The sequence below is a fragment of the Thermaerobacter litoralis genome (assembly GCF_054654595.1).
The window spans coordinates 114,321-197,766 of record NZ_BAAIES010000005.1; the positions used below are offsets into that span (position 1 = coordinate 114,321).

The window sequence follows — 83,446 nt, forward strand, 5'->3', positions numbered from 1 at the left end:
GTAGCGGTGGTCCAGGTCGGGCTTGCAGAGGAACACCCGCCGGCGGGCGATGCGGGCCCGCTGCACGCGGCGGAGGAGCTCTTCGGTCTTGCCCGAGAACATCCCGCCGGTGATGACCTCGAGGTAACCTGCCATGTCCGGTCCGTTCGCTCCCCTTCCCTCTCCCCGGGCCGTCGCTTCCGCGTGGGCAGCGGCGGTCTCTCGCGCCCGGGCGCCCGCCTACTCTTCGCGTGCCGGCGGCGCCGTTCCTGCGGGCGGCGGCGCGGTCCCTGGGGGCGGTGACGGCGCCGGCCCTCCGGGCGCGTCCCCGCCGGTGGCGGGATCCCCTCTGCCGGCTCCCTCCCCGCGACCGCCGGCGGGCACCGCGCCCTGGCCTCCGGCCCGGCCGGCCTCCGCCGGGCCGGCCGGGCCCCGGCGGGCCTCGATGACCGGCGCCAGGCGCCCCTCGTAGCCCTGGTCGCTGGGCTCGTAAAACCGGGCCCCCAGGAGCTCGTCGGGCAGGTACTGCTGGCGCACGAAATGGCCGGGATAGTCGTGGGGATACCGGTAGCCCCGGCCGTGGCCCAGGGCCCGGGCGCCCCGGTAGTGGGCGTCCCGCAGGTGGCGGGGCACGCCGGCGATGGCCCGTTCCTCCACCGCCTTCCAGGCTGCGTCGATGGCCTTGATCACCGCGTTGCTCTTGGGCGCCGTGGCCAGGTAGAGGACCGCTTCCGCCAGGGGGATGCGGGCCTCCGGCATCCCCACCTGCTCGGCGGCCGTGGCGGCGGCCGCCGCCACCTGCAGGGCCCGGGGATCGGCCAGGCCCACATCCTCCGCCGCGTGGACCAGGAGGCGGCGGGCGATGGTGCGCGGGTCCTCCCCAGCGTAGAGCATCCGGGCCAGCCAGTACACGGCGGCGTCGGGATCGGAGCCGCGGATGCTCTTGATCAAGGCGGACATGTGGTCGTAGTGCTCGTCGCCCGTGGGGTCATAGGCCAGGGCCCGCCGCTGGATGGACTCCTCGGCCACGGCCAGGGTGATCCGCCGCACCCCATCCTCCCCGGGCGGGGTCGTCAACACCGCCAGCTCCAGGGCGTTGAGGGCCGAGCGGGCGTCGCCGCCCGCCACCCGCACCAGGTGCTCCAGGGCCGCCGGTTCCACCTCCACCCGGTACATCCCCAGGCCCCGTTCGGGGTCCTCCAAGGCCCGCAGCAGCAGCCGGCGGACGTCCTCATCGGCCAGGGGCTCCAGCCGGAAGATCCGCGCCCGGGACACCAGCGGCGGGACGCAGGCGAAGTAGGGGTTCTCCGTGGTGGCGCCGATCAGGGCGACCAGGCCGCTCTCCAGGTGGGGCAGGAGGGCGTCCTGCTGGGCCCGGTTCCAGCGGTGGACCTCATCGACGAACAGGACCGTCGAGCGTCCCTCCAGGGCCCGCCGCTCCCGGGCCTGCTCCACCACCCGGCGCAGGTCGCCGACACCGGCGGTCACGGCGTTGAGGGGTTCGAAGTGGGCCCGGGTCGTCTGGGCGATGATCCGGGCCAGGGTCGTCTTGCCCGAGCCCGGCGGCCCCCAGAGGATGATGGACCCCAGCCGGTCCGCTTCGATGGCCCGCCGCAGGAGCCGGCCCGGCCCCACCAGGTGCTGCTGGCCGACGAACTCGTCCAGGCTGCGGGGCCGCATGCGCTCGGCCAGGGGCGCCTCCCGGCGCGCCCGTTCCTCCGCCGCCCGGCTGAAGAGATCGTCGGCCGGCTGGCTTGGCGTCGGCCGGCCCCCCTGCCCCCCTTGGGCCCCGGCGGGCCCCGCTTTGCGCACCACCTGCGTCGCTCCCTCCGGTCCCTTCCGGCGCCGTCGCCGGGAAACCCGCCCGGCCGGGCGTCAGGCCCCGGCCAGGATCCGGTGGAAGATGGCCAGGGCCCGGTCCGCGTCGGCCGGCCCCACGTCCTTGTGGGTCACCCAGCGCAAGCGCCGCGGGTCTACGGCGTTGACCTTGACCCCCGCGGCGGCCAGGGCTTCGGCCAGCTGGTAGGCGCTCCGCCCCGTGGCGGCGACGTCGGCCATCACCATGTTCGTCTGGACCGCGGTCATGTCCACCTGGACCCCGGGGAGGCTGGCCAGCCCCTCGGCCAGCCGGCGGGCCAGGGCGTGGTCTTCCGCCAGCCGGTCGATCATCGTCTCCAGCGCCACCAGCCCCGCCGCCGCCAGGACCCCCGCCTGGCGCATCCCGCCGCCCAGCGCCTTGCGGTAACGGCGGGCCTCGGCGATGAAGTCGGCGTCCCCCACCAGCACGGACCCCACGGGACAGCCGAGCCCCTTGGACAGGCTGAACATCACCGAGTCGGCCGGCGCCGCCAGCAGGCGGGCGGGCACCCCCAGGGCCACCGCCGCGTTGAAGATCCGCGCGCCGTCCAGGTGCACCTTGAGCCCGTGCCGGTGGGCGACCTCCGCCACCGCGGCGGTCTCCTCCGGGGTCATCACCGTCCCGCCCCAGCGGTTGTGGGTGTTCTCCAGGCACAGCAACCGGGGCGGCGGGAAGTGGATGTTGGCCGGCCGGATGGCCGCCTCCACCACCGCCGGGTCCAGGACGCCGCGGCGGGACGGCAGGGGCCGGACCTGGCAGCCGGCCAGCAGCGCCACCCCGCCGACTTCGTAGTAATAGATGTGGGATTCCTCTTCCAGCAAAACCTCGTCGCCGCGGCGCGTGTGGGTCAGCACGGCCGCCTGGTTGGCCATGGTGCCGCTGGGGAAGAACAGGCCCGCGGCCTTGCCGAGCCGCTCGGCCGCCGCCTCCTCCAGGCGCCGTACCGTGGGATCCTCGCCGTAGACGTCGTCACCCACCTCGGCCTCGGCCATGGCCTTGCGCATGGCCGGCGTCGGCTGGGTGACGGTGTCGCTGCGGAAGTCGATGAAGTCCGCCACCGCCGCTCTCCCTCCGGGACCGCCTCCCGGGCGGTCAGCAGTCCTGTCCTCAGGTGGGGTGGAACCCGCAACGCGGGCAGATCCAGCCCCACGGGCGCCGGGCCAGGGCGCCGCCGCAGGCCGGGCAGGCGAAGCTGCCCGGGGCCCGCTGGGGCAGGCCGGCCGGGGGCCCACCCTGGTCCTCCGGCCCGGAACCGGCGCCCGGCGCTGGGGCGGGGTCGGCCCAGCCCTGCGGCCGCTCCCCCATCCCCGCGGTCCCCGGCCCCGGGGTCCCGGAAATCATGCCGGCCAGCTCGCTGCCCTCCATGGGCCCCACGGGTTTCACCCTTCCGTGCCATGCCGCCTTCGCCGCCCCGATAGACGGGCGGGGCTGCGGCCCTGCCGGCCGCAGCCCCGCCCGCGCGCCCGTTCCACCTCAGCCGATGGCCTTCTGGATCTCCTGCTCCAGCTCCTCCTTGGGCCGGAAGCCGACGATCCGGGCGACGGGCTCACCGCCCTTGAACACGATCAGGGTCGGGATCGACATCACGCCGTAGCGGCTGGCGATGGTGCCGTGGTCGTCCACGTTGAGCTTCGTCACCTTCAGCCGGTCGGCGTACTCCTGGGCGATCTCCTCCACGATGGGGGCGATCATCCGGCACGGACCGCACCACGGCGCCCAGAAATCCACCAGGACGGGCCGGTCCGACTGGAGGACCTCCGCCTCGAACTGCTCGGCGGTGAGATCGAGGATGCCCGCTGCCATGTCAACGCCTCCTTCTCCGCAGGCCGGCCCGGTGCGGGGCACCGGTGACCTGCGGCATCCACCCATCCCCTCCCCGATGGCCCGATGCCCGGATCGGGATCCCCGGTCGGGATCCACGATCCATGGCGCCTCGCCGGGGGCTTTGCGACCCGCACCCGCAGGCGGCCACGGCCCCGGGAGGCTCCCCGGCCGGGGCGGCCGGGATGGGTACGCCTCCATCTTAAACCACATCGGCCGGCAGGGGACAACGGCCCAGGCGGGCCCGCCAGCCGCGCCCTCCCCGGCCGTCCCGTGCACACCGGCCGGCCCCGGGTCTTGTCCGTACCTGCGTCTTTTCCGTACCGGCCGTCTTGTCCGCACCGGCTGTACCGGCCGGCCTTCGCGCCGCCGTTCCACCGGCCCCGAGCTCCCTCCCGGCCCTTAGGGTGGCCCTTAGGGTGCCCCCAAGGCAAAACCGGCCGGGATGAACCGGCCGGCCTCTCCGCTGCAAAAGGCGAACCCCGCGTGTGCCGTGGCGCGCGAGTCTTTGAACCCGTTCCCCCACAGGTGGGTGCCCTCCCACGACCGTCTTGCCCGTCCCCTGCCGTGGGGGCATGGACGCAGGCCGCGGAGAGCCGGGCTCCCTTTGTCTTGGTGTTGGATCAAGACACTGCGCAGACCACGCGCACCGCAGGGTGCCGTGAACCGCTCCGCTTGTGCGCCTCCATCGTAGCACGGCCGGCCGGCGGCCTTCAATGACAAGTCGCTGGAGACGTCCGGCGGGACGGCCCGTTCCTACCGCGGCTGGATCCGGATGTGCAGCTCCTCCAGCTGGCCGGGATCCACGTCGGCCGGCGCGCCCGTCAGCGGGTCGACGGCCCGCGCCGTCTTGGGAAAGGCGATCACGTCCCGGATGCTGGAGGCGCCCGCCGCCAGCATGACGATGCGGTCGAAGCCGAAGGCGATGCCGCCGTGGGGCGGCGGGCCGTACTCGAAGGCCTCCAGGAGGAAGCCGAACCGCTCCCGGGCCTTCTCCGGCGGCAGGCCGATGGCGCGGAACACCCGCTCCTGCACGTCCCGGCGGTGGATCCGGATGCTGCCGCCGCCGATCTCGTAGCCGTTGAGGACCAGGTCGTAGGCCTTGGCCCGCACCCCGGCGGGATCGGTCTCGAGCCGCTCCAGGTCCTCGTCCCGGGGTGAGGTGAAGGGGTGGTGGCGCGCCACGTAACGGCCCTCGTCCTCGTCCCACTCCAGGAGCGGGAAGTCGACCACCCAGGCCATGGCCCACTCCTGCACCCGGGGCCAGCCCAGGCGCTCGGCCAGCTGGAGCCGCAGCTTGCCCAGCACGGTGGAGGCGCGCTCGGGCTCGTCGCCGGCCAGCAGCACCAGGTCGCCCGCCGTGACCCCAAGGCGCGCCGCCAGGGCGGCCCGTTCCTCCGGCGTGAAGAACTTCACCGTCGGGCCGCGCCAGGTTCCGGGGTCAGGCTCGGGGGCGGCGATCCAGGCGATGCCCCGCGCCCCCGCAGCCCGGGCGGCCTCGTCCAGGCCGTCCAGCTCCTTGCGGGAGAGGGCCGCACCCCCCGGCGCCCGCAGGGCGCGCACGGCGCCGCCGGCATCCAACACCGACCGGAAGCCGCGGAACTCCGTGGCGGCGAAGACGTCGCTCACGTCGGTCACGGCCGGCTCGTACCGCAGGTCCGGCTTGTCGCTGCCGTAGCGGGCCATGGCCTCCGCGTAGGTGAGCCGCGGCAACGGCAAGGGGATCGCCACGCCCAGCAGCTCCCGCCAGAGCTCGGCCATCATCCCCTCGGCCATGGCCAGCACGTCCTCCACGTCGACGAAGCTCATCTCCACGTCGATCTGGGTGAACTCGGGCTGCCGGTCCGCCCGCAGGTCCTCGTCCCGGAAGCAGCGGACGATCTGGAAGTAGCGCTCGATGCCGGCCACCATCAACAGTTGCTTGAAGAGCTGGGGGGACTGGGGCAAGGCGTAAAAGCGCCCCGGGTAGAGGCGGCTGGGCACCAGGTAGTCCCGGGCCCCCTCCGGCGTGCTCCGGGTCAGCATCGGCGTCTCGACTTCCAGGAAGCCGTGGCGGTCGAAGTAGCGGCGCACCACCTGGTAGGCCCGGTGCCGCAGCCACAGGTTGCGGAACATGGCGGGGCGCCGCAGGTCCAGGTAGCGGTACCGCAGGCGCAGGGCTTCATCCACCTCGGCGGCGGCGTCCAGCTCAAAGGGCGGCGTCTTGCTGGTGGAGAGGATCCACAGCCGCTCGGGGACCAGCTCCACCTCCCCGGTCTCCAGCCTGGGGTTGACCGCCTCCGGCGCCCGGCGGCGCACCAGCCCCCGGGCCACCACCACGTACTCGGCCCGCAGCGCCTCGGCCGCCCGCACCACCTCGGCGGGCGCTTCCGCGCCGTTGATCACCAGCTGCAGCCGCCCCGTGCGGTCCCGCACCTCGATGAACCGGAGACCGCCCAGATCCCGCACCCGGTGGACCCAGCCGGCCACCGTCAAGGTGCGCCCCACGTGCTCGGGCCGCACCTCGCCGCAGCCCAGGTCCCGGGCCATCGCGTCCCGCTGCCAGCCGCTGAGGGCCGGGACCAGGGTGGTCCCTTCCCGGCCGGGTTCGTCCATCGCCGTCACTTCGACTCCACCTCCGACCCAGGGTCGCCATGGCTCGCCCCGGCGCGGGCCGGGCCTCCCCGTGCACCCGGCGGGCTCGCCGCGCCGCTCCCCGCCCTGCCCGCGCCGGTCCCCGCCCCCGGCGATACCGGGTCCTCCGGCTTCCCGCCGACCGGTGTGGCGCCGGCCCCAACCGGCGGGGCATCCGCTCCGGCCGCATCCACCTCGCCTGGTGCGGCATCACCCCCCGCCGCAGCCGGGGCGGGCACCGGGGCGGGCGCCGGACTCGCCGGGTCGACCGCCGGCCGCCGCAGCGCCGCGGCCAGCTCGGCCAGGGGCACGGCGCGCTGCTCGCCGGTGGCCAGCTCGCGGACCGTCGCCTCCTTGCGGGCCCACTCCTCATCGCCCAGGATCACGGCGTACCGCACCGGCAGCCGCCCCGCCGCCCGCAGCTGGGCCTTGAGGCTGCGCCCCACGTGGTCCATGTCCACGGCCAGGCCGGCCTGCCGCAGGCGCTGGACCAGGGCCAGCACCGGGGGCCGCGGGACCTGGCCCGTGACGGCGACGAAGGCGTCCAGGGGCCGCGCGGCACCTGGCGCCCGGCCGGCCGCCTCCAGGGTCAGCAGCAGCCGCTCCAGGCCCATGCCGAAGCCGACCCCCGGGGTGGGCGGCCCCCCTAGGAGTTCGATCAGGCCGTCGTAGCGCCCGCCGCCGCAGACGGTGTCCTGGGCGCCCAGGCCCCCATACTTGATCTCGAAGACCGTGCGGGTGTAGTAGTCCAGGCCGCGCACCAGGCTGGGGTCGAGGCGATAGGCAATCCCCAGCGCGTCCAGGGCCGCCTGCAGCTGCGCGAAATGGGCCCGGCAGTCGTCGCACAGGTAGTCCACCGTGCGCGGCGCCGCCGCCTTGTGGACCTGGTCCGCCGGCACCTTGCAGTCCAGCAGCCGCAGAGGGTTCGTCTCCAGCCGGGCACGGCAGTCGGCGCACAGCTCGGCCGCCCGGGGCCGGTAGTAGTCCAGCAGGGCCTGGCGGTAGCGGGGCCGGCAGGCGGGGCAGCCGATGCTGTTGAGGTGCACCTGGAGCCCCTCCAGGCCCAGCTCGCCGAACAACGTCACCGCCAGGGCGATGATCTCCGCGTCGGCCGTCGCTTCCCCGGCCCCGAAGATCTCCACGCCGAACTGGACGTGCTGGCGATAGCGGCCGGCCTGGGGCCGCTCGTGGCGGAACATGGGCTGGATGTAGTACAGCTTGACGGGCTGGGGCCCGTTGTGCAGCCCGTTCTCCAGGTAGGCGCGCACCGCCGCCGCCGTTCCCTCCGGCCGCAGCACCAGCTGCCGGTCGCTGCCCGGCGGCGTCAGCACGTACATCTCCTTCTGGACGATGTCCGTGGTCTCCCCCACGGTGCGCTGGAAGAGCTCCCGCGCCTCGATCACCGGCGTCCGCAGCTCGCCGAAGCCGAAGCGGGCGGCCACGTCCCGGATCCTGGCCTCCAGGGCCTGCCAGCGCGGCGCCTCCTGGGGGACCACGTCATAGGTTCCGCGGGGTCGCTGGATCCGCTCCAAACCCTTCCCTCCCGTCGCCGGCCGAACGCGCCGGGGCGCAGGACCTGCCCGTGATTGCCCCGGCGCCGTGATGCCCCGAACCCGGGCGGTTCGTGTCATCCGCCGGGCCGGCCGCCCGCCCGCTCCACCGGTGGCCGGGGCGAGCTCCCCGAGCCTCCCGGATCCCGGGCCGCCCGGCTGTCCAGCGCCAGGGTCACCGGCCCGTCGTTGACCAGTTCGACCTGCATGTCGGCCCCGAACCATCCCGTCTGGACGAACAGGCCCCGGGACTCGAGGGCAGCCGCCACCGCCTCGTAGAGGGGTTCCGCCTCCCCGGGCGGCGCGGCCTCGGTGAAGGAGGGCCGGCGGCCCCGCCGGCAGTCGCCCAGCAGGGTGAACTGGGACACCAGCAGCACTTGCCCGCCCACCTCCAGCAGCGACCGCTCGAAATGGCGGCCGGCGGCCTCGCCCTCACCGGGGAAGATGCGCAGCTGGGCGATCTTGTCCGCCATCCACTCCACATCGGCCGGGCCGTCGCCCCGCTGGACCCCCAGCAAAACAACGACCCCTCGACCGATGGTGCGAGGGGCTTGTCCGGCGGTGTGCACCGCGGCCCGGGCCACCCGCTGGATCACGGCCCGCATACCCGACCTCCGTTCCCACCGATCGTCCTTCCCTGCGCCGGCCGCCGCGATGGCCTGCGGGGCGGCGCGGGGCGGTCCCGCCGCCGCGGGGTTCGCCCCGCCGGGGGCCCCATCCCCGGCCCGCGGCGACCCATCCCGATCGGCCGTCCCCGGCCCCACCGCGGGGCCGGCGGCCGGCCCCGCGGGGCCGTCCCGCGGCCCGGCCCACCGCCGGATCCCGCGGTCCGCCGGGCGAGCCGGGGCGCCCGCAGGAGAACGCCTAGCGGCTGGCCACCCGCTGCACCCGGATCACGTCCCGCACCCGCTCCAGCTGGCGCCGCAGCTGGTCGAACTGCTCCAGGTTCTGGACCTCCACCACCAGGTCGATGGTGGCGGTGCCGTCCCGGTGGGTGCGGGTGCGGGCGGCCAGGATGTTGCGCCGGGTGTCGGCCACCACGGCGGTGATGTCCGAGAGCAATCCCACCCGGTCGTAGCAGTCGATCTCCACCGCCACCGGGAAGGCCTGCCCCGCCACCTGGTCCCAGCTGACGTCGATCAGCCGCTGGCCCACGTCGGGACTCGCCTTGAGCATATTGCAATCGGCCCGGTGGATCGAGACCCCGCGGCCCCGGGTCACGTAGCCCACGATGGGGTCGCCGGGCACGGGATTGCAGCAGCGGGAGAAGCGCACCAGGATCTGGTCCAGGCCGTCGACCCGCACCCCCGCGCCCCGGGCCGGGGCAACCCGGGCGCGCCGGCCTTCCTCCGGCAGGGCCGGCGCTGCCTCGGACCCTTCCCGGGCCACCTGGCGCCGGTAGAGATCCCGCAGCCGGCCGGCCACCTGGCCCGCCGCCACGCCGCCGTAGCCGATGGAGACCAGCAGCTCCTCGGCGTCGCTCAGGTTGTAGCGGGCCGCCACCTCGTCCAGCCAGTCCTTGCGCCAGACCTCCCGCACCGGCAGGCCGTGGGCCTTGAGCTCGTGCTCCAGCATGGCCCGGCCCCGCTCCAGGTTCTCGTCCCGCCGCTGCTTCTTGAGCCACTGGCGGATGCGGCTGCGGGCGGTGGAGGTGCGGACGAACTGCAGCCAGTCGGCGCTGGGGCCGCTGGACTGCTTGTTCGTCAGGATCTCGACGATGTCGCCGTTCTTGAGCCGGTAGTCCAGGGGCACGATGCGCCCGTTGACCTTGGCGCCGACGCAGCGGTGGCCGATCTCCGTGTGGATGCGGAAGGCGAAGTCCACCGGCGTCGACCCGGCCGGCAGGTCGATGACGTCCCCCTTGGGGGTGAAGACGAACACCTCGTCGGAGAAGACGTCGATCTTCAGCGACTCCATGAACTCCCGGGCGTCGCCCAGGTCGTTCTGCCACTCCAGGACCTGGCGCAGCCAGGCCAGCTTGGCGTCGAAATCCTTGTCGGTCCGCCCCCGCTCCTTGTACCGCCAGTGGGCGGCGATGCCGTACTCGGCCGTCCGGTGCATGTCCCAAGTGCGGATCTGGATCTCGAAGGGCTCGCCCTGGGGCCCGATCACCGTGGTGTGCAAGGACTGGTACATGTTGGACTTGGGCGTGGCGATGTAGTCCTTGAAGCGGCCGGGCAGCGGCCGCCAGATGGTGTGGACCACCCCCAGGGCCCCGTAACAGTCCTTCACCGTGTCCACGATGACCCGCACGGCGATCAGGTCGTAGATCTGGGACAGGTCCTTGCCCTGCTCGTACATCTTGCGGTAGATGCTGTAGAAGTGCTTGGCCCGCCCCTGGATGTCGGCCCGGATGCCCGCCTCCGCCAGCCGGGTCTTCAGGGTGGCGATGATCACCTGGGCCAGCTGTTCCCGCTCGGCGCGCTTGCGGGGGATGCGCTCGGACAGCTCCCGGTAGCGCTCGGGCTCCAGGTAGCGCAGGGCCAGGTCCTCCAGCTCCCACTGGATCTGGGACATGCCCAGCCGGTGGGCCAGGGGCGCGAAAATCTCCAGGGTCTCCCGGGACTTGGCGATCTGCTTCTCCCGCGGGACCACCCCGAGGGTCCGCATGTTGTGCAGCCGGTCGGCCAGCTTGATCAGCACGACCCGGATGTCCCGGGCCATGGCGAGAAACATCTTGCGCAGGTTCTCCGCCTGTTCCTCCAGGCGGGTGCGCCACTCGATCTGGTTGAGCTTGGTCACCCCGTCGACCAGCAGGGCCACCTCCGGCCCGAACTCCCGCTCCACCTGCTCCAGGGTCACGGGCGTGTCCTCCACCGTGTCGTGGAGCAGGGCGGCGACCAGGGTGGCGGCGTCCAGCTCCAGGTCGGCCAGGATCAGCGCCACCGCCAGGGGGTGCTCGATGAAGTCCTGGCCCGAGGCCCGCTTCTGCCCCTGGTGGGCCGCCTTGCCGAACTCGAAGGCGCGGCGCAGCCACTCCAGCTCGGCGGGCCCCAGGTAGCGGCCCGCCCGCTGGAGCAGCTCGTCGGGCGTGATGGAAGGCTGCAGCTCGACGGCCACGGGCTGGACACCCCCTTTCGCCGGTGGGCCGGCGCACCCGCATCCCCTTCAGGCCCGGGCGGCCCCTCAGGCCGGACCGGCCTCCGCCTCCGGCGGCGGGGCGGGCGTGCTGGCGTTTCTTATCAGTTCATTGTATCCCACCGGCAACGGCAGGGCCAGGGGATGGGCCAGCCCTCGTTCCGCTTCGGCCCAGCGGCCGGCGGCCAGCGCCGCCGCCACCCGCTCCAGGACCTCTCGGCGGGCCATCCCGGTCCGATACCGGGCGCTGCGGTTGAGGTCGAAGGCCCGCCGGCCCCGGGGCGCCAGGACCCACCACCCCGCTGCATCGCTGGAGGCCCCCGAGCCGGACGAACCGGCCGCGCCGGCCGCCGCGCCCTCCTCCCCGGCCGGGCCCAGGACCCCCGCCTCCCGCAGGATCTCCAGGGCGGCCTGCAGCGTGTGCCGGGGCCAGCCGGGGAGCCGGACGGCCAGGGCATCGACCAGGGCGGCGGGCCGGGCCGGCAGGCGCCGGGCCGGCAGGCGCCGCGCCTGGGGTGCCGGTGCGGGGCCACCTGCCGACGGCCCCCCCACCCCAGCCCCACCGTCCCCGGTCCCCGTCCCGCGCCCCGGCCGGCTCCCGGCCGTCCCGGGCCGGCCCGCCGCCTCCACCGCGCCACCGCCCGGGTCCGGGCTGCCCGCCAGCGCTTCCAGGGCCAGGTACACCTTGACGAGGGCCTCCCGGTCGGGGTACAGCGCCTCCGTCCAGCGCCGCCGGCGCTCCAGCTCCGCAGCCAGCCAGGCCGCCCGGGCCGCGTCCGCCGGCCGCAGGTCCTGGACCCGCAGCTCGACCCGCTCGGCACCGCGGAAGGTGTCCACCCGCGGCCGGACGGCCAGCTCCAGGTGGCGCGCCTGGGCCACCTGGGCCGCCAGCTCGCCCAGCCCGAAGGCGACCGCCGACCAGCCACCCTCCCATTCCAGGCGCAGGTGCTCGCCGCCGCCCACCGGGCGGGCCGTGACGGCCGGGAGGCCGGCCAGGGCGACCACCGGCTCCGGGTTCCCCTCCCCGAAGGGGGCGAGCCGCTCCAGCTCCCGCACGGCGGCCACCGTCAGCTCCTCCGGCCGCGCCACGGCGTCCACCTCCACCACCGGCACTCGCTGGTCCGGGGTCAGGGTGCGGCGGGCCTCCTCCGCCAGGCGCCTGCCCAGCTCGCCCCAGCGCTCGGCGGGCAGGGTGAAGCCCGCCGCCTGGGCGTGGCCGCCGAAGCGGGCGAAGAGCTCCGAGCACGCCGCCAGGGCCCGGAACAGGTGGAAGCCGGCGATGCTGCGCGCCGATCCGGTGATCCAGCCGGCCTGCTCCCGGCCCACCAGGGCCGGCCGGTGGAACAGGTCGACCAGCCGGGAGGCCACGATCCCCAGGACGCCCTGGTGCCAGCCGGGATGGGCCAGGGCGATGACCTCCTCGCCGTAGAGCCCCTCGCCCCGTTCCAGCCGGCGCAAGGCCTGGCCGAGGGCCAGGTCCTCCTGTTGGCGGCGCAGCCGGTTCAGCTGGTCGACGGCCAGGGCCAGGGCCCGGGCACGGCCGGGTTCGTCCGTGGCCAGCAGCTCCCAGGCCTGAAAGGCCGAGCCCATGCGCCCGGCGGCGTTGAGCCGCGGGGCCAGGATGAAGGCCACGCCGTGGGCGTCCAGGCGCGTGTCGCCGAGGCCTGCGGCCTCCGCCAGGGCGGCCAGGCCGGGCAGGGGCGCGGCGGCCAGCTCCGCGAGCCCGCGCCGCACCAGGGTGCGGTTCTCGTCCTGCAGCGGCACCACATCGGCCACGGTGGCCAGGGCCGCCAGCTGCCACCAGGCCGGCGAGGCCGGTTCGTCCCCCAGGAGGGCCTGGAGCAGCTTGAAGACCACGCCGGTGCCGCAGAGGCCCCGCCAGGGGTAGCGGCTGTCCGGCCGGTGGGGGTTGATCACCGCCAGCGCAGGCGGCAGGGCCCCCTGGACCTGGTGGTGGTCGGTGACGATGACGTCCAGGCCCCGCCGGTGCGCCTCGGCTAAGGGCTCGTGGGCCGCGATCCCGTTGTCCACGGTGACCAGCAGCCTCGCCCCCATGGCCGTGGCCGCCTCCAGGGCTCCCGGCGGCACGCCGTACCCCTCGCCGTGGCGGTCCGGGATGTACACCTGGACCCGGGCCTCGGGCTCCAGGTCCTTCAGGCCGCGGTAGAGCAGGGCCGCGGCCGCCACGCCGTCCACGTCGTAGTCGCCGACGATCAGGATCCCCTCGTCCCGGGCCAGGGCGGCCCGCAGCCGGGCCACCGCGGCCTCCATGCCGGGCAGCAGGAAGGGGTCGTGGAGCAGGGGATGGCCGTCGAGGAGCCGCCGGGCGGCGGCGGCATCGGTCCACCCGCGGCCGGCCAGGATGCGGGCGGTCAGGGGCGCCACGCCCAGGGCCTCGGCCAACCGCGCCACCACCGCCGGATCGGCCGGACGAACCCGCCAGCGCCGCCCGGGCACCGGCGCCCTCACGCCCGGCCGCCCCCGGTGGGAGCCCCCGGGACCCGGGACCGGGGCCGGGGCCGGAACCGGGACCATTCCTGGCCCCGCCGGGCGCGGGAGGACGCCGGCCCGCGAACGCCCCCACCCCCGGGGGCCCCTTGCGGGCGACGGGTACGGCCGGCAGCGGCAACGGCGGGCAGCCTACGGGCGCGGCAGGACGGTGATCGGCAGGGCGCGCAGGTCGTCGACGGCAAGGACATCGCCTCCACAAGGAGGCGGTCTTCGACAGGCGGGGGAGGGTTCCTGCGCCCTGGAAGAACCCGCCGGGGGTGCCCGGCGGATCGCCGGCGCCGTCAGGGACGGGCCCGCTCCTTGCGCTGGGCCCGCTCCCGGTGGACGATGGAGACCAGGGTGTCCCGCTCCAGCTCGTCGACCACGTACAAGCGGCCGCCCGCCACCCGCACCAGCTCCCGCAGGTAACGCTCGTTGGGTTGCAGGCCGATGCAGGTGAACCCCACCCGGCCGAACCGGCCCTGGCCCAGCTGGCGGGCCACCTGGACGGCATCCTCCAGGGGGTTGGCCGTCCGGTAGGGGACGGTCGGGATGCCGTCGGTGATGAGCACCAGGAGGGGGTTCCGGGCCCGGCTCTGGGCCAGGTAGAGCAGGGCGACCTCCAGCCCCTGGGCCAGGGGGGTGAGGCCGTAGGGCTGGATCTGGCTGAGGCCGCGTTCGACCCGGCTGGTGTTGCGGGTCAGCGGCACCTGGACCTGGACGATCCGCTCCTGGAAGGTGATGACGGCCACCCGGTCGCGGGTGGAGACGAGGAGCTGCTGGGCCAGATCCTTGGCCGCCCGGATGCGGCTGCCCGCCATGCTGGCGCTGGCGTCCAGCACCAGGCAGACGTCCACCGGGTGGCGGCGGAGGCGCCGGTAGAGGCGCAGGTCCTCGGCGCCGACCCGCAGGGGAAGACCGCGCCGCGCCAGGGCCGCCGTCACCGACTCGGCCACCGCCAGGCCGTCGCCGCCCGCCCCCGGCTCCCAGGGTCGCACCACCCGCCGGTTGGCCTGCCGACCGCGCTCGTCGTCGTAGACCGCGATCTGCCCGTGACCGGGACGGGGGTCCGGCCGGGCCGGGCGCACCCGCAGCAGGCGGCGCAGGGCCGTGCGCACGGTGGCCGGTTCGTCCTGGAGCAAGGCCAGGAGCTCCCAGCCCTGCGGGCTCAGGCGGTACCGCTCGCCGTCCCGTTCCAGCAGGCCGGCCTCCCGCAGGGTCGTCAGCCACCGGCGCAGGTCTTCGTAACCGGCGCCGGGCAGCTGGAGGTCCCGCAGGGTCGCGCCGGCACCCAGGCGCTCCAGCAGGGCGGTACCCAGGTCGACCCCGGTCTCCCGCAGCCAGTCCAGGGAGCGGGCCAGAAGCCCCTGCCGGTGGAACCGGTGGGCGGCCGCGTCGCCGCCCGGGGGCCCGCCGGCCGCCGGCTCCCCCCCGCCCGCCAGCCCAAGCCCGTTGCCATCGCCGTGGACCGTCTCGTTGCCCATGCCCGGCCCAGGCTCCTTCCGCCCCTGGCCGGCGGCGCCGCCGGCCGTGGGCGAAACGGGCCAGGGCCCCTCCGGGAGGCGGACCGTCCCGTCGCCGGCCCCCAGGTTCCCGTCGCCGGGCGGGCCGTCGTAGGAACGGCCGCGGCCAGGCCGGTCGTCGCCGGGGATCCCGCCGGTGCCAGGCCCACCGGCGCCCTGCGGGGACCGGGTCCCGTCCCGGCCGGCACCGGCCGCCCCGCCGGCACCCTCCCAGCCGGAGAGGCCATACCCCCGGCCCCACCACGGACGCCAGAGGGACCGGAGCCCGGGACGGCCCCCGCGGCCGGGGGCGGCGCCTTCAGCGCTCCGGCGGCGCCCGGATGGGCGCTCGCCGTCGCCGTCGTCCAGGAGGACCTCCCGCCAGGCCGCCGGGCCGGTGAAGCGGTGGGGCCGCCCGAGACCTGCGGTCCCTGGGTCGCCCGGCCCCCGCCCATCGGGCCCCCAGGCCGCCGGGCCGGTGACGGCCACGTCGCCAGGGGCGGCCCAGCCGTCGGGACCGCCGCCGCCCACCGCGGCCGGGCCGCCGGCGCCCCCCGCTACCCCGAGGTCGGCCGGCCCGTTCCCGCCCGCACCCGGCGGGGACGGAAACCCGCCGGTCGGGTTTCCAGGCCGTCCGGCCGCCGGGCCGCCCCGGGCGGACCCCCGCCCACCCCAGCCCCAACCGGCGCCGGCCTCGCCCGCCGGGCGGGGACGGCCCTCCTCCCGCAGGAGGGAGTCGGAGGCGGTCTCGTAATCGCTGAGGTCCAGGGGAGCGCCGCCCTGCCCGTCGACCAGTTCCACCGCGTCGATCCGCCGCAGTTCCAGGCCCGACTGCAGCACCGCCTCCTCCACCGCCGCCACGGCGTAGACGGCATAGCCCCAAAGGGCCCGGGGCAGGCCGATGGCCAGGTGGACGTGGTTGCGGTGGGCCAGGCGCAAGGAGAGGCGGCGGCCGTAGATCAGCGATCCCGAGGCGCGGCCGCCGCCGGTCCCGGTCTGCAGGTCGATGTAATCGGGGATCTGCTCGACGGGTAGCCCGGCCACCCGGTACGCCCCGGCGTCGCGGGCGTAGATCCGGGCCGCCCGGGTGAGCTGGCGCGCCACCAGGCGGTGGTCGACCTCCCCGTCGGCGTGGAAGACGTCGATGTGGAGGATCTGGCCGGGCCGGGAGCGGCCATAGAAGACCCGGCCCGCATCGGCGTGGCGCAGGACCTGGACGACACCCGGCCGGCCCACCACCAGCAAGTGAACGCAGGTGCTGGCCACGGCTGCCTCACCGATGCCCGCGGCCCCCTGGGGCAGGGCATGCATCAGGCGGGCCGTCAGGTCGGCCTGCCGGCCCAGGCGCTCCGTCAGCCGCTCCAGGCCGGCAACCCAGGTCCTCACGGCCGGCCCCAGGACCGGATGGCCCGGTCCCGGGTCAGCTCCAGCAGGGGTCGGGCCCGGTGGGGCGGTGTGGTGCCCTCCCGGGCGCCGGGCCGGAGGGGGCTGCCAGCGGCCCCCGAACCGGCCTGGGCCGGGCTGCGGGAGCCGCCCGCGGCCAGTCCCAGGCTGCCGAAGGGGCTGCCGGTGCCGAAGGAGCCGTAGGGTCCGTCGACGCCCGCGGAACCGGCGGCCCCCCGCCCCGGTCCAGTCTGGGATCCCCCGTCGGCTGCCGAGGAGAACCCGCCGCCGGGAGCCCCGGCCGTACCCCCCGCGGAGGCCCGGCTCGCCGCAGCCGGCGGCGTCGCCGCTGGGTTCAGGCCCCCGGCCCCGTGGCCGGCGGCCCGGGCCAGCATTCCCCTGAGCCGGCTCCACACGCCGCCCGGCCCCGTGTCGCCGCCGGACCAGCCGGCCCCCACCGGCCGGGCCGGCCCCTCCCCGTCCTGTTCGTCCCCTGCCGGCGGGACGCCCGGAACGTCGCCGGCCTCGGCCCGGGCCACGCCACCGCCAGGAACGGCCTGCCAGGCGCGCCCCCCGTAGGGATCGCCCGCCAGCGCCGCCCGGTTCCCAGGATCCCGGCCGGTCCAGGCGCCGGGGGCTCCGTCACCCCCATCGCTGGCCTCGCCCTCCCGGGCCAGGAACTCCAGGATCTCGCTCAGCACGCCGGCCTCCACCCGGTGACGGAGGACCGCCGGCGCGATCTCCAGGATGTCGGCCCGCAGGACCTGGCGCCGGCCCGACCGGGCGGCGTACAGCGCGGCCCCGTGTCGCCAGGCCTCCAGGGCCCGCAGGCTCTCCAGCCGAAACTGGACGTAGATCTCCGCCAGGAGGTCCAGAAGGGCCTCGGGGAATTCCGGCCGGCGGGCCGCCGCGTCCCGCCAGCGGCGGCTCCACTCGTCATCGGCCGGTGGGGTCGGGCCGGATGGGGCCGGGCCGCCGGCGGTGGCGGGCGGGGTTCCTGCCGCCGTCCTGGACCCGCCGGAGACGCCGGTCCCCGCAGATCCCACAGAGGCGGGGACCCCCGTCGATCCGGCGGTGACGGCGGCCCCCGCCGCCGCCCTGGAGGCATCGTGCCCGTCACCCGCCAGCGCGTCCGGGCCCTCGCCCCGGGTGCCGGCCGGCGACCAGCCGTTCGTGCGGCCACCCGCCGCCGTGGCGCCGGACACCCCATCCACCGCGGTGGCGTGCGGATCGCCCGCGGCGGGGGCAGCCTGCCCGGCCGGCAGGGCGGCCCCCGGCCGGGCGTCTGCGCCCGTACCGGCCGGCCCGGGGGCCGGTTCGTCCCGGCCCGTGGCAGCCTTTTGGGCCGCACCGCCCGGAGCGCCAGCGGCGGCCTTGGCCGCCCCGTCCCCTAACTGGGACGCCAGGGAGGGCGCCCCTCCACCGGCCCCCGCCCGGGTCGCCGCCGCGGCCGCCCGGGACCCTTGGGCGGCGGCCCGCGCCCGGGCTTCGCCCAGCATCAGGATCCGCTTGACCAGCCACGGCTCCCCCGGCCGGCGCACGTCCAGGACGAGATCGAAGCGATCGGACAGCTGCCGGCGGATCTCCTCCAGCGGTCCCGGTTCCTCGTCGGGGTTGGAGGCGGCCCACACGGCCACCCGCACCGGGATCTCCACCGGCGGCAGACCGGTCTCCTCGATCTGCAGACGGCCCGGCTTGGTCCCCATCACGTCCAGCAGGCAGTCGGCCAGCTCGGGCGCCACGTCGGCCAGGCGGTTGATCTCGTCGACCAGGACGATCCCCCGGTGGGCCTGGGCCAGGGTCCCGGGTAACAGGGCCGCCTCGGGGCGCGTGGCGTCGGTCAGCCGGGCCAGGTCCAGGCTGCCCGTGACCGTGCCCACCTTGGCCGACGGCGAGATCTCCCGGAAGGGCATCGGAATCCACTCGGTGCCGTGGGCGGCGATCTGATCGGGGGTCCAGTGGGCATGGAGCGGGCAATGGGGGGCCTGGGGATCGCAGTTGTACGGGCAGCCGCGGATCCGCTCGATGCGGGGGAGGATGCGCCGCGCCGCCCGCAGGATGGTCGTCTTGCCCGTCCCCCGCACGCCTTCGGCGTGGAGGTGCAGGGGTTCGCCCCAGAGCTGGGCGATAATGGACATCTCCACGGCTTCGAACAGATGGCGATTGCCCTCATGCCGGATGAGGGTCGCGTAATCCTGCATCGCACCACACCCCCGCCCACCGTGATGAACCGGCGATCCGCCCCGCCCGCTGGTCGAACCGGCCCGCCCGCGACGGCCGCCCGGCCCGACACGAACCCCCGGCGATCCAGCCCGGCGATCGCCGGGTGCTCGCAGCGCGGCCCGCGGAACCGGCGGCGCAGGTTAGTCTGGCCGCGCCCCAAGCAAAAAAACCACCGGACCCAGGGTCCGGTGGTTGCCGGCTTCTCTCGGCGACGGTGGTTTCCGGGATTCCCGGAAGGCAGGGCGTCTTCTTGGGTGCGCCTGGTCCCCCCGGCGCGCGGGCCGATCCGTTCAGCCGGCCGCCCGGGCCTGGGCCTGCCGCTGGGCCGCCCGCTCCCGCAGGATGTACCACAGGGGGCTGGCCACGAAGATCGACGAGTAGGTGCCGAACAGGATCCCGAAGAACATGGCCCCCGAGAAGGCGCGGATCGTCTCGCCGCCGAAGGCGAACACGGCAGCCAGGGCGAGCAGGGTCGTGGTGCCGGTCAACAGCGACCGGCGCAGCACCTGCCGGATCGACCGGTCGACCAGTTCGTCCAGCGGCTCCTTGCGCCGCAGCCGCAGGTTCTCCCGGATGCGGTCGAAGACGACCACGGTGTCATTGATGGAGTAGCCGAACACCGTCAGGATCGCCGCGATGAAGGACGAGTCCACCTGCCACTGGAGCAGGGCGAACAGCCCGACCACCATGAACACGTCATGGAGCATGGCCAGGATGGCCGCCACCGCGAACCAGAACTCGAAGCGCACCGTCATGTAGACGATCATGCCCACGGTGGCCAGCCCCAGGGCCAGCAGGCCCTTCTCCTTGATCTCCCGGCCGATGACGGGGCTGATGCTGTCGAACTGCTCCAGGCGGACCGGGCCCACCTGCTTCTCCAGGGCCTCCAGCACCTTCTGCTGGGTCGCCTGGTCCACGTGGGGCGTCCGCAGGAAGACCACCCGGTCGCCCTCCGCCAGCTGGACGATGGGATCCTCGATCCCCTGGCTTTGGAGGACGTCCCGCACCGCGCCGGCGGTGACGGGCTGTTCGAAGCGCAGGGTCCAGGCCGCGCCGCCCGTGAACTCCACGTTGTAGTTCAGGCCGCGCACCGCCCAGGCGATCATCCCGGCCGCCAGCAGGAGCAGGCTCAGGGCGAAGGCGATGCCGCGGGTCCGCACGAAGGAGAACCCCTTCACCGCGCCTCCCCCCTCACGCCGAACAGCCGGGCCGGCTGCCGGAAGAGTTCCGCGTCCACCAGATTGCGCAGGAAGAACCGGGTCAGCGTGATGGCGGTGAACATGCTGGCCACCACGCCGACGGCCAGGGTCACGGCGAAGCCGCGCACGGGTCCGGTGCCCAGGCCGTAGAGGACGGCCGCCGCGATCAGCGTGGTCAGGTTGGAGTCCAGGATCGCGGAGAAGGCGTTGCGGAAGCCGGCGTCCAGGGCCGCCCGGATCGTCTTGCCCGCCTTGAGCTCGTCCTTGATCCGCTCGTAGATCAGCACGTTGGCGTCCACGGCCATGCCCACCGACATGACGAACCCGGCGATGCCCGGCAGGGTCAGGGTGGCGTTGAGCCCGTAGAGGGCGCCGGCCGTGATCAGCATGTAGACGGCCAGGGCGACGACGGCCCAGAAGCCGGGGATCCGGTAGATCACCAGCATGAAGGCCGCCACCGCGGTGCCGCCCACGATCAGCGCCTGGACGCTGCGCTGCAGCGAGTCGGCGCCCAGGGTCGCCGACACCGTCCGGTTCTCCACCACCTGCAGGTCGACGGGCAGGGCGCCGTACCGCAAGGCCACGGCCAGCCGCTGGGCCTCGTCAAAGGTGGGGATGCCGGTGATCTCGGCCCGGCCGTTGGTGATGACCGCCTCGACCGTCGGCGAGGAGATCACCTGGTCGTCCAGGACGATGAAGATCGGCTGCCGGTAGAACTTCCGGGTGGCCTCGGCGAACTTCTCGGTGCCCTCGGCGTTGAACTGCAGCTGGACCACCGGGCGGCCCGCCTGGTCGGCGGCCACCTGGATGCCGCCCGCCACCAGCTGGTCCCCCGTCACCACCACGCTGCCGTCGGGACCCCGGAACTCCAGCCGCGCCGTGCGCCCGATGGTCTCGATGGCCTCCTGGGGGTCCTTGACCCCGGCCAGTTCCACCACGATGCGGTCCTCGCCCTGGCGCTGGATGACCGGCTCGGCGACGCCCAGGGCGTCGACGCGGTTGCGGATGATCTCCACCGCGTCGTCGATCTTCTCCCGCGTGACGGGATTGCCGGGCTTGTCCACCCCTTGCAGGACGACCCGCACGCCGCCGGCCAGGTCGAGACCGCGGTTGATGCGGTTCTGGAGCTTGAAATCCGCCAGCGTCCAGGCGGCGATGCCCCCCAGGATCGCCAGGCTCAGGATCAGGGTCAGCACCGCCCGCCACCTGCGGCGCGCTCGCATGCCGCCGCCCCCTCCCTGCAACGTCATCCTTGCACAAAAAAGGCGGCCCCGGCCTGGGTGCCTCCGGTGGCCGCGTCCCCTCCACACCCTCGCCGTGACCCGCGCTGCGCCGCCCCACGGCCGGCCGGGACGGCCCCGCGGGCCGCTGCCCGGCGGGCGCCGGGGGCCAAAAGTCCGAAGCCGATTATATCACCGCGCCCCGGCCCCTTGAAGCCGCTTCCTTGCCAGCGCCCGGCGGGTCGGCGGAACCCCCCGGGTCCCTCCTGCCGGCACGGGCGGCACCGGCCCGCCTGCTGCCGGCAAGCGGGTGGGGGAACACTGGGAACGGCGGCCCGGGGGCGACGTCTCCCCCTGCCGGTGGACCGTCGCCGTATCCCGGGGTCCCGCCACCCCTGGCGGATTGCGCAGGGCTTTGCCGCCGCGGCGGAACGGGCTGGTTCCATCGCCGCTCGCGGAGCGGGGCCGCAAGCTCCCAGCCCGCGAGAAGGCACCTCGGCTCCGGCCACGGCCGCGCAGGCGGCTTGAAGCACCCTTGAAGGAGGATGAGGGATGCGCTGGAGACCCAACGAGCCCGGACCGGACGAACCCGGCCCCGGGGACCGGCCGCCGGCCGGCGGGCGGGATGACGGCCCCGCCCCGATCCCCCAGCCGGGCGCCCTGCGGGGCGAGCCCCACTTTGAGCAGCCGGCCGTTCTGGCCAGCTTCCGGGATGCCGACAGCGCCCAGCGGGCGGCCGAGGACCTGAGGGCCGCCGGCTACCATGGGGTCCAGATCGACCGCCTGGAGCCGGTGCGGGAAGAACGGGGCGACCAGTGGGACCAGCCCGTCCCCGACACCCTGACGGGCGCCATGAACCGCGACCGGCGGGCCCTGGCCGCCATGTCGCCGGCGGTCAGCGGCCTCTCCGACGACGAGCTGGTGGGGGACATGCCCTACCTGCTCACCGTCCCCCTGGACCGGGGCCAGAGCCGGGACCAGGCGGCGGCCATCATCCGCCGGCACGGCGGCCGGGTCTGACGGGCGGCGGCTCGCCCCCGTCCCGGGCCTGGCCCCATCCGGCCGCCTGCCGCGACGCCTTGACAGCCTCCGCCCGGACCCCCCGACCCGATCCGCGTCGGGCCCGATCCGTGCCGGAAGAAGGCTGGCGCCCCTGGCCCCCGGCCCCGGTCACGCCCCGCTGGCCGCCCGCGCGGGTGCGGGCGCCGGCGCCTGGCGCAGGGCCGGGTGGACGAAGGACAGCACGGCCGGGACCAGGAAGAGCACGGACATGCCCCACATGGCCCCGGAGAGGGAGTCGAGGGCCTGCTCCAGCCAGCCGGCCAGCAGGGGGCTGGCCGTCATGCCCAGGTAGATCAGGGCGTTGCGGGTCGCCTCGACCCGCCCCAGGTAGACGGGATCGGTCGCCTCCTGGACCCAGGCCACCTGGGGCGCCAGGAAGGCCGCGTTGCTGACGCCCATCAGCACGTAGGCGCCCATCGCCACGGCGAAGTCCCGGGTGCCGGCCAGGATGACCAGGGCCAGCCACGCCCCCAGGTAACCGAGGCCGATGATCACCCGGCGGGGCCAGATCTTGCCGCGGCGCGCCACGATGGCGTTGCCGGCGATCATCCCCAGGCCCATGGCGGCCAGCAGTACCCCCCAGCGCTCGGGCGGCACGCCCAGGAGGGCCGGGACCGCCTTCTGCATCAGGGCATTGGCGCCGTTGGCGCCCCAGGCGAAGCTGCCCATCAGCAGCAGCAGGGCCCACACCGTCCGGTTCTGGCGGTGGTAGCGCAAGCCCGCCAGCACGTCCTGCCACACCCCGGCCGCCCCGCGCCCGGAGGTGCGTGGGGCGGACCGGTCCCGGTCGTCCAGCGGCAACCGGGCCAGCTGGGAGGCCGAGATGAGGTAGGAGAGGCTGTCCAGCCAGAAGGCCGGCGCCATGTAGAGCACCGGGTGGACGGCCCGCCCCGCCGCGATCAGGGCCGTGGCCCCCACCGGCGCCAGGATGTCGATGAAAGACCGGGTCGCCGAATGGTAGGCGTTGGCCTCCAGCAGCGCATCCCGGCTGACCACGCTGGGCAAGGTGCTGCGCCAGGCCGGGAAGAAGAAGGTGCTGGCCGTTCCCAGGGCCAGGGCGGCCAGGTACACTTGCCAGAGCTCATCGGCCAGCGGGACCAGCAGCACCACCGCCGCGCGGATCAGGTCGCTGACCACCATGACCCGGCGCCGCGGCCAGCGGTCGGCCAGAGCCCCGGCCAGCAGGCCAAAGACGGCCTGGGGCAGGTGCTGCATCATCAGCACGATGCCGATGGCCATGGGCTCTTCTGGGAACCGGTCCAGCACCAGCGTGGCCAGCGCCACGGCGCTGAAGCGGTCGCCCGCCCAGGAGACGGCCATGGCCAGCCAGTACCGGCGGTAGGCGCGGAAGCGCTGGAGCATCTCAAAGAAGCCGTAGGATTTGACGCCGCGTGGCGAACCCCCCGTTTGACCCACCGATCCGTCCTCCCCACTGTCCCTTGGTGCTTCCCGCCTTGGGATTCGGTGTCGCCGGTGACACTTCCTACCTGTCCCCAGGTCCCAATCCTGGCCGGCGCCCGCCTCGAGCGGCTGCCACGACGGCCGCCACCTGCCGGCGCCGCCGGCCCCCTCCCCCCACCGCCGGTCTGCCGGCCGCCGGCGCCACCCGCCCCCACGCCGCCGCGCTGCCGCTCGGTGTCTTCAATCGCCCTTGCCCGGTGCGCCCTTACCCGGTGAACCGTCCCTGCCGGGGTCCGGACTTCCCACCAGCTGGCGCCGGTCGCCCTCCCGCCGGGTCCACCGCTGCCGGTCGAAGTACTCCAGCAACGGCAGGGCCCACTTCCGGGTCACGCCCAGGGCGTCCCGGGCCTGGGCCACGGTGAAGGGCCCCGCCTGCCGCTGCAGGGCCTCCAGCCGGCCCCGGGCATCGGCCAGGGCCTCCGGCGTGAACCAGAGCCCCGGCGCCACCCGGACGAGCCGTCCCTGGCGCTCCAGCAAGGCGACCAGGGCCTGGGCCTCGCCGGGCGGCAAGCCCGCCGCGGCTGCGGCCGCCTCGACGCTGTCGGGCGGCGCCAGGTGGGCCTCCCGGTAGACCGCCTCCAGCCGGTCCAGCCGCTCCTGGCCGCGGGCGTCGGCGGCGGGGCGCCAGCCCGGCCGGTGGAACCGGTCCTCGTCCACCGCCAGCCGGCCCTCGCCCAGCCAGTGGTCCAGGAGGGCCTGGGCGACGGCCGGGTCGTCGCCAATCCCCAGGGCGTGGGTCAGGGCGTCCCGGGGGATCCCGCGCTCCAGGGGATGCGCCCGGTGAAAGGCGTCAAGCACCGTCTCCAGGCGGCCCGTGAGCTGGTCCAGGACCGGCGGCGCCACCCACACGTCCGGACCCAGGGGGCGCGCCGAACCGGCCTTTTGGGCCTGCGCCAGCCACGCGGCGGTTCGCTCCCTGGGCTGGCCGACGGCCCGTCCCAGATCGGCCAGGGGCAGCGGCCGCCCCGCCCAGGCCAGGCGCGCAGCGACGGCCCGGGCCGGTTCGTCCGGCAGAAAGGCGGCCAGCCAGCGGCCCGGCGCCTGCCGGCGGTTCCAGGGCCGGCCGGTGTCGGCCACCACGCCGCCGCCGGCGGTGCGGGGCGGGGAGTAGGTGCGCAGGACGAACCGGTCGCCGGGGGCGACGACCAGGGGCGACTCCAGACGGATGGCGGCCCACCCCGACTCCCCCGGCGTCCACGGGCGGGCCGGGTCCAGCAGCCGCACCCGCCCCAGGACCTCCGCGGCGCCGGCGTGGACGCGCACCCGCTCATTGTGGCGCAGGGGCCAGGGGGCTCGCTCCAGCCACCGGACCCGCCCGGCGAGCCAGGTCGTCGCGGCCAGGGTGCCGGGCTGCAGCACCACTTGCCCGCGCTGGAGCCGGTGGTGGTCGACCCCGGCCAGGTTGGCGGCCACCCGCTGCCCGGCCACGGCCTGCTCCACCGTCCGGCCGTGGACCTGGAGCTGGCGGACGCGGGCGGAAAGGCCGCCGGGCTCGATCACCACCCGCGCGCCCGTCGTCAAGGTGCCGGCCGCCAGGGTGCCCGTCACCACCGTACCGAACCCCGCCACGGTGAACACCCGGTCGATGGGCAGCCGGACCAGGCCACCGGCGTCCCGGGCCGGGACGCGGGCGGCCGCCTCCTCCAGCGCCGCCAGCAGCCGGTCGAGGCCAAGACCCGCCGGCGGAGCCACCCGCACCAGGGGCGCGCCTTCGAGGAACGTCCCCCGCAGGTGGGCGCGCACGTCCTCCTCCACCAGATCGAGCCAGGCCGGGTCGTCCACCGTGTCGACCTTGGTGAGGGCGATCAGGCCGTGGCGGACGCCCAGGAGGTCCAGGATGTCCAGGTGCTCGACGGTCTGGGGCATGACGCCCTCGTCGGCGGCGACGACGAAGAGGACCAGGTCCATGCCGTGGACGCCGGCCACCATGTTGTGGATGAAGCGCTCGTGGCCCGGGACGTCGACGATGGCCGCGGGCCGCCCGCCCGGCAGGCGGAAGGGGGCGAAGCCGAGATCGATGGAGATGCCGCGGCGCTTCTCCTCTTGCAGGCGGTCGGTGTCGACACCCGTCAGGGCGCGGACCAGGGTCGTCTTGCCGTGATCCACGTGGCCGGCGGTACCGATGACAAAGGGCGCCGGGTTGGCCGGCCCCGGCGACGGGGTGCCGGTTGGGGTCGTCGTGGTCATGGATGGCATCCTTCCTCCTGCAAACCGCCATTCCTTCCGGGCCCGCCCCGGAGCCCCGAGCCCGCCCCGAAGCCCCGCACCCGCCCGGAGCCCTGGGCCCGAAGCGGTGCCAACCGGTGCGGTGGAACGCCGTCCTCCGGGCCACCGGGCCGCAAGCCCCCGCAAGCCCCAAAGACGCCGCCGGTCGCCCTGCGCTCCCCCGCCCGTTGCCAAGGCTTGCCCGTTCCTTCGTTGACAGGGGGCGAGGCCGCCTCTATAATGCCAGTTGCGGCCGCGCACCGCCGTAGCACCTGCCGGGTGCGGCTTTCTGTTCGTCGCCGGGCCGTAGCGCAGCTTGGTTAGCGCGCCACGTTCGGGACGTGGAGGTCGCCGGTTCAAATCCGGCCGGCCCGACCAGCTGAGGATCGCCAAGCACGCCGGCCGGGGGCATCACCGCCCCCGGCCGGCGTGCGTTTCTCTTGTGCTCAAGAGCAAGAGAGCGAAAGGGCGCGGCGGCGCCGAGCGCGGCCCACGGCGCAACGGCGCGGCCGGCGCGAAGGGCGGTCCACCGGCACCACGTGCGCGGCGCTACGCCCGGCCTTCGGAGGGCGCCGGCGCTGGGTCGGCGACGGCAGCATCCGCCCCGTCCCCGCCGGAGCCCGCCAGCTCCGGCGCCGTGGGGGCCCCGCCGGCGGCTGCCGGCTGCCCGGCGGCGGGCGACGGCGCCGTGGCCTCGACAGCGCCGCCTTCCGGTGCGGCCGCCGTGGCCGCCGCGGCCGCGTCGCCATCGCCCTGTCCCGAGTTGCCGGCCTCCGCCGGGGCACCGGAGGGCGGGGTCGCCGGCGCGGCCGGTTCCACCGCCCGGGCGGCCAGTTCCCGGCGCGCCGCCTCCAGGGTCGGCACCAGGTTTTCGTAGGTGCAGCTCCGGATGGCCTCGTCCAGCGGCAACCAGGTCGCGTCCCGCAGCTCCTCCCGCTGCACGCGGATGCCGTGGTTCAGGGCGCGCACCAGGAAGTAGTGGACGGTCTTGTCCACTTCCTCGTCGCCGTCGCGGAACTGGTACCGCACCGGCGGCAGGGGCGCCTCGATGGCGCCGACGATCCCCGTCTCCTCCCGGATCTCCCGCAGGGCGGCGGCCTGGGGCGTCTCGCCCTCTTCGATGCCGCCCTTGGGCAACGCCCAGTGGCCGTAGGCGTCCAGGATCATCAAGACCTCCACGGCCGGCGCCCGGTCCCCGGCCCGCCGGTAGACCACGCCGCCCGCCGCTTGCCGTTCGGTCATCGTCCATCCCTCCCCCGGGGCGGCCGACCCGCCAAAGGATGGATGTACCTCATGCTATAATGGTAGACGAACCCGCCGGCTGGCAACCGCCGAGGTGAGCCCCGTGGAGGTTGGCAAGCGGATCCGGGATCTGCGCCGGCAACGCGGGATCAGCCTGCGCGACCTGGCGCGCCGCTCCGGGGTGTCCAAGGCGTACCTGTCCCAGCTGGAGAACGATCCCGATCGGAAGCCATCGGTCGACGTGGTCCTGCGCATCGCCGCGGCGCTGGAGGTCAGCCTCGCGGACCTGGTGGGCCCGGAGCCAGGGGTCGCCGCACCCGCGGGTGGCGGCAGTGCCGCACCGACGGCGGCCGGCCGGCCCACGCCGGGCGGCGCGCCACCGGCCCATCCCGGGACGAACCCGGTGGAACGCCCCAGGGCGGCCGGTCCGGCCATCGAACCCGGCGCCGGCCTGCCCGCCGAGCAAATCGCCGCCGGTGCCGAGCCCGTCGCCGAGCCCCCACCCCTTGAGCCCGACGATCTGCCCTGGGCCCTTCGCGTGTTCTGGCAGGAGAATCCCCATGTGCCCGAAGAGGAGATCCGGTCCCTGGCCACCATCACCTGGCGGGGGCGCCGGCCCTTCACGCCCACCGACTACTGGGTCCTCCACCAGGTGCTGACCGGCATGACCCGCGGGGTTTGAAGGGATCCGGTGCCGGTGCCCCCTTCCGGTGGCCAGCCCGGCCGCGCGGGGACGACGGCCCGAACCCCTTCACCTGCCCCGGCCCGGTTGTCCGGCCCGTTTCCGAGCCCGTGCCAGAGCCAGTCCAGATCGGTGGCGCAGCCCGCCTGCCAGAGCCCCAGGGCCGCTGCCAGCACCGCCCGGGCGGTCCGCTCCGCCCCGCCCAGGAGCCCCGGGTCCTGGCCCCCGGCGGCCCCAACGGCCCGGTCTAGCGCTGGCGCCTCCCGCCCTTCCCCTGCACTCGCCAGGGGCGGGGGCCCGCCCGGGCCACCTCCGGCGCCGGCGAACCCGCCCAAAAGGCGCACCTCGCCCCGGCGCGCCCCCTCCGCCAGGAAGCGGGCCAGCGCCCCGTGCACCGCAGCCCAAACCGGTCCCGCCGGCGTCGTCCCCCCGCCCGGCCCCGCAGCCGCCGCGGGGCGAGGGGCCGCCGCGGCCTCGCTGCCGGCCTCGGCCTCGCAGGCCAGCCAGGGCAGGGCCTCCTCCAGCACCCGGCGGAAGGCGAGCCAGCGCTCGGCCGCCGGCAGGCCCGGCGTCAGGTGGACCCGGGCCAGCTGGCGGCTCAGGCGGGCCGCCTGCTCCTCCGTGACCGCGCGCAGGAGGCTGGGCTTGTCCGGGAAATGGGCGTAGACCGTGCCGACGGCAACGCCGGCGGCCGCCGCCACCTGGCGAAGACCCGTCCCCCGGTAGCCCCGCTCCCGGAACAGGCCGGTGGCCGCCTGCCGGATCCGCCGGCCGGCGTCGTCCCCGGGCCGGTTCATGCCGTGGTCTCCACCGCCTGGCCGGCCTCCGCCAGCAGCGCCCGGGCGATCACCATCCGCTGCACTTCCGACGTGCCCTCGTAGATCTGGGTGATCTTGGCATCGCGCATCAGGCGCTCGACCTCGAAGTCCTGCAGGTACCCGTAGCCGCCGTGGATCTGCACCGCCTCGGTGGTCACCCGCATCGCCACCTCGGAGGCGAAGAGCTTGGCCATGGCGATCTCCTTGCTGGCCCGGCGGCCGGTGCGGACGCTCTCGTCGTAGAGGACGGCCGCCCGGTAGACCAGCAGGCGCGCCGCCTCCACCTGGGTGGCCATGTCCGCCAGCTTGAACTGGATGCCCTGGAAGCTGGCGATGGGACGGCCGAACTGCCGGCGCTGGCCGGCGTAGGCGACAGCCCGGTCCAGGGCGGCCTGGGCGATGCCCACCGCCTGGGCGCCGATGCCCACGCGGCCGTTGTCCAGGGTGGCCAGGGCGATCTTGTAGCCCTGCCCCTCCCGGCCGATCAGGTTCTCCGCCGGGATCCGGACCCGGTCCAGGATCACGTCGGTGGTGGCCGACGCCCGGATACCCATCTTCTTGAAGGGCTTGCCGAAGGACAGGCCGGGCGTCCCTTTTTCGACCAGGAAGGCGCTGATGCCGCGGGGGCCGCCGGCGGGATCCGTCACGGCGAAGACCACGTAGAGCCCCGCCACGCCCCCGTTGGAGATGAAGGTCTTGCGCCCGGTCAGCACGTAGTGGTCTCCGTCCCGCACCGCGGTGGTCTTCAGGGCGGCGGCGTCGGAGCCGGCGTCGGGCTCCGTCAGGCAGAAGGCGCCCAGTTGCTCGGCCCGGGCCAGCACCGGCAGCCACCGCGCCTTCATCGCCTCCCCGGCCCAGCGGTTCAGCAGCTCGCCCACCAGGCTGTTGTGGACGTCCATCACCACGGCGGTGGCGGCGCAGGCCCGCGCGACTTCTTCCAGGCAGATGGCATGGGCCAGGGTGTCCATCCCGCCGCCACCGTAATCCTCCGGGATCATCATGCCGAGGTAGCCGTGCTCCGCCAGCCGGCGCACGTTCTCCCAGGGGAACTCGCCCGATTCGTCATAGTGTGCGGCCCGGGGGGCCAGCTCCCGCTGGGCGAACTCGTGGACGGCCCGCCGGATCTCCTCGTATTCGGGATCGAGCAGAAAGGGTCGGCTCTCCATCGCTGCCTCCTCAGGCCTCCTCCTCAGGCCCTCGGGCCGCTCCAGCGCCCCTGGCCCCCTCAGGCCACGGGGCTGCGCCGGCCCGCGGCCGGTTCCTCCGCGCCGGGGTCACCCAGGTCCGCCAGCAGCCGTTCCGCCGCCTCGCCGGGACTGAGGGCCCGGCGCGCCACGGCCTCGGCCAGCTCGTCCCACCGGCGGCTGCCCTGCAGGCGCTCCCAGAGCCGGGCCAGCACCTGCTGGCGCAGGGCCTCCTCCGCCTGCCAGCGGTGCCGCTGGGCCCCCGCCGCCGTACCCGCCAGGTGCTGGCGGTGGCGCCGGATGGCGCCGGCCAGTTCGTCGACGCCCTGGCCGCTGCCGGCCACCGTCTCCAGGACCGGCGGCTTCCACCCCGGGTCCCGCGGCGCGCCCAGGTCCAGCATCTGCCGCAGCTCCCGGACCGTCCGGTCGGCCCCGGGCTGGTCGGCCTTGTTGACCACCAGGATGTCGCCCACCTCGAGGATGCCGGCCTTGGCCGCCTGGACCTCGTCGCCCAGTCCGGGCGCCAGCACCACCACCACCGTGTGGGCGTAGCGCATGATCTCCACCTCGGACTGGCCGGCCCCAACCGTCTCCACCAGCACCGTGTCCATGCCCGCGGCATCCAGCAGGTGGATCACATCCCCCGCGGCCCGCGACAGCCCACCCACCTGGCCCCGGGAGGCCAGGCTGCGGAAGAACACGCCGTCGTCCACGGGGCCGTGGCTGAAGCGGATGCGGTCGCCCAGCAGGGCGCCGCCGGTGAAGGGGCTGGAGGGGTCGACGGCCACCAGGCCCACCCGCTCCCCCTGCTGCCGGAGATGCCGGGCCAGGGCCGCGGCCAGGGTGCTCTTGCCGACCCCCGGCGCCCCGGTCAGGCCGACCACGTGGGCCCGGCCGGTTTGCGGATAGATGCGGCGCAGCAGGTCGCCGGCGCCCGGGTGCCGGTTCTCCACCCAGGTGATGGCTCGGGCCAGGGCCCGCCGGTCTCCGGCCAGGACACCGGCGGCCAGCTGCTCGGGGTCGCTGGGCCGGGTCACGCCGTCTCCCCCCGCCGCCTGGCGACGGCCGCCCGGGTGAAGGCGACGATCTCCTCGGTGCTGGAACCGGGGCCAAACACCCGGGCCACCCCGGCCTCCAGCAGGCGGGGCACGTCCTCCGCGGGGATCACCCCGCCCACCAACACCACCACGTCGTCCAGCCCCACCTCCCGCAGGGCCTCGCAGACCCGCGGGATCAGGGTGTTGTGGGCGCCCGAGAGGATGCTCAGGGCGACCACGTCCACGTCCTCTTCCAGGGCGGCCCGGGCGATCTGGGCCGGCGACTGGTGCAGGCCGGTGTAGATGACCTCCATGCCCGCATCCCGGTAGGCGCGGGCGATCACCTTGGCCCCCCGGTCGTGCCGGTCCATGCCGGGCTTGGCCACCAGCACCCGGATGCGGCCTCCCGCCGCCGGGGCCGGGGTCGTCGTGGCACGCTGCGTCTCCATCGCCTCTCCCGCCTTCTTCCCGCCGGATGGCGCCCCACCAGCCCGGGGCCGCCCCCGGCCGCCGGCGCCACCGGCCGGCTAGAAGATGGCCCGGTCGCGGTACTCGCCGAAGACCTCCCGCAGAGTGTCGCACATCTCCCCCAGGGTCGCGTAGGACCGGGCGCACTCCAACAGGCGCGGCATCAGGTTCTCCCCGCTGCGGGCCGCCGCCTTGAGATCCCTCAGGGCCTGGAGCACCCGCCGGTTGTCCCGGGTGCGCCGGATGTCCTTGAGCCGCTGGATCTGGCGCTGCTGGACCTCGTCGGGCACCCGCAGGATCTCGGGCTGCTCCTCGTCCTCGAGGACGTACTTGTTGACCCCCACCACGGTGATGTCGCCCGCTTCCACCTGCTGCTGGTAGCGGTAGGAGGCGTCGGCGATCTCCTTCTGGAAGAACCCGGCCTCGATGGCGGGGATCACCCCGCCCAGCTCGTCGATGCGCCGGAAGTACTCCCGCGCCCGCCGCTCCATCTCGTCGGTCAGCCACTCCACGTAGTAGGAGCCGCCCAGCGGGTCGACGGTGCTCGTCACGCCGCTCTCCTCGGCGATGATCTGCTGGGTGCGCAGGGCGATGCGCACCGCCTTCTCCGTCGGCAGGGCCAGGGCCTCGTCGAAGGAGTTGGTGTGCAGGGACTGGGTGCCCCCCAGCACGGCCGCCAGGGCCTGCAAGGTCACCCGCACGATGTTGATCTCCGGCTGCTGGGCGGTCAGCGTGCAGCCCGCCGTCTGGCAGTGGAAGCGCATCTTCCAGGACCGGGGGTCCTTGGCCCCGAAACGCTCCCGCATCTCCGTGGCCCAGATGCGGCGGGCCGCCCGCAGCTTGGCGATCTCCTCGAAGAAGTCGTTGTGGACGTTGAAGAAGAAGGAGAGCCGCGGGGCGAAGCGGTCCACGTCGAGCCCCGCCTCGATCCCGGCCCGCACGTACTCGAAGCCGTTGGCCAAGGTGAAGGCCAGCTCCTGGACCGCGGTGGAACCGGCCTCCCGGATGTGGTATCCCGAGATGCTGACCGTGTTCCACTGGGGCACGTGGTCGGCGCAGAAGGCGAAGATGTCGGTGATGATCCGCATGGACGGCCGCGGTGGGAAGATGTAGGTGTTCTGGGCGATGTACTCCTTGAGGATGTCGTTCTGGATCGTGCCCCGCAGCCGGTCCAAGGCGACGCCCTGCTTCTCCGCCGCCGCCAGGTACATGGCGAAGATCATCGCCGCCGGGCCGTTGATCGTCATGGAGGTGGACACCTGATCCAGGGGGATCCCGTCGAAGAGGATCTCCATGTCCGCCAGGGTGTCGATGGCCACCCCCAGCTTGCCGACCTCCCCCTCCGACATGGGGTGGTCGGAGTCGTAGCCCAGCAGGGTGGGGAAGTCGAAGGCCACGCTGAGCCCCGTCTGGCCTTCCTTGAGAAGGTACTTGAAGCGCTGGTTGGTCTGCTCGGCCGTGCCGAAGCCGGCGAACTGGCGCATGGTCCACAGCCGGCCGCGGTACATGGTGTCGTGGATCCCGCGGGTGAAGGGCCACTGGCCCGGGGCCCCCAGCCGCCGGTCGCTGCCGGCGTCGGGGACGTCCTCGGGCCCGTAGTAGCGCTTGACCTCGATGCCCGACAGGGTCTCGAACCGCGGCCGGCGCTCGCGCCCCTCACCGGCCGCCTCGCCGCGGGCCTGCGCTGCCGGTTCCTTCGCCAAGTCGGTTCACCCCTCTCCCTCAAACCCCGACGATCCCGGTCCCGCCCCGCGTCCCGTTGCACCCGCCCCCGCGTCCCTGCCTACCGGTCCGCCCGGCCGGCACCGCCCCTTGCCGCGGTGGAACCGGCCCTGGTACCGGCCCGGCGGCCGCCGCCAGCCGGCGGCCGCCGCCAGCCGGCCGCCCGCCGCGCCGCCGCCCCGTCAGGCCAGCCAGCGGGCCACGTCGGGGGCGTGATAGGTGATGATCCCGTCGGCCCCCGCCCGGCGCATGGCCGTCAGGGCCTCCAGGACCACGGCCCGCTCGTCGATCCAGCCCTGGGCCGCCGCGGCCTTGACCAGGCTGTACTCGCCACTGACATTGTACGCCAGCACCGGCACCGGGAACTGCTCCCGCACCCGGCGGATCACGTCCAGGTACGCCAGGGCCGGCTTGACCATCACCAGGTCGGCCCCCTCCTCCAGGTCCAGGGCCACCTCCCGCAGCGCCTCCCGGGCGTTGGCCGGGTCCATCTGGTGGGTCCGCCGGTCACCGAAGGCCGGCGCCGAGTGGGCGGCCTCCCGGAAGGGGCCGTAGAAGGCGGAGGCGTACTTGACGGCGTAGGAGAGGATCGCCGTCTCCTGGAAGCCCTCCTCGTCCAGGACCCGGCGGATGGCCGCCACCCGCCCGTCCATCATGTCGGAGGGCGCCACCCAGTCCGCTCCCGCCCGGGCGTGGGAAAGGGCGACGCGGGCCAGCTGGTCCAGGGTCGCGTCGTTGTCGATGCGGCCGTCGGCCGTGAGGATGCCGCAGTGGCCGTGGCTGGTGTAGGCGCAAAGGCAGACGTCGGTGATCACCAGAAGCTCCGGGAGGGCGTCCTTCAAGGCCGCCACGGCCTGCTGCACGGCCCCGTCGGGATCGGCCGCCTCGCTGCCGCGCTCGTCCTTCCGGCGCGGCAGGCCGAAGAGCAGGACGGCGCGGATGCCCAGGCCGTAGACCTCCCGGGCCCGTTCCACCGCCCGGTCCACGGAGCGATGCTCCACGCCGGGCATGGAGGGAACCGGTTCCACCACGTCGCGCCCCGGCACCACGAACATCGGGTAGATCAAGCGGTCGACGGTCAGATCCGTCTCCCGCACCAGGCTGCGCACCGCAGGGGTCGCCCGCAGCCGGCGCGGGCGATGCACGGGAAAGGCCATCGGTGTCACCTCGGTTGGTCCGCTCCCGGCGCCGGCGGAACCGGCACGGATCGATCCCGGGGCGAACCCCGGTTCATCCACCGGCGGCGGCTGTCAGGCCCGCCGGTCCGCCATGCTCCTTTCGAGGAGCTTCATCACGAGTCCTTCTGCCGTGTGGCGCGCCGGCACGCCGTCGACGGGCAGGCCCAGGGCGGCGGCCCGCTGGGCCGTGCGGGGGCCGATGCAGATCACCAGGGGGCGGCGGCCCGACCCCGGCCCACCCTCCTGGAAGAACCGGCCCGGCCCGCCGGGGCCTGCCACCTCCGCCAGGGCCTCGGCCGCCGACGGGCTCGCCAGGGTCACCGCGTCCAGCTGCCGGGCCGCGATGCGTTCCAGCAGGGCCGCCGCCTCCTCCCGGCGCAGGATCGTCCGGTAGACCACGGGAGCGCGGAGCTCGGCGCCGGCCCGGACCACGGGAGCCGCCGCGTCCACGGCGGCCCGGTCGCCCCGGGGCCAGATCACCCGCTGGCCCGGGGTGACGTGGCGGGCCAGCTCCTCCCACAGGTGGGCGCCCGTGAAGCGGGCGGGCATCAGGTCGGGACGCAGGCCCGTGGCCTGCCCCAGGTAGCGCCGGGTCGCCTCGCCGACGACCGCCAACCGGGAACCGGCCAGGCTGCGGGCGTCGCGCCCCAGGACCTCCAGCCGCCGGGCCAGGGCTGCCACCCCGTTTCGGCTGGTGAAGACCCACCAGCGGCCGGGGGTCCCGTCCAGCTCCCCGTCCAGCTCGGCCTCCCCGTCGGCCGGCTCGACGGCGATCAGCGGCAGCTCAACCACGTGGGCCCCCATCTGGCGGAGCAGCTCCTCCAGGTCACCGGCCTGGTCGGGCGCCCGGGTGACGGCGATGCGCCACCCCTGAAGGGGCGGCCCTGTGGCGGCGGCCCGGCCGGCACCCGCCGTCTGGCCGGCCTCCCCGCCGCGGTCGGCGGCCCCGCCCTGGTCCGCGGCAACGGCGCCGGGACGGGGGGCCAGGTGCGGGCCCGGACCCGTCGCCACCCCGGGGACCGGGATCACCCCACAGCCGGCGGCAGCCAGGGCTGCCACCTCGGCGGGTGCGATGGCACCCCGCACCAGCCGCAGGGCCCTGAGCCCGGCCCGCACCCACCGGGCCAGGCGGCCGGGGACCTGCTCCGGGGCCAGCCGGCCCGCCACCGCAACCCGCGGGAACGACGGCCCTGCGGGGAGCTCACCGGAGGAACCCGCCCCGCCGCCAGCCGGCGCCACGAGCCACAGGGCGGCGGTGGGAGATCCCCAGGCCGCCACCACGGCCTCCAGGCCGGCGTCGGCCACCACCACCTCGGCCGCCTGGAGCAGCCGGGCCCCCCGTACCGTCAGAAGGCCGGGATCGCCGTCGCCCCCGCCGACCACGTAGACCCAGCCCGGCGGCGCCCAAAGATCGGACGTCCAGGCCTCGTCGCCGTCGGGACCGGACCCGGCGGCCCCGGCCCTGCCCGGTGGGGCGTCCCCCCGGCCCCGGCCCGGGTACCGGCTCGGCTCCGGTGGCGAAGGGGCCGCACCGCCGGGCCGCCCGGCGGGTTCCCCGGGTCCCTCGCGCTCAACGGGCCCGTCCGGTTGCGCCGCCGTCATGGTCGTCCCCTCCCCCGCCGGGACCCGCTCCCTCCCACCGGCCGCCCGCCGGCGCCAGACCGGCAGCCCCGGCCCTGCCGGCCGCCGGGGCGGCCCTCCCGGGTGTGCCGGCGGCCGCCGTGGGCCGGCCCGGAACGCCGGCCGCCGCCCCGGCCGCCGCCAGGACCTGCGCCGCGCCGCGCTCCAGCAGCCGCGCGGCGAGATGCCGGCCCGCCCCCTCGGGGTCCGCCGCGGGACCGGCAACCTCTTCTTCCAGCCAGGGGTGCCCCGCAGGACCCGCCACCAGGCCCCGGATCACGATCCGGTCGCCCTCGATCCGGGCCAGGGCCCCCAGGGGCACCCGGCAGGTCCCGCCCAGTTCCGCCAGGAAGGCCCGCTCCGCCCGAACGGCCAGGGCGACCTCAGGCTGGTTCAGCACGGCCACCCGGCGGCGGACGGCCTCGTCGCCGGCCCGGATCTCGACGGCCAGCGCCCCCTGGCCCGGGGCGGGGAGGAGATCGGCCGGCCCGACGGTGGCGGTGATGCGATGGGCCAGGCCCAGGCGCCGCAGGCCGGCCGCGGCCAGCAGCAGGGCATCCCAGGCCCCTTCGTCCAGGCGCCGCAGCCGGGTGTCCAGGTTGCCGCGGGCCGGTTCCACCACCAGGTCCGGGCGCCGGGCGCGAAGCCACGCCTGGCGCCGCAGGCTGCTGGTCCCGACCCGGGCCCCCGCCGGCAGGGCGGCCAAAGCGGCCTCCAGGCCCGCCGGGGCTGCCCCAGGGACCGCCGGCCCGGCACCCGACGGCGATCCGGGGTCACCCGGCTCGCTCCGGGGACGCGGCAGGACGAGGGCGTCGGCCGGGTCCTCCCGCTGGGGGAAGGCGGCCAGCTCCAGCCCCTCCGGCAGGCGAGTCGGCACGTCCTTGGCGCTATGGACCGCCAGGTCGATCCGCCCGGCCCGCAGGGCTTCCTCCAGCTCCTTGACGAAGGCGCCGGCGGTATCCAGGGCATACAGGGGCCGGGACCGGTTCCGGTCGCCCGCGGTCGTCACCGGCACCAGTTCGACCTCCACCTCGGGGTGATGGGCCTTGAGGCGCTGGGCGACCCACTGGGCCTGGATGCGGGCCAGGGCGCTGGCCCGGGTGCCGATCCGCAGGACCGGGTTCGTCACGATCGTCCCTCCCGGTGACAGGTCCTTCGCCGGCGGGCGGGCTCGCCGCCGGCCGGGCGCGTGCAAAGCCGAGGGCGGCGCCGGGGTGCGACCGGACGGCGAAGGGCAGGGGGCCGGGGTCGGGTCGCGCCTACCCCCTGATGGGCCAGCCACGCCGCTAGCCGTCACAGGATCGCCCCCGCCAGGGGCCGCCCCGTGCGGGGTTCAAAAGTCGTGGCGGGCCGACCAGTGGGGCCCCACCACCAGATAGTTGAGCAGGATGACGGCGAACCCCAGCAAGGAGAGGTAGGCCTGGCGGCGCCCCCGCCAGCCGGCCACCGCCCGCAGGGCCAGGCAGGCGGCGTAGAACAGCCAGACCCCGGCGCTGGCCAGGACCTTGCCGTCCCGGGCCCACGCGGCGCCCCAGACCCGCCCGGCCTGCAGGCTGCCGCTGGCCAGGGCCAGGGTGAGCAGGGCGAACCCGCTGCCCACCAGCCACCAGCAGGCCCGGTCCATGTCCTCCAGGGCCGGCAGGTGGCGGTACAGCCGGCTGAACACCTTGACCCGCAGCTGCCGTTCCTGCAGCAGGTACATGGCCGCCAGGGCCGAAGCCAGGCCGAAGGCGCCGTAGCTCAAAAGGGCGATGACGGCGTGGAGCCACACCCAGGGGCTCGACGAAAGCAGCCCTGCGGCTCCCGGGGAAAGCAGCCCGGTGGCCCCCGGCGGGACGAACCCGCCCGCCAGCCCCGCCCCGGCAGCCGGTCCCAGGCCCCCGCCGGGGCCCGGCCCAGCCCCTGGCCCCGGCACGCCCCCCGACTCGGGCCAGCCTGCCGCCGGCGGGCTGCCGGGAACCCCGCCTCCCGCCGGGATGGCCCCCGGGGGCGGCACCGCCCCGGCGGCCACCAGCACCAGGAGGATCACCACCGGGGGCAACATGAAGGCCCCCAGGGGGCGCAGGGCCAGCAGGGACTCCAGCACCAGCCCGTTGAGGACCCACGCCCAGCTGAGGAAGAAGACCGAGCCCTGGGAGCTCAGGAAGGGGATGGTGCCGTGGGCCACCTGCCAGGCCAGGAGGAGGGTGTGCAGGCCCCAGGTGACCCGGGCGAGCCACCGCGCCGGGGCCTCCCGGGCCAGGCCGGCCAGCGCCCAGGCGTGCCAGCCGGCGGCTGCCAGGTACCCCAGGGTGACGGCCACATAGCCCCATGCCAGCGCGCCCTGCACCCGGCCTCACCCTCCGCTCACGCCGGGGCGCCGGTGCCTCCGCCGGCCCGCCGCGGCGAGGCCGGGAGCCGGACCACAGCAGGGCCACGGGCCGCCTCGCCGGCGGGCTCGCCGCTGCCCCGGCCAGCCCGCCCGGCCGCCGGGGCCGGCGCCCCCGCGGCGACGGCCGCCCCGCCCCCACCCCGGCCGGCCGCGGGCTCCTGGCGGGCGCCCTCCGGGCGGGCCGGCGCCGAGCGCTGGCCCGCGGGGCCGGGTTCGTCCAGGGCGAAGAGCTGGCTGAAGGCCTCATCAAGGTAGACCGGACCGTGACCGCCCGCCACGGCCTCCTTGAGGCGCACCATGGGGTCGTTGAGCAGCTTGTTGACGATGAGCCGGGTGAGGCCGTCGATCACCTGGCGGTCCCGCTCGCTGAGATGGGGCAGCTTGCGCAGCGCCCGGGCCAGCTCCTCCTGGCGCATCGCCTCGGCCTTGGCGCGCAGGGAGCGGATCAGCGGGACCACGTCCAGGCTGTGCAGCCACCCTTCGAACTGGCGCACCTCGTCGTCCACCATGGCCTCGACCCGGGCCGCCTCCTCCCGCCGCAGGCGGAGGTTCGCCTCGACCACCGACTGCAGGTCGTCGATGTCATAAAGGAAGACCCCGTCCAGCCGGCCCGCCGCCGGCTCCACGTCCCGCGGGACGGCGATGTCGACCAGCAGCAAGGGCCGCCCCCGGCGGCGGCGCATGGCCGCCCGGACCATGGCGGCGGTGATCAGGGGGCGGCCGGCGCCCGTGGAGGCGATGACCACGTCGCACCGGGCCAGGGCCTCGGGCAGTTCCGCCAGGGGGACGGCTTCGCCGCCGAAGCGGGCCGCCAGCTGCCGGCCCCGCTCCAAAGTGCGGTTGGCCACTACCAGGCGGCAGCCGCCCTCCTCCGCCAGGCTGCGGGCAGCCAGCTCCGCCGTCTCCCCGGCGCCGACCAGCAAGACGGGGCGGCCGTCCAGGTGACCGAAGACCTTGCGGGCCAGTTCCACCGCCACGTAGCTGACGGACACGGCGTGCTGGCTGATGCCCGTCTCAGCCCGCGCCCGCTTTCCCACCGCCAGCGCCTGCTGGAAGAGGCCGTGCAGCACCTTGCCGCAGGTGCCCGCCGCCGCCGCCCCGTGATAGGCCTCCCGCACCTGGCCCAGGATCTGGCTCTCGCCGAGGACCATCGAATCGAGGCCGGCCGCGACCCGGAACAGGTGACGGGCGGCCGCGGCGTCGTCCCGGGTATAGAGGTAGGCCTCCAGCTCCTCGGGCGGCATGCCGGCCCAGCGGGCCAGCACCTCCCCCACCTGGCGCCGGCCCTGCCCGGGGTGGTCCGTGGCGGCGTAGACCTCCACCCGGTTGCAGGTGGAGACCAGGACCACCTCGTCCACCGCCGGGCAGGCGGCCAGCTCGGCCAGGGCCGGGCCCAGGCCCTCGTCGGCCACGGCCAGCCGCTCGCGCACGGCCACCGGGGCCGTCCGATGGTTCATCCCTACGACGATCACGCCCATTGCGGTCGCCGTCCCTCATGCAAGCAGACGATGCCCGCCGACATCCGCCAGAAGCGGACGCCCTCCAGGCCCGCGGCCGCCATGCGGGCGGCCAGTTCCTCCGCCCCGGGGAAACCCCGCACCGACAGGGGCAGCCAGGCGTACGGATCGGGGCCCGGTCCCCGCCAGCGGCGGGCAGCCCAGCGGCCCATGGCCGGCACCACCCGCTCGAAGTACCACCGGAAGGGGATCCGCACCCAAGGCCAGGGACTGTGGGACAGCTCCAGGATCAGGACCCGGCCGCCGGGGCGGGTGACCCGCACCATCTCGGCCAGGGCCCGGTCCAGGTCGGCCACGTTGCGCAGGGCGAAGCCCATGGTCACCAGGTCGAACCGGCCCTCGCCAAAGGGCAGGTTCAAGGCGTCGCCCTGCACCAGTTCGACCCGGCCCGACACGCCCAGGCGCTCCATCCGCTGCCGGGCGATGCCCAGCATGCCGGCCGAGAAGTCAAGCCCCGTAACGCGGCCGGCCGCTCCCACCCGCCGGGCCAGCATGGCGGTGATCTCCCCGGTCCCGCACGCCACGTCCAGCACCTCGGCCTGATCCAGGGGCAGTTCCTCCAGCCGGCGGCGCAAGCGCCACTGCCAGTACCGCCACTGGCCCAGGGTCATCAGCAGGTTCATCCGGTCGTAGCCGGGCGCGATGGTGTCAAAGAGCTCCCGGATGTACGAGGCCTTGTCGGCGCCCCCCGCCGGGGCCGGGCGGTTCACCCCCATGGGCGTCCCTTCCTCACCAGTGATTCGCATGGGGCTTGCCGGCCGTCACCGCAGGGCTTCCCGCACGCCTTCACCGCAGGGCTTCCCGCACCAGGTCGGCCACCTGCCACGGCAGGGCGGCCACGCGGGCGCCGGCCGCCTCCAGGGCCTCCACCTTGCTCTGGTAGGTGCCGCGGCCCCGCTCGATGATCGCGCCGGCGTGGCCCATCCGCTTCCCCGGCGGCGCGTGCTTGCCCGCCAGGTAGGCGACGACGGGCTTGTTCATCCCCTTGATGTACTCGGCCGCCTCCTCCTCGGCGGTGCCGCCGATCTCGCCGACCAGGACGACGGCCTCCGTCTCCTTGTCCTGCTCGAACATCTTCAGGACGTCGATGAAGGAGAGGCCGACCACCCGGTCGCCGCCCATGCCGACCACCGTGGACTGGCCAAAGCCGGCCTGGCTTAGGGAGGCGGCGATCTCATAGGAAAGCGTACCACTGCGGGCCACGATGCCGATCCGGCCGGGGGTGTAGATGTGATTGGGCATGATCCCGATCTTGCTCTTGCCGGGGGAGATCACCCCGAAGGTGTTGGGCCCGATGATGGTCGCCCCCTTGAGCCGGGCCCGGGCCATGATCTCCATGGCGTCGTGCAGGGGCACGTGCTCGGTGATGGCCACCACCAGCTTGATCCCCGCCTCCAGGGCCTCCAGGACCGCGTCCTTGGTGAAGGGAGCGGGCACGAAGATGACGGAGGCCGTGGCGCCGTGCTTCTCCACCGCCGCCTCCACGGTGTCGTAGACCGGGACGCCGCGGACCTCCTGGCCCTCCTTGCCCGGCGAGACCCCGGCCACCACGCGGGTGCCGTATTCGATCATCTGGCCGGTGTGGAAGCTGCCCTGATGGCCCGTGATGCCCTGGACCACCACCCGGGTCCGCTCGTCGATCAGGATGGCCATTTACCGCTCCCCTCCCTGCCGGGCCAGCTCGACCGCCTTGCGGGCGGCCTCGCCCATGTCCCGGAAGGCTTCGATGCCGTGTTCCCGCAGGATCGCCACGCCCTTGTCCTCGTTGGTGCCGACCAGCCGCACCACCAGCGGCACGGGGATCCCCTGCTGCTGCTTGACGGTCACGATGGCGTTGGCCACGTCGTCGCAGCGGGTGATGCCGCCGAAGATGTTGACGAAGATCGCCTTGGGGTTGGTCGACACCAGCACCGCCATGGCCTTGGCCATGGGCTCGACGGCCGCGCCGCCGCCGGCGTCCAGGAAGTTCATCGCCCGGCCGCCGTATTCGGCCAGCACGTCGATGGTCGCCATGGTGATGCCGGCGCCGTTGGCCATGACGGCGATGTCGCCGTCCAGCTCCACGTAGGAGAGGCCGATCTCCCGGACCCGCCGCTCCAGCTCCGTCGCTTCGCTGACCTCCGGCAGGTCCTCATGCCGGAAGCGGCTGTCGTCGTCGATGTTCAGCCGCCCGTCGGCGGCGATCAGCCGGTCGCCGGAGATGACCAGGGGGTTGATCTCCACCAGCTCGGCGTCATAGTCCCGGAAGACCCGGTAGAGCCGGGTGAGCAGGTCGGTGAACTGGCGGGCGATGGCCCCTTCCAGCCCCAGGCGCCGGGCGATGCCGCGGGCGAAGTAGGGGTAAAGGCCCAGGGTGATGTCCACCGGGCGCTTGACGATGTCCTTCTCCGGCACCTCTTCGATGTTGATGCCGCCGTGGACCGAGGCGATGACCAGCGGCGACTTCCGCCCCGTGTCGACGGCGATGCCCAGGTAGAGCTCCCGTTCGATGCGCAACTTCTCCTCGACCAGGACCCGCTCGACCCGGTAGCCCCGCACCTCCTGGCCCAGCAGGCCGGCCGCCACCTCCCGCGCCTCCTCGGGGGAGTCGGCGAAGCGGATGCCGCCCGCCTTGCCGCGGCCCCCGGCCAGGACCTGGGACTTCACCGCCACGGGACCGCCGATCTCCGCGGCGACCTGGGCCGCCTCGTCGGGCGTGGCGGCCACCCGGCCACGGGGCGTGGGGATGCCCCGCTGGCGGAAGACCTCCTTGGCCATGTACTCGAAGAACTTCAACGACGCTCACCTCGCAGGGAGGGTGTTGGACGAACCGGCGGCCAGCCGGGCCCGCACCGCCTCGACCCGGGCGGCCGTCTCCCGGGCCACCTGGGCCGGGTCCCGGGGACGGCGGGCGACCCCCGTGGCCACGGCCGCCTCGGCTACGGCGGCCGCGACCGCCGGGGCGACCCGCGGGTCCCCCGCCGCCGGGATGATGTAGTCGGGTGCCAGGCGGTCCGGTTCCACCAGCCGGGCGATGGCCCGGGCCGCGGCCTGCTTCATGGCCTCGTTGATCTCCCGGGCGCGCACGTCCAGGGCGCCCCGGAATACGCCCGGGAAGGCCAGGACGTTGTTGATCTGGTTGGGGAAGTCCGACCGGCCCGTGCAGACGACCCGGGCTCCCGCCGCCGCGGCCTCGTCGGGGAAGATCTCCGGCGTCGGGTTCGCCATGGCCATGACGATGGCCCCGGGCGCCATGCGGCGGACCATTTCCGGCGTCACCGCCCCGGCCCGGGATAGGCCGATGAAGACGTCGGCCCCCACCAGGACGTCGGCCAGCTCGCCCTTGAGCCCCGCCGGGTTGCTGCGTTCGGCCAGCCGCTGCTTGTACGGGTTCATCCCGTAGGGGCGGCCGGGGTAGATCGCCCCGCGGCTGTCACAGAGCACCAGGTCCCGGGCCCCCATGTCCAGCAGCAGCTGGCTGGTGGCGATGCCGGCGGCGCCCGCCCCGTTGACCACGATGCGGATGCCGTCCAGGGGCTTGCCCACCACCCGCAGGGCGTTGATCAGGGCGGCGGCGGTCACGATGGCGGTGCCGTGCTGGTCGTCGTGGAAGACCGGGATGTCCAGCTCGGCCCGCAGCCGCGCCTCGACCTCGAAACAGCGGGGTGCGGCGATGTCCTCCAGGTTGATGCCGCCGAAGCTGGGCGCCAGGGCGGCCACCAGTTCCACCAGCCGTCCCACCTCCCGCGCGTCGACGCAGAGGGGGACCGCGTCCACGGCCGCGTAGAGCTTGAACAGGATGGCCTTGCCCTCCATGACGGGCAAGGCCGCCGCGGGCCCGATGTCCCCGAGCCCAAGGACGGCCGATCCGTCGGACACCACCGCCACCAGGTTGCCCCGGGCCGTCAGCTCAAAGGCCTCGTCGGGATCGGCGGCGATCAGGCGGCACGGCTCGGCCACCCCGGGGGTGTAGGCCAGGCTGAGGTCGCGGCTGTCCCGCAAGGGCACCTTGCTGGCGATCTCGATCTTGCCCCGGGCCTGCCGGTGCAGGGCGACCGCCTCGGCCCGCAGGACGTCGTCGTGCTCGTGGGAAAGGGATCCGGCCACCGCCTCGCATCTCCTCTTCCGTCGGCCGGCCGGCGCGGTGCCCGTCCCGCACCGGTCCCGGGCTCCTGCGGCCGCCGGCCAGGCCCCGCCGCCGGGACCCGGCCGGCCGCGGGGCCCGCATCCGACTCACAGGCTCAGCTTCGACAGGGTCTCCCGCACGTCGGCAGCCGACCGGGCGAAGGCCTGGCGCTCCTCCTCGGTCAGTTCGATCTCCAGGATCTTCTCGATGCCGCCGCCGCCCAGAACCACCGGGACACCCATGAAGATCCCCGACTCGCCGTATTCTCCCTCCAGGTAGGCCGACACCGGCAGCACCCGCTTCCGATCCCGCAGGATCGCCTCGACCATCTCCGCCATGGCCGCGCCGGGGGCGAAGAAGGCGGAGCCCGTCTTCAGCAGCCGGACGATCTCCGCCCCGCCGTCCCGGGTCCGCTGCACCAGCTCGTCGATCTTCTCCTTGGGCAGCAGTTGGGTCACGGGGATCCCGCCCACGTGGGTATAGCGGGGCAGGGGCACCATCGAGTCGCCGTGGCCGCCCAGGACCAGGGCGTGGACGTCCTCGAAGGAGACGTTGAGCTCGCGGGCGATGAAGGTGCGGAAGCGGGCCGAATCCAGGATGCCGGACTGGCCCATCACCCGGTGCTTGGGGAAGCCGCTGACCTTGTAGGCCACGTAGCACATGACGTCCAGCGGGTTCGTCAGGATGATCAGGTAGGCGTCGGGCGAGTACCGCGCCACCTGGGCGGTGATGTCCCGGACGATGCCGGTATTGATGTTGACCAGGTCGTCGCGGCTCATGCCGGGCTTGCGGGCAGCGCCGGCGGTGATGACCACCACGTCGGACCCCGCCGTATCGGCGTAGTCGTTGGACCCGGTGAGGATCGTGTCGAAGCCCTCCACCGGAGCGGCCTGCATCAGGTCCAGGGCCTTGCCCTGGGGCATGCCTTCCACCACGTCGACCAGGACGATGTCGGCCACCTGCTTGATGGCCAGCCAGTGGGCCAGGGCGGCACCGGTGTTGCCGGCGCCGACGATGCTGACCTTCGGTCGCTTCAAGGTCGCCTCCCCCTCCACACGGGAATCCGGCTGCAACGGACCGCGCCCGGCGCGGCGTTCCGGCCCGGGCAGGCCAGGGCGTCGCGGTGGTCCGGCGACGGGAGGAACCGCCGCCGGCCGGCCGCTAGGCGCCGGCCCCCGTGCCGGGCGCCCGCTCCGACCGCGGGGCTGGGGCCTCCAGGCGGCCCAGCTGGCGCTCCAGCTCGCCGAGCCGGCGCACCAGGCGCCAGACGTAGGCGAAGAGCAGGCCGAAGGCCGCCGTATAGGCCCAAAAGAGGTACACCAGAAGCTGTTGATCCAGTTCCGGCGTGATCGGTGGCACGCTACCCCTCCTCCGCCCGAGCCCGCATCCGCTCGCGCACGGCGTCGGCCAGCCGGGCCAGGCGCAGCCGCTGGTTGAGCAGAAGGAAGAAGAACAAGGTGAAGGCCCCCACCGCGGCTTGCAGCGCCAGGCGCATGGCGGGGTCCAGGTTCATCTCGGCACCGTCGCGCAGGACCGGGTGAATCGACGTCCACCACACCGAGGACATGTAGACGATGGGGACGTTGAGGAACCCGGCGATGCCGAGGACCGCGGCATACCGCCCGCGGGCCGCGGGGTCGTCGACGGCCGCACGGATCAGCAGGTAGCCGGCGTAGAGGAACCAGAGGATCAAGGTCGTGGTCAGCTTGGGGTCCCACGTCCACCAGACGCCCCACACGGCCCGGGCCCAGAGGGACCCCATGATCAGGGTGATGGTGGTGAACAGGACGCCCAGCTCGGCGGCCGCCTCGGCCAGCCGGTCCCAGCGCCGCAACCCCCGGCGCAGGTAGGCGATGGAGGCTGCGAACACCAGGGCGAAGGCGAGGAAGGCGACCCAGGCCGTCGCCACGTGGAAATAGAAGATGCGCTGGACGTTGCCCATCACCCGTTCGGGCGGCGCGTAGAGGAAGGCCATGTACAGGGCACCGACCAGCGCGCCGTAGGTTGTCACCGTCCATGCTGCCGCCAGGCGTGACATGGCTCGCCTCCTAGCGGGCTACGACGAAGTCGAACAGCAGGGCGCCGGCGACCAGGAACATGGTATCATACACCGCCAGCACCCGAAACCAAAGGGCCGCCTGTTCGGGAACGCCCGCCAGGGCCGCCCCCGCGGCCTGCACGGCCCCCAGCAACACCGGCGCCGTCAAGGGGAAGAGGAGCACCGGCAACAGCGCCTCCCGCCCCCGTACCGCGGCCGTCAGCGCCCCCAGGAGGGTGCCCACGGCCGCCAGGCCCGCCGAACCCAGCACCAGCACAAGCCCGAAGGACTCCCAGCGCGGCGCCCCGTGGAAGCCGAGCCAGGCCAGGACCACCGGCGCCAGCAGCAGTTCCAGGGCTAGCAACTGGAATCCCTGGGCCGCGACCCGCGCCAGGTAGAGCAGGCTGCGGTCGACAGGGGCCAGCAGCAGCCCGTCCAGCGTGCCCCGGTCGGCATCCCGGGCGAAGGCTCGCCCGAAGAGCAGGACCGCCGTGAAGTAGAAGGCGACCCACACCAGGCCGCCCATCAAGGGGGTCAGGGCGTTCCGCCCGGGGTCCAGGGCAAAGGCCAGGGCGACCCCCACCAGCAGGACGAAGGTGGCCAGGTTGGCCAGCCCTTCCCGGCGCCGCCACTCCTGCCGGAGATCGTGGCCGATCAGAACGGCCAGCACCGCCGCGGCCCGGCCCGCCGGCCGGTCTCGCTGCGCCGGTGGCCGGTCCTGCACCGGGCCGGGGGCCCGGAGGGGCACCCCGGCGTCCCCGGCGTCCGGGGAACGGGAGAAAGGACGGCCTCGGCCGTCGCCTGGGGCCGGGCGGCCGCCCCCGGCCCGCACCGGATCAGCGGAGCGTCCCCGGCCCCCCTCCCCGTCGCCCCCCCTGGGGACCGGCCAGCGTCCCCCGGGCGCCAGTGGGGTCCGCCCCGGTCCCTGAAGGGCCAGCCACCCTTCCAGCGTGGACGCGTCCAGTTCCCCCGAGGGAACCGGTTGACCCTGCCCGCCGGCCAGCAAGAAGACCTGGTCGGCCAGCGCCAGGGCCCGGCGGGGCTCGTGGAGCACCACCACCGCCGTGCCGCCTTCCGCCGTGTGACCCCGCAACAGGTCCTCCAGCAGCCGGGCCGCCGGTGCGTCGAGCCCCGTGAAGGGCTCGTCCCACAGCCAGAGGCGCGGGCGGTGGACCATGGCCCGGGCCACTTCCAGGCGCTGGGCGAGGCCGCGGGAAAGCTGGCCCGCGGGCCGGTCCGCCACCCCGGCCAGGCCCAGGCGGTCGAGCAAATGGCGGGCCCGTTCCTCCGCCTCGCCCGCGGCCAGCCCGTAGAGCCGGCCGAAGAAGACCAGGTTCTCCTGCGCTGTCAGCTCGGGGTAGCAGAGGGGCCGGTGGCCCACGTACCCCACCTGGCGCCGCCACCCCGGGTCCCCGGGATGGGCCCGCCGACCGGCCACCCAGACCGTGCCCCGGCTGGGCAGGAGCAGGCCTGCCATCACCTGGAGCAGGGTCGTCTTGCCGGCACCGTTGGGGCCCATCACCACGCCGACGGTCCCGGCGTCCAGCCGCCAGGTCAGGGACCGGAAGACGACCTGCTCGCCAAAGGACCGCTCGATCCCCTGGACTTCCAGCACGGGCACGAGCGCGGCCGGCGGAGGAAGGCTCGGCGCGGGGCTCTCGGCTGGGACCGGACCGGCGCGGCCGTCCCTCACCCCGACGTCGCCTCCCCCCGGGAGGTCCCGGTCCCCGCCGCCGGGGACCCGGCCGGCACGGCTCCGCCCTCTGCCGCCCATCCCCGGCGGGTCGCCACCACCGCCGCCTCTACCAGCCGCCGGCGTTCCTCCTGGTAGACGGCCTCCGGCACGTCGCCTGCCGCAAAGGCCCGGTCCAGTTCGACGATGGCCTCGATCAAGCGGCGGCGGCGCCCCCGCCACCGGGCTGGGCTGTTCCACCAGCGGGCGGCACCAAAGCCCGCCAGGGTCAAAAGGACCCCGGCCCCCGCCAGGGCCGCCGCCCCGGCCCATCCTCCCGGCACGGCCGCCGCGCCGGTCCCCGGCCCCGCCACCGCGCCACCGCCACCGCCCGGGGCCGTCGCGGCGGGCGGTTCCCCGGCCGCCGGCCCACCCGCGGTCCCAGGAGCGCCGGCCGTCATGCCGGGCGGCATCAACTGGACGGTGTACGGGCCGGGCCCCAGCGGCCCGGCCGCCCACACCGCCAGGTCCGTCCCCGCCATGCCCAGCTGGTCCCCGGAGACACGGCCCGCCGGGTTCAGGCCTTCCCCCTGGGCCACCAGCTCGCCCTCCACCGTCATCACCACGAGTCGTCCCACCGCCGCGGGGAGCTGGATGGGCAGCCGCCCCCGGGTCGCCCGGGTATCGGCCACGAAGGCATAGGCGTAATCACGGCTCTGCCCCGGGGCGGGAGGCGCCCCATCGACCAGGCTGCTCCCGTCCCAGCGCAGGCCCTCGGGCAGGGGTCCGGCCGGCTGGGCCGACCCCAGGGACGGCAGGGGGAGCGCCGCACCGCCGGCCGTCCCCGGCCCCCCGCCGCCCCAGCGGGCGAGGAACAGCACGGCCATGCCCCGGCCCGAGGGGTCCGGCCGCACCACCACGGTGACCTGCTGCCAGGGCGCGTTCCCCGCCGCCTCGGCGCCCCCCGCCGAGCCGGTCGGTGCGGGGTTGGCCCCCCCTGAGCCCTGGCCGCCCGCGGCCGCGGCGCTCCGGACCACGCCCCCGGCCAGGAGGGCCAGCACGAAAACCGCCACCAGGATGGTGGCGGTGCAGCGCCGCCCGGGGCGACCCGACCCCATGGCCGTCCCTCTTTCCGCGCCCCTCGTTCCTTCCATCGTCAAGGACACCCGTTCCCACCCACGCCGGCCGGCCCGCCCCGGCACCCCCGCCGGGCCCATCACCGGGCCGCCTGGGTTCCCGCCGCCTCGTACTTGGACGGGCACTTGACCATCACCCGGTCGGCCACCAGGGTATCCCCCTGGAGCCGCCCCTCGACCACCACGTCCACGCCGTCCTGCAGCAGGTCGGGCTTGACGCCCTGGTACACCACGGGCAGCGCCCGGCCCGAGTCCCCCGCCATGGCGAACCGCAGGGTGACCTCTTCGACGGCCCAGTCCACGGTGCCGGGTTCCACCTTCCCGTGGACGCGGACGAACCGGCCGCCCAGACCCGGGGCCTGGTCGAGGGCCTGGTCCACCGAGAGGTAGTAGGTCTTGGCGCTCTGGAAACCCATCAGCGAGAGGTACGCGATGCCCGCGATCACCACCAGCACCGCCGCGGCCAGTTTCACCCGGATGGACAACGCCGTCACCGCCCTGTGCAGGTCTTGGCACGGTCACCCGATTATAGTCCCAGCGTTCCCGGCGGAACAACCGGGCGCGGGCCCGACCCTGGCCGCGGGGCCCAGACACCGTGACGGGTCAGCACCCCTTCATTCCTCCAGATGGAGGGCGTGGACCACCACCTGCCGCTGGACGCGGTAGACGTGGCTCAACGCCAGCGCCCGGCCGTAGATGCGGTAGTGCACCCGGACCCGCACGGCCCCGTCGACGGCGAAGGTTCCTGGCCGGCGCCAGCGCACGGAGAAGACCGGACCCGGGTCGTAGTCCACCTCGACCCGCTGGGTGAAGGGCGGGTTCTCGATGTCCGCGTGCAGGCGGAAGAGGGCCGGCCGGCCGGTGACCCAGTGGGCCGGCCCCTCCAGGCGCAGGACGACCCGAGGCGCCTGGGGCGCCGCCGCGTTGAAGAAGCGCCACCGCGCCATCTCTTGCGCGGCCGCCAGGACGGCGTCGTCCACCGGCCCGGGGATAGCGGCTCCGGCGGCCCGGGCCACCACCTCCGCCGGCGGGATCACCACCTGCCAGCGATAGCGGATCAAAGGCCGCCCGGTGCGGTCGTAGGAGGTGGCCTCCACCGCATAGCTCCCCGGGCGGGCGAACCGGTGGGGTTGCCGGACGATGGCATGGCCGGGAAGGGGGTCGACCCAGCTGGTGCCGTCGCCGAAGGACCAGCGCCAGAGGACATGGCCGCGTTCGATGGGCTGCCACTTGGTCGTGCGGAAGGTCGGCAGGGTCACCTCGAAGGCCGGGATGCCCGGGGGCAGGCCCAGAATCCCCTGGCCGGCCGGAGGCGCCACCGGCCCGCGCGACCCAGCCGGCCCGGCGTCCTGGCTCGGGCCCGGTTCCTCCCGGCGCCGCTCCTGCCCCGGCGAGGCAGCCGGCGGCGACCACCGCGGCCGCTCCACCTCGTGGGGGTCCAGCCCCGGCCCCCCGGGCCCTGGTGCCCAGCCTGCGGGTCCATCGTCTGGGGGGAGCCAGCGGGGTTGGGGCGGGCGCACGATCCCTGCCGGAACCTCCCCCTGCCGTCCCGCCCCGTCCTGCCAGGTGACGCGCCAGGCCACGGCGGCCCCACCCGGACCGGGCTCCGTCCCGGCGGCCGGTGGCGCAGGTTCGTCCCGCCCGAAGCGGACCTGGGTGAACCCCGCCCCCATCGGGATGAGGAACACCCAGGCGTCCCCTTCCCGCCGGCCATCCAGCGGAAGCCACCGTCCGGAGGCGTCCCGCCCCCATGCCCAGGCCGCATCCAGCGGACCGCCGTCGGCCGACCAGATCTCCAGCCGCCAGGCGCCTGCGCCGGCCAGCGGCCCCGAAGCCTCCTGGACGGCGACCCCCTGCCCCGGTGCCGCCGCCTGGCCTGAGCCCCCCTCGCCGCCGTCCCCCGCCCCCCGCAGCGCCCCGGAGAGACCGCCGGCCGCTACCGGCGCGAAGGACGCACCGGCCACCCGTACCGCGGCAACCATCAGCCCGGCCAGGAGGACCATCCCCAGCGCCACCCGGGCGCCCAGGCCACTGCGGCCGGATCGGCGCCCGGCGTGCCGGCGGCCGGACCGCCGGTGCGGGCCCCCCTGGACGGCGAGATCACGGAGCGCCCCCATGGCCACTCCTCCCCCAGCGACCGCGACCGCCGCCGTCCGCCGGGGAACCCGCCGGCCGGCGTGGCGGCAACACCCATATATTTACATTCTCCTGCCACGTTTTGTCAATGTTGCAGCGCGAAGGCCGCTGGGTGGCCCGGCCCCTCGCCCCGGCTCCCGCCCGGGACGGGTCCTTTCCTCCCTCCGTGCACCCCCAGGGCACCCCCAGGGCACCCGCCGGCCCCGCACGGGGCCGGCATCGAACCCAACGGGCGACCGGAAAGCCGGTGGCCCCAAGGCCGGGGAAAAAGACATCCGGGGCCCGCCTGCGCAAGGCGGGGCCCCGGCGTTCCCGATCGACAGCGGCCGCAGTGGCCCTGGCGGCGACCTCACTCCTCCAGGTGGCGGGCGATGAACCCGGCGGCCGTCTCGGCCAGCTTGAGCTCCAGGGTCCCGGTGTCCCGCCCCTGCTCGCGGGAGGCGATGATCACGGCCCCGACCGGGTCGCCGCCGACCACGATGGGCGCGATGACCTCACTGGTGAAGGGGCACGGCTTATCCTCGTCGGCACCGACCAGGGGACCGGGGTGCCGGTGCCGGTCCGCGGTGAAGTGGAGCACCTGCCGCTGCTCCATCGCCTGATAGACCACCGAACCGATGGGCTTGCCGGCAAACTCCTTGGGAGCCGCCCCCGCCACGGTGACCACCTGGTCCCGGTCCGTCACCATGGCGATGAGGCCCGACGCGTCGGCCAGGGACTGGGCGATCCCGCTGACCATGTCCTCCAGGTCGGCGATGGCCGAATACTTCTTGAGGATCACCTCGCCGCCCTTGTCCACGAAGATCTCCAGGGGGTCGCCGTCGCGAATGTTCATGCTGCGGCGGATCTCGATGGGGATGACGATCCGCCCCAGGTCGTCGATGCGCCGCACCACCCCAGTGGCCTTCATGACGTCACCTCTTCTGCCGTGGTGTGGGAAGAACCGGCCCGGCGCCCAGGCCGCGGCGGTCTCCGCGGCGCGCCGCCGGGACGGGCCGCCTGAACACCCGTCCCCGGCCACGGAGCCCGGCACCGGAACGCCGGCCCGGCGCCACCGGGGCCGGCAACGAGGCGCTGACCGGCCCGTGGTCTGCGGCCTTCGGGCCATGGGCACTGGTGGCGTTAGTATGCAGTTCCGCCGTCGCCGCTTATTCGGCAGGAAAGCCAGGGATGGGAGAAGATGTCACGTGGTGACACAGCCTTCCAGCAGAGGCCCCACACCGGACCCGCCTCCGTGGCGCGCTGGCGAGGGGCGACGGCCGCCGGCGCGCCGCCGGGACCGGCGGGCGCTAGACCCCTCGGGCCCCCGCCGCACCCGCGACCTGCAAGAACATGACGGGGGAGGCGGACGAACCGCCTCCCCCGGGCGGGGCCACAAGCGCCTCGGCACCCTTTCGGATAGGGAACTTGTGACCCGCGCCACCCATACGATGTCGCGCCGGACCCCGCGCTACGCCGGAAAATGGTGCCAGGCCGGCGCCGGCCCGAAACCCGCGCCGGAGCGCCGGCGTCCTCCGCAGCGGGGCGGCCACGGGCCGGCCGTCAGGCGCCGGGGTCCAGGTGGGCCCGGACCAGGGCTTCGACCACCCGCACCCGGTCCAGCTTCTGGGCCAGCACCCGCGCCCCGCGGTGGGCGGTGATGTAGGCCGGCTCACCGGTGACCAGGAAGTGGGCCAGCTGCCGGGCGGGGTCGTAGCCCCGTTCCTGCAGGGCCAGCAGGACCTGGGCCAGCACCTGGCGTTCGGCCGGATCCAGCGCGTCCTCCCCGGCCGGCGGCAGCACGGGGAGCCGGCGGGTTCCCTCCCGGCCCACCGGGGGGAGCGGGGGCTCTGATCCCGCCGGCACCGGACGCGACGCCGCCGGTGCCGGGGGCGAGGCCGGCTCCCGCGTGGCCGCGGCCTCGTCCCCGCCGGCCTGGTCGCCGTTGCCCTTCGGACCCGGACCGGCGCCGCCGCCGGCCCGGCCGCGGGCGCCGGCCGGGGCGCCGCCGCGGCGGCCGGCCGGCCCGCTGGCATCAGCCACGGGGGCCGGGGAAGCCGGTTCGTCCCCCGTGTCCCGATTGCGCTCCATGACGGGATGCCTCCTGCCGGTGGCCGCCCCAGGTCCGGCGGTCAGAGCAGCATCTCACCGGACTTGGGGAAGTAGCCCGAGCCGATCAACGCCTCCATGATGCGGTGGACTTCCGCGAACATGGGCTCCACGTCGGGCTCGTCGCTGCAGTCCACCTGCCAGACGTACACGGCGTACGCCTCGTGCACCGCCACCCGGCCGTCGGGAAGCACCGAGATGACGAACTTCACCTCGGGGATGTTGTCGTGCTCGATGTGCTCGAACAGGATCTGCTTGATCGAGTTGGCCAGGGGCGGAACCTGCTCGGCCGACGGCACGTCGAAGACGTACCGGATCTCCACGTCCACCGTCAGGTCGGGCTGACCTTCCTTATGGGTGCAATCGTCCTCTTCTGCATGATACAGGCCGCAACTGCCTCCGTAGACCGTCTCCGCCGTCAAGACCGAGTCCCAGGTGAAGCTGATCTCCGCCCGGACCCGGTGGGGCGGTTCGTCCCCCTCGGGGACGCAGACGAAGAGGCAGTGGCGGTCCATGGTCTGGGTCTCCACGTGATGCTCGACGCGCCGGATCTCCAGACCGGCCGCCTCCGCCGCGTCGAACAACACGTCACACAGGTCTTCGTAACGCAGCATCAGCCGGTGCCCCTTCCGGAGTTGACCACTCCAAGGCATGGAGCCCCGGGACCGCCGGCCCCGGGCTCCGTCAGAGGAAAAGTATAATACTTTTGCCGGAAGGGGGGGCCCACGTCGCGCCGCCCTTCCGCGAGGAGGGTTCCCATGGTGACCCAGCCCGCGCCGGGGACGAGCCCCGGTGTCTACCTGGACAATGCGGCCACCACCCGGGCGCGCCCCGAGGTGGTGGCGGCCGTCGTCGAGGCGCTGCAAGACCGGTTCGGCAACCCCGCCTCGATCCACACGGCCGGCCTGGAGGCGGAACGGCTGGTCAAGGAGGCCCGGGCCGTCCTGGCCCGCGCCCTGGATGTCCCCGCCGAGGACCTGTACTTCACCTCCGGGGGCACGGAGGCCAACAACTGGGCCCTGCGCGGGGTCCTGGCCGCCCATTCCCGCCGGGGACGCCACCTGGTGACCACCGCCATCGAGCATTCCTCGATCCTGACCACCGCCCGCCGCCTGGAGGAGGAGGGCTACCGGGTGACCATCGTCCCCGTCGACGCCCGGGGCCAGGTCGACCCCGACCGGGTGGCCGCGGCGGTGGAGGACGACACCGTGCTGGTCAGCGTCATGCTGGTCAACAACGAGATCGGGTCGATCCAGCCCGTGGAGGACGTGGTGCGCGCCGTCCGCCGGCGCCGGCCGGAGGTGCTGGTCCACGTGGACGCGGTCCAGGCCTTCGGCAAGCTGCCGGTGCGGCCACGGGCCTGGGGCGTGGACCTGGTGACCCTCAGCGCCCACAAGATCCACGGCCCCAAGGGCACGGGGGCGCTCTACGTGCGCCGCGGGGTGCGCATCCAGCCCCTGCTGACGGGCGGCGAACAGGAGGGGGGCCTGCGCCCGGGCACCCACAACGTGCCCGGCATCGCCGGCTTCGGCGTGGCGGCCCGCCTGATCCTGCAGGAGCAGCCGGGCCTCTCCCAGCGCATGCAGGCCCTCAAGCTGCGGCTGGTGGAGCGGGTGCGGGCCGAGGTGCCCGACGTCGACGTCAACGGGCCCGATCCGGCCGATGGGGCGCCCCACATCGTCAACCTGTCGGTGGTCGGGGCGCGGGGGGAGGTCCTGGTCCACGCCCTGGCCCAGCGTGGGGTCTACGTGTCGACGGGTTCGGCCTGCACGTCGCGCCGCACCGCGCCCAGCCATGTGCTCCAAGCCCTGGGACTGCCCCCGGAGCGGCTGGATTCGGCCCTGCGCATCAGCCTGAGCCGGGAGACCACGGAGGACGACGTGGAGCGGTTCGTCGCCGCCCTGCGGGAAGCCGCCGCCGAAGTCCGGGCCGTGGCGGCCGCCCGCGCCCGGCGCTGACCCCCCTGGCGAAGGAGGCACACCTTGAACCCGGTTCTCCTTGTCCGTTATGGCGAAATCGGCTTGAAAGGCCGCAACCGGCCCCAGTTCGAGCAAGCCCTGTTGCGGCAGATCCGGCGGGCCCTGGGAGCCTGGCCCGGCACCGCCGTGTACCGCACGCCCGGGCGCGTCTGGGTGGAACCCCCGGCCGGCACCGACCCGGAACCCCTGCTGGAGGCGCTCCAGCGGGTGTTCGGCATCGTCGCCGTCTCCCCCGCCGAGCGGGTCGACCTGGACCTGGAGGCCATCGCCGCCGGCGCCCGGCGGGTCCTGGAGGCGGCCCTGGAGGATCGGCCCGGAGGAGGCGGCCCGGCGGGCGGGCCGGTGACCTTCAAGGTCGAAGCCCGCCGCTCCAACAAGCGGTTCCCCTTGACCTCCCTGGACCTGAACCGGGAACTGGGAGCCCGGCTCCTGGCCGCCCACCCCGAGCTCAAGGTCGACGTGCAGCGGCCGCAGGTCACGGTCCACGTGGAGGTGCGCCACGACGGCGCCTACGTCTACGCCCGCTCCGTGCCCGGGCCCGGGGGACTGCCCGTGGGGGTGACGGGCCGCGCCTGCGTCCTGCTCTCGGGCGGCATCGACAGCCCGGTGGCCGTCTGGATGGCCATGAAGCGGGGCCTGCGGCCCATCTGCGTCCACTTCCACAGCCCGCCCTTCACCAGCGAGCGGGCCCGGGAGAAGGTGGTCGACCTGACCCGGGTGCTGGCGCGCTGGGGCGGGCCCCTTGCCCTCTGGGTCGTCCACTTCACCGAGGTCCAGCGGGCGATCCAACTGGACTGCCCGCCCGAGCTCACCATCACCCTGATGCGGCGCATGATGTTCCGCCTGGCGGAACGGATCGCTGCCCGGGAGCGGGCCCTGGCCCTGGTCACCGGGGAGAGCCTGGGCCAGGTGGCCAGCCAGACCCTGGAGAGCATCCGCACCATCTCGGCGGTGACGACCCTGCCCGTGCTGCGCCCCCTGATCGGCCTGGACAAGACGGAGATCGTGGAGCGGGCCCGGGCCATCGGGACCTATGACATCTCGGTCCTGCCTTATGAGGACTGCTGCACGTTGTTCGTCCCCGCCCACCCCGCCACCCGGCCGCGGCCGGAACAGGCGGAGGCGGCAGAGGCCGTGCGGGACTGGGAGCCCTTGCTGGCCGACGCCCTGGAGCGCAGCGAACGATTGGTGGTGGAACCGGCCGCGGCGCCGTGGCCCTGAGCCCGCCCGAGCCGGCCCCCGCCGCCGGCTACGCCAGGGCCGGGTACACCAGGGGCGGGCCGGATCCCCGGCCCGCCCCTGGTGTGCGTTCCTCCCTCATCCGGCCGTCGTGACGAGGCTCACCCCGCCCCGTTGGCCTGGCCGGCTGCCCCGCCGCGGCCGGCCTCCGGACGGGTCCGCGGCCGGCCCCGCCGGTGCCCCCGGCGCCGCCCGCGACGCCGCCGGCGCCCGTCCTGGCGCGCCCCGTGGGCGACCCCGTTGGTCCCCGCGGCGTCCGCCGCCGGGGCGGGCCGGCCGCTCCCGCCGCCGGCCGGGCGGGCGCCCGCCGCCACCCCGTTGGCCGGCACGGCCCGCACCGTACCGTTGGCACCATGGGGGGCAGGCGTCCCCGTGGCGGCGACCTCCGCCACCGCCGGCCGCGCCGGCCCGGGCCGGAACCCGCCGGGCCCTTCCACCGTCAGCCGGAGGCCCTCCTCCAGCGGGCCCCCCAGACCGAGCCGGTTCCCGTGCCGGTCGGTGACCACCAGCTTGCCCGCCACCGTGTCCTGGTAGACGGTCTCGGAATAACGGAGGAGTGCGTGGCGCACGCTGGCGCCAGGATAGACGTCCACCGGATGGTTGTTGACGAAGACCCGCACGGCCGATGTCACCACCTTCCCACGGGCCCGAGGGCCCGCGCCGTGCCCCTTCCGTCGATGTTAGCCTGAACCGGTTCCCCGGCCGGATATCCACCGGAGGAACCCTTTTCCGGGGTCCCCACCCCGCCGCCGGTCCACCGCCCCGCGCCGAATCCCCCGCGCGGACGCGGCGTGGACGCGGCGGCAGCCACGGCTCCGGGGGAGGAACCGCCCCGCCGTCCATCGCCCGGCTCGCCCCCTGGGGCGAGCCGGGGTCCCGGTGCCGGTTGCCGCGGAGCGGGGCGGGACCGGGCCCGCCGTCCCCGGCCCGCCGCATCATGCCCCCTGGCCCTCCGGCCTAGGCCGTCAGGCCTGTAACGTCAGGTTTTCGTCACCAGGGCCGCCACGTCCTGCGCCCGGGCGGGCAGCCCCATCCTTCGGAGCAGCCCCGCGGCCGGTGGCTGCAGGCGCCAGGGCCGGCCTCCCGGCCCGCTCCGCGGCCAGGCGTCCCAATGCCTCGGCGGCCGCCCGGCAAACATGGGGATCGGCGTCGCCGTCCCGGGCGGCCCGCAGCGCCTCCCCCGCCTCGTCCCCGCCGATGCGGCCCAGGGCCCAGGCCGCCAGCGCCCGGATGTCGGGCCGGGGGTCGTCCCGCAACAGGGCCGCCAGGGCCGGAACGGCCGCCCGGGCCCCCGGGCCCCGATTGCCCAGGGCCACGATGGCGTTCCGCTGCCAGGTCTTGCGGCCCCGCCAGGCCCCGGTCAGGGGCCGGTAGCGCGCCTGGAAGGCCGCCCGTCCCATCTGCAAAAGGGGCACCAGGGGCGGTCGCGCCAGGTCGTCCCCCACCGGCGGGGCAGAGCCGGGGGCGTCCCCTCCCCCGGGGGGCGCGGCGGGGCCGCCGGCGGGTTCGTCCCCCGCCTCGCGGGGCGGGCCGGCCAGCGGCCCGTTGGGCGCGGTGCTCCCTTCGCCCGCCGCCGTCTCCGGGGCGGGCCCTTGGCCCGCCGCCGCGCCCGGGGCGGGCTCGTCGGCCGCCGCCCCGAAACGCCCCGCCGCGGGCTCCCCGGCCGGGGGGTCGCCGCCCCCTGCCAGCCGCAGGGCGGGATGCCCCGGCCGCGCCGGGTGGTTGAACGGGCAGACCGCCTGGCAGGCGTCGCAACCGTACAGGCTCTGGCCCAGGGCGGCCCGTTCCTCCGCATCCAGCATGCCCGGTTTCTGGCTCAGGAAGCTGATGCAGCGCCGGGGATCCAATTGCCGCGGCCCGAGGAACGCCCCGGTGGGACACGCGCGCAGGCAGCGGTCGCAGCCGGCGCAGGCGTCGGCCAGGGGCTGGTCGGGCGGCAGGGCCACGTCGGTGACCAGCTCGCCCAGGAAGACCCACGATCCCCAGCCGGGCACGATCAGGCAGGCGTTCTTCCCGATCCACCCGATGCCCGCGCGCTCCGCCCAGGCCCGGTCGACCAGCGGCCCAGTGTCCACCTGCACGGCCCAACGGCAGCCGGGGACCCGGGCCTCGAGCCAGCGGCCCAGAGCCTCCAACCGCCGGCCCATCACGTGCTGGTAGGAGCGGGTGCGGCCGGCCGCGGCCACGTAACCGCGCAGCCCGCCGGCATCGCCCCCCGCCGCAGCGCCGCCCCGGGGCCCCCGGCCCGGGGGATCGTAGGCCATGGCCACGGCGACGACCGAGCGGGCGCCGGGGAGGAGGCTCTCCGGGTCCGTGCGCCGGACGGGATCGGGGTCTTCCCAAGGGGTGGCCATGCCCAAGGCCTGCCGTCGACGCAGCAGGGCGGCCAGATCCAGCTGGGGTGTGGCCGCGGCCACCCCCACGGCGACGAAGCCCAGCCGCCGCGCCTCGGCCACCAGCGCCGCCTTGAGCTGCGCCCCTCCGCCCCCGCCGAGGGGTTCCGCCCCGCCCGTCCCCGGGACCACGCCGGGGTTCCCACCCTCGCCCGAGGGGGTGCCGTCCAATCCGACCGAAGGCATGCCATCCATCGCCCGTCCTCCGATCCGTTCCAGAGGCCGTCGTTTCGATTCCGAGCCGCCGTTACGAGCCGTCGTTGCCCTGACGAACCGCCGTCCCGCCCAGCGCCGTCGTGTCACGCGCCCTCGTGCCCCACGGCGCGCCGGCCCGGCGAGGGACCGCTCCCCGCGGCGCCACGCGCAAAAAGGCGGCCACCCGGTTGCCCGGGTCGCCGCCCGACCCCGTCTTTCCTCGATTGTACCGTCTACCGACTGGGGTGCCGACTACCAGGTTGGACCGGCCGTGGGTCCGTTCCCCGCCAGTTGTTGCTCGGCCAGGGCGATCATGCGCCGGACCATCTGACCGCCCAAGCGGCCGCCCAGGCGGCCGCCGATGGCGCCGCAATCCCGGGTCGTCATCTCGCCCCAGCCCCGCTCGCGGATCTGGTGGGCCAGGCCGAGCTCCTCGGCCACCTCCCACTTCTGCCGGTCGAGGGCCGCATCATATGCCGCGGGCGAGGTCATCCCCGGCGGCACCAGGCCGATCTCCTGGGCGACCTCCATCTTCAAGCGGTCCAGCCCCGGCTGCGCGCCGGGAACCAGCAGGTCGCCGGCGCCGCGTCGTCTGGCCATCGAGGCACCACCTCAGGTTCGGTATTCGGCCGCGAAAGACGGGCCATTCGTAGTGTGGGAAGCCCGCCGGGGCCGATACCCCCCATCCCTGCCACGGCTGGACGAACCTGCAAGCCCCAGGGGCCGCGCCCGGGACCCCTTCAGTCCGCCCCCGGGTCACGGGCCCGGAAGGCGTACCAGACGGGGTTGAAGGCGGCCACCCGGCGCCGCCAGCGGCGCCGGGCCAGCACGTACCGGCGCCAGCGCACCGTGCCCCACAGGACCACCAGCACCCCCAGCGCGGCGGCGTAGCCCACCGGCTGCCGCCGCCCCAGCTCCCGGGTCGTCGCCTGCCACAAGGTCAGCGGTTCGACGCCCCGGTCGCTCAGCAGCGGGATGCGGTCCACCACCTGGTCGCCGACCCGGACGACCAGCGTGCCCACCCGCGCGCCTTTGGCCAGGGGTGCCCGCAGGCCGGCCTCCAGCTCCACGTCCTTGTGCACCGCGGGGGCCGGTTCGTCCCGAGGAACCAGCCAGCGGGCGCCGTAGGCCGCGACCGCCCCGACGGCCGCCTCCTGGCCGCCCTCGACGGGGACGCGACCCACGGCCTCCCCGGCCCGCACCAGCTCCAGGGGACGGAAGCGGGCGAAGCCCCAGTCCATCAGGGCCGCCATGTCCCGGTACATGCCGGTGGGGTGGGCGCCCAGCAGCACGCCGATGAGCTCCACGCCGTCCTGGCGGGCCGAGGCGACCAGGGCGCCGCGGGCGGCGCTGGTGTACCCGTTCTTGACGCCGGTGGCCCCCTCGTAACGCCAGAGGAAGCGGTTGTGGTTGTAGAGGACCCGCTCGGACTGCTTCTCCGGCCAGGGCATCCGGTACTCCCGCGTCCCCACGATGCGCCGGAAGGTGGGGTTGGCCATGGCCACGCGGGCCAGGGTGGCCAGGTCCCGCGCCGAGGTGTAGTGGTCACGGCTGGCCAGGCCGTGGGGATCGGCGAAGTGCGTGTGCTCGAGTCCCAGGTCCCGGGCCCGCTGGTTCATCCAGTCGACGAAGGTCTCGACCGAGCCGGCGACGCCCTCGGCGATGGCCACGGCGGCGTCGTTGCCCGACTGGAGCATCAGCCCGTAGAGCAGCTCCTCCAGGGTGCGCTGCTCGCCCAGGGCCAGGTAGAGGCTGGATCCCTCCACGCCGAAGGCGCGCTCGCTGGTGGCGATGACCTGGTGCAGGTCCCCCCGCTCGATGGCCAGCAGGGCGGTCATGATCTTGGTGGTGCTGGCCATGGGCATGCTCTCGTCGGCATTGTGCTCGAACAGGACCTGGCCCGTGGCGGCGTCGATGAGGATCGCGGCCCGGGCGTCGGCCGCGGGGGGACGCTCAGGAGCGCCCTCGGCCGCCTCGGCCCGGGGCAAGCCGCCGGGTGCGCCGCCGGGCCCGGCCATGCCGGGCAGGACGGCCGTCACGGTGCCCAGCACCAGCGTCCACACCAACCACAGGACGAACCCGGCCCGGCGCCGGCCCCGCCTCCGGGGTGCCGCACCGGGCCCCGCCTGCAGCCGCCGCCGCGCGCCGCCCCTCCCCTGCGGCCCGCCGGCCGGCGGCCGGTCATGCCCTCCCGCCAACCCCAATGGCACCTCCTCACCATGCGGAACGGCCCATCCGCGGGGATATCCTTCAGGCTGTTGGCCACCGGGCCCGCCGGTTCCTCCCGGCTCCGGCGCCCTTGCTGACGGTAGATCCTGCCAGCGGCGGCCCGGTTCCCCGCGGGGCGGCGGGACTAGGGCGGGCGGTGGGGAAGCGCTCGAGAACGGCGGGCGGGTTGGATGTCAGCCACGGCCCGCGGCGGCTGACGATGTGGGCCGCCATGGCAGCCGGCCGGCAGGAGCGACGCACGTCGCCCGCATAGACTAAGGGATAACCGGAGCCACCGGGCCGCAGGCCGGGTGGGCCGCCGGCCCCGGTGGCCGGGACCATCGGGAGGTTGGCCCCATGGGCGGGCAGGGACAGCTGGCCATCTCCGTGGAAACCCACCCGTCGGAGTTCCAGCGGGTGCTGGACGAACAGCGGCTGGTCTACACCGTGTTCCGGTCGCGCCAGCGCTGGGTCTTCCTCACCGAGTTCGTGCCCCAGCCGGCGGCGCAGGCCGCGTCCCACTTCGTCCACCAGGTCGTTCTGCCGGAGATGCTGTTGGACCACCTGGACTCCCGCTACGCCGCAGTCGACCCCGACGACCGCCTGGCGGTCTGGAAGCAGAGCCTCCCCCTGCTGACCCAGCCGCCCCTGGCCCGCGGCACCGCGGCCCTGCTCCTGCCGGAACTGATCCAGCACGGGCGGCTGAGCATCCTGGGCTGGTTGCGCTTCCGCGGCGAGCGGTTCCTCCGCAGCCTGGTGGCGGAGCTGGCGCGGACGGGCCTGCAGCAGCTCTGGCTGGAGCGGGCGCTGAAGCAGTTCCTGGGCACCCTGCGGCCACCGGCCGAAGGCCCGGCGGAACTCTGGGTCGAAGGGCAGGGGTCCACTCTGGTGATCCGCGAGCCGGGCGGTCCGCCCCTGTACCGGGAGTTCCTGGAGGGCCACCTGGATCCCCGGGTGCCGCTGGAGAAGGAGGACCTGGCGGTTGGGCTGCTCAAGGCCCTGCGCCCCCGGCGCGTCCGGCTGGAGGGCACCCGCCGCCAGCTGGCCGAGCGGTTGCGGGAGGCCGGGCTCGAGGTGGTGGTGGAACCGGCCGGGGAGGCCGGCGACGGCCCTCGCCGGCCCGACGGCGGGCCCTAGCCGGCCCGACGGCCGTTGAAGGTCACCCGCGGCCGCCCGAGGGCCGAAGAGGCCTGCGGCCATCCGAGGCCCGAGGAGGCTAGCGGCCGCCCGCGGCCGCGGGAGGCCGTCGAGGCTTGAGCCCGGGCCGGCGTCCAGCCGGGTCGGGGCGAAACCCGTCCCGTCGGGTCCACGTCCGGTCCACGTCCGGTACCAGCCTGGTACGAGTCCGGCACACCGCGTCCCAACGACGACGGCGGCGGAGACCCGCCGCCGCGTTCCTTGTGCGATCCCGCGAAGCAACCTGCACCAGAGGCCTGACCGCCGCCCGGGCGGGGCCGCGGTCAGGCCGCCTCGTCCCGCCGGTTCCAGATCCAGGCGGCGCCGACGAGGTAGACCAGCCACTCCACCGGCCACGGTCCGGCGTCGGTCAGGTCCCAGGCGACCCGGGCGGCGGCGGCCATCGCCACCACGGCCACCAGGCGCAAAGGCTGGTGCCACCGCCGCCAGGCCCAGTGGGAGCGCCAGGGCCGCGAGCCGGCACGACGGCGCAGCGCCGTGCCCCGCCACCGGGTTCCCGGAGATCCGGACCGGATCCCGCCGGGCCGCACCACCCCCCGGGCCCGGGGATCCCGGCCCCCGGGCAGCACGCGGAACCGGCGCCGCTGCTCCCGCTCACAATCCGGGCAATAGCGGGCACCCCGCCGGTCCGCCTCAAAGGTGCGCCGGCACCGGTAGCACTGGGCGAGATGCCTGGGGCCCATGCCGCTCCCCCCTGGAGGACCCGCCGGACCCGCCCCAGGGCGCGCCCGGCGGCCCGCTCAACCTTCCCTCAATCTGAGTTTAACCGCCGCCGCGGCCGGATCCTGCCATTCCCTGTCGAAGGCGCCGCCCGGCACCCGGCTTGCCGCCCGGGGCCGGCCGTCCAGGGCGGGCAGGGGCAGCCGGTCGCCGCGCCAGATGGCGATCAGGTCGGCCAGCACGGCGCTGGCCGTGGCCTCGCCGCCGGCCCCCGGCCCGGCGAAGCGCACGGCGCCCACCGGATCCGCCTCGATGAGGATCATATTCTCCACCCCGGCCGCCTGCAGCAGCGGATCGTGGGGTGGCAAGAGCTCCGGCTGCACCGTCAGCCGGGGCGCGGGCCCGGTCCACTCCGCCGTGGCCACCAGCCGCCAGCGGGCCTCCTGGCCGGGGCCGGCGGCGGGCGCCGCCTCCAGGATCCGGCGGAAGGCCGGGTCGTCCAGACCCCGCCGCTCGACGCTCGTCCAGTCCACCGGCTCGCCGGTGACCAGCATCGCCAGGATGGCCAGCTTGCGGGCGGCGTCGCGGCCGGAGAGATCGTCGCTGGGATCGGCCTCCGCGTAGCCCGCGGCCTGGGCCGCCCGCACCGCCTCGTCCAGGCTGGCGCCCTGCTCGACCAGGGTGAGCACGAAGTTGCAGGTGCCGTTCAGCACCGCCCGCAGGCGCCGCACCCGGTTGGCGGCCAGGCACCGCAGCAGCGGCCGGATGATGGGCACGCCCCCGGCCACGGCCCCCTCGAAGGCCAGTTCCACCCCCGACCGGCGGGCGACGGCCACCAGGGGGGCCAGGGACTCAGCCAGCAGGGCCTTGTTGGCCGTGATGACGTGACGCCCGGCCTCCAGGGCCTGGAGCACGTAGCGGCGGGCGGGCTCGACCCCTCCGATCAGCTCGATCACCACGTCGACCTCCGGATCGGCCAAGAGCCGCTCCGGGTCGGTGGTCAGCAGGGCGGGGTCGACGGCGGCGGCCCGCGGTTTATCCGGGTGGCGCACCAGCGCCCCCTTGAGCCGCGGCACGCCGCCCAGCCGCTCGACCAGCCAGGGGGGTGGATCCAGCAGCCGCTGCGCCACGGCGCTGCCCACGGTGCCCAAACCCAGCAGCGCCACCACGGGACCCCTCACGGGCGCCCCTCCCCCACGGCGGCCACCGCGCCGGGCGGGGCCGCCGGCGAGGCGGCCGGTTCCTCCAGCCAGGTCATGACCCGCCGGGCCACACCCGCCGCGTCGACCAGGAAGCTGTCGTGGCCCCAGGGGGCCCGCCAGACGTGCCAGGCGACGTCCTTGCCCGCCCGGCGCAGGGCCCGCACCAGGGGCCGCTGCTCGTCCACCGGGTAGAGCAGGTCCGAGGTGATGCCGAGGACGTAGACCCGGCTCTGCACCCGGCCGGCCGCGGCCTCCAGGCCCCCGCGGTCCCGGCCCACGTCGTGCAGGTCCATGGCCCGGGTCAAGGTCACGTACGTGGCCGGATCGAAGCGGCGCACCAGCTTCTCCCCCTGGTAGTGCAAGTAGCTCTCGATCTGGAACCGGAAGGCTTCAGCGCCGGAACGGGCGGCGGTGGCGTAACCGCCCAGCCGCTCGGCCACCGGATCGGTCCCCGGCGGCACCTCGGCCCGGCCGAAGCGCAGGGCCCACTCCTCGCGACCGCGGTAGGTGGTCATCGCCAGCATGCGGGCCAGCGCCAGTCCCCGGCGCGGCGGCTGCTCGCTGGGGTAATCCCCGCCCTGCCAGGCCGGATCGGCGAAGATGGCCTGGCGCTGGACCTCGTTCCAGGCGATGGCATGGGGCGAGGCGGCGGGCGGAGCGGCCAGCACCGCCACCGCGTCGACCCGGTCGGGATAGGTGAAGGCCCACTCCAGGGCTTGCATGCCGCCCAGCGAGCCGCCCACCACCAGGGCGAGCCGCTGGATGCCCAGGGCGTCCAGCAGGCGGCGCTGGGCGTGGACCATGTCGCGGACGGTGATGGTGGGGAAGCGCCCGCCCCAGGGACCGGCCCCCGGCGCCATGGGGCTGGAAGGCCCGGTCGACCCGTAGCAGCCCCCCAGGACGTTACTGCACAGGACGAACCAGCGGCGGGTGTCGATGGGCTTGCCCGGGCCCACCGCCTCCTCCCACCAGCCCGGGCGGTCGGCGGGGTCGTGGGCGGCGACGTGGGCGTCGCCGGTCAGGGCGTGGCAGATGAGGACGGCGTTCTGCCGCCGGGGATCCCAGCGCCCCCAGGTCTCGAAGGCCAGTTCGACCCGGGGCAGGTGGCCGCCCAGCTCCAGCTGCAGCGGCCCGATGTCCACACGGCCGCGACAGGGGATCACCGCGTCCCCCTCCCTCCCGCGCCCGCTCCCCGAAGGGGTTCCGGATACGAAATTACCCCTCCCGAGAGGGAAGGGCCGAAAGGAGTTCCGGCGCCCTCTCATCTCTCAGGATCCGGCCGGATCCTGCAGGAGTTGGCACCTTACCGGCCGCTGCGGCGCGGCCGGCGGTTGCCGGGCTTCATCGGGCCAGTCCCTCCGCCACTCTGGATAAGAGAGCAGACGCGCTCTGTTGTGGCTGTTGAGAGTGATGCTAGCATGCCCGGGCGGGGAGGTCAACGACCTCCTGGCTCTGGGCTGAAGAGTGTGGGTCCCAGAAGGGAAAGGCGGTTGGCGAGCCAAGGGATTGGTAGCCAGTCCACATCCCGGAGGTGACTCGCACTGGACTTGCCCCGGTTTCGTGGACACCCCGGCACTTGGGGCGTAAGCCCCGGAAAGGGTGATCCCCATGCCGGCCACCAAGCCGCCGGACCCTCCCGAGTTCCGCCGGGGCACGGATGGTGCGCCCCGCACCCATTGAGAGCTGCGGTGGACGCATGGGGTCCGCTGGGGTCGGAAGCGGGTCGCCCGGCTAATGCGGGCCATGGGGCTCTGTGGCGTGCACCGGCGCCGGACCCGGGGGATCACCCGCCGGGATCCCCGCCGCCCGGTCGACCCCCGACCGGCTGCATCGGGAGTTTGTGCCCGATGCCCCCAACCGGATATGGGTGGCAGACCTCACGTAGCATCGATGCCTTCTCCCGTGCCGTGGTGGCTGGGCCATGGGGGGACCGGCCCGTCGCGGAGTTGCTGGTGGACGCCGTTACCATGGCGGTGCGGCGTCGCCGGCCAGGGCCCGCCCTGATCCACCACGCCGACCATGGGGCATAGGACACCTCGTTAGCGTTCACCCGTCGCTTGGAGGCCCTGGGCATCGCCGGATCAATGGGTCCTGTGGGCGATGCGCTGGACAACGCGATGGCGGAGAGTTTCGACGCGCCCCTGCAACGGGAGCTCCTCGACCGCCAAGCCTGGCCCACACGGGATCAACTGCCGCATGGCGATCTTCGAGTACGTCGAAGGGTTCTACAACCGGTAGCGGCGTCCCTCGGCCCTTGGTTCCCTCTCGCCCGACGAGTACGAGGACCGTTGGCAGCAGGAGCGAAAGACTCATTCACAGGAAGGGGTTGTCGCGTAAGCCTCAACCTGTCCACGAAACCGGGTCAACTCCAAAGCGGGTCAACTCCAAAAAGGTGGTCGTCCCGATGGCCAACACCCTTTACCTCAAGCGGGTCGTGGAAGATGTCGTACGTCAGCACCTCGCCCAGCAATTTGGGGTGCCATTCAAGTCCCGGGTACTAAAGCTCGTCGCCGGTGGCACCCACGAATTCGACGCGGTCTCCGACGACGGCAGAGTAGTGGCATCGATCAAGTCCGCTTCGGGCAAGACCTCCGGAGGGAAGAAGCCAGCGGGCAAGATAAACGCAGCGGTAGCCGAGCTATACTACCTCACGCTTATCGACGCTCCCATACGCATCCTCGTTCTGACAAGTGAAGAGTTTTTTGGGATCATGGAGAAGCACCTTCGCGGCAGGCTGGCCCCGGGCATTTCCCTGATGTACGTGCCGCTACCTAATGATGTACGGCAGCGTATGACGGAAATCCAGGCGCTCGCCAGTCAGGAAGTGCAACCAGTACGCCAGCTGGACGGAATGTCCTAAGGCGTCTGACGTTTTCAAAGACGAGCGGCTTTGGGAGCCAATGGCATTACTACACGGGCTGCTAGGGGAGGGGCACCTCGCCGTCGGCCACCGAGGGCCCGATGGACCGGGCGGGCCGCAACCAGGCCGGCACGTAGCTCCACGCCGCCCGCAGGTGGCGGCGGTTCTCCGCCGCCCGAGGATCGTGGCGGGCCACCAGCCCCCAGAAGGCCGGCCCGTGGTGCAGGTGGACCGTGTGGCACAGCTCGTGGATCAGCACGTGCTCGACCAGCTCCGGCGGCAGGAACAGGAGCTTCAGGCTGAGCCGGATGTGACGGGTCGCCGAGCAGCTTCCCCACCGGGTCTTGGGACACCCGACGGACGCACCGGCCAGCCGGAAGCCCCGCTCCCGGGCCAGGGCCTCAAGCCAGGGCAGCAGGGTGGCCCGGGCCCGCCGCGCCAGCCAGGCCCGCAGGGGCGGGGCCCAGGCGGCCGGTCCCCGTTCCAGGGCACCGGCGGGCAGCGTGATCCGGCCCGCCACCGGTACCTCTTGGGGGAGGGCCGCGGCGGCCGGGCCGGCCGGCCAGAACCCGGGGGTCCCCGCCCCGGCGGGGGGCGCCGGCGCCGCGGGCGGTGAGGAGGGCGTCACCGGCCCGCCCGCGGCCGGCCCGGCCGCCGGGGGCCGGCGGGACGGCACGGCCGGCTCCGGGCCGGGCGCGCCCCCCACGAGCCACACCTCGCCCAGGGCCCGCAACCATACCCAGGCCGGCGGGCTCGGCGGGGCGGCCGGTAGACCGGGCGCCGGCTCCGGTGGGGCGTTGCCGCTGCCGCCGGCCCGGCGCGCCTCTTCCTCCAGGCGGCGCCGGGCCCGCTGGATCCACCCCGCGTGCTGGGCGACCACCTGGGGCACCCGGTGGAGCGCATAGCCCCGCGGCACCACGACCACCAGGCCGTCGGCCGGCGAGAGGACCAGCCGCACCCGGCGCGCCCGGGCGCTGACCCGGACGGTGTAGGCGGGCAGGCCGGCGGGCAACCCGGCCGGCTCCGGCCGCCGGCCGGCCTCCCGGGACCGGCCGGGGCCCCGGCCCGGGTCCGCCGCTGGCCTATCCGCCTCCTGGTGCCGGGGGTCCCGGCGTTCCGGCGCCGGCCCCCGGGCCCCAGACCGCCCGCCGCCCGCCGGCGCCCCGCCGGTTCGTCCCCCACCCGCCGCCCTGCCCATCCAACCCCCTCCTCGCCCGTTCCCGCCGGGCCTCGGGCCGGCCCGGCGGGGCGAAGCCCGAGCCGCCGCCGGCCGCGGGCTTCCCGTCAACCATGGTCATGGTTCGCCCGGCCGGTCGCCGCTCCTCCCCGGGCCCCAAAAGGACGCGCCGGCCCGCGCGCCGGCCCGCGCCGGCCCGCGAAAAGGGGCGCCCGGCCCCGAATGGAAGGGCCACCGGATGGCATACATTGGTCCCGGAAGGAACCCGGCCGGTCCCCGACCGGCCGGGCCGGCCCCCTTGAAGGAGGTGCCGTCGTGTCCGACGGGGCTGCACCCGGGCCGGCCACCCGCTCGGTGATCGCCCTGCTGGTCTCGGCCGCCTTGCTGGCGGGCGCCCTGGGACTCCACCTCCGCCGGGCCCAGGAGCCGGTGGCCGGCGTCACCGCGCCGGGGCGGCCCACGGCCGACCGGGTGATCCGCCTGACGGAGTACGCCTATGAACCGGCGGTGATCGAAGTCCGCCAGGGGACCCGGGTGCGGCTGACCCTGATCAACACCGGACGGGAGGAACACGAGCTGGAGATCGGCGGCTACGGCCTGGAGGTGGCCGGACTCCGGCCGGGAACCAGCGTGCGGCTGATCTTCAACGCCGACGTGCCGGGCCGCTTTGAGCTGGCCTGCCACATGCCCGGCCACTACGAGAAGGGGATGCGCGGGGTCCTGGTGGTCCACCCCGCCGACGCCGACCGCTAGGGTCCCGTTGCGGCGCGGGGCCTGCGAGCGCCGGCCCTCGGCCGTGGTATGGTGTTGCCGGGAGGCGACGCCATGCCCGCGAAGGAGTTGTCACCGGCACCCGATCCCGCCCCGGCCGCCCGCGCCCGCAGCCGGGTGCTGGCCGCCCTTCTGGCCGCCGGCGGCGGGCCCGTTTCGGGTGCGGACCTGGCCGGCCGGTTGGGCATCAGCCGCACGGCCCTGTGGAAGCACATCGAATCCCTGCGCCGGGACGGCTGGCCGGTGGAAGGCCGGCCGCACCACGGCTACACCCTCGATCCCGGGGCTGCCCGGGAGCTGGCGGCCCGCCGGTTCGTCCCCGAGCTGCTGGAGGCGCGGCGGCTGGGGTCGCGGCTGGGCCACACCGTCCACTGGTACCCGGAGGTGGGTTCGACCAACGACGTGGCCCGGCGGCTGGCCGAAGGCGGGGCGCCGGAGGGGACCGTCGTGGTCGCCGGCCGCCAGGTGGCCGGCCGCGGCCGCCTGCGCCGCTTTTGGTGGAGCCCGCCCGGCGGGCTGTGGATGTCCCTCATCCTCCGCCCCACCCTTCCCCCCGAGCGGCTGCCCCTGCTGACCCTGGCCGTGGCCACGGCCGTGGCCGAGGCCGTCGAGCTCCTGGCCGGCCGGCCCGTGGCCGTCAAGTGGCCCAACGACGTGCTGGTCGACGACCGCAAGATCGCCGGCATCCTGCTGGAGACCGTCACCCATCCCCACGGCGCCGAGTACGTGGTGGCGGGGATCGGCGTCAACCTGGACGTCCAGGGGGAGCCGGTGCCGGAGGAACTGGCGGACCGGATCACCTGGCTTGGCCGGGAGGCCCCGCAGCCGGTCACGGTCAACGACGTGGCCGAAACCATCCTCCAGCGGCTCGAGGCCCGCTACCTCCAGCTCCACGGTGAGGGCGGCGAACCGGTCCTGGCCGCCTGGCGCAGTCGGGCCGCCTGGCTGGGGGAGCCGGTTCGGATCGTCCTGCCCGGGGGCGAGGTGGAGGGCATCGCCCTGGACGTAGCAGCCGACGGCTCCCTGGTGGTCGAACAGGCCGGCGGCACGCGCCGCCGCATCCTGGCCGGGGACGTGCAGCGCCTCAGGCCCCTGGGCGGCACGCCGGAGGCCGGATCCCGGTGACGGCCGGCCGCCGTCCTCCGGCCCGGGCCGTCGCCGAACCCGTGCGGGCGGCCGCCGCCCCGGCGGTGATCGTCCCCTGGCCCTCCCCCCTGACCCCGGTGATCGTCGTCCGGCGCCTCAACCGCTTCGCCGTGGAAGCCGCCGTGGCGGCAGCCGGCCCCGACGGCCGGGCGGGCCTGCAGGCGTCCGGCAGGGCCTCGGGGACCCCCCCGGCGGTGGCTCCCGGCACCGTCCTGCGGCTCCACCTGCCCAACTCCGGCCGCATGGCCGAGCTGCTGCAGCCCGGCACGCCCGGCCTGGCCTGGATCCCGCCGGGGGCGACGGGAGCGCCAGCCGACCCGCCCGGCGCTTCCCCGGGTCCCGCCGGGGCGGCCGGAGAAGGCCGCGATCCAGCACCGCCCGGCGCGAGCCCGGGCGCCGCCGGGTCCCGGCGGCAGGGGAGTCCGGTTTCCCGGCCCCCGCACCCGGCCCCCCGGCGGACGGCCGGCGACCTGCTGCTGGTCCGCGACCAGGAGCGGTGGGTCTCCGTCGATGCCCGCATGCCCAACCGGCTCTTCGCGGCGGCCCTTGACCGGCGCGCCCTGCCGCCCTTCGCGGCCTACCGGCGCTGGCGGGCGGAGGTGGCCTGGGGGGCCGGCCGCCTGGATTTCTGCCTGGATCAGGCGGACCCGCCCGCCCCGCCCTGCCTGGTGGAGACCAAGTCCTGCAACCTGGTGGAAGGGGCCACGGCCCTCTTCCCCGACGCCCCGACGGCCCGCGGCGCCCGGCACCTGGAGGAGCTGGCGGCGGCGGTCCGGCAGGGCTACCGGGCCGCCGTGGTCTGGTTCGTCCAGCGGGACGACGCGGCCGGCCTGGCACCCCACCGGCGGGCCGATCCCGCCTTCGCCGCAGCCCTTTCCCGGGCCCGGGCGGCCGGGGTGGAGGCCTATGCCTACCGCTGCCGGGTGACGCCGGCGGCCATCACCGTGCTGGACTCGATCCCGGTCGTGGAGGCATGAGGGCAGCCGGCCCCGTCGCCTACAGGCCCTCGCTGGGGCCGGCCACCTCGCCCGGTCCGACGATGCGCTCCGAGCGGCGTTCTTCCTTGAGGTAGGTGCCCTGCCGGTCCCAGACGTCCTCCAGCTCCCGCAGGGCCGCTCGCACCCGCTCGGGCTGGGCCAGGGCGACGGCGGTGATCAGGGCGTTGATCACGCTGAGGGGGGCCACCAGGGAATCGGCGAAGGAGGGCGACTCCGACTTGGCGGGCAGGACGATGCTGGCCTCTTCGACCAGCGGGGAGACCACGCTGTCGGTGATCAGGATCGTCCGGGCACCCCGCTGGGCGGCCAGGCGGAAGGCCTCGGCGGTGGCGCGGGCGTAACGGGGGAAGGTGATGGCCACCACCACGTCGGCGGGCCCGGCGGCCATCAGTTCCTCCAGCACCGTGCCGGCCTGGGTCAGAGTGCGGGCATTCCGCAGCATCAGCTGCAGGTAGTAGCCCAGGTAGTGGGCCAGGGCGGCGGCGCTGCGGTGGCCGACCACGTAGATCGCCCGGGCCCGCTGCAAGGCCCCCACGGCCTCGGCGAAGCGGTCCCGCGGCAGGCTGGCCAGGGTCGTGCGGATGTTCTCCATGTCGGTGCGCAGCACCGTGTCCAGGATCGTCTCCGCCCGCTCGCCCCGCTCCTCGGCCAGCACCAGGCGGTCGGCCGCGGACAGGCGGGCCCGCAGCTGGTCCTGCAGGTCCCGCTGCAGCTCGGGATAGCCGCTGTAGCCCAGGGCGATGGCAAACCGCACCACCGTGGACTCGCTGACCCCGACGGCGGCCCCCAGGCGCGCCGCCGTCATGAAGGCCGCCCGGGGCTCGTTCTGCAGGATGAACTCGGCCAGCTGCCGCTGGGCGCGGCTGAGCCGCCCCGCCCGCTTGCGCAGCCGCTCGGCAAAGCTCGCCATGACCGCCTCCCGCCATACGGCAAGGGCCGGCCTCCGGCGGGCCGGCCCTTGCCCGATTTCCCGCGTTCTGCCACCACGTTACACCGACGCCGCCGGTTCGCGGAAGACGTCCATCGTGGCCTCCGCCGGCTCCGGCTGGGGAACGTGATGGTAATCGGTGGCCGGCACCCAGCCGCGGGCGATCAGCGCCTCCGCCAGCCGGTCGATGGCGACCATGTAGGCCGCCAGCCGCATGGGCACCGATTCCTCCACGTGGCAGCGGTAGACCGCCTTAAAGGCGCTGACCATCAGCCGCTCCAGCTGGCGGACCACCTGTTCCTCCGACCAGTAGTACTGCATCAGGTTCTGGACCCACTCGAAGTAGGAGACCGTCACGCCGCCGGCATTGGCCAGGATGTCGGGCAGGACGAAGATCCCGCGCCGGTAGAGGATCTCGTCGGCCTCGGGGGTGGTGGGCCCGTTGGCCCCCTCGGCGATGATCCGCGCCTGGATGTGGGGCGCGTTCTCCTCGGTGATCACGTTCTCCAGGGCCGCCGGCACCAGGACGTCGACGGGCAGGCGGAAGAGGGCCTCGTTATCGATGGGCTGGCCCCCCGGGAAGTCGCGGACCGTGCCGTTCTGGCGCCCGTAGGCGAAGAGGGCCTCCACGTCCAGGCCCTGGGGGTTGTACACGCCGCCGTAGGCGTCGACCACCGCCACCACCCGCGTCCCCGAGCGGTGGAGGTAGCGGGCCACCCAGCTGCCCACCTTGCCGAAGCCCTGGATCGCCGCGGTCATGTGGTGCATGTCCATGCCCAGCACCTTGGCGGCCTCGCGGATGGTGACGACGACGCCGCGCCCGGTGGCCTCGCCGCGGCCCCGCGACCCGCCCAGCACCAGGGGCTTGCCGGTGATCACCGCCGGGTTGGGGTGGCCGGTGATCCGGGAGAACTCGTCCAGCATCCAGCCCATGACCTGGTCCGAGGTGTTGACGTCGGGCGCCGGGATGTCCCGGTCCGGGCCGATGAACCCGGCCAGCGCCCGGATGTAGCCGCGGCTGAGTTCTTCCAGCTCGCGGCGGGACAGCTCCCGCGGGTCGCAGATCACGCCGCCCTTGGCGCCGCCGTAGGGCAACCCCAGCAGGGCGCACTTGAAGGTCATCCAGATGGCCAGGGCCTTGACCTCGTCCAGGTCGACCCGGGGGTGGAACCGGATGCCCCCCTTGGTCGGACCCAGGACGTCGCAGTGCTGGGCGCGATAACCTTTGAAAAGTTTGAGCCGGCCGTTGTCCATCCGTACGGGGATGGACACCTCGATCACCCGGGCCGGCTCCTTGAGCAGCTCGTATACATCGGGCCCCAGCCCCAGCCGCTCGACGACGGCGGCCAGCTGTCTCTGGGCAGCCCTCAGAGGCGAGTGCTGTGCCTCCGGCATGGCGCGTCGTTCCCCCTCGCGGGCGTATGCTGCGGCCGGCCGCCTGGCAGCCCGACCGGCCGGCGCGGGCGCCCGTCCCCCCCAGGGATCACGGGGATCACGCGGGGGATCGCGCGCCCGGCTCTGCCAACCCGCTCCCTCACCGGCCCCCGCCGGGACGGGCGTCCCGGTCCTCCGGCGGCCGGCTTCATCCCGTTGCAACCCGTTGCCAGCGGTGCTCACCCCGTTGCTTTGGCGAACCGGTCCTTTCGAAAACCGATCCGGACCGGCCCCTGGCTCCGGGAGAACCCCGCTGCCGGAAGAAAGGCTCCGCCGCGGCCCCGCTGCGGTCTCGGACACCGCTCGCTGGGGATTCCGATGGTGGAGCAAGTCTTCCGTCAGCATTATACGCCGCTGCAGGATCGCCGTCATCGCCGGGCGCGCGGCCCGCCGCCGGTCCGTGGGGCCCCTGGCCCCTTCGCATCGCAACAGAGGTCAGGCCGGCGCCCCTGCGCCCCCGCCCTCGCGCCCAGGACCCGAAACGGTCGTCCCTTCCAGGGCCTGGCTGAGGGCCTCCCATTCGTCCACGCGGACCTCCAGCTCCCGGGCCACTTCTTCAGCCCGGCGGGCCGCCGCGGCCACCTCCGCGCCGCCCCGTGCCAGGAAGGCGGGATCGGACAGCCGGGCGACCAGCTCGGCCTGCTCTTGCTCGAGGCGAAGGATGACCTCCTCCAGGGCTGCCACTTGCTGGGCCAGGCGGCGCCGGTCCCCCGGCCGCAGGGCCGGCCTCACCCGGGCCCCAGCCGCCCCACCGGCGCGGCCCTCCGTTCCTGCCGCCCGGCGCCCCGGACCCGCCTCCGGCGGCGGCATCGGCCCGCGCGGGCCGGCGGACGAACCGGCTCCCCGCGCCGAGGGGACGCGCCCGTCCCCGGCCCCCGGGCCCGCCGCCGGCGCGGCCGGTTCCTCCGCCCGGGTCTGCAGCCGGGCGGCGAGCCAGCGGCTCAAGGGGCCCGGCGCCCGCTCGATGCGGCCGTCCTCGACCCACCAGATCGTCTCGACCAGGGTCTCCAGGAAGGTCCGGTCGTGGCTGCTGACGATCAACGTGCCGGGGTAGGCGGCCAGCGCCTCCTCCAGCACCTCGCGGGTCTCCAGGTCCAGGTGGTTGGTGGGCTCGTCCAGGATGAGGACGTTGGCCCGCAGGGCGGCCAGGCGCGCCAGGATCAGCCGGCTGCGCTCCCCGCCGCTGAGGGAGCCCACCGGCTGGTGCACCGCCTCGCCGCGGAAGAGGAACCGGGCCAGGGCATGGCGCGCCTCGGCCACCGTCGTCCCCGTGGCGGCCATGTAGTCTTCCAGCACGGTGCGCCGCGGGTCGTCCAGGCCCAGCAACTGGTCCAGGTAACCGCAGCGCACCCCCTCCCCCCGGACGACCCGGCCGGCGGCCGGCTCCAGGACGCCCGCCAGGAGCCGCAGCAAGGTGGACTTGCCGGCCCCGTTGGGACCGAGCACGCCGATGCGCTGGCCCCGCCGCACCTCCCCGTCCAGGCCGCGGAAGAGCCACGGCCCGTCGCCGTAGCGGTGGCCGGCGCCCTCCAGCCGGAAGACCACCTGGTGGGACGGGGGGCCCGCCTCCAGCCGGATCCGCGGCAGCGGCGGCGGGGGCGGCGGGGGTGGCGGCGCCTCCCGATCCAGCCGCTCCAGCTTCCGCTCCCGGTCCTTGGCCTGGGTGGCGCGGTTGCCCGCCCGGTAGCGGGCCACGAAGGCCTCCAGCCGCCGCCGTTCCTCCAGGTAGGTGCGGTAAGCGGCGGCCGCCTGTTCCCGCCGGCGCCGGCGCTCGGCGCGGTAGGCCTCGTAGTTGCCGTCGTAGAGCTCGAGGCGGCCGCCGGCCAGCTCGGCGATGCGCGTGCACACCCGGCTCAGCAGCCCCCGGTCGTGGGAGACCAGGACGACGGCGCCGGGGTAGGCGGCCAGGTGCCCTTCGAGCCAGGCGGCGGCCTCCACGTCCAGGTGGTTGGTCGGCTCGTCCAGGAGGAGCAGTTCCGGCCGCGCCACCAGCACCCGGGCCAGCCCCAGGCGCACCCGCTGGCCCCCGCTCAGGGCCGCCGGGGGCCGGTCCAGATCCGAAGACCGGAAGCCCAGCCCCGCCAGGATCTGGCGGGCCCGCGCCTCCATGGCGTAGCCGTCCTGCTGCTGGAACCGCTCCTGCAGGCGACCGTACCGGTCCAAGAGCCGTCCCAGCGCATCGTCCTCGGCTGAAGCGGCTGCATCCCGCGGCGCGGGCCCCACCGCCCCCGCCGCCCCCGCCGCCCCGGCCGCCCGGGCGATGGCGTGCTCCAGCTCAGCCAGCTCCCGGCGCAGCGCCAGGAGCTGGTCGAACCCGGCCAGCACCGCGTCGAGGACCGTGGCCCCGTCCACGGCGGCGGGATCCTGGGGCAGGTAGCCGGCCCGCAGGCCCTGGGCCCGCTGGACCTCGCCCCCGTCGGGCTCCAGGACCCCGGCCAGGATCCGCAGCAGGGTCGACTTGCCGGCCCCGTTGGGCCCGACCAGGCCCAGCCGGTCCCCTTCCCGGACCTGGAGGTCGACCCCCTCAAGGACCGGCCGGCCGCCCAGATGCCGGGTCACGGCGCGGGCCTCCAGGATCACCGCGCGGTTTGCCCCTGCGGGCGCCACGGCCCTCACCTCCTTCCTCCTTGTACCGGCTGGCGACCGGCCTGTCGAGGGGCCGCGTTCTTCCATCGCCAGGAATCGGCGGGCGGCCGGCGAAGCATCGTCCAGGAGTCCACGTCCAAGGGGGATGCGACGATGGGGACCTTCCGGATCGAGGTGCCGGAGCGGTACAACTTCGCCCGCGACGCCATCGACCGCTGGGCCGAGGACCCGGAGCGCCCGGCCATGCTGTGGGTCGACGACGACGGCGCCGGCCACCCCTTCACCTTCCGCCACTTCGCCGAGCGCTCCCGCCGGGTGGCGGGCCTGCTGCGCTCCCTGGGCATCGGCCGCGGCGACCGGGTCCTGCTGGTGCTGGGGCGGGAGGTGGCCTGGTGGGAGGCCATGCTGGGGCTGATCCGGCTGGGCGCCATCCCCGCGCCAGGGACGACCCTGCTCACCGCCCGCGACCTGCTCTACCGGATCGAGCGGACGGAAGCGGCGGCGGTGATCGCCGACCCCGAGGTGGCCGAGCGGGTCGACGCCGTCGCCGACCGGTGCCCGTCGCTGCGAGCGCGGATCGTGGTGGGTGGAACCCGCCCCGGCTGGGTCGAATACGAGGCCGCCGTGGCCGCCGCGCCGCCCGATGAGGGCGAGATCACCGCGGCCACCGATCCCATGCTGATCTACTTCACCTCCGGCACCACCGGGTATCCCAAGATGGTCCTCCACGAGCACAGCTACCCGCTGGGCCACCGGGTGACCGGGGAGCTCTGGTGCGACCTCAAACCCGGCGACCTGCACTGGAACGTGTCGGACACCGGCTGGGCCAAGGCCGCCTGGTCCAGTTTCTGCGGCCCCTGGGTGGCCGGCGCCCAGGTGATGGTCGATCACAAGCCCGGCAAGTTCGACCCCCGGCGCACCCTGGAGCTGATCGGGCGGCACCGGCCCGCCAGCCTCTGCGCGCCGCCCACCGTCTACCGCCTGCTGGTCCTGGAGCCCCTCGACCGCTACGACCTCTCCAGCCTGCGCTCCTGCGTGTCGGCGGGGGAGCCCCTGAACCCCGAGGTGATCCACATCTGGGAGCGGGCGACGGGCGTGACCATCCGGGACGCCTACGGCCAGACGGAGACCGTCTGCATGATCGCCAACTGGCCGGGCCTGCCCGTCAAGCCGGGCTCCATGGGCAAGCCGTCGCCCCATGCCGAGGTGGCCATCATCGACGAGCAGGGGCGGGTACTGCCGCCCGGGCAGGAGGGGGACATCGCCATCCGGGTCGAGCCGGAGCGGCCCGTGGGGATCTTCCGGGAGTACTGGAAGGACCCCGAGGGGACGGCCGGCCGCCGGGTGGGCCCCTGGTACATCACCGGCGACCGCGGGATCATGGACGAGGACGGCTACTTCTGGTTCGTCGGCCGGGCCGACGACGTGATCATCAGCGCGGGCTACCGTATCGGCCCCTTCGAGGTGGAGAGCGCCCTGGTGGAACACCCCGCCGTGGCCGAGGCGGCGGTGGTGGCCAGCCCGGATCCCGTCCGCGGCAGCATCGTCAAGGCCTTCGTGGTGCTGGCGCCCGGCTACGCCCCCAGCGAGGCCCTGGCCGCGGAGCTCCAGGAGCACGTCAAGAACACCACGGCCCCTTACAAGTACCCGCGGGAGATCGAGTTCGTGCCCGACCTGCCGAAGACCATCTCCGGCAAGATCCGGCGGGTGGAGCTGCGGGAGCGGGAGATGCAGCGCAAGGCCGGTGCCCGCGCCGGCGGCAGCGGGTCCGGCGGAGGTGACGCGGGCCCGGCGGCGTGACCGGCGGGGGCCGGCTGAGCCGCCATCTCCGGACGGCGGGCCCGAGGTCCCGGCTCACACGGCCACCGGCCCCGCCTGGCCGCGGAAGGCCTGCTTGTAGCGGGCGAAGTCCCACTGCCGGAAGAACCGGCTCGCCGCCTCCCGGCCCGCCTGGTAGAGCCGGCGGCGGGTCGCGCCGTCCAGTTCGAAGTCGGTGGTGCGCACCCCCAGGCTCGGCACGGCCACCGTCCGGGCGGCGCTGTGGGCGTTGGCCAGTTCCTCCCGCGCCTCCAGGGCGGTGCTGACCAGGGCGATCAGGTATCCCAGCGGACCGTCGAAGGGGACCGCCTGGTCCACCGGATCCGCCAGCCGGAAGCCGAAGGTGGGCCACGGCGGGACCCCTTCGACGTCGAACAGCCAGACGGGGAAGTTGGCCACCAGCCCGCCGTCCACCACCAGGCTGGTGGCCGGCCCGTCGGGGCCCGGGTAGACCAGGGGCACGGGCTCGTAGAAGTACGGCAGCGCCGCGCTCATGCGGACAGCCCGGGCGACGGGGAAGCGGGCCGGGTCGAGGCCGTAGTCGGGCAGGTCCCGGGGAAGGACCAGCATCCGCCGCCGGGTGACGTCGGCCGCCACCACCTGGAGCCGGTAGCGGAAGCGGGGGTCGTCCCCCGCCAGGCTCGGCGGCAGCTCCAGGTCGGCGAAGGTCCGCACGCCCTTCTGGGCCAGAAGGTCGGCCAGCCAGTCCTCCAGCGCCTGGCCCTCGTAGAGGCCGTTCTCCAGTAGCAGGCTGAGAAGGCCGCCCGCCAGCGGCACCCGGTCCAGGGCATCCCGGTCCCGGAAGCGGGCGAAGTCCGTGGTCTCCATCAGCCGGCGCATCTCGGCGGGCGTGTACCCGGCGGCCCGCAAGGCGGCGACGATGGCCCCGCCGGAGGTGCCGCCCAGGTTGACCCAGCGGTACCCCCGTTCCTCCGCCACCTCCAGGGCCCCGATCAGGGCGATGACCCGCACCCCACCGCCGGACAGGACGGCGTCGGCGTTCAATCGGGTTCGCCTCCTCCCCGCGGGCAAGCCGCCCGCGCTGGACCATGGTGTCGATGGACCGTCGTCTCGAGGCATGGACCGTCGTGACAAGATATGCGGGCCGCCGGGCCCTGGCCCTCCAGGTCAACGGGCCCCGATCTCCGGGTGAACGGGCCCCGATCCGGAAAGGCTATCCCACGGTCAGGAGGTGCGGACCGTGGGCGGCTGGCTCTCCTGGTTCACCCCGCGACGATCCGGGGACGCTCCGGGCGGCGACGCGCCGGGCGGCGATGGCGCAAGCCCCGCTCCCGGGCGCGCTGGCGTCCGGGGGCCGGGCGCCGGCGATGCCCCAGGTGCCGGCTCCCGCCAGGGTCCCGCCCCGGCGGCGGGTGGAGGGCGGCGGGCGTCGACCGGCCAGGCCGCCGGGGCTCCGGAGCGGGCCGGCCTGCGCGGCCACGGGGCCGAAGCGGGGCCCCGGGCCCGGGGGATCACCGAGATCCGCTACGACGGCCCGGCGGGATGGTGGGCCGTGGCCAACATGCTGCCGCCGACGCCGCCGGTTGGCGGCAAGCGGCGCGACGTGCCGGCCACCCACATCGACCCCACGTCCCGGAGGGCCCTCAAGCTCTTGCGCCGCCACACCCGGCGCACCCTGGCCGCCATCGACACCCTGCTGGACCACGCCCAGGAGGTTCCGGGCGGCTACCGCCGCTTGACCGGGCCCGCCCGGCACGACCTGCAGCGGGCGCGGCGCCAGCTCGCCTATTACATCGGTCCCAGCGACGACATCGTTTACAGGCCCTTCCACTTCGGCCTCCTCTCCGGGCTGGTGGTCTACGCGGAAGGGGTGGTCGACCCCAAGTTCGTCAGCGAGGCGGTGCTGGAGCCCCTGCAGCGGCTGGCGGCGGCCCGCTGGGCGGCCGGCCGCAAGCCGGCCGCCGAAGCCGGCACCCCGGCGGGGCAACCGCCGGCAGCCCGGACCGGGGAGGAACCGGCCGCCCAGGACGGGGCCGGGGCGGAAGGGGCGCTGCGGCGGCAGCAGCAACGGGGGCCTTCCCAAATCGCGGACGGGACCACCGGGGCCGGTGGGGGCGCCCGCCCGCCGGAGCACGGGACCCGGCAGCCGGTGCTTCCGCCGGAGGTGGCCGGCCGGCTGACCCGGGAACTGCGCCAGGCCATCACCATCGCCACCGAGGTCCGGCGGACCCGCTCCTACCGGCAGGCGGCCCAGGCCGTCCTGGAGGGGAAGGCCGCCCTGGTGGTGGCCGGCGTCCCCGACATCCTGACCTTCGGGGCCGAGGGTTGGCCCAAGCGCCAGCCCGACGAGCCCGAGTCCGAGCGCACCATCCGCGGGCCCCGGGAAGGCCTGGTGGAGACCCTCTCGGACAACCTGGCCCTGATCCGGCGCTGGATCCGGGACCCGTCCCTGCGGGTTCGCAAGATCAAACTGGGCAAGCGCACCCGCACGCCGGTCGCCATGGTGTACATCGAGAACCTGGCGCCCCAACCCATCGTGGACGAGGTCTGGGAGCGGCTGCAGAGCATCGACGCCGAGGCGATCATCGAGAGCGGCACGGTGGAGGAGTACCTGACGGGGCGCAAGGCGTCGATCTTCCCCCTGGTCCAAGCCACCGAGCGGACCGACAAGGTGGCCGCCGCCCTGCTGGAGGGCCGGGTGGTCGTCCTGGTCGACCGCAGCCCCTTCGCCCTGTTCGTGCCCACGTCCCTGGCCGAGCTGTACCAGAGCCCCGACGACTACTACGTCAATTTCTGGCAGGGGACGGCGGTCCGCCTGCTGCGCATCGTCGGCCTGTTCATCTCCCTGGCCCTGCCGGGCCTGTACATCACCCTGGTGGGGTTCCACCCCGAGCTGATCCCGACCAAGCTGGCCCTGGCCAGCGCCGGCATCCGTCAGGGAACGCCGATGCCCGCGGCGGTGGAGCTGGTCGCCATGGAGCTGCTGTTCGAGCTCTTCCGCGAGGGCGGCCTGCGGCTGCCCGCCGCGGTGGGCCAGACGGTGGGCATCGCCGGCGGCGTCGTGCTGGGGACCGCGGCCGCCCAGGCCGGGTTCGTCTCGGGCATCGTGATCGTGGTGACGGCGGGCACGGCCATCGCCTCCTTCGCCATCCCCAACTACTTCCTCGGCCTGACCTGGCGCATCCTCAAGTTCGCCCTGATCGGCCTCAGCGCCACCTTCGGGCTGACGGGGCTAGTGGCGGGGATGCTGCTGGTGGCGGCCCACCTGGCCGCCGCCGAGTCGGCGGGCGCGCCCTACACCACACCCTTCGGCCCCATCCGGCCGAAGCGGATGATGCGCATGGCCGTCCGCCCGCCCCACTGGGAGAAGGGCGCGGCCGACCGCCCCTGAGCCGCCGGGAAGCGGGCGCGGGCCGGGCGGCCTGGGGCTGGGCGGCGGGCCCCACCCTGGGCGTGAACCGGGCGGGACCGCCGGCACGGGGCCGCGGGACGGTGGGCGCGGCGGCGGGACCGTCCGCCCACCGGTTCTGGGAAGCCCTGGCCGAAAGCCCCGTGGCGGGCCATGGAACGCCGGGGTACCCGCGGCGCCCCGGCGGGCGGATCCCCGGGCGGGCGAAGAGGGCCCGCGCCGCGACCGCCACCCGGCCGGCCGCCCAGGTCAGGACCGGGTCAGAGCAGGACGGAGGCGACGGGATGAGCGGGACGGGAGGAACGGGCCCCGGGCCATCCGCCCCGGCTCCGGCCCGGGGCATGACGCGGGCGGGGGTGTGGATCTCGGGGCGGGGCCTGGTGGCCCTGTTCTTCTTCACCCTGTTCCAGTTCCAGCTGCTCGACGGGCCCATGTGGCTGGCCCGGGCGGCCGGGCGTTTCGGGTGGCTGGTGGAGCTCTTGGGCGCCCTGATGGGCCTGCCCCTGCTGCTGGCGATGCTGGATTTGGCGGGGCGCTTCCCCGGCCAGACGGTGTACCAGTACGCCCGCCTGCTGCTGGGCCGGCCCGTCGCCTTCGTCGCCAACGGCCTGACGCTGCTCTACGGCCTGCTCTTCCTCGGCTACTTCCTGCGCCAGTTCATCATCGTGGTCCAGACCTACCTGCTGCCCCGCACGCCGGTCTGGGCCATCATGGCCCTGGTGGTGGCCGGGATCGTGGTGGTGGTGAGCCTGGGCCCCATGGCCCTCAACCGCCTGGCCCAGATGCTGCTGGTCCCCGTGCTGCTGGCGTCCCTGACCATGCTGGTCATCGCCATGCGCAACGTCGACCCGATGCTGCTCCTGCCCCTCTGGCCCGTCCCCCTGGGCGCCCTGGCCGCCGTGCCCACGGTGGGGTTCCTCCCCTTCGTGCCGATCAAGCACCTGCTGGTCCAGCTGGCCGTGGTGCGGCGCCCCCAGGACCACCGGCGGTCCCTCCTGATGACCTATCTGGCCGTGGCCCTGTTCAAGGTGGTGGCGACGGCGGCGACCCTGGCCATCTTCGGCCATCGGGCCGTAGCGCTGCTGGCCTGGCCGGCCCTGGAAGCCCTGCGGGTCGTCCAGGTGCCCCTGGCCCTGCTGGAGGAACTCGGCCTGCCCGGCCTGGTGGTCTACCAGACAGTGCTGTTCGTCTCCAGCGCCGTCTTCCTCGTCAGCGACTACGTGGGCTTGCCGGTGTGGCTTGGCCTTGGGCCGAGGGCGATGCCATGGCTGCTCCCCCTCCTGGCCCTGGCCGCGGCCGCCGTCGGCCTGGCGCCCCAGGACGAGGCCCAGGTGGACCTGCTACGGCGGGTGGTGATGTACGGCGGACTCTACGCCGCCGTGGCCTACCCCCTGGTGCTCTGGCTGGTAGCCCGCTGGCGCAGGATGGGGGTGACCACCGCGCCATGAAGGGCGCCAGGATCCGGGCGGCCCTGGTCCTGCTGCTGGCGGCGGTCCTCCTCGCCGGGTGCTGGGATCTGGAGGAGATCGACCGCCGCACCGTCGTCCTGGGCCTCGCCTTCGACACGACCCGGGACGGCGGCGTCCGCATGGTGGCCTCGGTCCCCGATCCCCGGGCCCTGGTCCCCTCGGGCGGCACCGTCATCGGCCCCCCACCCAAGGAGCCGGCCTTCGTCGTCCTCCAGACCCGGGGGCGCACGGTGTCGGAGAACCTGGCGGCGCTGCGGGAGATCACCAGCCGCGACCTCTTCCTGGGCCAGATCCTGGTCGTGGGGGTCTCGGAGCGCCTGGCGCGCCAGGGGATCCTCTCCATCCTGGAGGTCCTGATGAACAACACCGACATCCCCCGGGCCGCCTGGTTCGTGGTGGCCGCCGGCGACCCTGCGCACGTCCTGGCCATCAAGCCGCCCCAGCAGACCTTTCCCGAGTTCTACCTGGACGACGTCTTCCGCGCCCGGGGCAAGGCGGCGGGCGCCCTGGCCGTACCCTACTGGCGGGTCTGGGTCGACACCCTCCTGCCGGGACGGGACGCCCTGGTTCCCGTGGTGGGCCCGGGCCCCCAGCGGCAGATGCGGGTCGCCCAGGTGGCCGCCTTCCGCGACGGGCGCCTGGTGGGCATCCTGTCCGAGCCGGAAACCCGGTTGCTGGCGCTGATCCGGGACGCCCGCAACACCCTATGGGAGGTGGAGCTGGGCGATGGCCGGCGCATCGGCCTGCGCCCCCTGGGGGCGGATACCCGGATCGTGCCGCTGGCCCCGGGACCCGGCGGCGCCCCCCGCTTCCGCTTCGACGTGCAGCTCAACATGGCCTTGATGGAGGTCTATGGGGCGACGGGGGGCGCACCCCGGGCCTTCGAGCAGGCGGCGGAGCGGGATCTGACCCGCGCCCTCCAGCGGCTCCTGCACCGGCTGCAGGCCATGGGCAGCGATCCCCTGGGCTTTGGCGAGTACTGGCGCATCGCGCAGCCCGCCGCCTTCCGGTCCCGCGACTGGCACACCCAGTGGCCCCAGGCCCGGATCGACGTCCGGGTGCGCGTCAACATCGGCCGGGGCGGCGCCTTCCACTAACGCGACGCCTTCCACTAATCAACACCGGGCCGGGTGGGGTCGGGCTCCACCTGGCGGCAGC

General features: G+C 74.9%; 67 protein-coding genes, 1 tRNA gene, 1 other RNA gene and 1 riboswitch (1 of these 70 running past the window's edge). Of the genes, 15 read left to right on the top strand and 54 right to left on the bottom strand.

Annotation, left to right across the window (positions count from 1 at the left end; genetic code table 11):
- The 15 genes from ACYQ02_RS03985 to secD form a co-directional block, all read right to left on the bottom strand.
- Positions 1-135, bottom strand: the start of a protein-coding gene (locus tag ACYQ02_RS03985) for a thymidine kinase (RefSeq protein ID WP_460039142.1). It extends 546 nt beyond the left edge of the window; only the first 135 of its 681 coding nucleotides appear in the window; it begins with the start codon at positions 133-135; its stop codon lies off the left edge, out of view.
- 84 nt (positions 136-219) lie between these two features.
- Positions 220-1,791, bottom strand: coding sequence for an AAA family ATPase (locus tag ACYQ02_RS03990; protein ID WP_460039214.1), 1,572 nt, complete (start codon positions 1,789-1,791; stop codon positions 220-222).
- A 63-nt stretch (positions 1,792-1,854) separates the two neighbouring features.
- On the bottom strand, positions 1,855-2,895 hold the full coding sequence (locus ACYQ02_RS03995) for a threonine aldolase family protein (RefSeq protein ID WP_460039143.1): 1,041 nt from the start codon (positions 2,893-2,895) through the stop codon (positions 1,855-1,857).
- Between the two features lie 49 nt (positions 2,896-2,944).
- Entirely contained in the window at positions 2,945-3,211 is a 267-nt protein-coding gene (locus ACYQ02_RS04000; RefSeq protein WP_460039144.1) for a hypothetical protein, read from the bottom strand.
- A 99-nt stretch (positions 3,212-3,310) separates the two neighbouring features.
- Entirely contained in the window at positions 3,311-3,640 is a 330-nt protein-coding gene (gene trxA / locus ACYQ02_RS04005; protein WP_460039145.1) for a thioredoxin, read from the bottom strand.
- Between the two features lie 493 nt (positions 3,641-4,133).
- Positions 4,134-4,319: non-coding RNA, 6S RNA (gene ssrS, locus ACYQ02_RS04010), on the bottom strand.
- Positions 4,320-4,414: 95 nt separating this feature from the next.
- On the bottom strand, positions 4,415-6,253 hold the full coding sequence (gene aspS, locus ACYQ02_RS04015; protein WP_460039215.1) for an aspartate--tRNA ligase: 1,839 nt from the start codon (positions 6,251-6,253) through the stop codon (positions 4,415-4,417).
- Positions 6,254-6,258: 5 nt separating this feature from the next.
- Positions 6,259-7,803, bottom strand: a complete 1,545-nt coding sequence (gene hisS / locus ACYQ02_RS04020) for a histidine--tRNA ligase (protein WP_460039146.1) — start codon at positions 7,801-7,803, stop codon at positions 6,259-6,261.
- 95 nt (positions 7,804-7,898) lie between these two features.
- The gene (gene dtd, locus ACYQ02_RS04025) at positions 7,899-8,426 is read right to left on the bottom strand and encodes a D-aminoacyl-tRNA deacylase (RefSeq protein WP_460039147.1); all 528 of its coding nucleotides are present in this window, start codon (positions 8,424-8,426) and stop codon (positions 7,899-7,901) included.
- Positions 8,427-8,685: 259 nt separating this feature from the next.
- Complete coding sequence (locus ACYQ02_RS04030) at positions 8,686-10,881, bottom strand: RelA/SpoT family protein (RefSeq protein ID WP_460039148.1); 2,196 nt, start codon at positions 10,879-10,881, stop codon at positions 8,686-8,688.
- 66 nt (positions 10,882-10,947) lie between these two features.
- Positions 10,948-13,368, bottom strand: a complete 2,421-nt coding sequence (recJ, locus tag ACYQ02_RS04035; RefSeq protein WP_460039149.1) for a single-stranded-DNA-specific exonuclease RecJ — start codon at positions 13,366-13,368, stop codon at positions 10,948-10,950.
- Positions 13,369-13,691: 323 nt separating this feature from the next.
- On the bottom strand, positions 13,692-16,277 hold the full coding sequence (locus ACYQ02_RS04040) for a vWA domain-containing protein (protein WP_460039150.1): 2,586 nt from the start codon (positions 16,275-16,277) through the stop codon (positions 13,692-13,694).
- Positions 16,274-18,475, bottom strand: coding sequence for an AAA family ATPase (locus ACYQ02_RS04045; protein ID WP_460039151.1), 2,202 nt, complete (start codon positions 18,473-18,475; stop codon positions 16,274-16,276). The genes ACYQ02_RS04040 and ACYQ02_RS04045 overlap by 4 nt, the downstream gene beginning before the upstream one ends.
- A gap of 312 nt (positions 18,476-18,787) precedes the next feature.
- Positions 18,788-19,675 (bottom strand): protein translocase subunit SecF, encoded by an 888-nt coding sequence (gene secF, locus ACYQ02_RS04050; RefSeq protein WP_460039152.1) that lies wholly within the window; start codon positions 19,673-19,675, stop codon positions 18,788-18,790.
- Complete coding sequence (secD, locus tag ACYQ02_RS04055; protein ID WP_460039153.1) at positions 19,672-20,919, bottom strand: protein translocase subunit SecD; 1,248 nt, start codon at positions 20,917-20,919, stop codon at positions 19,672-19,674. Before secD ends, secF begins: the two co-directional genes overlap by 4 nt.
- Positions 20,920-21,468: 549 nt before the next feature.
- Here secD and ACYQ02_RS04060 point away from each other — a divergent pair.
- A complete protein-coding gene (locus ACYQ02_RS04060) occupies positions 21,469-21,936 on the top strand; it encodes a hypothetical protein (protein ID WP_460039154.1) in 468 nt (155 codons plus the stop codon).
- A 150-nt stretch (positions 21,937-22,086) separates the two neighbouring features.
- Here ACYQ02_RS04060 and ACYQ02_RS04065 read toward each other — a convergent pair whose 3' ends face one another.
- Complete coding sequence (locus ACYQ02_RS04065) at positions 22,087-23,394, bottom strand: MFS transporter (RefSeq protein ID WP_460039155.1); 1,308 nt, start codon at positions 23,392-23,394, stop codon at positions 22,087-22,089.
- 225 nt (positions 23,395-23,619) lie between these two features.
- The gene (gene selB / locus ACYQ02_RS04070; protein ID WP_460039156.1) at positions 23,620-25,626 is read right to left on the bottom strand and encodes a selenocysteine-specific translation elongation factor; all 2,007 of its coding nucleotides are present in this window, start codon (positions 25,624-25,626) and stop codon (positions 23,620-23,622) included.
- A gap of 318 nt (positions 25,627-25,944) precedes the next feature.
- On the opposite strand from selB, the gene ACYQ02_RS04075 reads away from it, so the two are divergent.
- Positions 25,945-26,022, top strand: a tRNA-Pro gene (locus ACYQ02_RS04075).
- Between the two features lie 171 nt (positions 26,023-26,193).
- Here ACYQ02_RS04075 and ACYQ02_RS04080 read toward each other — a convergent pair.
- A complete protein-coding gene (locus tag ACYQ02_RS04080; protein ID WP_460039157.1) occupies positions 26,194-26,886 on the bottom strand; it encodes an NUDIX hydrolase in 693 nt (230 codons plus the stop codon).
- A 103-nt stretch (positions 26,887-26,989) separates the two neighbouring features.
- On the opposite strand from ACYQ02_RS04080, the gene ACYQ02_RS04085 reads away from it, so the two are divergent.
- On the top strand, positions 26,990-27,568 hold the full coding sequence (locus ACYQ02_RS04085) for a helix-turn-helix domain-containing protein (RefSeq protein WP_460039158.1): 579 nt from the start codon (positions 26,990-26,992) through the stop codon (positions 27,566-27,568).
- On the opposite strand, the gene ACYQ02_RS04090 is transcribed toward ACYQ02_RS04085, so the two are convergent.
- The 24 genes from ACYQ02_RS04090 to ACYQ02_RS04205 form a co-directional block, all read right to left on the bottom strand.
- Positions 27,520-28,365 carry a TetR/AcrR family transcriptional regulator gene (locus tag ACYQ02_RS04090; RefSeq protein ID WP_460039159.1) on the bottom strand — a complete coding sequence of 282 codons (846 nt, stop codon included), beginning with the start codon at positions 28,363-28,365 and terminating at the stop codon, positions 27,520-27,522. The genes ACYQ02_RS04085 and ACYQ02_RS04090 overlap by 49 nt on opposite strands.
- Complete coding sequence (locus ACYQ02_RS04095; RefSeq protein ID WP_460039160.1) at positions 28,362-29,552, bottom strand: acyl-CoA dehydrogenase; 1,191 nt, start codon at positions 29,550-29,552, stop codon at positions 28,362-28,364. The genes ACYQ02_RS04090 and ACYQ02_RS04095 overlap by 4 nt, the downstream gene beginning before the upstream one ends.
- Before the next feature lie 59 nt (positions 29,553-29,611).
- Positions 29,612-30,607, bottom strand: coding sequence for a methylmalonyl Co-A mutase-associated GTPase MeaB (gene meaB / locus ACYQ02_RS04100; protein WP_460039161.1), 996 nt, complete (start codon positions 30,605-30,607; stop codon positions 29,612-29,614).
- Complete coding sequence (locus ACYQ02_RS04105) at positions 30,604-31,056, bottom strand: cobalamin B12-binding domain-containing protein (protein WP_460039162.1); 453 nt, start codon at positions 31,054-31,056, stop codon at positions 30,604-30,606. The genes meaB and ACYQ02_RS04105 overlap by 4 nt, the downstream gene beginning before the upstream one ends.
- A 78-nt stretch (positions 31,057-31,134) precedes the next feature.
- On the bottom strand, positions 31,135-32,778 hold the full coding sequence (locus ACYQ02_RS04110; RefSeq protein WP_460039163.1) for an acyl-CoA mutase large subunit family protein: 1,644 nt from the start codon (positions 32,776-32,778) through the stop codon (positions 31,135-31,137).
- A 201-nt stretch (positions 32,779-32,979) separates the two neighbouring features.
- Entirely contained in the window at positions 32,980-33,954 is a 975-nt protein-coding gene (gene hemB / locus ACYQ02_RS04115; protein ID WP_460039164.1) for a porphobilinogen synthase, read from the bottom strand.
- 93 nt (positions 33,955-34,047) lie between these two features.
- Positions 34,048-35,577 (bottom strand): uroporphyrinogen-III synthase, encoded by a 1,530-nt coding sequence (locus ACYQ02_RS04120; RefSeq protein WP_460039165.1) that lies wholly within the window; start codon positions 35,575-35,577, stop codon positions 34,048-34,050.
- Positions 35,546-36,724, bottom strand: a complete 1,179-nt coding sequence (gene hemC, locus ACYQ02_RS04125) for a hydroxymethylbilane synthase (protein WP_460039166.1) — start codon at positions 36,722-36,724, stop codon at positions 35,546-35,548. The genes ACYQ02_RS04120 and hemC overlap by 32 nt, the downstream gene beginning before the upstream one ends.
- A gap of 204 nt (positions 36,725-36,928) precedes the next feature.
- Positions 36,929-37,924 carry a cytochrome C assembly family protein gene (locus ACYQ02_RS04130; RefSeq protein WP_460039167.1) on the bottom strand — a complete coding sequence of 332 codons (996 nt, stop codon included), beginning with the start codon at positions 37,922-37,924 and terminating at the stop codon, positions 36,929-36,931.
- Positions 37,925-37,941: 17 nt separating this feature from the next.
- Positions 37,942-39,444 (bottom strand): glutamyl-tRNA reductase, encoded by a 1,503-nt coding sequence (gene hemA / locus ACYQ02_RS04135; protein ID WP_460039168.1) that lies wholly within the window; start codon positions 39,442-39,444, stop codon positions 37,942-37,944.
- Positions 39,435-40,199, bottom strand: a complete 765-nt coding sequence (locus ACYQ02_RS04140; protein WP_460039169.1) for a class I SAM-dependent methyltransferase — start codon at positions 40,197-40,199, stop codon at positions 39,435-39,437. The genes hemA and ACYQ02_RS04140 overlap by 10 nt, the downstream gene beginning before the upstream one ends.
- Positions 40,200-40,269: 70 nt before the next feature.
- On the bottom strand, positions 40,270-41,136 hold the full coding sequence (gene sucD, locus ACYQ02_RS04145) for a succinate--CoA ligase subunit alpha (protein ID WP_460039170.1): 867 nt from the start codon (positions 41,134-41,136) through the stop codon (positions 40,270-40,272).
- A complete protein-coding gene (gene sucC, locus ACYQ02_RS04150; protein WP_460039171.1) occupies positions 41,137-42,258 on the bottom strand; it encodes an ADP-forming succinate--CoA ligase subunit beta in 1,122 nt (373 codons plus the stop codon).
- Between the two features lie 6 nt (positions 42,259-42,264).
- Positions 42,265-43,569: an NAD(P)-dependent malic enzyme gene (locus tag ACYQ02_RS04155; RefSeq protein WP_460039172.1), complete on the bottom strand. Its 1,305-nt coding sequence runs from the start codon at positions 43,567-43,569 to the stop codon at positions 42,265-42,267.
- A gap of 126 nt (positions 43,570-43,695) precedes the next feature.
- Complete coding sequence (gene mdh / locus ACYQ02_RS04160) at positions 43,696-44,625, bottom strand: malate dehydrogenase (RefSeq protein ID WP_460039173.1); 930 nt, start codon at positions 44,623-44,625, stop codon at positions 43,696-43,698.
- Between the two features lie 124 nt (positions 44,626-44,749).
- Positions 44,750-44,947, bottom strand: coding sequence for a CcmD family protein (locus tag ACYQ02_RS04165; protein WP_460039174.1), 198 nt, complete (start codon positions 44,945-44,947; stop codon positions 44,750-44,752).
- A gap of 1 nt (position 44,948) precedes the next feature.
- Positions 44,949-45,626 carry a cytochrome c biogenesis protein gene (locus ACYQ02_RS04170; RefSeq protein WP_460039175.1) on the bottom strand — a complete coding sequence of 226 codons (678 nt, stop codon included), beginning with the start codon at positions 45,624-45,626 and terminating at the stop codon, positions 44,949-44,951.
- Positions 45,627-45,636: 10 nt separating this feature from the next.
- Positions 45,637-47,319 carry a heme ABC exporter ATP-binding protein CcmA gene (ccmA, locus tag ACYQ02_RS04175; RefSeq protein WP_460039176.1) on the bottom strand — a complete coding sequence of 561 codons (1,683 nt, stop codon included), beginning with the start codon at positions 47,317-47,319 and terminating at the stop codon, positions 45,637-45,639.
- Positions 47,316-48,416 (bottom strand): hypothetical protein, encoded by a 1,101-nt coding sequence (locus ACYQ02_RS04180; RefSeq protein ID WP_460039177.1) that lies wholly within the window; start codon positions 48,414-48,416, stop codon positions 47,316-47,318. Before ACYQ02_RS04180 ends, ccmA begins: the two co-directional genes overlap by 4 nt.
- 98 nt (positions 48,417-48,514) lie before the next feature.
- Entirely contained in the window at positions 48,515-48,919 is a 405-nt protein-coding gene (locus tag ACYQ02_RS04185; RefSeq protein ID WP_460039178.1) for a cytochrome c maturation protein CcmE, read from the bottom strand.
- Positions 48,920-49,048: 129 nt separating this feature from the next.
- Positions 49,049-50,551, bottom strand: coding sequence for a hypothetical protein (locus tag ACYQ02_RS04190; protein WP_460039179.1), 1,503 nt, complete (start codon positions 50,549-50,551; stop codon positions 49,049-49,051).
- Positions 50,552-50,919: 368 nt separating this feature from the next.
- Positions 50,920-51,480 (bottom strand): stage V sporulation T C-terminal domain-containing protein, encoded by a 561-nt coding sequence (locus tag ACYQ02_RS04195; protein ID WP_460039180.1) that lies wholly within the window; start codon positions 51,478-51,480, stop codon positions 50,920-50,922.
- A gap of 632 nt (positions 51,481-52,112) precedes the next feature.
- Positions 52,113-52,640, bottom strand: a complete 528-nt coding sequence (locus ACYQ02_RS04200) for an IreB family regulatory phosphoprotein (protein WP_460039181.1) — start codon at positions 52,638-52,640, stop codon at positions 52,113-52,115.
- Positions 52,641-52,681: 41 nt separating this feature from the next.
- Positions 52,682-53,272: a hypothetical protein gene (locus ACYQ02_RS04205; RefSeq protein WP_460039182.1), complete on the bottom strand. Its 591-nt coding sequence runs from the start codon at positions 53,270-53,272 to the stop codon at positions 52,682-52,684.
- A gap of 144 nt (positions 53,273-53,416) precedes the next feature.
- Here ACYQ02_RS04205 and ACYQ02_RS04210 point away from each other — a divergent pair, with 144 nt between their 5' ends.
- Both ACYQ02_RS04210 and thiI read left to right on the top strand, forming a co-directional pair.
- Positions 53,417-54,616 (top strand): cysteine desulfurase family protein, encoded by a 1,200-nt coding sequence (locus ACYQ02_RS04210; RefSeq protein WP_460039183.1) that lies wholly within the window; start codon positions 53,417-53,419, stop codon positions 54,614-54,616.
- A 24-nt stretch (positions 54,617-54,640) separates the two neighbouring features.
- Entirely contained in the window at positions 54,641-55,858 is a 1,218-nt protein-coding gene (gene thiI / locus ACYQ02_RS04215; RefSeq protein ID WP_460039184.1) for a tRNA uracil 4-sulfurtransferase ThiI, read from the top strand.
- Between the two features lie 119 nt (positions 55,859-55,977).
- On the opposite strand, the gene ACYQ02_RS04220 is transcribed toward thiI, so the two are convergent.
- The 4 genes from ACYQ02_RS04220 to ACYQ02_RS04235 all read right to left on the bottom strand — a co-directional run bounded on the left by ACYQ02_RS04220 (position 55,978) and on the right by ACYQ02_RS04235 (position 60,662).
- On the bottom strand, positions 55,978-56,496 hold the full coding sequence (locus ACYQ02_RS04220) for a hypothetical protein (RefSeq protein WP_460039185.1): 519 nt from the start codon (positions 56,494-56,496) through the stop codon (positions 55,978-55,980).
- Positions 56,497-56,841: 345 nt separating this feature from the next.
- Positions 56,842-58,464, bottom strand: coding sequence for a tRNA epoxyqueuosine(34) reductase QueG (gene queG / locus ACYQ02_RS04225; RefSeq protein WP_460039186.1), 1,623 nt, complete (start codon positions 58,462-58,464; stop codon positions 56,842-56,844).
- 252 nt (positions 58,465-58,716) lie between these two features.
- A complete protein-coding gene (locus tag ACYQ02_RS04230) occupies positions 58,717-59,064 on the bottom strand; it encodes an alpha/beta-type small acid-soluble spore protein (RefSeq protein ID WP_460039187.1) in 348 nt (115 codons plus the stop codon).
- A gap of 140 nt (positions 59,065-59,204) precedes the next feature.
- Positions 59,205-60,662 carry a D-alanyl-D-alanine carboxypeptidase family protein gene (locus ACYQ02_RS04235; RefSeq protein WP_460039188.1) on the bottom strand — a complete coding sequence of 486 codons (1,458 nt, stop codon included), beginning with the start codon at positions 60,660-60,662 and terminating at the stop codon, positions 59,205-59,207.
- Positions 60,663-61,029: 367 nt separating this feature from the next.
- Here ACYQ02_RS04235 and ACYQ02_RS04240 point away from each other — a divergent pair, with 367 nt between their 5' ends.
- Positions 61,030-61,809 carry a hypothetical protein gene (locus tag ACYQ02_RS04240; RefSeq protein WP_460039189.1) on the top strand — a complete coding sequence of 260 codons (780 nt, stop codon included), beginning with the start codon at positions 61,030-61,032 and terminating at the stop codon, positions 61,807-61,809.
- 323 nt (positions 61,810-62,132) lie between these two features.
- On the opposite strand, the gene ACYQ02_RS04245 is transcribed toward ACYQ02_RS04240, so the two are convergent.
- The 3 genes from ACYQ02_RS04245 to metX are packed head-to-tail and all read right to left on the bottom strand — an operon-like array spanning position 62,133 to position 64,894.
- On the bottom strand, positions 62,133-62,552 hold the full coding sequence (locus tag ACYQ02_RS04245; RefSeq protein WP_460039190.1) for a hypothetical protein: 420 nt from the start codon (positions 62,550-62,552) through the stop codon (positions 62,133-62,135).
- A gap of 57 nt (positions 62,553-62,609) precedes the next feature.
- Positions 62,610-63,710: a homoserine dehydrogenase gene (locus ACYQ02_RS04250; RefSeq protein ID WP_460039191.1), complete on the bottom strand. Its 1,101-nt coding sequence runs from the start codon at positions 63,708-63,710 to the stop codon at positions 62,610-62,612.
- A complete protein-coding gene (metX, locus tag ACYQ02_RS04255) occupies positions 63,707-64,894 on the bottom strand; it encodes a homoserine O-acetyltransferase MetX (RefSeq protein WP_460039192.1) in 1,188 nt (395 codons plus the stop codon). The genes ACYQ02_RS04250 and metX overlap by 4 nt, the downstream gene beginning before the upstream one ends.
- Before the next feature lie 95 nt (positions 64,895-64,989).
- A riboswitch (SAM riboswitch) is annotated at positions 64,990-65,108 on the bottom strand.
- Positions 65,109-65,414: 306 nt separating this feature from the next.
- Between metX and ACYQ02_RS04260 the strand changes: the two genes are divergently transcribed.
- On the top strand, positions 65,415-65,735 hold the full coding sequence (locus ACYQ02_RS04260) for a helix-turn-helix domain-containing protein (RefSeq protein ID WP_460039216.1): 321 nt from the start codon (positions 65,415-65,417) through the stop codon (positions 65,733-65,735).
- Positions 65,736-66,135: 400 nt separating this feature from the next.
- Positions 66,136-66,591 carry a hypothetical protein gene (locus ACYQ02_RS04265; protein ID WP_460039193.1) on the top strand — a complete coding sequence of 152 codons (456 nt, stop codon included), beginning with the start codon at positions 66,136-66,138 and terminating at the stop codon, positions 66,589-66,591.
- A gap of 61 nt (positions 66,592-66,652) precedes the next feature.
- Here the strand turns inward: ACYQ02_RS04265 and ACYQ02_RS04270 are convergent, their stop codons facing one another.
- Complete coding sequence (locus ACYQ02_RS04270; protein ID WP_460039194.1) at positions 66,653-67,789, bottom strand: M48 metallopeptidase family protein; 1,137 nt, start codon at positions 67,787-67,789, stop codon at positions 66,653-66,655.
- A 294-nt stretch (positions 67,790-68,083) separates the two neighbouring features.
- On the opposite strand from ACYQ02_RS04270, the gene ACYQ02_RS04275 reads away from it, so the two are divergent.
- The 3 genes from ACYQ02_RS04275 to sfsA all read left to right on the top strand — a co-directional run bounded on the left by ACYQ02_RS04275 (position 68,084) and on the right by sfsA (position 70,662).
- On the top strand, positions 68,084-68,521 hold the full coding sequence (locus ACYQ02_RS04275; protein WP_460039195.1) for a cupredoxin domain-containing protein: 438 nt from the start codon (positions 68,084-68,086) through the stop codon (positions 68,519-68,521).
- Between the two features lie 72 nt (positions 68,522-68,593).
- Complete coding sequence (locus tag ACYQ02_RS04280; protein ID WP_460039196.1) at positions 68,594-69,664, top strand: biotin--[acetyl-CoA-carboxylase] ligase; 1,071 nt, start codon at positions 68,594-68,596, stop codon at positions 69,662-69,664.
- Positions 69,661-70,662 (top strand): DNA/RNA nuclease SfsA, encoded by a 1,002-nt coding sequence (gene sfsA / locus ACYQ02_RS04285; protein WP_460039197.1) that lies wholly within the window; start codon positions 69,661-69,663, stop codon positions 70,660-70,662. Before ACYQ02_RS04280 ends, sfsA begins: the two co-directional genes overlap by 4 nt.
- A 19-nt stretch (positions 70,663-70,681) precedes the next feature.
- Here sfsA and ACYQ02_RS04290 read toward each other — a convergent pair whose 3' ends face one another.
- From ACYQ02_RS04290 to ACYQ02_RS04300, 3 genes are all read right to left on the bottom strand, one after another.
- The gene (locus tag ACYQ02_RS04290) at positions 70,682-71,593 is read right to left on the bottom strand and encodes a MurR/RpiR family transcriptional regulator (RefSeq protein WP_460039198.1); all 912 of its coding nucleotides are present in this window, start codon (positions 71,591-71,593) and stop codon (positions 70,682-70,684) included.
- A gap of 78 nt (positions 71,594-71,671) precedes the next feature.
- Positions 71,672-73,006 (bottom strand): Glu/Leu/Phe/Val family dehydrogenase, encoded by a 1,335-nt coding sequence (locus ACYQ02_RS04295; RefSeq protein WP_460039199.1) that lies wholly within the window; start codon positions 73,004-73,006, stop codon positions 71,672-71,674.
- Between the two features lie 474 nt (positions 73,007-73,480).
- Positions 73,481-75,661, bottom strand: a complete 2,181-nt coding sequence (locus tag ACYQ02_RS04300) for an ABC-F family ATP-binding cassette domain-containing protein (protein WP_460039200.1) — start codon at positions 75,659-75,661, stop codon at positions 73,481-73,483.
- A gap of 123 nt (positions 75,662-75,784) precedes the next feature.
- Here ACYQ02_RS04300 and ACYQ02_RS04305 point away from each other — a divergent pair, with 123 nt between their 5' ends.
- Complete coding sequence (locus ACYQ02_RS04305; protein WP_460039201.1) at positions 75,785-77,431, top strand: acetate--CoA ligase; 1,647 nt, start codon at positions 75,785-75,787, stop codon at positions 77,429-77,431.
- Between the two features lie 54 nt (positions 77,432-77,485).
- On the opposite strand, the gene ACYQ02_RS04310 is transcribed toward ACYQ02_RS04305, so the two are convergent.
- A complete protein-coding gene (locus ACYQ02_RS04310; RefSeq protein WP_460039202.1) occupies positions 77,486-78,454 on the bottom strand; it encodes a patatin-like phospholipase family protein in 969 nt (322 codons plus the stop codon).
- Between the two features lie 196 nt (positions 78,455-78,650).
- Here ACYQ02_RS04310 and ACYQ02_RS04315 point away from each other — a divergent pair, with 196 nt between their 5' ends.
- The 3 genes from ACYQ02_RS04315 to ACYQ02_RS04325 all read left to right on the top strand — a co-directional run bounded on the left by ACYQ02_RS04315 (position 78,651) and on the right by ACYQ02_RS04325 (position 83,385).
- The gene (locus ACYQ02_RS04315; protein WP_460039203.1) at positions 78,651-80,801 is read left to right on the top strand and encodes a spore germination protein; all 2,151 of its coding nucleotides are present in this window, start codon (positions 78,651-78,653) and stop codon (positions 80,799-80,801) included.
- A gap of 302 nt (positions 80,802-81,103) precedes the next feature.
- Complete coding sequence (locus ACYQ02_RS04320; protein WP_460039204.1) at positions 81,104-82,267, top strand: GerAB/ArcD/ProY family transporter; 1,164 nt, start codon at positions 81,104-81,106, stop codon at positions 82,265-82,267.
- Complete coding sequence (locus tag ACYQ02_RS04325; RefSeq protein ID WP_460039205.1) at positions 82,264-83,385, top strand: Ger(x)C family spore germination protein; 1,122 nt, start codon at positions 82,264-82,266, stop codon at positions 83,383-83,385. The genes ACYQ02_RS04320 and ACYQ02_RS04325 overlap by 4 nt, the downstream gene beginning before the upstream one ends.
- Positions 83,386-83,446 lie beyond the last annotated feature (61 nt).

Excerpts from the sequence above, each read along its gene's own strand:
- trxA (WP_460039145.1), bottom strand. The coding sequence starts at position 3,640 with ATGGCAGCGGGCATCCTCGATCTCACCGCCGAGCAGTTCGAGGCGGAG.
- aspS (WP_460039215.1), bottom strand. The coding sequence starts at position 6,253 with ATGGACGAACCCGGCCGGGAAGGGACCACCCTGGTCCCGGCCCTCAGC.
- dtd (WP_460039147.1), bottom strand. The coding sequence starts at position 8,426 with ATGCGGGCCGTGATCCAGCGGGTGGCCCGGGCCGCGGTGCACACCGCC.
- ACYQ02_RS04045 (WP_460039151.1), bottom strand. The coding sequence starts at position 18,475 with ATGCAGGATTACGCGACCCTCATCCGGCATGAGGGCAATCGCCATCTG.
- secD (WP_460039153.1), bottom strand. The coding sequence starts at position 20,919 with ATGCGAGCGCGCCGCAGGTGGCGGGCGGTGCTGACCCTGATCCTGAGC.
- ACYQ02_RS04060 (WP_460039154.1), top strand. The coding sequence starts at position 21,469 with ATGCGCTGGAGACCCAACGAGCCCGGACCGGACGAACCCGGCCCCGGG.
- selB (WP_460039156.1), bottom strand. The coding sequence starts at position 25,626 with ATGACCACGACGACCCCAACCGGCACCCCGTCGCCGGGGCCGGCCAAC.
- ACYQ02_RS04080 (WP_460039157.1), bottom strand. The coding sequence starts at position 26,886 with ATGACCGAACGGCAAGCGGCGGGCGGCGTGGTCTACCGGCGGGCCGGG.
- ACYQ02_RS04090 (WP_460039159.1), bottom strand. The coding sequence starts at position 28,365 with ATGAACCGGCCCGGGGACGACGCCGGCCGGCGGATCCGGCAGGCGGCC.
- ACYQ02_RS04095 (WP_460039160.1), bottom strand. The coding sequence starts at position 29,552 with ATGGAGAGCCGACCCTTTCTGCTCGATCCCGAATACGAGGAGATCCGG.
- ACYQ02_RS04105 (WP_460039162.1), bottom strand. The coding sequence starts at position 31,056 with ATGGAGACGCAGCGTGCCACGACGACCCCGGCCCCGGCGGCGGGAGGC.
- hemB (WP_460039164.1), bottom strand. The coding sequence starts at position 33,954 with ATGGCCTTTCCCGTGCATCGCCCGCGCCGGCTGCGGGCGACCCCTGCG.
- ACYQ02_RS04120 (WP_460039165.1), bottom strand. The coding sequence starts at position 35,577 with ATGACGGCGGCGCAACCGGACGGGCCCGTTGAGCGCGAGGGACCCGGG.
- hemA (WP_460039168.1), bottom strand. The coding sequence starts at position 39,444 with ATGGGCGTGATCGTCGTAGGGATGAACCATCGGACGGCCCCGGTGGCC.
- ACYQ02_RS04140 (WP_460039169.1), bottom strand. The coding sequence starts at position 40,199 with ATGGGGGTGAACCGCCCGGCCCCGGCGGGGGGCGCCGACAAGGCCTCG.
- sucD (WP_460039170.1), bottom strand. The coding sequence starts at position 41,136 with ATGGCCATCCTGATCGACGAGCGGACCCGGGTGGTGGTCCAGGGCATC.
- ACYQ02_RS04170 (WP_460039175.1), bottom strand. The coding sequence starts at position 45,626 with ATGTCACGCCTGGCGGCAGCATGGACGGTGACAACCTACGGCGCGCTG.
- ACYQ02_RS04180 (WP_460039177.1), bottom strand. The coding sequence starts at position 48,416 with ATGGGGTCGGGTCGCCCCGGGCGGCGCTGCACCGCCACCATCCTGGTG.
- ACYQ02_RS04190 (WP_460039179.1), bottom strand. The coding sequence starts at position 50,551 with ATGGGGGCGCTCCGTGATCTCGCCGTCCAGGGGGGCCCGCACCGGCGG.
- ACYQ02_RS04195 (WP_460039180.1), bottom strand. The coding sequence starts at position 51,480 with ATGAAGGCCACTGGGGTGGTGCGGCGCATCGACGACCTGGGGCGGATC.
- ACYQ02_RS04200 (WP_460039181.1), bottom strand. The coding sequence starts at position 52,640 with ATGGAGCGCAATCGGGACACGGGGGACGAACCGGCTTCCCCGGCCCCC.
- ACYQ02_RS04205 (WP_460039182.1), bottom strand. The coding sequence starts at position 53,272 with ATGCTGCGTTACGAAGACCTGTGTGACGTGTTGTTCGACGCGGCGGAG.
- ACYQ02_RS04210 (WP_460039183.1), top strand. The coding sequence starts at position 53,417 with ATGGTGACCCAGCCCGCGCCGGGGACGAGCCCCGGTGTCTACCTGGAC.
- queG (WP_460039186.1), bottom strand. The coding sequence starts at position 58,464 with ATGGATGGCATGCCTTCGGTCGGATTGGACGGCACCCCCTCGGGCGAG.
- ACYQ02_RS04230 (WP_460039187.1), bottom strand. The coding sequence starts at position 59,064 with ATGGCCAGACGACGCGGCGCCGGCGACCTGCTGGTTCCCGGCGCGCAG.
- ACYQ02_RS04240 (WP_460039189.1), top strand. The coding sequence starts at position 61,030 with ATGGGCGGGCAGGGACAGCTGGCCATCTCCGTGGAAACCCACCCGTCG.
- ACYQ02_RS04245 (WP_460039190.1), bottom strand. The coding sequence starts at position 62,552 with ATGGGCCCCAGGCATCTCGCCCAGTGCTACCGGTGCCGGCGCACCTTT.
- ACYQ02_RS04265 (WP_460039193.1), top strand. The coding sequence starts at position 66,136 with ATGGCCAACACCCTTTACCTCAAGCGGGTCGTGGAAGATGTCGTACGT.
- ACYQ02_RS04270 (WP_460039194.1), bottom strand. The coding sequence starts at position 67,789 with ATGGGCAGGGCGGCGGGTGGGGGACGAACCGGCGGGGCGCCGGCGGGC.
- ACYQ02_RS04280 (WP_460039196.1), top strand. The coding sequence starts at position 68,594 with ATGCCCGCGAAGGAGTTGTCACCGGCACCCGATCCCGCCCCGGCCGCC.
- ACYQ02_RS04290 (WP_460039198.1), bottom strand. The coding sequence starts at position 71,593 with ATGGCGAGCTTTGCCGAGCGGCTGCGCAAGCGGGCGGGGCGGCTCAGC.
- ACYQ02_RS04295 (WP_460039199.1), bottom strand. The coding sequence starts at position 73,006 with ATGCCGGAGGCACAGCACTCGCCTCTGAGGGCTGCCCAGAGACAGCTG.
- ACYQ02_RS04305 (WP_460039201.1), top strand. The coding sequence starts at position 75,785 with ATGGGGACCTTCCGGATCGAGGTGCCGGAGCGGTACAACTTCGCCCGC.
- ACYQ02_RS04320 (WP_460039204.1), top strand. The coding sequence starts at position 81,104 with ATGAGCGGGACGGGAGGAACGGGCCCCGGGCCATCCGCCCCGGCTCCG.
- ACYQ02_RS04325 (WP_460039205.1), top strand. The coding sequence starts at position 82,264 with ATGAAGGGCGCCAGGATCCGGGCGGCCCTGGTCCTGCTGCTGGCGGCG.